At 74.0% G+C, this 113,009-nt stretch carries 102 protein-coding genes, 7 tRNA genes and 1 riboswitch (1 of these 110 running past the window's edge); of the genes, 24 read left to right on the top strand and 85 right to left on the bottom strand.

Annotated elements, in window-relative coordinates; all coding sequences use genetic code 11:
- Positions 1-247, top strand: the 3' end of a protein-coding gene (locus ACGF15_RS08800) for an AAA family ATPase (protein WP_392797411.1). Its footprint begins 1,655 nt before the window's first position; only the last 247 of its 1,902 coding nucleotides appear in the window; its start codon lies off the left edge, out of view; it ends in the stop codon at positions 245-247.
- A 63-nt stretch (positions 248-310) separates the two neighbouring features.
- On the opposite strand, the gene ACGF15_RS08805 is transcribed toward ACGF15_RS08800, so the two are convergent.
- The 10 genes from ACGF15_RS08805 to ribD all read right to left on the bottom strand — a co-directional run bounded on the left by ACGF15_RS08805 (position 311) and on the right by ribD (position 8,959).
- Entirely contained in the window at positions 311-1,411 is a 1,101-nt protein-coding gene (locus ACGF15_RS08805) for a hemolysin family protein (RefSeq protein WP_345615404.1), read from the bottom strand.
- Positions 1,408-2,757 carry a hemolysin family protein gene (locus ACGF15_RS08810; protein ID WP_345615403.1) on the bottom strand — a complete coding sequence of 450 codons (1,350 nt, stop codon included), beginning with the start codon at positions 2,755-2,757 and terminating at the stop codon, positions 1,408-1,410. Before ACGF15_RS08810 ends, ACGF15_RS08805 begins: the two co-directional genes overlap by 4 nt.
- Positions 2,758-2,998: 241 nt before the next feature.
- Positions 2,999-3,457: a PH domain-containing protein gene (locus ACGF15_RS08815; protein WP_345615402.1), complete on the bottom strand. Its 459-nt coding sequence runs from the start codon at positions 3,455-3,457 to the stop codon at positions 2,999-3,001.
- A 17-nt stretch (positions 3,458-3,474) separates the two neighbouring features.
- A complete protein-coding gene (gene hisG, locus ACGF15_RS08820; protein ID WP_345615401.1) occupies positions 3,475-4,323 on the bottom strand; it encodes an ATP phosphoribosyltransferase in 849 nt (282 codons plus the stop codon).
- Between the two features lie 57 nt (positions 4,324-4,380).
- Complete coding sequence (locus tag ACGF15_RS08825) at positions 4,381-4,653, bottom strand: phosphoribosyl-ATP diphosphatase (RefSeq protein WP_256526711.1); 273 nt, start codon at positions 4,651-4,653, stop codon at positions 4,381-4,383.
- 33 nt (positions 4,654-4,686) lie between these two features.
- A complete protein-coding gene (ribH, locus tag ACGF15_RS08830) occupies positions 4,687-5,172 on the bottom strand; it encodes a 6,7-dimethyl-8-ribityllumazine synthase (protein WP_345615400.1) in 486 nt (161 codons plus the stop codon).
- Between the two features lie 164 nt (positions 5,173-5,336).
- Positions 5,337-6,617, bottom strand: a complete 1,281-nt coding sequence (locus ACGF15_RS08835; RefSeq protein ID WP_362614449.1) for a bifunctional 3,4-dihydroxy-2-butanone-4-phosphate synthase/GTP cyclohydrolase II — start codon at positions 6,615-6,617, stop codon at positions 5,337-5,339.
- Positions 6,614-7,270, bottom strand: a complete 657-nt coding sequence (locus ACGF15_RS08840; protein WP_345615398.1) for a nicotinamide mononucleotide transporter family protein — start codon at positions 7,268-7,270, stop codon at positions 6,614-6,616. Before ACGF15_RS08840 ends, ACGF15_RS08835 begins: the two co-directional genes overlap by 4 nt.
- Positions 7,267-7,875, bottom strand: coding sequence for a riboflavin synthase (locus ACGF15_RS08845; protein WP_392797415.1), 609 nt, complete (start codon positions 7,873-7,875; stop codon positions 7,267-7,269). Before ACGF15_RS08845 ends, ACGF15_RS08840 begins: the two co-directional genes overlap by 4 nt.
- A 1-nt stretch (position 7,876) precedes the next feature.
- On the bottom strand, positions 7,877-8,959 hold the full coding sequence (ribD, locus tag ACGF15_RS08850; protein ID WP_392797417.1) for a bifunctional diaminohydroxyphosphoribosylaminopyrimidine deaminase/5-amino-6-(5-phosphoribosylamino)uracil reductase RibD: 1,083 nt from the start codon (positions 8,957-8,959) through the stop codon (positions 7,877-7,879).
- Positions 8,960-9,110: 151 nt separating this feature from the next.
- A riboswitch (FMN riboswitch) is annotated at positions 9,111-9,241 on the bottom strand.
- Between the two features lie 561 nt (positions 9,242-9,802).
- Here ribD and ACGF15_RS08855 point away from each other — a divergent pair.
- Positions 9,803-12,103: a chitinase C-terminal domain-containing protein gene (locus ACGF15_RS08855; RefSeq protein WP_392797733.1), complete on the top strand. Its 2,301-nt coding sequence runs from the start codon at positions 9,803-9,805 to the stop codon at positions 12,101-12,103.
- A gap of 216 nt (positions 12,104-12,319) precedes the next feature.
- On the opposite strand, the gene ACGF15_RS08860 is transcribed toward ACGF15_RS08855, so the two are convergent.
- Entirely contained in the window at positions 12,320-13,489 is a 1,170-nt protein-coding gene (locus ACGF15_RS08860) for an ROK family transcriptional regulator (RefSeq protein ID WP_345615395.1), read from the bottom strand.
- A gap of 114 nt (positions 13,490-13,603) precedes the next feature.
- Between ACGF15_RS08860 and ACGF15_RS08865 the strand changes: the two genes are divergently transcribed.
- Entirely contained in the window at positions 13,604-14,836 is a 1,233-nt protein-coding gene (locus ACGF15_RS08865; RefSeq protein WP_392797419.1) for an MFS transporter, read from the top strand.
- 86 nt (positions 14,837-14,922) lie between these two features.
- Here the strand turns inward: ACGF15_RS08865 and ACGF15_RS08870 are convergent, their stop codons facing one another.
- Positions 14,923-15,279 (bottom strand): DUF952 domain-containing protein, encoded by a 357-nt coding sequence (locus ACGF15_RS08870; RefSeq protein ID WP_392797421.1) that lies wholly within the window; start codon positions 15,277-15,279, stop codon positions 14,923-14,925.
- A gap of 41 nt (positions 15,280-15,320) precedes the next feature.
- Positions 15,321-17,693: a collagenase gene (locus tag ACGF15_RS08875; RefSeq protein WP_392797423.1), complete on the bottom strand. Its 2,373-nt coding sequence runs from the start codon at positions 17,691-17,693 to the stop codon at positions 15,321-15,323.
- A gap of 257 nt (positions 17,694-17,950) precedes the next feature.
- Here ACGF15_RS08875 and ACGF15_RS08880 point away from each other — a divergent pair, with 257 nt between their 5' ends.
- Positions 17,951-18,676 carry a DUF5995 family protein gene (locus ACGF15_RS08880; protein ID WP_345615391.1) on the top strand — a complete coding sequence of 242 codons (726 nt, stop codon included), beginning with the start codon at positions 17,951-17,953 and terminating at the stop codon, positions 18,674-18,676.
- A 92-nt stretch (positions 18,677-18,768) separates the two neighbouring features.
- Here ACGF15_RS08880 and ACGF15_RS08885 read toward each other — a convergent pair whose 3' ends face one another.
- The 4 genes from ACGF15_RS08885 to ACGF15_RS08900 form a co-directional block, all read right to left on the bottom strand.
- The gene (locus ACGF15_RS08885; RefSeq protein WP_345615390.1) at positions 18,769-20,493 is read right to left on the bottom strand and encodes an NAD(P)/FAD-dependent oxidoreductase; all 1,725 of its coding nucleotides are present in this window, start codon (positions 20,491-20,493) and stop codon (positions 18,769-18,771) included.
- An 88-nt stretch (positions 20,494-20,581) separates the two neighbouring features.
- Positions 20,582-21,379 carry a carbon-nitrogen hydrolase family protein gene (locus ACGF15_RS08890; protein WP_345615389.1) on the bottom strand — a complete coding sequence of 266 codons (798 nt, stop codon included), beginning with the start codon at positions 21,377-21,379 and terminating at the stop codon, positions 20,582-20,584.
- Between the two features lie 261 nt (positions 21,380-21,640).
- Positions 21,641-22,096 carry an Lrp/AsnC family transcriptional regulator gene (locus ACGF15_RS08895; protein WP_345615388.1) on the bottom strand — a complete coding sequence of 152 codons (456 nt, stop codon included), beginning with the start codon at positions 22,094-22,096 and terminating at the stop codon, positions 21,641-21,643.
- Between the two features lie 10 nt (positions 22,097-22,106).
- Positions 22,107-23,573 (bottom strand): amino acid permease, encoded by a 1,467-nt coding sequence (locus ACGF15_RS08900; protein ID WP_392797427.1) that lies wholly within the window; start codon positions 23,571-23,573, stop codon positions 22,107-22,109.
- Between the two features lie 290 nt (positions 23,574-23,863).
- Between ACGF15_RS08900 and ACGF15_RS08905 the strand changes: the two genes are divergently transcribed.
- Positions 23,864-24,280 carry an ATP-binding protein gene (locus tag ACGF15_RS08905; RefSeq protein ID WP_362740227.1) on the top strand — a complete coding sequence of 139 codons (417 nt, stop codon included), beginning with the start codon at positions 23,864-23,866 and terminating at the stop codon, positions 24,278-24,280.
- Positions 24,281-24,449: 169 nt separating this feature from the next.
- Here ACGF15_RS08905 and ACGF15_RS08910 read toward each other — a convergent pair whose 3' ends face one another.
- From ACGF15_RS08910 to rpe, 4 genes are all read right to left on the bottom strand, one after another.
- The gene (locus tag ACGF15_RS08910; protein WP_345615385.1) at positions 24,450-25,328 is read right to left on the bottom strand and encodes an RNA polymerase sigma factor SigF; all 879 of its coding nucleotides are present in this window, start codon (positions 25,326-25,328) and stop codon (positions 24,450-24,452) included.
- Between the two features lie 161 nt (positions 25,329-25,489).
- The gene (locus ACGF15_RS08915) at positions 25,490-26,938 is read right to left on the bottom strand and encodes a GuaB1 family IMP dehydrogenase-related protein (RefSeq protein WP_376427985.1); all 1,449 of its coding nucleotides are present in this window, start codon (positions 26,936-26,938) and stop codon (positions 25,490-25,492) included.
- A 190-nt stretch (positions 26,939-27,128) separates the two neighbouring features.
- A complete protein-coding gene (locus tag ACGF15_RS08920) occupies positions 27,129-28,169 on the bottom strand; it encodes a sugar-binding domain-containing protein (RefSeq protein WP_345615384.1) in 1,041 nt (346 codons plus the stop codon).
- 105 nt (positions 28,170-28,274) lie between these two features.
- Positions 28,275-28,961, bottom strand: a complete 687-nt coding sequence (rpe, locus tag ACGF15_RS08925; protein WP_345615383.1) for a ribulose-phosphate 3-epimerase — start codon at positions 28,959-28,961, stop codon at positions 28,275-28,277.
- 185 nt (positions 28,962-29,146) lie between these two features.
- On the opposite strand from rpe, the gene ACGF15_RS08930 reads away from it, so the two are divergent.
- The gene (locus ACGF15_RS08930; RefSeq protein ID WP_392797430.1) at positions 29,147-31,375 is read left to right on the top strand and encodes an MMPL family transporter; all 2,229 of its coding nucleotides are present in this window, start codon (positions 29,147-29,149) and stop codon (positions 31,373-31,375) included.
- Positions 31,376-31,420: 45 nt separating this feature from the next.
- Here the strand turns inward: ACGF15_RS08930 and ACGF15_RS08935 are convergent, their stop codons facing one another.
- The 3 genes from ACGF15_RS08935 to fmt form a co-directional block, all read right to left on the bottom strand.
- A complete protein-coding gene (locus ACGF15_RS08935; RefSeq protein WP_392797432.1) occupies positions 31,421-31,765 on the bottom strand; it encodes a hypothetical protein in 345 nt (114 codons plus the stop codon).
- Positions 31,766-31,936: 171 nt separating this feature from the next.
- Positions 31,937-33,370 (bottom strand): transcription antitermination factor NusB, encoded by a 1,434-nt coding sequence (locus ACGF15_RS08940; protein WP_345615380.1) that lies wholly within the window; start codon positions 33,368-33,370, stop codon positions 31,937-31,939.
- A 76-nt stretch (positions 33,371-33,446) separates the two neighbouring features.
- The gene (gene fmt / locus ACGF15_RS08945) at positions 33,447-34,379 is read right to left on the bottom strand and encodes a methionyl-tRNA formyltransferase (RefSeq protein ID WP_345615379.1); all 933 of its coding nucleotides are present in this window, start codon (positions 34,377-34,379) and stop codon (positions 33,447-33,449) included.
- Between the two features lie 235 nt (positions 34,380-34,614).
- On the opposite strand from fmt, the gene ACGF15_RS08950 reads away from it, so the two are divergent.
- A complete protein-coding gene (locus tag ACGF15_RS08950; protein WP_345615378.1) occupies positions 34,615-35,118 on the top strand; it encodes a hypothetical protein in 504 nt (167 codons plus the stop codon).
- Between the two features lie 57 nt (positions 35,119-35,175).
- Here the strand turns inward: ACGF15_RS08950 and ACGF15_RS08955 are convergent, their stop codons facing one another.
- The 14 genes from ACGF15_RS08955 to pyrR form a co-directional block, all read right to left on the bottom strand.
- On the bottom strand, positions 35,176-37,338 hold the full coding sequence (locus ACGF15_RS08955; protein ID WP_392797434.1) for a primosomal protein N': 2,163 nt from the start codon (positions 37,336-37,338) through the stop codon (positions 35,176-35,178).
- Positions 37,339-37,468: 130 nt separating this feature from the next.
- A complete protein-coding gene (gene metK / locus ACGF15_RS08960; protein WP_345615375.1) occupies positions 37,469-38,680 on the bottom strand; it encodes a methionine adenosyltransferase in 1,212 nt (403 codons plus the stop codon).
- A gap of 295 nt (positions 38,681-38,975) precedes the next feature.
- Entirely contained in the window at positions 38,976-40,181 is a 1,206-nt protein-coding gene (gene coaBC / locus ACGF15_RS08965; protein ID WP_392797436.1) for a bifunctional phosphopantothenoylcysteine decarboxylase/phosphopantothenate--cysteine ligase CoaBC, read from the bottom strand.
- Positions 40,182-40,316: 135 nt separating this feature from the next.
- The gene (rpoZ, locus tag ACGF15_RS08970) at positions 40,317-40,589 is read right to left on the bottom strand and encodes a DNA-directed RNA polymerase subunit omega (protein ID WP_005319902.1); all 273 of its coding nucleotides are present in this window, start codon (positions 40,587-40,589) and stop codon (positions 40,317-40,319) included.
- Positions 40,590-40,632: 43 nt separating this feature from the next.
- Positions 40,633-41,196 (bottom strand): guanylate kinase, encoded by a 564-nt coding sequence (gene gmk, locus ACGF15_RS08975; RefSeq protein WP_256526737.1) that lies wholly within the window; start codon positions 41,194-41,196, stop codon positions 40,633-40,635.
- A 38-nt stretch (positions 41,197-41,234) separates the two neighbouring features.
- Entirely contained in the window at positions 41,235-41,558 is a 324-nt protein-coding gene (locus ACGF15_RS08980; protein WP_005319887.1) for an integration host factor, read from the bottom strand.
- A 289-nt stretch (positions 41,559-41,847) separates the two neighbouring features.
- Positions 41,848-42,684 carry an orotidine-5'-phosphate decarboxylase gene (gene pyrF / locus ACGF15_RS08985; RefSeq protein ID WP_392797439.1) on the bottom strand — a complete coding sequence of 279 codons (837 nt, stop codon included), beginning with the start codon at positions 42,682-42,684 and terminating at the stop codon, positions 41,848-41,850.
- Positions 42,681-43,793 carry a quinone-dependent dihydroorotate dehydrogenase gene (locus tag ACGF15_RS08990; protein ID WP_392797441.1) on the bottom strand — a complete coding sequence of 371 codons (1,113 nt, stop codon included), beginning with the start codon at positions 43,791-43,793 and terminating at the stop codon, positions 42,681-42,683. The genes pyrF and ACGF15_RS08990 overlap by 4 nt, the downstream gene beginning before the upstream one ends.
- A 170-nt stretch (positions 43,794-43,963) precedes the next feature.
- Positions 43,964-47,272: a carbamoyl-phosphate synthase large subunit gene (carB, locus tag ACGF15_RS08995; protein WP_392797443.1), complete on the bottom strand. Its 3,309-nt coding sequence runs from the start codon at positions 47,270-47,272 to the stop codon at positions 43,964-43,966.
- Positions 47,265-48,440 (bottom strand): glutamine-hydrolyzing carbamoyl-phosphate synthase small subunit, encoded by a 1,176-nt coding sequence (gene carA, locus ACGF15_RS09000; protein ID WP_345615370.1) that lies wholly within the window; start codon positions 48,438-48,440, stop codon positions 47,265-47,267. The genes carB and carA overlap by 8 nt, the downstream gene beginning before the upstream one ends.
- Complete coding sequence (locus ACGF15_RS09005) at positions 48,437-49,045, bottom strand: hypothetical protein (protein WP_392797446.1); 609 nt, start codon at positions 49,043-49,045, stop codon at positions 48,437-48,439. Before ACGF15_RS09005 ends, carA begins: the two co-directional genes overlap by 4 nt.
- Positions 49,042-50,328 carry a dihydroorotase gene (locus ACGF15_RS09010; protein WP_345615368.1) on the bottom strand — a complete coding sequence of 429 codons (1,287 nt, stop codon included), beginning with the start codon at positions 50,326-50,328 and terminating at the stop codon, positions 49,042-49,044. Before ACGF15_RS09010 ends, ACGF15_RS09005 begins: the two co-directional genes overlap by 4 nt.
- Before the next feature lie 5 nt (positions 50,329-50,333).
- Positions 50,334-51,311 carry an aspartate carbamoyltransferase catalytic subunit gene (locus tag ACGF15_RS09015; protein WP_345615367.1) on the bottom strand — a complete coding sequence of 326 codons (978 nt, stop codon included), beginning with the start codon at positions 51,309-51,311 and terminating at the stop codon, positions 50,334-50,336.
- Positions 51,312-51,405: 94 nt separating this feature from the next.
- Entirely contained in the window at positions 51,406-51,984 is a 579-nt protein-coding gene (gene pyrR / locus ACGF15_RS09020) for a bifunctional pyr operon transcriptional regulator/uracil phosphoribosyltransferase PyrR (protein WP_345615366.1), read from the bottom strand.
- 230 nt (positions 51,985-52,214) lie between these two features.
- Here pyrR and bldD point away from each other — a divergent pair, with 230 nt between their 5' ends.
- Entirely contained in the window at positions 52,215-52,715 is a 501-nt protein-coding gene (bldD, locus tag ACGF15_RS09025) for a transcriptional regulator BldD (RefSeq protein ID WP_181657181.1), read from the top strand.
- Positions 52,716-52,919: 204 nt separating this feature from the next.
- On the opposite strand, the gene nusB is transcribed toward bldD, so the two are convergent.
- From nusB to ACGF15_RS09095, 14 genes are all read right to left on the bottom strand, one after another.
- Entirely contained in the window at positions 52,920-53,348 is a 429-nt protein-coding gene (gene nusB, locus ACGF15_RS09030; RefSeq protein ID WP_256526746.1) for a transcription antitermination factor NusB, read from the bottom strand.
- A 2-nt stretch (positions 53,349-53,350) separates the two neighbouring features.
- Positions 53,351-53,917 (bottom strand): elongation factor P, encoded by a 567-nt coding sequence (efp, locus tag ACGF15_RS09035; RefSeq protein ID WP_256526747.1) that lies wholly within the window; start codon positions 53,915-53,917, stop codon positions 53,351-53,353.
- 49 nt (positions 53,918-53,966) lie between these two features.
- Entirely contained in the window at positions 53,967-55,073 is a 1,107-nt protein-coding gene (locus tag ACGF15_RS09040; RefSeq protein WP_345615365.1) for an aminopeptidase P family protein, read from the bottom strand.
- Positions 55,074-55,214: 141 nt separating this feature from the next.
- Entirely contained in the window at positions 55,215-56,117 is a 903-nt protein-coding gene (locus ACGF15_RS09045; protein WP_392797450.1) for a Pro-rich N-terminal domain-containing protein, read from the bottom strand.
- Positions 56,118-56,266: 149 nt separating this feature from the next.
- A complete protein-coding gene (aroQ, locus tag ACGF15_RS09050; protein WP_256526750.1) occupies positions 56,267-56,707 on the bottom strand; it encodes a type II 3-dehydroquinate dehydratase in 441 nt (146 codons plus the stop codon).
- Positions 56,704-57,798 carry a 3-dehydroquinate synthase gene (gene aroB, locus ACGF15_RS09055; RefSeq protein ID WP_345615363.1) on the bottom strand — a complete coding sequence of 365 codons (1,095 nt, stop codon included), beginning with the start codon at positions 57,796-57,798 and terminating at the stop codon, positions 56,704-56,706. The genes aroQ and aroB overlap by 4 nt, the downstream gene beginning before the upstream one ends.
- On the bottom strand, positions 57,795-58,352 hold the full coding sequence (locus ACGF15_RS09060; protein WP_345615362.1) for a shikimate kinase: 558 nt from the start codon (positions 58,350-58,352) through the stop codon (positions 57,795-57,797). The genes aroB and ACGF15_RS09060 overlap by 4 nt, the downstream gene beginning before the upstream one ends.
- The gene (gene aroC, locus ACGF15_RS09065) at positions 58,349-59,533 is read right to left on the bottom strand and encodes a chorismate synthase (RefSeq protein WP_392797453.1); all 1,185 of its coding nucleotides are present in this window, start codon (positions 59,531-59,533) and stop codon (positions 58,349-58,351) included. The genes ACGF15_RS09060 and aroC overlap by 4 nt, the downstream gene beginning before the upstream one ends.
- Positions 59,534-59,737: 204 nt before the next feature.
- Complete coding sequence (locus tag ACGF15_RS09070) at positions 59,738-60,580, bottom strand: shikimate dehydrogenase (protein WP_362612513.1); 843 nt, start codon at positions 60,578-60,580, stop codon at positions 59,738-59,740.
- Positions 60,570-62,537: an endolytic transglycosylase MltG gene (gene mltG / locus ACGF15_RS09075; RefSeq protein WP_392797455.1), complete on the bottom strand. Its 1,968-nt coding sequence runs from the start codon at positions 62,535-62,537 to the stop codon at positions 60,570-60,572. The genes ACGF15_RS09070 and mltG overlap by 11 nt, the downstream gene beginning before the upstream one ends.
- Positions 62,538-62,638: 101 nt before the next feature.
- Positions 62,639-63,103 (bottom strand): Holliday junction resolvase RuvX, encoded by a 465-nt coding sequence (ruvX, locus tag ACGF15_RS09080; RefSeq protein ID WP_345615358.1) that lies wholly within the window; start codon positions 63,101-63,103, stop codon positions 62,639-62,641.
- 17 nt (positions 63,104-63,120) lie between these two features.
- Positions 63,121-65,790, bottom strand: coding sequence for an alanine--tRNA ligase (gene alaS, locus ACGF15_RS09085; protein ID WP_345615357.1), 2,670 nt, complete (start codon positions 65,788-65,790; stop codon positions 63,121-63,123).
- Positions 65,790-66,197, bottom strand: a complete 408-nt coding sequence (locus ACGF15_RS09090) for a hypothetical protein (RefSeq protein ID WP_345615356.1) — start codon at positions 66,195-66,197, stop codon at positions 65,790-65,792. The genes alaS and ACGF15_RS09090 overlap by 1 nt, the downstream gene beginning before the upstream one ends.
- 5 nt (positions 66,198-66,202) lie before the next feature.
- The gene (locus ACGF15_RS09095) at positions 66,203-66,637 is read right to left on the bottom strand and encodes a DUF948 domain-containing protein (protein ID WP_392797458.1); all 435 of its coding nucleotides are present in this window, start codon (positions 66,635-66,637) and stop codon (positions 66,203-66,205) included.
- Between the two features lie 159 nt (positions 66,638-66,796).
- On the opposite strand from ACGF15_RS09095, the gene ACGF15_RS09100 reads away from it, so the two are divergent.
- Entirely contained in the window at positions 66,797-68,980 is a 2,184-nt protein-coding gene (locus ACGF15_RS09100; protein ID WP_392797460.1) for an ATP-binding protein, read from the top strand.
- A gap of 31 nt (positions 68,981-69,011) precedes the next feature.
- On the opposite strand, the gene rpsD is transcribed toward ACGF15_RS09100, so the two are convergent.
- Positions 69,012-69,626 (bottom strand): 30S ribosomal protein S4, encoded by a 615-nt coding sequence (rpsD, locus tag ACGF15_RS09105; RefSeq protein WP_256526759.1) that lies wholly within the window; start codon positions 69,624-69,626, stop codon positions 69,012-69,014.
- A 206-nt stretch (positions 69,627-69,832) separates the two neighbouring features.
- On the opposite strand from rpsD, the gene ACGF15_RS09110 reads away from it, so the two are divergent.
- Positions 69,833-70,528, top strand: a complete 696-nt coding sequence (locus ACGF15_RS09110; protein WP_392797736.1) for a DUF2470 domain-containing protein — start codon at positions 69,833-69,835, stop codon at positions 70,526-70,528.
- A 21-nt stretch (positions 70,529-70,549) separates the two neighbouring features.
- Here ACGF15_RS09110 and ACGF15_RS09115 read toward each other — a convergent pair whose 3' ends face one another.
- From ACGF15_RS09115 to ACGF15_RS09130, 4 genes are all read right to left on the bottom strand, one after another.
- A complete protein-coding gene (locus ACGF15_RS09115; protein WP_345615353.1) occupies positions 70,550-71,917 on the bottom strand; it encodes a replication-associated recombination protein A in 1,368 nt (455 codons plus the stop codon).
- Positions 71,918-72,010: 93 nt separating this feature from the next.
- Complete coding sequence (locus ACGF15_RS09120; RefSeq protein WP_376428281.1) at positions 72,011-72,637, bottom strand: vitamin K epoxide reductase family protein; 627 nt, start codon at positions 72,635-72,637, stop codon at positions 72,011-72,013.
- A 181-nt stretch (positions 72,638-72,818) separates the two neighbouring features.
- Entirely contained in the window at positions 72,819-74,081 is a 1,263-nt protein-coding gene (gene hisS / locus ACGF15_RS09125) for a histidine--tRNA ligase (protein ID WP_345616152.1), read from the bottom strand.
- Between the two features lie 13 nt (positions 74,082-74,094).
- Entirely contained in the window at positions 74,095-74,805 is a 711-nt protein-coding gene (locus ACGF15_RS09130) for an MBL fold metallo-hydrolase (protein ID WP_392797463.1), read from the bottom strand.
- Positions 74,806-74,972: 167 nt separating this feature from the next.
- Here ACGF15_RS09130 and ACGF15_RS09135 point away from each other — a divergent pair, with 167 nt between their 5' ends.
- Positions 74,973-75,755 (top strand): peptidylprolyl isomerase, encoded by a 783-nt coding sequence (locus tag ACGF15_RS09135; RefSeq protein WP_392797465.1) that lies wholly within the window; start codon positions 74,973-74,975, stop codon positions 75,753-75,755.
- A gap of 172 nt (positions 75,756-75,927) precedes the next feature.
- Positions 75,928-77,157, top strand: a complete 1,230-nt coding sequence (locus ACGF15_RS09140) for a DUF349 domain-containing protein (protein WP_362615680.1) — start codon at positions 75,928-75,930, stop codon at positions 77,155-77,157.
- A gap of 75 nt (positions 77,158-77,232) precedes the next feature.
- On the opposite strand, the gene ACGF15_RS09145 is transcribed toward ACGF15_RS09140, so the two are convergent.
- The 15 genes from ACGF15_RS09145 to pgsA all read right to left on the bottom strand — a co-directional run bounded on the left by ACGF15_RS09145 (position 77,233) and on the right by pgsA (position 92,399).
- Entirely contained in the window at positions 77,233-79,698 is a 2,466-nt protein-coding gene (locus ACGF15_RS09145) for a RelA/SpoT family protein (protein WP_345616156.1), read from the bottom strand.
- A 207-nt stretch (positions 79,699-79,905) separates the two neighbouring features.
- The gene (locus tag ACGF15_RS09150; protein WP_345616157.1) at positions 79,906-80,451 is read right to left on the bottom strand and encodes an adenine phosphoribosyltransferase; all 546 of its coding nucleotides are present in this window, start codon (positions 80,449-80,451) and stop codon (positions 79,906-79,908) included.
- Complete coding sequence (gene secF, locus ACGF15_RS09155) at positions 80,451-81,548, bottom strand: protein translocase subunit SecF (RefSeq protein ID WP_345616158.1); 1,098 nt, start codon at positions 81,546-81,548, stop codon at positions 80,451-80,453. The genes ACGF15_RS09150 and secF overlap by 1 nt, the downstream gene beginning before the upstream one ends.
- A gap of 1 nt (position 81,549) precedes the next feature.
- Complete coding sequence (gene secD, locus ACGF15_RS09160) at positions 81,550-83,349, bottom strand: protein translocase subunit SecD (RefSeq protein WP_362609807.1); 1,800 nt, start codon at positions 83,347-83,349, stop codon at positions 81,550-81,552.
- 144 nt (positions 83,350-83,493) lie between these two features.
- A complete protein-coding gene (gene yajC / locus ACGF15_RS09165; protein WP_345616160.1) occupies positions 83,494-83,955 on the bottom strand; it encodes a preprotein translocase subunit YajC in 462 nt (153 codons plus the stop codon).
- A 166-nt stretch (positions 83,956-84,121) separates the two neighbouring features.
- Positions 84,122-85,156: a Holliday junction branch migration DNA helicase RuvB gene (gene ruvB / locus ACGF15_RS09170; protein WP_345616212.1), complete on the bottom strand. Its 1,035-nt coding sequence runs from the start codon at positions 85,154-85,156 to the stop codon at positions 84,122-84,124.
- 97 nt (positions 85,157-85,253) lie between these two features.
- On the bottom strand, positions 85,254-85,865 hold the full coding sequence (gene ruvA / locus ACGF15_RS09175; RefSeq protein WP_392797469.1) for a Holliday junction branch migration protein RuvA: 612 nt from the start codon (positions 85,863-85,865) through the stop codon (positions 85,254-85,256).
- The gene (gene ruvC, locus ACGF15_RS09180) at positions 85,862-86,401 is read right to left on the bottom strand and encodes a crossover junction endodeoxyribonuclease RuvC (RefSeq protein WP_345616162.1); all 540 of its coding nucleotides are present in this window, start codon (positions 86,399-86,401) and stop codon (positions 85,862-85,864) included. The genes ruvA and ruvC overlap by 4 nt, the downstream gene beginning before the upstream one ends.
- 138 nt (positions 86,402-86,539) lie before the next feature.
- Positions 86,540-87,292, bottom strand: coding sequence for a YebC/PmpR family DNA-binding transcriptional regulator (locus ACGF15_RS09185; RefSeq protein WP_345616163.1), 753 nt, complete (start codon positions 87,290-87,292; stop codon positions 86,540-86,542).
- Between the two features lie 62 nt (positions 87,293-87,354).
- Complete coding sequence (pdxT, locus tag ACGF15_RS09190; protein WP_392797471.1) at positions 87,355-87,957, bottom strand: pyridoxal 5'-phosphate synthase glutaminase subunit PdxT; 603 nt, start codon at positions 87,955-87,957, stop codon at positions 87,355-87,357.
- Positions 87,957-88,805 (bottom strand): pyridoxal 5'-phosphate synthase lyase subunit PdxS, encoded by an 849-nt coding sequence (gene pdxS, locus ACGF15_RS09195; protein ID WP_374211999.1) that lies wholly within the window; start codon positions 88,803-88,805, stop codon positions 87,957-87,959. The genes pdxT and pdxS overlap by 1 nt, the downstream gene beginning before the upstream one ends.
- A gap of 226 nt (positions 88,806-89,031) precedes the next feature.
- Positions 89,032-89,526 (bottom strand): hypothetical protein, encoded by a 495-nt coding sequence (locus ACGF15_RS09200; protein ID WP_345616213.1) that lies wholly within the window; start codon positions 89,524-89,526, stop codon positions 89,032-89,034.
- A gap of 145 nt (positions 89,527-89,671) precedes the next feature.
- The gene (locus ACGF15_RS09205; protein ID WP_345616165.1) at positions 89,672-90,835 is read right to left on the bottom strand and encodes a glycosyltransferase family 4 protein; all 1,164 of its coding nucleotides are present in this window, start codon (positions 90,833-90,835) and stop codon (positions 89,672-89,674) included.
- On the bottom strand, positions 90,832-91,731 hold the full coding sequence (locus ACGF15_RS09210) for a phosphatidylinositol mannoside acyltransferase (protein ID WP_345616166.1): 900 nt from the start codon (positions 91,729-91,731) through the stop codon (positions 90,832-90,834). Before ACGF15_RS09210 ends, ACGF15_RS09205 begins: the two co-directional genes overlap by 4 nt.
- Positions 91,731-92,399: a phosphatidylinositol phosphate synthase gene (pgsA, locus tag ACGF15_RS09215; RefSeq protein WP_345616167.1), complete on the bottom strand. Its 669-nt coding sequence runs from the start codon at positions 92,397-92,399 to the stop codon at positions 91,731-91,733. Before pgsA ends, ACGF15_RS09210 begins: the two co-directional genes overlap by 1 nt.
- Before the next feature lie 289 nt (positions 92,400-92,688).
- On the opposite strand from pgsA, the gene ACGF15_RS09220 reads away from it, so the two are divergent.
- Together ACGF15_RS09220 and ACGF15_RS09225 are read left to right on the top strand one after the other, a co-directional pair.
- Positions 92,689-94,890 (top strand): elongation factor G-like protein EF-G2, encoded by a 2,202-nt coding sequence (locus ACGF15_RS09220; RefSeq protein ID WP_392797474.1) that lies wholly within the window; start codon positions 92,689-92,691, stop codon positions 94,888-94,890.
- A gap of 179 nt (positions 94,891-95,069) precedes the next feature.
- Positions 95,070-96,734 carry a hypothetical protein gene (locus tag ACGF15_RS09225; protein WP_345616169.1) on the top strand — a complete coding sequence of 555 codons (1,665 nt, stop codon included), beginning with the start codon at positions 95,070-95,072 and terminating at the stop codon, positions 96,732-96,734.
- A 93-nt stretch (positions 96,735-96,827) separates the two neighbouring features.
- On the opposite strand, the gene ACGF15_RS09230 is transcribed toward ACGF15_RS09225, so the two are convergent.
- The 4 genes from ACGF15_RS09230 to ACGF15_RS09245 all read right to left on the bottom strand — a co-directional run bounded on the left by ACGF15_RS09230 (position 96,828) and on the right by ACGF15_RS09245 (position 101,498).
- On the bottom strand, positions 96,828-97,385 hold the full coding sequence (locus ACGF15_RS09230; RefSeq protein ID WP_345616170.1) for an HIT domain-containing protein: 558 nt from the start codon (positions 97,383-97,385) through the stop codon (positions 96,828-96,830).
- A 111-nt stretch (positions 97,386-97,496) separates the two neighbouring features.
- Positions 97,497-99,473 (bottom strand): threonine--tRNA ligase, encoded by a 1,977-nt coding sequence (gene thrS / locus ACGF15_RS09235; RefSeq protein WP_392797477.1) that lies wholly within the window; start codon positions 99,471-99,473, stop codon positions 97,497-97,499.
- Between the two features lie 199 nt (positions 99,474-99,672).
- Positions 99,673-100,932 carry a hypothetical protein gene (locus ACGF15_RS09240; protein WP_345616172.1) on the bottom strand — a complete coding sequence of 420 codons (1,260 nt, stop codon included), beginning with the start codon at positions 100,930-100,932 and terminating at the stop codon, positions 99,673-99,675.
- Entirely contained in the window at positions 100,932-101,498 is a 567-nt protein-coding gene (locus tag ACGF15_RS09245) for a DUF4365 domain-containing protein (RefSeq protein WP_360652260.1), read from the bottom strand. Before ACGF15_RS09245 ends, ACGF15_RS09240 begins: the two co-directional genes overlap by 1 nt.
- Positions 101,499-101,619: 121 nt before the next feature.
- Between ACGF15_RS09245 and ACGF15_RS09250 the strand changes: the two genes are divergently transcribed.
- Entirely contained in the window at positions 101,620-102,348 is a 729-nt protein-coding gene (locus ACGF15_RS09250; RefSeq protein WP_345616174.1) for a 3'-5' exonuclease, read from the top strand.
- A 58-nt stretch (positions 102,349-102,406) separates the two neighbouring features.
- Here the strand turns inward: ACGF15_RS09250 and ACGF15_RS09255 are convergent.
- Positions 102,407-102,478 (bottom strand) — tRNA-Val (locus ACGF15_RS09255).
- Positions 102,479-102,517: 39 nt separating this feature from the next.
- Entirely contained in the window at positions 102,518-102,964 is a 447-nt protein-coding gene (locus tag ACGF15_RS09260) for an SRPBCC family protein (protein WP_362609793.1), read from the bottom strand.
- Positions 102,965-103,200: 236 nt separating this feature from the next.
- Between ACGF15_RS09260 and ACGF15_RS09265 the strand changes: the two genes are divergently transcribed.
- The gene (locus tag ACGF15_RS09265) at positions 103,201-105,645 is read left to right on the top strand and encodes an SCO7613 C-terminal domain-containing membrane protein (protein ID WP_392797480.1); all 2,445 of its coding nucleotides are present in this window, start codon (positions 103,201-103,203) and stop codon (positions 105,643-105,645) included.
- Positions 105,646-105,691: 46 nt separating this feature from the next.
- On the opposite strand, the gene ACGF15_RS09270 is transcribed toward ACGF15_RS09265, so the two are convergent.
- Together ACGF15_RS09270 and ACGF15_RS09275 are read right to left on the bottom strand one after the other, a co-directional pair.
- Positions 105,692-105,763 (bottom strand) — tRNA-Val (locus ACGF15_RS09270).
- Positions 105,764-105,839: 76 nt separating this feature from the next.
- Positions 105,840-106,331, bottom strand: a complete 492-nt coding sequence (locus ACGF15_RS09275) for a TIGR02611 family protein (RefSeq protein ID WP_345616177.1) — start codon at positions 106,329-106,331, stop codon at positions 105,840-105,842.
- A 190-nt stretch (positions 106,332-106,521) separates the two neighbouring features.
- Between ACGF15_RS09275 and ACGF15_RS09280 the strand changes: the two genes are divergently transcribed.
- Complete coding sequence (locus tag ACGF15_RS09280) at positions 106,522-106,935, top strand: SsgA family sporulation/cell division regulator (protein WP_003987206.1); 414 nt, start codon at positions 106,522-106,524, stop codon at positions 106,933-106,935.
- A 193-nt stretch (positions 106,936-107,128) separates the two neighbouring features.
- Complete coding sequence (locus tag ACGF15_RS09285) at positions 107,129-107,686, top strand: CGNR zinc finger domain-containing protein (RefSeq protein ID WP_362609787.1); 558 nt, start codon at positions 107,129-107,131, stop codon at positions 107,684-107,686.
- 15 nt (positions 107,687-107,701) lie between these two features.
- Here ACGF15_RS09285 and ACGF15_RS09290 read toward each other — a convergent pair whose 3' ends face one another.
- Both ACGF15_RS09290 and ACGF15_RS09295 read right to left on the bottom strand, forming a co-directional pair.
- On the bottom strand, positions 107,702-107,854 hold the full coding sequence (locus ACGF15_RS09290; protein WP_345616180.1) for a hypothetical protein: 153 nt from the start codon (positions 107,852-107,854) through the stop codon (positions 107,702-107,704).
- A gap of 150 nt (positions 107,855-108,004) precedes the next feature.
- Positions 108,005-108,439 (bottom strand): hypothetical protein, encoded by a 435-nt coding sequence (locus tag ACGF15_RS09295; RefSeq protein WP_345616181.1) that lies wholly within the window; start codon positions 108,437-108,439, stop codon positions 108,005-108,007.
- A 213-nt stretch (positions 108,440-108,652) separates the two neighbouring features.
- On the opposite strand from ACGF15_RS09295, the gene ACGF15_RS09300 reads away from it, so the two are divergent.
- Positions 108,653-109,174, top strand: coding sequence for a DsbA family protein (locus ACGF15_RS09300; protein WP_345616182.1), 522 nt, complete (start codon positions 108,653-108,655; stop codon positions 109,172-109,174).
- A gap of 360 nt (positions 109,175-109,534) precedes the next feature.
- On the opposite strand, the gene ACGF15_RS09305 is transcribed toward ACGF15_RS09300, so the two are convergent.
- The 3 genes from ACGF15_RS09305 to ACGF15_RS09315 form a co-directional block, all read right to left on the bottom strand.
- Positions 109,535-110,371, bottom strand: coding sequence for a GNAT family N-acetyltransferase (locus ACGF15_RS09305; RefSeq protein WP_345616183.1), 837 nt, complete (start codon positions 110,369-110,371; stop codon positions 109,535-109,537).
- 64 nt (positions 110,372-110,435) lie between these two features.
- On the bottom strand, positions 110,436-111,260 hold the full coding sequence (locus ACGF15_RS09310; RefSeq protein WP_345616184.1) for an aminodeoxychorismate lyase: 825 nt from the start codon (positions 111,258-111,260) through the stop codon (positions 110,436-110,438).
- Positions 111,257-112,315: a chorismate-binding protein gene (locus ACGF15_RS09315; protein WP_345616185.1), complete on the bottom strand. Its 1,059-nt coding sequence runs from the start codon at positions 112,313-112,315 to the stop codon at positions 111,257-111,259. The genes ACGF15_RS09310 and ACGF15_RS09315 overlap by 4 nt, the downstream gene beginning before the upstream one ends.
- Before the next feature lie 190 nt (positions 112,316-112,505).
- Between ACGF15_RS09315 and ACGF15_RS09320 the strand changes: the two genes are divergently transcribed.
- From ACGF15_RS09320 to ACGF15_RS09340, 5 genes are all read left to right on the top strand, one after another.
- Positions 112,506-112,578, top strand: a tRNA-Gly gene (locus ACGF15_RS09320).
- A gap of 40 nt (positions 112,579-112,618) precedes the next feature.
- Positions 112,619-112,692, top strand: a tRNA-Cys gene (locus ACGF15_RS09325).
- Between the two features lies 1 nt (position 112,693).
- A tRNA-Val gene (locus tag ACGF15_RS09330) sits at positions 112,694-112,765 on the top strand.
- A gap of 19 nt (positions 112,766-112,784) precedes the next feature.
- Positions 112,785-112,856, top strand: a tRNA-Val gene (locus ACGF15_RS09335).
- A 40-nt stretch (positions 112,857-112,896) separates the two neighbouring features.
- Positions 112,897-112,968: transfer RNA gene (locus ACGF15_RS09340), tRNA-Val, on the top strand.
- Positions 112,969-113,009: the final 41 nt, after the last annotated feature.

Genomic DNA, 113,009 nt, shown 5'->3' on the forward strand with positions numbered 1-113,009 from the left:
GGAACTGCTCTCCATCAGCGGCCATGTGGTGGGGCAGGGCTGGATCGACGAGCTGGGCAACGGGCGCTTCCTGCGCACCCTGTACGAGAAGAGCTGCGCCTACCGGGACCTGCGCCTGTCGCAGTACCCGGGCACCCCGGGGCGCGAGGACCTGTCGACCCTGCGGCTGCCGGACCTGATGCAGGCGTACGGGGAGGTGCTCTCCGGCCGGGGCCCGGCGGGGCGCGGCCCGGACCCGCAGGGCTGACCCGGCGGGGACCGGGCGGGCCCGGCCGCCCCGGTGCGGACACCCGGGCGGCCGGGCGGGGGCTCAGGCCACCAGGGCCGAGGAGGGCGCCGCCGGGGAGGCCGGGCGGCCCGGTGCCGTGCGCGGCACGGCGACCCGGTGGGCCGGGTCGCGCACCTCCCCGACAAGGGTCTCCAGCACGTCCTCCAGGGCCACGACACCGAGCACCCGGCCGGAGGCGTCGGCGACCTGCGCCAGGTGCGTGGCGGCCCGGCGCATCGCGGTGAGGGCGTCGTCCAGGGGCAGTTCGGCGGGCAGTGTCGCCATCGGCCGCCAGGTCCGCGCGGGGACGGCCCGCTCGTCCTCCTCCAGGTCCAGCACGTCCTTGACGTGGAGGAAGCCCAGGAAGGGCCCGGTGCCGCCGGAGCAGACCGGGAAGCGGGAGTAGCCGGTGCGGACGGTCAGCTCCTCCACCTGCCGGGGGGTGACGGACGGGGGAACGGTCACCAGCGCCCCGCGCGGGACGAGCACCTCGCTCACCGGGCGGCTGCCGAGCACCAGCGCGTCCCCCAGGCGCTCCTGCTCCGCGGGGTCCAGCAGACCGGCCTGACCGGCGTCCCGGACCAGGCGCCCCAGCTGGTCGCTGGTGAAGACCGCGTCGAGTTCGTCCTTGGGCTCGACGCGGAAGGCCCGCAGCACGAGCGCGGCCACGGCCCCGAGGGCCGCCGTGACGGGTCGGCACAGGCGGGCGAAGCCGACCAGGGCGGGGGCGAGCCGGAGCGCCGTCCGCTCGGGCGCGGACATCGCCAGGTTCTTGGGCAGCATCTCCCCCACCACCAGGTGGAGGAAGACCACCGCCGCCAGGGCGATGGCGTAGCCGAGGGGATGGACCAGCCCTTCCGGGACCCGGGCCCAGTGGAACACCGGCTCCAGCAGGCGGGCCACGGTGGGTTCGGCGACCGCGCCGAGGGTCAGGGAGCAGACCGTGATGCCGAACTGGGCGGCCGCCATCATCTGCGGCAGGTTCTCCAGCCCGTGCACGACGCGCCGCGCCCGGGCGGACCCCTGCGCGGCGAGTGGCTCGATCTGGCTGCGCCGTACCGAGACCAGGGCGAACTCGGCACCCACGAAGAAGCCGTTGGCGACGACCAGGAGCAGCGCGAACACCAGGTGCAGCGCGCTCACCGGACGGCCTCCACCAGCGCGGGGCCGACGGCGGCGGGCCGGGAGCGCACCAGGTGCACCTGCTCCGCGCGGTGGCGGTCGACGCGGCGCACAGTGAGGTGCCAGCCCGGCAGCTCGGCGGTGTCGCCGGCCGCGGGGATGCGGCCCAGCAGGTCGGCGGCGAGCCCGGCGACGGTCCCGTAGGGGCCGTCGGGGACCTCGATCCCGGCAGCGCGCAGGGCGGCGACGCGGCAGCTTCCGGCGGCGTGCCAGGCGGGGCTGCCGTCCTCGGGCGGGGCGGGGGCCAGCTCGGGCCGGTCCCGGTCCTCGGCGTCGTGCTCGTCGCGGACCTCGCCCACCAGCTCCTCGACGATGTCCTCCAGGGTGACCACGCCCGCGGTGCCGCCGTACTCGTCGACGACGACCGCCATCGGCTGCTCCTTGCGCAGCCGCTCCAGCAGCAGCCGCACGGGCAGGGTCCCCGGGACGCGCAGGGCGGGCGCGGCGATCCGGGCGACGCTCACCCGCGGCCGTTCCTCGGCACGCACGGCGAGGGCGTCCTTGAGGTGGACCGCGCCCACCACCTCGTCGATGCCGGCCCGGTACACGGGGAAGCGCGAACAGCCGGTGGCGCGCGTCAGGTTGAGCACGTCGGCTGCGGTGGCGTCCTCGTGGAGGGCGTTGACGCGCACCCGGGGGGTCATCAGGTGCTGGGCGGTGAGGTGCCCGAGGGACAGGGTCCGGACGAACAGCTCGGCGGTGTCCTGCTCCAGGGCCCCGGCCCGGGCCGAGTGGAAGGCCAGCGACCTGAGCTCCGCCGGGGTCCGGGCGGAGGCCAGCTCCGCCGCGGGCTCCACGCCCATCAGCCGCAGGGCGCGGTTGGCGGTGGCGTTGAGCAGCGCGATGACCGGGCGGAACAGCGCGGAGAAGCGGGTCTGCGGACCGGCGACGAAGCGGGCCACCTCCAGGGGGCGGGAGACCGCCCAGTTCTTCGGCACCAGTTCGCCGACCACCATCTGGACGGCGGAGGCCAGCAGCATGCCGACGACGACGGCCGCGGTGGACACGGCTCCCGGGGGCAGGCCGGTCGCGGCGAGCGGGGCGCCCAGCAGCCGGGCGAGCGCCGGCTCCGCGAGCATGCCGACCACCAGGGAGGTCAGGGTGATGCCGAGCTGGGTGCCGGACAGCTGGAAGGAGAGTTCGCGCAGTGCGTCGACGACGCGGGCGGCACGCGGGTCGCCCGCGTCGGCGGCGCGTTCGGCGTCCGGGCGCTGGACGGTGACCAGGCCGAACTCCGCGGCCACGAAGAAGCCGTTGGCGAGGACGAGGACGAAGGCTGCGGCGAGCAGCGACAGGGCGATGATCATGCCGCCGCCCCAGGGGAGGGGGCGGCGCAGGTACTGCCGGACGATCCGTCCATTGCCGGAGGGAGTCACTCCTCGGGTAGCAGGGGGGACCCCGCCGGCGCCTGGGCGGCGTGGGGTGCGGGGCGGGGCGCACCGGGCGCCGCCGCGCACCAGACTAACGGGGGGCGGACGCGATGGCGCCGGAACGTGCGCGCCCGGGTGGCCGCCGTCCGGGGGCGGGGCGGCGGGCCGCCGCCTCCCGTCAGCCGCCCTGCTCCGCGCCCGTTCCCCTGCTCTCGGCGAGAGCGCGCAGCGCGCGGGCGTCGGCGATGGCCTGCGCCTTGGCGATGCCGGGCTGGATGCCCAGCGCGGGCAGGCTGGTGCCGTCGCTGAGGTCGAGGAAGACCCAGGGGTCGCCGGGGCGCAGGTTCACCCTCAGGATCTCGGCCCAGGCGAGCCGGCGCGTACGGGTGAGGTTGACGACCGTCACACCGGTCTCGTCGGCCACCACCTTGGGGCGGCTGAGCAGGGCCAGGACGCCGAAGAAGAGCAGGGCGACGAAGACGAAGCTGGTCCGCTCGGCGGCGCTGAGCCGGTCGAGCAGGAGCGTGACGGCGATGATCACGGCGGACATCGCCGCGCCCACGGTCAGCAGCACGATCCTGGTCCGGGTGGGCCGGAAGGTGACGGGGAGCGCGGGCGGCGGTGCGGGGTGGTTCACGGGGCAGTCCCTCGGCCTCAGAGGCGGCAGGCGTGGATCGCCGTGGTCAGGATGGCGCGGGCGCCCAGGGCGTAGAGGTCGTCCATGATCCGCTGCGCCTCCTTGGCGGCGACCATGGAGCGGACGGCCACCCAACCCTCGTGGTGCAGGGGGGAGATGGTCGGCGACTCCAGGCCCGGGGTGAGGGCGACGGCCTGCTCCAGGTTCTCCACCCGGCAGTCGTAGTCCATCATCACGTAGCTGCGCGCCACCAGGACGCCCTGCAGGCGGCGGAGGAACTGCTGCACCCGGGCGTGCTCGGGGTCGGCCCCGGTGCGCCGGATGACGACCGCCTCGGAGGTCATGATGGGCTCGCCGATGACCTCCAGCCCGGCGTTGCGCAGGCTGGTCCCCGTCTCCACGACGTCGGCGATGATCTGCGCCACGCCCAGCTCGATCGCGGTCTCCACGGCTCCGTCGAGGTGGACGACGGAGGCGCCGATGCCGTTGTCGGCCAGGTGCTTGGCGACGATGCCCTCGTAGGAGGTGGCCACGGTCATCCCGCCGAAGTCCTCCACGCCCTTCGCGGTGCCGGGCTTGGTGGCGTAGCGGAAGGTGGAGCGGGCGAAGCCGAGCTGGAGGATCTCCTCGGCGTCCGCGCCGGAGTCGAGCAGCAGGTCGCGGCCGGTGATGCCGATGTCGAGGCGCCCGGAGCTCACGTAGATCGCGATGTCACGGGGGCGCAGGTAGAAGAACTCGACCTCGTTCTCGGGGTCGACGAGGACGAGTTCCTTGGACTCCTTGCGCTGCTGGTAGCCGGCCTCATGGAGCATCGCCGACGCAGGTCCGGACAGTGAACCCTTGTTGGGTACGGCGATGCGCAGCATGAGGCGGGCTTCCTTCGTTCTCGTGTGGGGCGGTGGTGCGTACGGGGGGCGGGCGGCTCAGAGATGGGCGTAGACGTCGTCCAGGGAGATGCCGCGGGCGACCATCATCACCTGGACGTGGTACAGCAGCTGGGAGATCTCCTCGGCGGCGGCGTCCTTGCCCTCGTACTCGGCGGCCATCCACACCTCGGCGGCCTCCTCGACGACCTTCTTGCCGATGGCGTGCACCCCCTTGTCCACCAGTTCGGCGGTGCGGGAGGTGGCGGGATCGCCGTGGGCGGCCTTCTGCTGGAGCTCGGTGAAGAGCTCCTCGAACGTCTTCTTGGACATGGTGGTCCCACCCTACGCGGAATCGGGGTCCGCTCAGCGCCAGGGTTCGGATACTGAACGCAGGACGGTCGCGGTGGCCACGGCAGCGGTGACCGCTTCGTGCCCCTTGTCCTCGTTCGAGCCCTCCAGGCCCGCGCGGTCCAGGGCCTGCTCCTCCGTGTCGCAGGTGAGCACCCCGAAGCCGACCGGCACACCGGTGTCCACGGAGACCTGGGTCAGGCCCTGGGTGACGCCCTGGCACACGTACTCGAAGTGGGGGGTTCCGCCGCGGACGACGACGCCGAGGGCGACGATCGCGTCGTAGCCCCGGCCCGCCAGGACCTTGGCGACGACCGGCAGCTCGAAGCTGCCGGGGACCCGGAGCAGGGTCGGCTCGTCGATGCCGAGCTCGTGCAGCGCGCGCAGCGCGCCGTCCACCAGGCCGTCCATGATCTTCTCGTGCCACTGCGCCGCGATGACGGCCACCCGCAGGTCCTGGCAGTTCTTCACACTCAGCACGGGTGCGCCCTTGCCGCTCATGTTCTCTCCTCGGCCGCATCCGGTCCGGGGTCCGTTCCGGTGTCGGCTGGTGTCGGGATCGGTTCCGTTCGGTACTGCAGGTTCGGTACTGCAGGTTCGGTACTGCAGGTTCGGTACTGCGCCGGGCCGCCCGCCGCTCACGGGGCGGGCAGACCGGTCCCCCGCTACTGGTTGCCGCAGGCGGACGCCCCGGGGCCGTCCAGCCACGGCAGGTCGTGGCCCATCCGGTCGCGCTTGGTGCGCAGGTAGCGGAGGTTGTGCTCGCCCGCGGTCACGGGGACCGCCTCGCGCCGCAGGACGCGGATGCCGTGGCGGGTGAGGGCGGTCACCTTCTCGGGGTTGTTGGTCATCAGCCGGACGCTGCGGGCGCCGAGGTCGGCGAGGATCCGGGCGGCGGCGGCGTAGTCGCGGGCGTCGGCGGGCAGGCCCAGCTCCAGGTTGGCGTCCAGCGTGTCGCGGCCCCGCTCCTGCAGTTCGTAGGCCCGCAGCTTGGACATCAGCCCGATGCCGCGGCCCTCGTGGCCCCGCAGGTAGACGACGACGCCGCGGCCCGTCTCGGTGACCCGCCGCATGGACTCCTCCAGCTGGGGGCCGCAGTCGCAGCGCAGCGAGTGGAAGATGTCGCCGGTCAGGCACTCGGAGTGGACGCGCACCAGCAGGTCCTCCCCGTCGCCGAGGTCGCCGTGGACCAGGGCCACGTGTTCGACGCCGTCGACGGTGGAGCGGTAGCCGTAGGCGGTGAAGCGGCCGTGCCGGGTGGGCAGGTCCGCCTCCGCCTCGCGCCGGACGGTGGGTTCGGCGCTGCGCCGGTAGGCGATCAGGTCCTCGATGGAGACGATGGTCAGCCCGTGCTTGCGGGCGAACGGCACCAGCTCGGGCAGCCGCAGCATCACGCCGTCCTCGCCCGCGATCTCCACGATGGCCCCGGCGGGGCGCAGCCCCGCGAGCCGGGCCAGGTCGACCGCGGCCTCGGTGTGCCCGGGCCGGGTGAGCACGCCGCCGGGCTTGGCCCGGAGCGGGAAGACGTGCCCGGGGCGGACGAAGTCGGCCGGTCCGGCGCCGCCGTCGGCCAGCAGCCGCAGGGTGGCGGACCGGTCGGCGGCGGAGATGCCGGTGGTGACCCCGTGGGCCGGGCCGGCGTCGACGGAGACGGTGAAGGCGGTCTGCATCGACTCGGTGTTGTCGGCGACCATCTGGGGCAGTTCCAGCCGGTCCAGCTCGGTGCCCTCCATGGGGGCGCAGATCAGGCCGCGGCACTCGCTCATCATGAAGGCCACGATCTCGGGCGTGGCCTTCTCGGCCGCGACCACCAGGTCGCCCTCGTTCTCGCGGTCCTCGTCGTCCACGACGACCACGGGACGTCCGGCCGCGATGTCGCGGACGGCCTGTTCCACCGGGTCGAGGGCCAGGTCGCCGTCCGTGTACCACTCGGGCAGTGCCGTCATGCGGCCGCTCCTTCCGCTGCGGGGGCGGCGGCGCCCGTGCGCGAGCGCTGCCACCAGTCGTAGGCGCCCCAGACCACGAGGGCGAAGTAGATCACGTAGACCAGGCCGGAGAAGGCCAGGCCGCTGCTGAACGCGAGGGGGACGCCGACCAGGTCCACCAGCAGCCAGGCGAACCAGAACTCCACCAGGCCGCGGGCCTGGGCCACCATCGCGACCAGCGTGCCGACGAAGATGTAGGCGTCGGCCCAGGGGCTCCAGGACAGCGAGGGGAAGGCGGTGAACAGGCTGCCGACGGCGGCGGTGCCGAGCACGGCCCCGGCGATGAGCCAGGCCCGTTCGCGGGCGTCGGCGAACCGGACGGCGATGCTGCCGTCCTGTGCGCGGCGGCGGCCCCGGGTCCACTGGCGCCAGCCCCAGGCGGCGACGGCGATGACCAGCAGCTGCTTGCCGACGCCGCCGCCGAGCTGGGCCGAGGCGTAGGCGCCGACCAGGATCACCCCGGAGAGCAGCTGCGCGGGCCAGGTGAGCACCGAGCGGCGCCAGCCGAGCGCGAGCGCGGTCAGGCCCAGGATGTTGCCGAGCATGTCGGACCAGAGGATGTGCTGGCCGAAGGCGGTGAAGGCCTCCCCGTTGAGCCAGCCGAGGCCGCTCACCGGGCGCCCCCCGCCGGGCCGGTGCCGAGCAGCCGCTCGACGTACTTGGCGATCACGTCGACCTCCAGGTTGACCGGGTCCCCGGGCTGCTTGAGGCCGAGGGTGGTCAGGGCGAGCGTGGTCGGGATGAGGCTCACGGTGAAGTCGTCGACTCCGGCCTCGACGACGGTGAGGCTGACGCCGTCGACGGTGATCGAGCCCTTCTCGACGACGTAGCGCGCGAGTCCCGCGGGGAGCGAGATCCGCACCAGTTCCCAGTGCTCGGAGCGGGTGCGCCCGGCGATCGTGCCGGTGCCGTCGACGTGGCCCTGGACGATGTGGCCGCCGAAGCGCCCGTCGGCGGTCATCGGGCGCTCCAGGTTGACCCGGGAGCCGGTCGTCAGCGCGCCGAGGCTGGAGCGCCGCAGGGTCTCGGCCATGACGTCGGCGGTGAACTGGCCGTCGGCGGTGTCCACCACGGTGAGGCAGACGCCGTTGACGGCGATCGAGTCGCCGTGCCTGGCGCCCTCGGTGACGAGCGGGCCGCGCAGGCGGAAGCGGGAGGCGTCGCCGAGGTCCTCCACGGCGGTGACCTCACCCAGTTCTTCGACGATTCCGGTGAACAACTCAGGCTCCCTCGGGGACGGTCGCGGTGATGCGCAGGTCGGGGCCGAAGCGGTCGGTGGCCACGACGTCGAGGCGCAGCGCTTCGGTGATGGTGGTGATGCCGCCGCCGGCCAGGGCCGCGGGCCCGGCGCCGAGGAGGACGGGGGCGATGTAGCCGACGACCCGGTCGACGGCACCGGCCGCGACGAAGGAGCCCGCGAGCGCGGGGCCTCCTTCGAGCAGGACGGAGCGCACGCCGCGGGCGTGGAGCTCGGCGAGCAGGGCGCGGGGGTCGAGCCCCCGGTCGCCGGCGGGGAGGCGCACGGTGTCGACGCCGGGGAGGTGGGCGGTGTCGGCGTCCTCGGCGACGGCGACCAGGGTGGGGGCCGCGTCGTCGAGGACCCGGGCGCCGGGGGCGATGGAGGCGCGGGTGTCGACGACGACCCGCAGCGGCTGGGTGGCGCCGTCGATGCCGCGCACGGCGAGGTGGGGGTCGTCGGCGCGCAGGGTGCCGGAGCCGACCACGACGGCGTCGGCCTCGGCCCGCAGCCGGTGGACGTCGGCGCGGGAGGCCGCGGAGCTGATCCAGCGGCTGGTGCCGTCGGCGGCGGCGGTCCGGCCGTCCAGGGTGGCCGCGTACTTCCAGGTGACGTGGGGGCGGCCGCGGCGTACGGAGGTCAGCCAGGCGGTGTTGCCGGCCTCCGCCTCGTCCTCCAGCACGCCGGACTCGACCTGGACGCCCGCCGCCCGCAGGGTGCCGGCGCCGCCTGCCGCCCGCGGGTCGGGGTCGGCGACGGCGTAGACGACGCGGGCGATGCCGGCCTCGATCAGCGCCCGGGCACAGGGCCCGGTGCGGCCGGTGTGGTCGCAGGGTTCGAGGGTGACGTAGGCGGTGCCGCCGCGGGCGAGGACGCCGGCCTGGCGCAGGGCGTGGACCTCGGCGTGCGGGCCTCCGGCGCGCTCGTGGTGGCCCTCGCCGACGACATGGCCGGAGGCGTCCGTGACGACGCACCCGACCACGGGGTTGGGGCTGGTGGAGCCGAGTCCGCGGGCAGCGAGCGCGACGGCTCGGCGCATGGCGTCGGTGTCGGCTGCGGTGGCCACCGGTGTCCTCCTGCCTCTTCGGGCACGGACTCCGGGGACGTCGATGACGACGGACAGCGGGCATGCTCACACGGGCACCGCCGAGGCCGGATGCCGGGGCACCGGGATACGGTGACCCGCATGGACGGCCGACGGCCCGTGGGGCCACCCGCCGCGCACTGCCTCCCATCCGGACTTTAACCGTCGGTCCAGGAGTTTCACCTGGTCAACCGGCCGCTGGCTGCGGACGGGTCGCGGACTGTAACCGCCGGTTCGGAATTTCACCGACCCCGGAGTGCGCTGCTGCTGATACAGGGCCAGTGTGCCACGCCGGGCGGTCGGCCATGCGGGTGATCGATGTGGGGTGGATCACAGAAGGGCGGGGCGGGGCCCGCGGGACCCGGCAGGGCACCCATCGCGCCCCACCCGGCCCGCAGCGCCCGGCACCGGCACCGCGGGCCGGACGCGGCCCGGCAAGCGGCGGCACCCCCGGCCGCGGCGCCCGGCACCGGCCTCGGCGCACCCTGCCGCACCGCGGTCCGCGCACCCCGCAACCACCGCCCGGGGGCGCCCCGTCGGCCCCCGCGGAGCCCCAAGAGGCGGGAGGCGCGGGGCGATCCGGCGCACGCGTTCCCACCGGAGGTCTGGTCCAGACCTATTGACGGTGTGGTCTAGTCCTCTTAATGTCTGCGACACCTCCGCGGACCCGGCCCGCCGGAAGGCGCACTCCGGCGGGCCGACCCGCGTAGTCCCCAAGCCAGTTGTGCAAGGCCGAACACCCCCGTCGGCGCTCCGGCGCACGGACGGGGGGATCCCCCACCAGGAGGAACGACCGTGCAGTCCCCCACCCCCTTCAGAGCGGGCATGCTCGCAGCCGGCGCAGCCGCCGTCGCGCTGCTTGCGGGCACGCTCTCGACCGGCGTCTCGCACGCCGCGGACAACGAGAGCTGCCGCCCCGACGGCCTCTACACCACCCCGGGCGTCGACGTCCCCTACTGCTCCGTCTACGACGCGGACGGCCGCGAGAAGATGGGCGCGGACCACCAGCGGCGTGTCATCGGCTACTTCACCGGCTGGCGCACGGGCAAGAACGGGCAGCCCGCCTACCTGGCCGACGACATCCCGTGGGACAAGATCACCCACATCAACTACGCCTTCGCCCACGTCGACGCCGGCAACAGGCTGTCCGTGGGCGCCGACGGCGCGAACAACGCGGCCACCGGCATGACCTGGCCCGGCGTCGCGGGCGCCGAGATGGACCCGTCCCTGCCGTACAAGGGCCACTTCAACCTGCTCAGCAAGTTCAAGAAGCAGCACCCGGACGTGAAGACGCTGATCTCGGTCGGCGGCTGGGCGGAGACCGGCGGCTACTTCGACGAGAACGGCGACCGGGTCGACTCCGGCGGCTTCTACACGATGGCCACCAACGCCGACGGCTCGGTGAACCAGGCGGGCATCGACACCTTCGCCGACTCCGCCGTCGCCTTCGTCAAGAAGTACGGCTTCAACGGCGTCGACATCGACTACGAGTACCCGACCTCGATGAAGGACGCCGGCCACCCGGCCGACTTCCCGATCTCCAACGCGCGCCGCGCGGGCCTCAACAAGGGCTACGCGGCCCTGATGAAGACCCTGCGCGAGAAGCTCGACCGGGCCGGCGCCGCGGACGGCAGGCACTACATGCTGACCGTGGCCGCGCCGTCCTCCGGCTACCTGCTGCGCGGCATGGAGACCTTCCAGGTCCAGAAGTACCTGGACTACGTCAACATCATGTCCTACGACCTGCACGGCGCCTGGAACGAGTACGTCGGCCCGAACGCCTCGCTCTTCGACGACGGCAAGGACGCCGAGCTCGCGGCCGCCAACGTCTACGGCAGCGCCCAGTACGGCGGCATCGGCTACCTCAACACCGACTGGGCCTACCACTACTTCCGCGGCTCCATGCCCTCGGGCCGCATCAACATCGGCCTGCCGTACTACACGCGCGGCCACAAGAACGTCCAGGGCGGCACCGACGGCCTGTGGGGCAAGGCCGCCGCGAGCTCCTGCCCGGCCGGCTCCGGTCTGACCAAGTGCGGTGACGGCGCCGTCGGCATCGACAACCTCTGGCACGACCTGGACGACAACGGCAAGGAGTCCCCGGCGGGCTCCAACCCGATGTGGCACGCCAAGAACCTGGAGAAGGGGGTCGTCGGCGACTACGTCACGCAGTACGGCTTCCCGGCCGACACCCGGCTGACCGGCACCTACGCCCGCAAGTACAGCTCGGCCCTGGTCGCTCCGTGGCTGTGGAACGCCGAGAAGAAGGTGTTCCTGTCCACCGAGGACGAGCAGTCGGTGGCGGCCAAGGCCGACTACGTGGTCGACCGCGGCATCGGCGGCACCATGGTCTGGGAGCTGGCCGGCGACTACGGCTGGAACGCGGCCAAGGGCCAGTACGAGATGGGCGACACGCTCACCTCGCTGATGTACGACGCGTTCAAGGCGGCGGCTCCGTACGGCGCGAAGAAGTCCGGCACGGCCCTGCCGGCCGAGGCGGTCGACATCGCCGTGGACTTCACCGAGTTCAAGCTGGGCGACTCCAACTACCCGATCACGCCCAAGCTGAAGATCACGAACAACACCTCGGTGGCCCTCCCCGGCGGCACGGAGTTCCAGTTCGACTACGCCACGGCGGCCCCGGCCAACGCCTCCGACCAGTCCGGCTTCGGCACCAAGGTCATCAGGAGCGACCACACCGGGAACAACATCGGCGGCCTGAAGGGCGACTTCCACCGGGTCTCGCTGAAGCTGCCGGCCTGGCAGTCGCTGGCCCCGGGCGCCACGGTCGACCTGGCCTTCAACTACTACCTGCCGGTCTCCACGCCGTCCAACTGGACCGTGAACATCGGCGGGACCACGTACGCGCTCAAGGGCGACCTGGCGCGCGGCACGACCGTGGTGGAGCCGGGCGGCGGCGGCTCGCCCTCGCCCACCCCCTCCCCCACCGGGACCGGCACCCCGGGCACCTGCTCGGCGCCGGCCTGGTCGGCGGGCGAGTCCTACGGCGGCGGCACCACCGTCTCGCACGGGGGCCACGACTGGAAGTCCAAGTGGTGGACGAAGGGCGAGGAGCCCGGCACCACCGGCGAGTGGGGGGTGTGGCAGGACCTGGGCGCCTGCTGACCGGACACCACCGGCCAAGACGGCCCGGCGGCGGATCACGGCCCTTGACGCCGCCGGGCCACCCGGCCCCCACGCGCCGTACCGCGGCATCCCGCCGCGGTACGGCGCGCAGCCGTCGGCGCCCTCCCGGGTGAGGGCGCCGACGGCTGCGCCAGGCCGGGCCTGACGCACCCCGCCCCGCCCGACGGGCGGACGGCGCTGTTGCCCGGAGCCGGCCTACGCCCCGGCGAACAGCTCGTCCCGTGCCGCGTCCTGGGCCATCCGCAGCGCCCCGCCCAGGACCGCCCCTCCGCCGAGGACCCCGGCACGCACCTGCGTGGCCAGCGGCGACAGGGCCGCGGTGTGCCGCTGCACCCGGGCGGCCAGCGCCTCGCCGCCCGCCAGGCCCACCTCGCCGCCCAGCACCACGCAGCCCGGGTCCAGCACGGAGGCGACGGCGGCCGCACCGACGGCGAGGCGCCCCGCCAGGTCCTCCAGGAAGTCCTCCCGGCCCGTCTCCACGGCCCGCGCCACGGCGCCGGCCGCCCGCAGCGCGGGATCGGCGCCCTCGGCCCCGACGCCGTAGCGCTCACCGAGCGCGCAGACGGCCTCGGCACCGGCCAGCGAGTGGAAGCCGCCCTCGCAGCCTGCGGCCGACGGCAGGCCGCCGGTGCCCGGGACCGGCAGGAAGCCGATCTCGCCCGCGCCCCCGGAGGCCCCCCGGCGCAGCCGCCCGTCGAGGAAGAGCGCCGCCCCGACGCCGTGGCCCAGCCACAGGAAGGCGAAGGAGTCCCGGTCGCTGGCGGCACCCGTGCGCTGCTCGGCGAGGGCCGCGAGGTTGGTCTCGTTCTCCACGAGGACGCGGGCGCCGAGGCGGTCCCGGAGCGCGGTGAGGAGCCGGCGGTGCCAGGCGGGGAGGCCGGAGGTGTCCCGCAGCTCCCCGGTGGCCGGATCGACGAGGCCGGGCGCGCCGACCCCGATGCTGTGCAGCCGGGTGGCGCCCGCCGCGGCCACGGCGCCCTCCAGGAAGGCCACCGCCTGCTCGACGGCGGGCCCGGTGCCGGCCTCGCCGCCGATGGGCAGGGAGTCCTCGCGGAGCGTGGTGCCGACCAGGTCGGTGACGACGACGGCGACACCTCCGGTCCGGACGTCGAGGGCGGCGAGATGGGCCCGGTCGGCGACGATCCCGTACAGGCGGGCGTTGGGGCCCCTGCGCTCCGTGCCCGCCTCCCCGACCACATGGACCAGCCCCGCCGCCCCGAGCCGCTCGACGAGGTCGGCCACCGTGGGGCGGGAGAGCCCGGTCAGGTTCTTCAGCTGCCCGGCCGTCAACGCGCCCTCCTGCTGGAGGAGGTCCAGCGCGAGCCGGTCGTTGGCGGCCCGGGCGGTGCTCGGGGATGCGGCCATGCCGGAATCCTTCCAGACGCTCCCGGTGGCACTCCGCGCAGTCGGCTCCCGGGCACTATTTATCAGGCAGGGTTCCTGATAGTTTACGCCCACGCGCACGGGAGGGAACCACGCATGTCCAGCGAACCGCTCGCCGCCGCACCGCGGCGGGCCGAGGCGCCCCGGTCGGAGCTCCGCCGGGCCCGTATCGCCATCGCCGCCGTCTTCTGCGTGCACGGGGCGGTGGCCGGGAGCCTGGCGACCCGCATCCCCTGGATCCAGGACCACGCCGGGCTCGGCGCCGGGCAGTTGGGGCTCGCGCTCGCCTTCCCCGCGCTCGGCGCCTCGGTGGCGATGCCGCTCGCCGCCGCCGTGAGCCACCGGCTCGGCGCGCGCACCGGGCTGCGCACCCTGCTGGCCCTGTGGACGCTCAGCCTGGCGCTGCCCTCGCTCGCCCCGAACCTGCCCGGCCTGTGCGCGGCGCTCTTCGTCTACGGCGCCACGTCCGGGATGAGCGACGTGGCGATGAACGCCCTGGGCGTGGAGACCGAGAACCGGCTCGGGCGCTCGATCATGTCCGGGCTGCACGGCATGTGGAGCACCGGCGCGCTGATCGGCTCGGCCGCGGGCACGGTCGCCGCCCACCTCGGCGCCGACGCCCGGATGCACCACGCCGCAGCCGCCCTGGTGCTGACGGCGGCCGGGCTCGTCGCCTGCCGGGGCGTGCCGGACGCCGCACCCGCGCCCGGCGGGGAGCCGCCGCCCCGCTTCGCCCTGCCTCCGCGGTCGGCCCTCGCCGTCGGGGCGGTCGGCTTCTGCGCGGTCTTCGCCGAGGGCGCCGGCCTCGACTGGTCCGCCGTCTACCTCCGCGAGGTGCTGGGCACCTCCGCCGCGCTCGCGGCCGCCTCCACCACGGTCTTCGCCCTGACCATGGCCGTGGCGCGGTTCGCCGGCGACCGGGTGGTGGACCGCTTCGGGCCGGTGCGGACGGTGCGCGCGGGCGGCTCGCTCGCGACGGCGGGCGGTCTGCTGGTGGTCCTCGGCACCCACCCCGTCCCGGTCCTGGGCGGCTTCGGGCTCATCGGCCTCGGGATCGCCGTGGTCGTCCCACTGGCCTTCGCCGCGGCGGGGCGCAGCGGCGGCAACCCCGGCCGGTCCATCGCGGGTGTCGCCACCCTCACCTACACGTCGAGCCTGCTCGCCCCCTCGGCGATCGGCGCCGTCGCCGACGCGACCAGCCTGACGGTCTCCTTCGGACTGGTGGCGGTGCTGACCCTGGGGCTGGTGGCGGCCGCGGGGGTGCTGCGCACCCCGGGCAGGGGCGGGGCACGGGACGGCGGGGCGGCGTCGTCCGCCGCCCGCTCCTGAAGCGCCCGCTCCGCCGGGCGAGTCGCCGCCGCGAACGGGCCGCGCCCGGCGCAACGGGCCGGGCGAGGCCCGTTCGCGGCGGCGCCTCAGGGCGCCAGGCCCGCCGCGCGCCCGTCGTCGCCCCAGCGCACCTCCCGCACCCGCACCACGGCCTCCCGGTCGACGGGGCCGAAGAGGTGGGGGAAGGCGGTGCCGGCCGGTACGCCGGGCGGCGGCGCGGGAGCCGCCTGCTCCCACTCCACCCGGCCGGTGAGCCGCTCCTCGTCCAGGAGCAGCGCCACCAGGGGGCGGGGGGCGTCCCGGTAGAAGGCGTCGGCGACGGCGAGGGTGGTGGCCTCGTCCGGGGAGCAGTGGACGAAGCCCTCCTCGGCGAGCGAGGCGGGCGCGTACGGGCGGCCGGGGTCGGCCTCCCAGGCGGACCGGGGTACCAGATGCCAGATCATGCCGTGGTTATACCGCGGCCCGCACCGGGCGCCGGCCGGACTCAGCCGCGCAGCGGGCCCTCGCAGCGGAACGCGGAGGTCCCCGCGGCGCGGTCGGCCCGGACGCCCACCGGGCCGAAGGAGCAGTTCATGTCGGCCAGGTTGTCCGCCGCGGGGCGCGCCCGGTCGAGGAGGGAGGCGTCCACCGCCTCCGCCATGTCCCTGAGGACCCGGTCGGGGCTGCGGGGCTGCGAGAGGTCGGCGGTGATCCGTCCGGTGCAGACGAAGCGCGGACGGCCGGGGTCCCCGTTGGAGGCGCAGTCGGCGGCGCTGCGGGTGGCCTCGGAGAAGGCCGCGCGCACCTCCGCCGCGGATCCGTACCGCAGCCGGTCCACGGGCGCATGGGAGGTGTCCGGGACGAACAGCCCCTCCACCGCGGCGATCTGCTCGTCCAGGAAGCGGTCGTAGCCGCGCTGGAGGTCCGCGTCCGCGCCCGCCCGCCGCCGCCAGCCGTCGAAGGCCGCCACGTCGCCCGCCCTCAGGTGCGCGTACATCTCGCCCAGCAGGGCGGGGCGGGTGCTCCACAGGTAGGAGAACAGGGTGCCCGCGTAGCCGTAGAAGCGGAAGCCGTCCCCCGCGTAGGTGGCGTCGAGGATCTGCGCGACGGTCATCCGGGGGCGGCTCGCGGTGTCGGCGGCGATGTCGCGCACCAGGGAGCGGCGCACGGCGACGCCGTCGTCGCGGGTGGAGCCCGCGAAGAACTCGGCGGTGCCCTCGTCGACGGCCGTGGTGCGGTCCGCCCGGTACCAGGGGCCTTCGCCGAAGAGGCCCGGGATCGCGTAGCGCCCGTTCAGGTAGTGGGTGTACTCGTGGCGGAACAGCTCCTCCAGGGTGAGCGAGGAGTCCTGCGGCACGCGCCGCTGGTAGGTGTAGAGGGTGGCACCGCGCTCGATGTAGATGCCGCCGTTGGCGCTGCCCAGCCCGGTGAGCAGCGGGTGGTGGACCTCGTACTCGGACCGGGAGGCGTACAGCACCACCGTCAGCACCCGACCCGGGTCGTCCGCGAGCGGTTCGCTCGTCCCGAGCACCCGGTGGAACTGCGCGGAGACCTGCTTGGCCGCGTAGTAGAGCCGGTCGACCAGGGTCCGCGGCAGCGCGGTGCGGACCACCAGGGCGCCGTTGTCGTAGCGGTCCGTGCGGGGGAACAACCGCCGCTCGATGTCCTCCCGGCACACCCCGTGGGGGCGGCAGGCGTCGAGACGGATGAGCCAGGCCGCGAGCGAGGCCCAGGGCCCGCTGCCCTCGCCCCAGTCGGTGCGCACGGGCTCCAGCAGGGCGCCGAGGTCGGCGGCGACGGACTCCCTCAGCGCCCCGACCGCGCTGAAGCGGCCGTACTCGGCCAGGGCCTCGCGCACCAGCCCCTCCCCGGCCGTGCCCCTGAGGTGGGTGTGTCCGGCGAACTCCCTGAAGGCGGCGCGGTATCCGGGGTCCGAGGCCGCGGCCGCGCGGAAGGCGCCGTCGCCGTCGCCCGGTGACAGGCCCAGGTGGTTGACGGTGAGCCCGGCGCGCACGGCCCCGGCCCAGGCGGGGTCGGGGCGGGTGCCGGCCCGGTCCGGACCCGCCGTCCCCAGCACCCGCCGGACCAGCGGGAGCTGATGGTGGCGCAGTCCCGGGGCACCTGCGGTGTACAGGGCCTCGCGCAGGGTGCGGGCGTTGGACCCGGTGGCGTCGAAGCTGCGGGGAGCGGCGGCGAAGGCGGCCACGGCGCGCCGCACGGCCTCCAGGGCGGGCGGGTCGCCGAAGGCCGCCCCGGGGCGTGAGGAGGCGTGGTGCGCGACGGCGTGGAGGTAGGTGAAGAGCTCCTCCAGGTGCGAGCCCCCGCGGCCGTCGTGCCCCGGTGACAGGGCCTCGGCGCGGCGGGAGGCGGCCTGCACATGGGCGGCGCCCGTCAGCGGGGCGAGGCGGTCGTCCCAGGTCCACAGCAGGCCGCGCAGGCAGCCTCCGGCGAGCACGGCGGGGTCGGTGAGGAAGTCCGCCCACGGCTCGGGGCCGAGGGCGGAGACCGCGTCGAGGGTGCAGGCCGTGCCCCCGGCGGTGGGCCGCGGGGCGGTCGTGGGAGCGCCGCCCTGCCCGACGGGGCCCGGGACCCGGCCGTTCTCGGCTCCTTCGGGGGCGGGCAGGGACCGCACCCGGGGTGCCGCGGCGCGGTGCTCGGCGCCGTCCCGCCCGGCGCCGTCCCCGTGGTGCGCAGGGCCGTCCCCGTGGTGCGCAGGGCCGTCCCCCGGGGAGCCTGCCGCCTCCCCGGGGGCGGGGAGGGCGGCGGCGGGCGGGGCCGTCCGGGCGGGCGGCGCGGCTGCCTGGGCGGCGGGACCCAGGAGGGCGGCCCAGGCGGCCGCGGCGGCGACGGAGGTGCGCACTGCTCGGCTCGGGAACACCTGCGGCTCCTGCGCGTCCGGGGGCGGGGGTGCGGGCGCGCAACCGCGGTGCGGCACGCGGCGGCTGACGCCCCGTGAGCCTACCCGCCGGGTGATCCGCGGCACGGCAGGCAGGCGGGGAACCGCCCTCCGCGCCGCCGGGCGGTCCGGGGCCCCGCCCGCTTCCGCGCGGGCGCGTCCGAGCGGAGGTCCCCCGTTCCGGGGAAGCCGCGGCCCGGCACCGCGGGAAGGACCCCGGGCCTGGAACGCTGCCTTGCATGGCGCAGACGGAGCAGCTCCCACGGAGGACCGCGCAGGAGGGCCCGGGACGGTCCGGTACCGGCCCGCAGGTGGACACGGTGGCACGGCGGATGCGGGCGCTGCACGCCCGGTGGTCCGCGCCGGACGGCCTGGCGGTGTTCAACGGCGTCTATCTGACGGTCACCGAGGAGCTCGCGCGCCGGGTGGCCGACGGATGGTTCCCCGACCGGCGGGCGGCCGGCGCCCTGGGGGTGGTCTTCGCCGAGCACTATCTCGACGTGGTGGAGGCCGCCTCCGAGGGCCTGCGGCCGCCCGCGTGCTGGCGGCCGCTGTTCCAGTTCCGGCGCCACCCCGGAGTACGCCCGGTGCAGTTCGCGCTCGCGGGCATCAACGCGCACATCGGGCACGACCTGCCGCTGGCGGTGGTGGAGACCTGCCGGGTGCTCGGTTGCCGTCCGGCCGAGCTGGAGGACGAGTTCGAGCGGGTGGGCGAGGTGCTGGTGCTGCTGGAGGAGCGGGTACGCGAGGAGCTGATGCCCGGCCCCGACCTGCTCCAGATCGCCGACCCGCTCACCCATCTCGTGGGCACCTGGTCGCTGGAGCGGGCGCGGCAGGCGGCCTGGTCGGCGGCGCGGCTGCTCTGGGAGCTGCGGGAACTGCCCGAGCTGGCCGACGAGTTCACCGACCGGCTGGACTCGGGGGTGGGCCTGGTCGGCCGCTGTCTGCTGACCCCCTGGCGCTGAGGTGCGCCGGTCCCGGTGCCCGCGGCCCCGGGAGCGGACCGCGGCGGCGGACCGCCCGTACAGGGGTCCGCCGCCGCGGGGAGGGGAGGTGGTCAGTCCTCCGGCAGTTCCACCGGTGCGATCTCGTCGTACAGGTCGCCCGGGCCGGGGTTGGTGGGGTCGGTGGCCCCGCCGAACTGGCGCATCACGCCCCACACGGCGTTCAGCGCCGTCTGCACGGCGCCCTCGGCCCAGCCGGCCGTCCAGGAGATGTCGTCCCCGGCGAGGAAGATGCCGCGCTTGTCCTCCGGGAGCCGGTCCTGCATGAAGTGGGTGAACAGCCGCCGCTGGTAGCGGTAGTGGCCCGGCAGGTTCGCCTTGAACGCGCCCATGAAGTAGGGCTCGTTCTCCCAGGAGACGGTGACCGGGTTGCCGATCACATGGCTGCGGATGTCGACGTCCGGGTAGATCTCGCCGAGCGACTTCAGCATGACCTCCATCCGCTCCCCCGCGGACAGCGGCAGCCACTTCAGGCTGTCGTCGCACCAGGTGTACGAGAGGCAGATCACGGCGGGGCGGTCCGGCCCGTCGTCGAGCAGGTAGGTGCCGCGTGTCATCCGGTCGGTCAGCGTCATCGACATGGTGTCGCGCCCGGTGGCCGGGTCCTTGTCGAGCCAGAAGGGCCGGTCGACCGGCACGAACAGCTTGGAGGACTCCATGTAGTGGGTGCGCTCCATCGCCGTCCAGTGGTCGATGGGGAAGAGCGAGTCGTCGCACGCGATCTTGGAGAGCAGCATCCAGGACTGCGCGGTGAACACGGCGGCGCGGTAGGTGCGGATGTCGCCGGAGGCGTCCGTGACGGTGATCCGGTTGCCGGCCGTGCGGTCGAGCCTGGTGACGGCCGGACGGGGGTCGCCGCCGTGCAGCGAGGAGAGCGAGGTGCCCGCGGGCCAGTGCACGGTCTTCCCCGGCTCGCGCTCCCACAGGCGCAGCGGAAGCTGCTGGCTGCCCTCGACGATGCCGCGGTGGTGGTCGTCCGCCTCGGTGTAGACGACGCGCAGGATCTCCAGGATGGAGTTGGGGAAGTCGGTGTCCCAGCCGCCGGTGCCGAAGCCGACCTGTCCGAAGATCTCGCGGTGCCGGAAGGACGTGAAGGACTCCGATGCGCACAGGAAGCCGTAGAAGGTCTGGTTGTCCAGCTTCTCCACGAGGCGGGCCCAGATCTCGCGGATGCGGGGCACGTCGCGCTCGCGCATGGCCCGGTTCATGTCGGAGAAGTCCGCGCCCTCCTCCAGGCAGGCGTTCCACGCGTCCATCACGTCGCGGTACACCTGGGGGAGGTCGTCGATGGTCTCCGCGTAGTGGGACTCGCCCTTGAGGTCCACCACGGTGGAGGGGGTGTCCGGGGCGAGGGGGTTGGGGAAGGGGCGGGTCGTCAGGCCCACCAGGTCGATGTAGTGCTGCAGCGCGGTGGAGGACGGCGGGAAGCGCATCGCGCCCATCTCGGCGGTGAGCCCCTCGGCGCCGGTCCCCTCGAAGCCGACGGTCCGCAGGCGGCCGCCGATGCGGTCGGCCTCGTAGACGACGGGCCGCAGGCCCATCTTCATCAGCTCGTAGGCGGTGATGATGCCGGAGAGGCCGCCGCCGATGACCGCGACCTCGCTGCCGTGCTCGGTGGCGGGGATCTGCCCGAGACCGGCCGGGTGGGCGAGGAAGTCGTCGTAGGCGTACGGGAAGTCCGGACCGAACATGGTGATCGGCGGCAGGGGCTGCCCCTGGCCGGCGGCCGGGGAGGCGTCGCTGTGCGGGACGGCGGTGGTGGGCACCGTGGACGTCATGGGGTAGGGGCTCCTTGCGCGGGGGTGAAGCGGTGGGGCGGTCGGCGTCCGGCCGGGGCGGACCGGGTGCGGGCGGGTCCGGGGCGGGTCAGGTGAGCGAGCCGTACAGGCCGGGCCTGCGGTCGAGGAGGTAGGGGTTGGCACGGCGGGAGGCCGCGAGGAACTCGGGGTCCACCTCGCCGACGACGAGTTCCTCGCCCCGCCCGGCGCGGGCGCGCACGGTGCCGTCGGGGCCGGCCAGCGAGCTGAGGCCGACGAACTCGAACTCGCCCTCCGGACCGGTGCGGTTGACGTAGGCGAGGTACATCTGGTTCTCGAAGGCCCGTACCGGGATCATGGACTCGGCGACGAACTGGAAGGGGTGCATCTGCGCGGTGGGCACCAGCAGCAGGTCCGTGCCGGCCAGCGCGTGGGCCCGCACGTTCTCGGGGAACTCCACGTCGTAGCAGATGAGCAGCCCGATGCGGACGCCGTCCAGCTCGGCCTGGACGACCGGCCGGTCGCCGGGGGTGAAGTGCTCCTGCTCGAAGCAGCCGAAGAGGTGGGTCTTGCGGTAGTTGGCCAGGCGGGTGCCGTCGGGGCCGATCAGCTGGGCGGAGTTGTGGACCAGCTCGCCCGAGCGCTCGGGGTACCCGTAGTGGACGGCGAGGCCGTGGCGCACCGCGATCTCCGCGACGGCGGCCGCACCGGGCCCGTCGGCCGGTTCCGCGAGCCGGGGGACCGCGTCGCCGATCGCGTAGCCGGTGAGGAACAGCTCGGGGCAGACCAGCAGTCCGGCGCCGGCCTCGGCGGCGCGCGCGGCGGCCTCGTCCAGCACCTTCAGGTTCGCGGCGACGTCACCGGGCCTACCGGAACTCTGGAGCAGGGCGGTGCGCAACGGCGGCATGGGTGACCTCGGACGGGGCGGGAGGTGTACGGGAGACGTCTACGACGGTACGGTCCGGGGTTCTGCGCGGACAAGGCGCCAGCGTTGCGCGCTTCCGGGCGATCCGTTGCGTGGTTTCCGGCCACGGCGGTGATTCGTTGCGCCCCAGCCGTCTCCGCAGCCCCCCTCTCCCCCGGGCGCCACCGGACGCCCTCCTGGGCCGCTGCCACGGCGCCCGGACGGGCCCGTCCGGCGGCCGGGCCCGTCCGGGCGACCCGGGACCTACGCGGGCGACCCGGAGGAGAAGCGGCGCAGCAGCGGCGAGAGGACCAGGACGGACTTGGTGCGCTCCACGAAGGGTTCGCCGGCGATCCGCTCCAGCACGCGCTCGAAGTGGCGCATGTCGGAGGCGAAGACCTGCACCACGGCGTCCGCGTCACCGGTCACGGTGGACGCGGACACCACCTCCGGGTACCGCTCCAGGCCCCGCCTGATGTCGTTCGGGGAGGTGTTGTGGCGGCAGAAGATCTCGACGAAGCCCTCGGTCTCCCAGCCGAGCGCGGCGGGGTCGACGCGCACCGTGAACCCGGTGATGGCACCCTCCGCCCTCAGCCGGTCCACCCTCCGCTTGACGGCGGGGGCGGAGAGGCCGACCGCCTGCCCGATGTCGGCGTAGCTGCGGCGGGCGTCCTCGGCGAGGGCGTGGACGATGCGTTCGTCGAGATCGTTCAGTCGCACTGCGGGTGGGTCACTTCTCTGCGGAGGCGAGTCGGGAGCGGCGGAGGCCGTACAGGAAGTAGAACACGAGCCCGGCGATCATCCAGAGCGCGAACACCGCCCAGGTGGCGCCGGGGAGGCTCAGCATCATCCAGGCGCAGAAGCCGAAGCCGAGCACCGGGGTGAGCGGGAAGAGCATCACCCGGAAGGTGCGGGGCATGTCCGGGCGGGTGTAGCGCAGGATGACCACGGCGACGTTGACGAGCGCGAAGGCGAAGAGGGTGCCGATGCTGGTGGCGTTGGCCAGCTCGCCGAGCGGGACGGTGGCGGCGAGCACGCCGCAGAAGAGCGAGACGATCACCGTGTTGGCTCGCGGGGCACCGGTACGGGGGTTCACCCGGGCGAAGACCTTGGGCACCAGGCCGTCGCGGGACATGGCGAACAGGATGCGGGTCTGGCCGAAGAGCACCGCGAAGACCACGCTGGCGATGGCGACCACCGCACCGGCCGCCAGGACGGTGCTCCACACGCTGTGCCCGGTGACGTCCTCCATGATCCGCGCCAGGGCGGCCTCGGAGCCCTCGAAGTCCTGCCAGGGCATGGCGCCCACGGCGACGAGCGCGACCAGGCAGTAGAGCACCGTGACGATCAGCAGCGAGAGCATGATGGCCCGGGGCAGGTCGCGCTTGGGGTCGGCGGCCTCCTCGCCGGCGGTGGAGGCGGCGTCGAAGCCGATGTAGGAGAAGAACAGGGTGGCCGCCGCCGCGCTGATCCCGGTGATGCCGAGCGGGGCCAGGGGGGTGTAGTTGCCCGCCTTGATGCCGAGGAAGCCGATGCCGCAGAAGAGCAGCAGCGTGATGATCTTCACCACGACCATGGCCGCGTTGACGCGGGCGCTCTCCTTGGCTCCGCCCATCAGGAAGACCATCGCCAGGAGCACCACGACCAGCGCGGGGAGGTTGACGACGCCGCCCTCCCCGAGCGGGGCGGCGACCGCGTCCGGGATGGTGACGCCGAGGGTGCCGTGCAGGAGTTCGTCGAGGTACTCGCCCCAGCCGACGGCCACGGCGGCGACCGACACTCCGTACTCCAGGATCAGGCACCAGCCGCAGATCCAGGCGACGAGCTCGCCCATGGTCGCGTAGGAGTACGAGTAGGAGGAGCCGGACACGGGGATGGAGCCGGCGAGTTCGGCGTACGACAGGGCCGAGAAGAGCGCGGTCAGCCCGGCGAGGACGAAGGAGACCGCGACGGCCGGGCCGGCCAGCGGGGTGGCCTCGCCGAGCACCACGAAGATGCCGGTGCCCAGGGTGGCTCCGATACTGATCATGGTCAGCTGCCACATGGAGAGCGATCGGCGAAGGCTGCCGCCCTCGCCCTGCCCGCCCTCGGCCACCAGGTCCTCCACGGGCTTGCGCCGCATCAGCCGGGTGCCGAGTCCGCCGGGCGGGCGGGGCGGGGTCTTCGTGGCGGTCGGCGCTGCGCCGTGGTCCAGCACGCGGGGGCTCCTTGATCGCTGCGGGTCGGCGGGAGGGACCCACGGCGGTCGCCGCGAGGGCGTGGTGAACACGCCCTCGCGGGGGGACAGGACCGCCGAGCTGACGGTCACCGCCACGCCTGGTACGAGGCCTGAGCCTACGAGTACGCAGGTCACGGCCGGAATGCACCATTATTGCTCATCCGCGGACGATCATTGCGCGCTTCCGCCGGATGCGGGTATGCGTTGCGCCGCACAAAGCGGCGCGCGAACGGGGATGAACCGGCGGCGCCGGGGTAGGCGACGGGACGATGAATGCACAGCAGCACGTGGTGATCGAGGAATCGCCACGCCTCACCCCGGGAGAGGCCACCGCCTGCGGTGGCGACGCCCGCATGGTGGCCGCCGAGTTCCTCGCCCGCAGCTGCCCCTGGGCGGACGCGGACGCCGTGCTGCTGGTCGTCTCGGAGCTGGTCGCCAACGCCGTCCGCCACACCGCCGCGGGCTGGTGGCGGCTGGGGCTGACGGCCGGGCCGGAGGCGCTGGTGGTGTCCGTGGACGACTGCTCGCCCCTGCCCCCGGTCGCCCGGGAGCCGGACCTGAGCGGCGGGGGCGGCTTCGGCTGGCACATGGTGCGCAGCCTGGCCCAGACCGTCGAGGTGCGGCCGGGGCCCTGCGGCAAGAGCGTGCTGGCCTCCTGGGCGCGGCCCGCCTCCGGGGCCCGCTGACGGCCGCTCGGCCCGCCCCCGTACCCGGTGGCGGCCCGCGCCCGCCCGCGGCCTTCCTCCGCGCCCGTACAGCGGAACGGCGCCCCGGGAGCCGGGACGCCGTTCCCACCGTGGGGGACGTGGTGTGCGGGGCCGGGTGGCGCCACCCGGCCGACGGCCCGCGTCTGCCTCACTCCACCGCCAGCAGGCCCTCGCGCAGCCTCCGGGTGATGCGGGCCAGCAGACGGGACACGTGCATCTGGGAGACGCCGAGGGCGGCGCCGATCTCGGACTGCGTCAGCTCCTCGCCGAAGCGCATCCGCAGGATGCGCCGGTCCCGTTCGTCGAGTTCCTCCAGGAGCGGCTTGAGCGCCTGGACGTTCTCCGCGATCTCCAGGTCGGCGTCGGGAGCGCCCAGCCGGTCGGAGAGCGGCACGGCCGCGTGGTCGGAGGCGTCGTCCACGGGCATGTCGATGGAGCCGGCCGTGTAGCCGTTGCTCGCGACGATGCCCTCGATCACCTCCTCCTCGTCGAGCCCGAGGTGCTCGGCGAGTTCCGAGGTGGTCGGGGTGTGGTCCAGCTTCTGCGAGAGCTCGTCCACGGCCTTGGCCAGGTCGATCCGCAGCTCCTGGAGCCGCCGGGGCACATGGACCGCCCAGCTGGTGTCCCGGAAGAAGCGCTTGATCTCGCCCACGATGTACGGCACGGCGAAGGTCGCGAACTCCACCTCGCGGCTGAGCTCGAAGCGGTCGATCGCCTTGATCAGGCCGATCGTGCCGACCTGGACGATGTCCTCCATCTGCTCGGACCGGTTGCGGAAGCGGCCGGCCGCGTACTTGACGAGGGCCAGGTTCAGTTCGATCAGCGTGTTGCGCACGTACTGGTACTCGTGCGTGCCCTCCTCCAGGGAGGTGAGCCGCTCGAAGAAGACCCTGGAAATCTCACGGGCGTCCTGCGGTGCAACCTCCCCCGGGTCGGCCACGTACGGCAGATCGAGGCGCTCCGCGGTGTGCGGGCGCTGCGTCTGCGTCGACGTACCTGCGGTCGGGACCGTGCTCGCCGTGGACACTTCATCCTCCCCTGGTCCGATGTCGGTGCGAAAGCGCGCCTACCCCGGTCCCCGGCTCCCATGCCTGGCAATCTCCGCGGGCGGCCGGACGGCACTGCGCGAACGGGCCCCGCTCCGGCCCCGGACGGGGTCGGAGCGGGGCCCGCGCGACGGTCCCCGCATCAGCTCCAGCTGGCGTGCAGGGCCTTGCCCTCGGCGTAGCCCGCGGCGCTCTGGACGCCCACCACGGCCCGCTCGGCGAACTCCTCCAGGGAGCCCGCACCGGCGTAGGTGCAGGAGGAGCGCACACCGGCGATGATCGAGTCGATCAGGTCCTCCACGCCCGGCCGGGCGGGGTCGAGGAACATCCGCGAGTGCGAGATGCCCTCCTCGAACAGGGCCTTGCGGGCGCGGTCGTAGGCGGACTCCTCGCTGGTGCGGTTGCGCACCGCCCGCGCCGAGGCCATGCCGAAGGACTCCTTGTACAGACGCCCGTCGGCGGCCTGCTGGAGGTCGCCCGGGGACTCGTGGGTCCCGGCGAACCAGGAGCCGACCATCACGTTGGAGGCACCGGCGGCCAGGGCCATGGCGACGTCCCTGGGGTGGCGCACCCCGCCGTCCGCCCACACGTGCTTGCCGTACTTCCTCGCCTCCGCGGCGCACTCCAGCACCGCGGAGAACTGGGGGCGGCCGACGCCGGTCATCATGCGGGTGGTGCACATCGCACCGGGCCCGACGCCGACCTTGACGATGTCCGCGCCCGCCTCGATCAGGTCGCGCACGCCCTCGGCGGCCACGATGTTCCCGGCGGCGATCGGCACCTGCGGGTCCAGCGCCCGGACGGCCCGGATCGCGCTGATCATCGACTCCTGGTGCCCGTGGGCGGTGTCCACGACGAGGGTGTCCACGCCCGCGTCGAGGAGCTGCTTGGCCTTGCCCGCCACGTCCCCGTTGATGCCGACGGCGGCCGCGACCCGCAGACGGCCCCGGGCGTCGACGGCCGGGGTGTAGAGCGTCGCGCGCAGCGCGCCCTTGCGGGTGAGCACACCCGCGAGCCGCCCCTCGCCGTCCACGGCGGGGGCGTAGCGCCGGTTCGCGGAGTCGAGCCTGTTGAAGGCCTCGCGGGGGTCGATGTCCGCCTGGATCAGCAGCAGGTCCGTGGACATGACCTCGGAGAGCTGGGTGAAGCGGTCCACCCCGGCCAGGTCGTGGTCGGTGACGATGCCGACCGGCCGACGGCCGTCGTCGACGACCACCCCGGCGCCGTGGGCGCGCTTGGGCAGCAGCGAGAGGGCGTCGGCGACGGTCTGGTGCGGGGCGAGCTCGATCGGGGTGTCGAGGACGAGGTGGCGCGTCTTGACCCAGGAGACGACGTCGGCGACGACCTCGATCGGGATGTCCTGGGGGATGACGACGAGGCCGCCGCGCCGGGCGACGGTCTCGGCCATGCGCCGGCCGGCGATGGCCGTCATATTGGCCACGACCAGCGGGACGGTCGTACCGGTGCCGTCGGGGGAGGCGAGGTCCACGCCCTGCCGGGAACCCACGGCCGAACGGCTCGGCACCATGAACACATCGTCGTACGTCAGGTCGTACGGCGGCTTCTGGTCATTGAGGAAACGCACGTGCAGAACATCCCAGTCGATCGGTGTTGGCCCCCCGACTGGCACAGCCGGAGGAAAACGCACGTACTTCAGTCTCCCATGGCCCTACCCCCCGGCGATCCGGACCAATCCTCCAGGTCGCAGGGGGTGCCCTCGGATGATCGCACAGGGCCGGGCGGCCCGGTGCCCGGCCCTGGGCCGGGTCGCCCGGGCGCTCTCAGCCGTCGGGGTCGGCGCGCTCCAGGGCGGGGCGCGGCCCGGGCTCGGCGGACAGCAGCAGGTCGGCCGCGGCCGTGTCCGTGACCAGGCTGGTGACCAGGCCGGAGCGGAGCACCGCCCCGATGGCCTCGGCCTTGCGCTGCCCTCCGGCGATGGCCACCACCTCCGGGATGCGCCGCAGGCGGTCCGCCTCGACGGTGATGCACCGTTCGCCGAGGTCCCGCCCGACGCGCCGCCCCTCTGAGTCGAAGAGGTGGGCGGACATCTCCGCGGCCACCCCCAGCGAGGCGTAGTGCGCCCGCTCCTCCGCGGAGAGCATGTCGTGCACCGTCGAGATGCCCGGCTCCCAGGAGCCGATGGACACACAGGCGACGGTCACCTTGTCGAAGTACTCGAAGGCCCGCGCGATGCCCGTCTGGTGGCGCAGGGCGGCGGCCGTGGCCGGATCCGGCAGCAGCATCGGGGCGTAGATCGGGTGCGCCTCGCCGCCGGAGACCTGGGCGGCGCGGCGGACGGCCTCGACCGAGCCCCGCTCCGCGGTGCCCGCGTCGTAGACGCCGGTGAGCTGGACGACCGTGCACGGCGGGAGCCGGTCCAGCGCGGCCGCCATGTGGATGGTCGACCGGCCCCAGGCCAGGCCCAGCACGTCCCCCTCGCTGACCAGCTCGCCCAGGAGGTCGGCGGCCACCTCTCCGAGGTTCTCGGGATCGGGGGACTCGTCCACCTCGGCGGGCGACTCGACGACCACCGCGTGGCGCAGTCCGAAGCGGGCGCGCAGGGCGTCCGAGCGGTCGGCGTCGAGTTCGGCGGGGACCCTGATCTCGATCCGCACCAGGTCGCGTTCGAGCGCCGTCTCCAGGACCCGGGCGACCTTGAACCGGCTGACCCCGAACTCCTCCGCGATCTGGATCTTGGACTTGCCCTCCAGGTAGAAGCGGCGGGCCATCGCCGCCGCCTGCACAAGCTCAGCGGGCCCCATCCGCAGGGCGGACCGTCCCGCCGGCCTAGAAGTCACCGCGATCTCCTCACTGCCGTACACACGTACACACTCCCCGGATCCGCCATCCTGTCAGATCCGCCGGTCCTTGATCGGTCCTGCCGGGCCAACATCCGCTGAACACCCGCCGCCCGTCCGCCGTACCGCTCAGTGGGCGCACGCCCAGGGGGCGCTCGCGGTCACCTCGGCGGCCTGGCGGCGCAGCATGCTCACGGCGGCGGCCGGGTCGTCGGTGTCGTAGACCGCGGAGCCCGCGACGAAGACGTCGGCGCCCGCCTCGGCGCACTGCTCGATCGTGGAGGCCGACACCCCGCCGTCCACCTGGAGCCACAGCTTCAGGCCGTGCTTGGAGATCAGCTCGCGGGTGCGGCGGATCTTGGGCAGCATGATGTCGAGGAACGCCTGCCCGCCGAAGCCGGGTTCAACCGTCATGACCAGCAGCATGTCGAGCTCGGGCAGCAGGTCCTCGTAGGGCTCGATCGGTGTGGCGGGCTTCAGGGCCATGGAGGCGCGGGCGCCCTTGGCGCGGATCTCGCGGGCGAGGCGCACGGGGGCGGCGGCCGCCTCGGCGTGGAAGGTGACCGACCCGGCGCCCGCCTCCACGTACTGGGGCGCCCAGCGGTCGGGGTTCTCGATCATCAGATGGCAGTCCAGCGGCGTGTCCGTCGCGCGGGCGAGCGACTCGACGACCGGGACGCCCAGCGTCAGGTTGGGCACGAAGTGGTTGTCCATCACATCGACGTGCAGCCAGTCGGCCCCGTCGACCGCCTTCGCCTCCTCCGCCAGGCGCGAGAAGTCGGCGGAGAGGATACTGGGATTGATCTGAACGGCCATGTGCCAAGCCTGCCATGTTCCGGGCCAGTTCCCCTCCCCGGGACGGCACTCGGTACGGACCAAGGCCCTCGAAAATTCCGACATCACCCCGCAACACGGCCATTTCGGCGACGGTCTCAGGCCACCGGCCGCGCCCCCGCCCCGGGGGACGGGGGCGGGGCGGACCACCGATCCCCGGGAGCGACATGGCGGACCCGCCCCTCCGCACCCCGCGGGCGGCGCCCTCGCAGGGCGCGGCCCGCCTCGTCTGCGGCCGGCGCAGCAAGTGGGTCGTCCTCGGCCTGTGGGCCGTGGTCCTGCTGCTGGCCTTCCCGCTGGCACAGAAGCTGACCGGCGCGCAGGAAAACGACGCGGCGTCCTGGCTGCCGGGCAGCGCGGAGTCCACCCAGGTCCTCCAGGAGGCGGAGGGCTTCCGCCCCGAGATCATCCCGGCCGTCGTGGTCTACGCCCGCGCCGACGGACTCACGGCGGCGGACCGCGTCCGGATCGCGGAGGACACCGCCGAGATCCGCCGCCTCGACGAGCACGGCATCCGCGGCGCGGAGACCCGCGGTCCGTTCTTCGACCGGGCCACCGACCCCCGCGCGGCCGAGGTGTTCGTCCCGATCACCATGGACGAGTCGGGCTGGGAGCGCATCGGCCCCGCGGTGGACTCGATCCGCGCCGTCACCGGCACGGGCACCGTGGCCGACGGGCTCGCCGTGCACGTCACCGGACCGGGCGGGACCTCGGCGGACTTCAGCGAGGCCTTCGAGGGCATCGACTCCACCCTGCTGCTGGCGGCGCTCTCGGTGGTCGTGGTGATGCTGCTCCTCACCTACCGCAGCCCCACCCTGCTGCTGGTGCCGGTGGTCGCGGTGATCACCGCGCTCACGGCGGCCCAGGCCGTGATCTACCTGCTGGCCGCCCACGCGGGTCTCACCGTCAACGGGCAGAGCGCCGGCATCCTGCTGGTCCTGGTCTTCGGCGCGGGCACCGACTACGCCCTGCTGCTCGTCGCCCGCTACCGCGAGGAGCTGCGCCGCCACCAGGACCGCCACGAGGCCATGGCGCTGGCGCTGCACCGGGCGGGACCGGCGGTGCTGGCCAGCGGCGCGACGGTGGTGCTCGGGATGCTCGTGCTGCTGGCCGCGGAGATGAACTCCACCCGCGGCCTCGGACCGGTGGCGGCGATCGGCGTCGCCATCGCCCTCGCGGCCATGCTGACGCTGTTCCCCGCGCTGCTGGTGGTCCTCGGCCGGTGGGTCTTCTGGCCCGTCGTCCCCCACGCCGGCACGCCCGAGCCGACCGAGAACGGGGTGTGGGCCAGGACCGGGCGGCGCATCGCCCGCCGCCCGCGCGCCGTGTGGGGTGTCACCGCCGTGGTGCTCGCCGTCTTCTCGCTCGGGCTGACGCAGCTGAGGGCGGAGGGGCTGAGCAATGCGGACGCCTTCACCGGCACACCGGACTCGATCACCGGACAGGCGGTCCTGGAGGAGTACTTCCCCGCGGGCAGCGGCGATCCGCTGGTGGTGGTCGCGAACCTCCCGCAGGCCCGTGCGGTGGGCGCGGCGGTCGCCGCCACCGAGGGTGTGGCGCCCGACTCGCTGGGGGTGCCCCCGGGATCGAGGCCGGTGCACGAGGGGCGGGTGCTGTTCGAGGCCACGCTGACCGACCCGGCGGACAGCGAGGCGGCCAAGGCGACGGTGGAGCGGGTGCGGGACGCGGTGCACGAGGTACCCGGCGCGGACGCCCTGGTCGGCGGCGGCACCGCGGCGCTCGTGGACATGGACGCGGCGACCACGCACGACAACCGGGTGATCATCCCGCTGGTGCTGCTGGTGGTCCTCCTCGTGCTGATCGCCCTGCTGCGCGCGCTGATCGCACCACTGCTGCTGATCGGCACGGTGGTGCTGTCGTTCGCCGCGGCGCTCGGGCTGAGCGCGCTCGCCTTCCGGTACGTGTTCGACTACGCGGGGGAGTCGACCGACTTCCCGCTGTTCGTGTTCGTGTTCCTGGTGGCCCTGGGCATCGACTACAACATCTTCCTGACCACGCGGATCCGCGAGGAGGCCCGCGAGTCGGGCACCCGGCGGGGCGTGGTCACCGGGCTCGCCGCGACCGGTGCGGTGATCACCTCGGCCGGGCTGGTCCTGGCGGGCACCTTCGCCGTGCTGGGCACCCTGCCGCTGGTGGGGTTCGCCGAGATCGGGTTCGCCGTCGCCCTCGGGGTGCTGCTGGACACCTTCGTCGTCCGCTCGGTCCTGGTGACCTCGCTCTTCCTGGACATCGGCGGCCGGGTGTGGTGGCCGCACCCGCTCTCCCGAGAGGACGGCGAGGACGGCGGGAACGGCACGGCGGGCGGGGACGGCGGGGAGGCCGGTCCGCCCGCACCCGCGCCGGACGGCCCGGGCGCGGAGCGGGGCGGCTCCTGACGGGGCCGGGCCACCGGCGGCCCCGGGCCGGCCGACGGGACCTCGTCACGGGTCCGGCGCGCCGAAGGGATCGGCGTGCCAGCGCCAGCCGGCCGTGCCGTCGCCGTGGATGTGCAGCATGAACTCGGCTACCGGGGTGCCGTCGGGGAAGGTCAGGGTCAGCGCCGCACGGATCCGGGTGTGGCAGGCGTCCGCCCGCTCCCAGTCCTCCTCCTCGACGGCCCGCTCCTGCTCGGCGAAGAGGGGGCCGAACCGCTCGAAGCCCGCACGTGCCTCGACCTCGGCGTGGGTCCAGGGCATGTCGGAGCCGGTCACGGTCAGCCGGGCGATCTCCCGGTCGAGGTGGTGCAGGCGCCAGACGGCGCCGCGGGCCAGGTGCGGGTTGCTCATGCTCCGTGACTCCACCCACGCGTAAACGCGCGGGCTTCCCGTGTCGGTGGCTGGGCCACGTCGCAGAGGACCGGCCCGGCCTGTCGAGGACGTTCGTTGCACCGGCACGGTGGCGGACACCACCGGCGGTGAGGCGGCGGCGTCCGTGTCCCCGGGCCCCGCGCGGGACCCTCAGGCGGTGCGGCGCAGCAGGGCCAGGTACATGGCGTCGGTGCCGTGCAGATGCGGCCAGAGCTGCACGTCGGGGCCGTCGCCGAGCGCCGGGACGCCCTCCATCAGCGGCCGGGCGTCGATCCACTCGGCCTGCGCCGCCGGGCCGCCGCGCCCGCGCAGCACGTCCTCGACCACCACCCGGGTCTCGGCCAGGTGCGGCGAGCAGGTCGCGTATCCGACCACGCCGCCGACCCGCACCGCCCGGAGCGCCTCGCGCAGCAGCGACCGCTGGAGCGGGGCGAAGCCCTCCAGGTCCTCGGGCCTGCGGCGCCAGCGGGCCTCGGGGCGGCGCCGCAGCGCGCCCAGGCCCGAGCACGGGACGTCGACCAGCACCCGGTCGAAGGAGCCCTCCCGCCAGGGCGGGCGGGTGCCGTCCGCGGCGATCACCGTGCAGGGGCCGGGGTTGCCGTCCAGCGCCCGTGCGACCAGCCGGGCGCGGTGCGGCTGCTTCTCGGAGGCGAGCAGGGCCGCACCCCGCTCCGCCGCGAGCGCCGCCAGCAGCGCCGCCTTGCCGCCGGGGCCGGCGCAGCCGTCGAGCCAGCGCAGGTCGGGTCCCTCCACCGGCGCCGCGGCCAGCGCCATCGCCACCAGCTGGCTGCCCTCGTCCTGCACACCGGCGCGCCCCTCGCGCACCGCGGCCAGGGCTCCCGGCTCGCCGCCCTCGGCCAGCCGCACGGCGTGGCGGGACCAGCGTCCCGGCAGGGCCGCGTCCTCGCCCAGGGCGTCGAGCAGTTCGCCGACCGTGCTGCGGCCCGGGCGGGCCACCAGGGTCACCTCGGGCCGCTCGTTGTCGGCCTCCAGCAGGTCCTCGATACCGGCCCGGCCGCCGCCGAGCGCGTCCCACAGCGCGGAGACCACCCAGCGCGGGTGGGAGTGGACCACGGCCAGATGGGCCTCGGGGTCCTCGTCGTAGGGCGGCGCCACCCGTTCCACCCAGGTGTCCAGGTCGTCCTGCGAGACCTTGCGCAGCACCGCGTTGACGAACTTGGCCCGGCCGTCGCCGAGTACGACGCGGGCCAGCTCCACGCTGGAGGAGACGGCCGCGTGGGTGGGGATCCGGGTGCCCAGCAGCTGGTGGGTGCCGAGGGCCAGGACGTCCAGCACCGGGGGGTCGACCTCGCGCAGCGGCCGGTCGATGCAGGCGGCGACGACCGCGTCGTAGGTGCCCTGGCGCCGCAGCGTCCCGTAGACCAGCTCGGTGGCGAGGGCGGCGTCGCGTCCGTCGAAGCCGCCCTCGGCGCGGGCCTTCCTCAGCAGCGGCGGCAGGACGAGGTTGGCGTAGGCGCCCCGCTCGTCCACCGCCCGCAGGGCCTCGAAGGCCAGGATCCGGACCGGGTCCTTCTTGGGGCGCCGGTGGGGCCTGGGGGGACGGCGACGGGCCTGCTCGCTCACAAGGTGCTCCGCGTTGGGTGGGGGCTGATCGCTCCCAGCCTACGTCCGCCGGCGACCGGCCCCCGCCCGGAGGGGCTCAGGCCCCGAGGGTCTCCCCCGGGCCGATGCGCACCCCGCGGGCCCAGTCCGCCGCCCGCATCGGCTTCTTGCCCTGGGGCTGCACCCAGACCAGCTCGACGGCGTGCGACCCGGTCCCCGCGTGCACGCTGTGCTTGCCCGCGTCCAGTTCCCCGGGGGCGAGGTCGGTCCGCCCGGGTGCCGGGGTGACCTGCACCAGCTTCAGCCGCTCACCGCGGAAGGCGGTCCAGGCTCCGGGGGCGGGGGTGCAGCCGCGCACCATGCGGTCGACGCGCAGCGCGGGGGCGGAGAAGTCGACATGGGCGTCCTCGACCGTCACCTTCGGGGCGTGGGAGACCCCCTCGGCGGGCTGCGGCACGGCGTGCAGGGTGCCGTCCTCGATGCCGTCCATGGTGGCGAGGAGCAGCCCGGCACCGGCGAAGGCGAGCCGGGTGAGGAGGTCGCCGGAGGTGTCGGTGGGCCGCACCGGCTCGGTCAGCACCCCGTAGACCGGACCGGAGTCCAGCCCCTCCTCGATGAGGAAGGTGGCCGCGCCGGTCATCTCGTCACCGGACATGATCGCGTGCTGGACGGGCGCGGCCCCGCGCCAGGCGGGCAGCAGCGAGAAGTGGAGGTTCACCCATCCGCGGGCCGGCACCTCCAGGGCGGCCTTGGGCAGCAGGGCCCCGTAGGCGACGACCGGGCAGCAGTCGGGCGCGATCTCGCGCAGCCGGGCCAGGAAGTCCTCGTCGCGCGGGCGCACGGGCTTGAGCACCTCGATGCCGGCCTCCTCCGCGCGCTGGGCGACCGGGCTCGCCACCAGGTGCCGACCGCGCCCGGCGGGGGCGTCGGGCCGGGTGACGACGGCGGCCACCTCGTGGCGCTCGGAGGCGATCAGGGCGTCCAGGGCGGGGACGGCGACCTCGGGGGTACCTGCGAAGACGAGCTTCATCGGTGGCTGACTGCCTCTCGGTCCGGGGCTGTGGCGCATGGGTGCTGAGCAGCTCACCAGTCTATGGGCCGGTCCCCGCGGGGGCGTACGCGAGCCCGCGCGCCCCGCGCATATGCGCATACGCCCCGAAGCGTGACCAGACCGGAGGCTGGCGCGTTGGTCAAGAGAGATTGACCCAAGCGGGCCGCCCGGATGCGGCCCGGCCCCTTTCAACGCCGGTTCGAGAGGCTTGTCGATGGCCGACCACGCAACCCACGACGCCCAAGCCCGGGCAAGTCTGCACCTGTTGGTGCGGGACATCGAGCGGGTCCGCCGGCAGGTGGATGCGCTGCGCACCCTCACCGCCCAGCTGGGAAACGTCTACCGCCCGCGCCGCTCCGGCCCGTCCACGGGCTTCGTCGTCTACGGCCGGGCCCCGGCGCCCACCGTCCGCCTCGCCCAGGAGCTGCGCGACAGCGTGGAGACCCTGGTGACCGCGGCCGTGGACTTCGACCGCTCCCTCGGCTTCTCCTGGGACGCCGTGGGCTCCGCACTCGGCGTCACCAAGCAGGCGGTGCACCGCCGTTACGGCTCCCGTCGGGCCGCCCAGCCCCAGCCGGCCCCGGCCGAGGCGGCCGAGCGGGCGGCCGAGGGGCAGGGCGCCCGGGCCGTCCAGGGCCCGGTGCCCACGGTGCCCGCGGCGCGCTCCATGCCCGCGGAGTCCCGGCCGGGCGCCTTCCCCGGCCCCCGCAACGGCTGACGGCGGCCGTCGGGCGCGGGGAGCGGCACAACCCGCCGGTGGGGCGGGGCCCGGTGGTCAGCCGATGGACGGCGGGTCCACCCGCACCCGGACCGGGTCCGTCGCTCCCCGCGCCATGCGGGCCGCCTGCGCCGCCTTGAGCGCGGCGGCCAGGGCCGCCCCGCTCCCGGGGGGCACCCGCAGCAGTACGCGGTCCCACCGCTCCTCCGCCGGCTCCCGCCCGGCGCCCGGGGCCGGCGCCCCCTCCGCCCGGCCCCGGGGGCGGGCCTGCGGGGGCACGGGTACGGGGCCCAGCACCTCGGCTTCGGGCGGCAGGCGCACGGACTGAAGGAAGGACGCGACCGCCTGCGGGGTGCCGACCGCCTCCGCCATCCGGGAGACCGGGGGGAAGCCCAGCTCCGCGCGCTCGGCGAGCTCCGCGAGGGCGTGGCCGACCGGGTCCCAGCGCACCAGGGCCTGGACGGGCCGGAGCGTGGACTCGGCGACCACCACGACTCTCCCCCCCTCGTCCTGGCCGCGCACCAGCGCGGACGCGGCGAGCCAGCGCCGCAGGGCCTCCTCCCCCGCCCTGAGGTCCGGGCGGCCGAGCATGGCCCATCCGTCGAGCAGCAGGGCGGCCGCGTAGCCGCCCTCGGCAACGGGCTCCGCGCCGGGCGTGGCCACCACCAGGGCGGGCCGCCCGGGTACCGCGTCCAGGACCTGGTCGCGGCCAGAGGTCCGCACGGGGACCTCGGGGAAGGCCCGGCCCAGCTCCTCGGCCGTGCGCCGGGCGCCCACGACGGTGGCCCGCAGTCCGAAGGCCCCGCACTCGGTGCAGTGCCACTCCCGCTCCGCCTCGCCGCACCAGGCGCAGCACAGCTCGTGGACCTCGTGGGCCTCCAGCGGGCCGGCGCAGCGACGGCAGCGGGCGGGCGTGCGGCAGCGGTCGCAGGCCAGCCGCGGCACATAGCCCCGCCGCGGCACCTGCACCAGCACCGGGCCGGAGCGCAGCCCCTCGCGGGCGACCTCCCAGGCCACGCTCGGCAGCCGGGCCGCCCGGGCGGCCCCGTCCCGGGCGAGGTCGTGGTCGCCGACGGTGCGCACCAGCGGGGCGGCGGCGCGCACCCGGGCCCGGTCGGCGACGATCGGCTCGGCCCAGCCGCTCTCCACCAGCTGGGCCGCCTCGACGGTGCAGCCGGTGGCGCCGAGCAGGAAGGCGCACCCCTCGTGGGCCGCCCGGAGCTCCAGCACCTCGCGGACGTGCGGGAAGGGGGCGTTGTCGTCGCTGTGGCTGCCGTCCCCGTCGTCCCAGAGGGCGACGAGCCCCACGTCCCGGACGGGCGCGAACATCGCGGCGCGGGTGCCCACGACGGCCCGGACGGACCCGCGCCGGACGGCCAGCCACTGCTCGTAGCGACGGCGGGGGCCGGACTCGGCGGTGAGCAGGGCGTGCCGCCCCGGGCCGAGCAGGGCGGTGAGCGCCTCGTCGACCCGGGTGGCGCGGCGGCCGTCGGGCACCACGACCAGGGCCCCGCGGCCGGAGGCCAGGGCCGCGGCGACGGCCCGGGCGAGCTCCTCGGGCCAGTGCGGACCGGGCAGGGCCGTCCACACCGCCCGGGGAGCGGCCCCGCGCGCCAGCGCGTCCAGGAAGGCGGGGCCCCGGCCGTAGCGGGACCAGGTGCCGGGCCCGGGGGCGGCGGGCGCGGGAAGGGGTGCCGGGGAGGCGGCGGCCTCGGCCTGGCCGTTGCGCGGGGGGATGGCCAGCTGGAGGACGTCCGCGAGGCTTCCGGCGTAGCGGTCGGCGACGGCCCGGGCCAGGGCGAGCAGTTCGGGGCCGAGGACGGGCTCGGGCGAGACGACGTGGGCCAGGGCGGCGAGCGGTCCGGTGTAGTCGGACTCCGCCCGGCGCTCGACGAGGTAGCCGTCGACCAGGCCGCCGCCCTCCCGCCGGCCTTCTCGCACCTGGTGGGAGCCGGCGCCGAAGCGCACCCGGACCCGCACGCCGGGCTGGGCGGCGGCGTCGAGCTCCTCGGGCACGGCGTAGTCCCAGAGGCGGTCGAGGTGGAGCACGCCCTTGTCGACCATCACCCGGGCGACGGGCAGCTCCTTGGCCAGGGCCGCTCCGCGCCAGGTGCGGGGCTTCGCCCGGGGCACCTTGGCCTTGCGTACCGTCTCCCGGATGAGCGCGAGCTGCTCCGGGCCGTCGCCGGGGCCTCCGGGCTGCTTGTCGTCGCTGCTCACAGCCCCATTCCTACCAGAGGCCGCCGACAGCGCCGGGGCCTCGGACCGGACCGGCCGGATGCCGCGGGGCCCGCGGTGCACGGTGGGTGCGCCGCGGGCCCCGGGGCGGATGCCGGTCGGGCCGGACGGACTAGAGGGCGCCCGCCGCCGCCTTCAGGGCGTCGACGCGGTCGGTGCGCTCCCAGGTGAAGTCCGGCAGCTCCCGGCCGAAGTGGCCGTAGGCGGCGGTCTGGGCGTAGATCGGCCGCAGCAGGTCGAGGTCGCGGATGATGGCGGCCGGACGGAGGTCGAACACCTCGGTGATGGCCTGCTCGATCCTCTCCACGTCCGTCGTCGCGGTGCCGAAGGTCTCGACGAACAGGCCCACGGGCTCGGCCTTGCCGATGGCGTAGGCGACCTGGACCTCGCAGCGCGCGGCGAGCCCGGCGGCGACGACGTTCTTGGCGACCCAGCGCATGGCGTAGGCGGCGGAGCGGTCGACCTTGGAGGGGTCCTTGCCGGAGAAGGCACCGCCACCGTGGCGGGCCATGCCGCCGTAGGTGTCGATGATGATCTTGCGTCCGGTGAGTCCGGCGTCGCCCATGGGGCCGCCGATCTCGAACCGGCCGGTGGGGTTGACCAGGAGGCGGTAGCCCTCGGTGTCCAGCTTGATGCCGTCCTCGAGCAGCTGCTTCAGGACGTGCTCGACGACGAACTCCCGGATGTCCGGAGCGAGGAGGGAGTCGAGGTCGATGTCGGAGGCGTGCTGCGAGGAGACCACCACGGTGTCGAGGCGGACGGCCTTGTCGCCGTCGTACTCGATGGTGACCTGGGTCTTCCCGTCCGGGCGCAGGTAGGGGATGGTGCCGTTCTTGCGGACCTCGGTCAGGCGGCGGGAGAGCCGGTGCGCGACGTGGATCGGCAGCGGCATCAGCTCGGGCGTCTCGTTGGAGGCGTAGCCGAACATCAGGCCCTGGTCGCCCGCGCCCTGCTTGTCCAGTTCGTCCTCGTCGCCCTCGACGCGCTTCTCGTAGGCGGTGTCGACGCCCTGGGCGATGTCGGGCGACTGGGAGCCGATGGAGACCGACACACCGCAGGAGGCGCCGTCGAAGCCCTTCTTGGAGGAGTCGTAGCCGATGTCGAGGATCTTGCTGCGCACCAGGGTGGGGATGTCCGCCCACGCCTTGGTGGTCACCTCTCCGGCGACGTGCACCAGGCCGGTGGTGATCAGGGTCTCGACGGCGACGCGGGAGGTCGGGTCCTCCCGCAGCAGGGCGTCGAGGATGGTGTCGCTGATCTGGTCGGCGATCTTGTCGGGGTGGCCCTCGGTGACGGACTCCGAGGTGAAGAGACGGCGGGACACATCGCTCCCTGGGGTTGCAGCGGCTGCTGGCTGATCATTGGCGGACCGGCAGGGGGCTGCGCCCCGCGACGTTCCACAGACCAGTTTATCGGTCGCCCCATGCCGCCGGACACCCGTCTCGCTGCTTGGGAGCCCGCTGACCTGTGGCCATGGCCGAGACGGTACGACGATAGCGCCCGCGGGCGAGGGATTCGCCACATTTGGCGGCGCGCCCCGGTCGGGCCGGCGCCGAGGAGCACCCGGGGCGGAGCCCGGCGGGCCCCCGGGGGGCGCCGCCTGGCCCGCGGCACCGCCCTCAGGCGGGCAGCCGGGCCGCCACGAGGTCCCAGACCGTGTCCGCGAGGGCCTCCTTGGGCCCGTGCGGTACGGGCGTCTCGGCGCCGTCCGAGGAGAGCACCACCGCTTCGTTCTCCTCGGCCCCGAAGGTGCGCCGCTCCCCCACCTCGTTGACCACGAGCAGGTCGCAGCCCTTGCGCCGGAGCTTTTCGCGGCCGTTGGCCAGAACCTCGTCGGTCTCGGCGGCGAAACCGACCACGACCTGCCCCGGGCGCGGGCGCTCGGCGGAGATCTCCGCGAGGATGTCCGGATTGCGGACCAGCGTGATCTCGGGCGCCTCGACGCCGTCCCGCTTCTTGATCTTCCCGGGCGCGTAGGCGGCGGGGCGGAAGTCGGCGACCGCGGCCGCCATCACGACGGCGTCGGCGTCGGCCGCGGCCTTCAGCACCGCCTCGCGCAGCTGCACGGCGGTCCCCACGTGCACCACGTCGACCCCGGCCGGGTCGGGGATGGCGGTGTTGGCCTCGACCAGGGTGACGCGGGCCCCGCGGGCCGCCGCGGTGCGGGCCAGGGCGTAGCCCTGCTTCCCGGAGGAGCGGTTGCCCAGGTAGCGGACGGGGTCCAGGGGCTCGCGGGTGCCGCCCGCGCTGACCACCACATGGCGGCCGGCCAGGTCCGGGGCCGCGGCGCCGCGGGCGAGGGCCCTGCGGCAGACCTCGAAGATCTCGGCGGGCTCGGGCAGCCTGCCCTTGCCGGTGTCCACGCCGGTGAGGCGGCCCACGGCGGGCTCGACCACGATCGCGCCCCGGCGGCGCAGCGTGGCCACGTTCTCGCGGGTGGCGGGGTGCTCCCACATCTCGGTGTGCATCGCGGGGGCGAAGACCACCGGGCAGCGTGCGGTCAGCAGGGTGTTGGTGAGCAGGTCGTCGGCGAGCCCGTGGGCCGCCTTGGCGAGCAGGTCGGCGGTGGCGGGGGCGACCACCACGAGGTCGGCCTGCTGGCCGATGCGCACATGGGGCACCTCGTGGACGTCGTCCCACACCTCGGTGGAGACCGGGTGGCCGGACAGGGCGGACCAGGTGGCCGCGCCGACGAAGTGCAGGGCGGAGGCCGTGGGGACGGCGCGCACGTCGTGCCCGGACTCGGTGAGCCGCCGCAGCAGTTCGCACGCCTTGTAGGCGGCGATGCCGCCGCCCACTCCCAGGACCACCTTCGGCTTGCCCACTGCGCCTCCCCGCGCTCGGTTTGTCGAACCCCATGCTGCACCACGGACCGCGCGGGGCGCGCCGGGGCCCGGCCCCGGACGCACCACGGGCCCGGCGGGTGCTCCGCCGGGCCCGTGGTGGGATGCGCCGTACGCCTACTGGGCCGGGCCCTCGATGGCCTCGGAGGTCAGCAGACCCGCGTTGATCTCGCGCAGCGCGATCGAGAGCGGCTTCTCGTGGACGTGGGTGTCCACCAGGGGACCGACGTACTCGAGCAGGCCCTCACCGAGCTGCGAGTAGTACGCGTTGATCTGACGCGCGCGCTTGGCGGCGTAGATCACGAGGCTGTACTTCGAGTCGGTAGCCTCGAGCAGCTCGTCGATCGGCGGGTTGATGATGCCCTCGGGCGCGGTGATGGAAGAGGACACGCTCTAGCCTTCCGAAGAACTTGCAGAAAGATCGGACAAAAGATCAAACAACTTCCATCAAGGCTAGCAGCTCGCGCGCCACTCCCTCGACGGAGGTGTTGACCAGGGTGGTGTCGAACTCCGCCTCCGCGGCGAGTTCGACCTTGGCGGCGTCGAGACGGCGCTCGACGACCTCGGCGGACTCGGTGCCCCGGCCCGTCAGCCGGCGGACCAGCTCCTCCCAGCTCGGCGGGGCGAGGAAGACGAGCTGCGAGTCCGGCATCGACTCCTTCACCTGGCGCGCGCCCTGGAGGTCGATCTCCAGCAGGACCGGCTCCCCGGCCTCCAGGCGGTCGAGGACCGCCCGGCGGGGGGTGCCGTAGCGGTTGCCCGCGAACTCGGCCCACTCCAGCAGTTCGCCGTTGGCGACGAGCTTGTCGAACTCCTCGTCGGTGACGAAGAAGTACTGGACACCGTGCTTCTCGCCGGGACGGGGCCTGCGTGTCGTGGCCGACACCGAGAGCCACACGTCGGGGTGGACCTTGCGCATATGCGCGACGACCGTGCTCTTGCCGACCCCGGAGGGGCCGGAGAGCACGGTCAGCCGCGGACGTACCTCTGCTGCCATGGACCGATTATCCAGGTTCCCGGGAGTGCCGGGGAACGTCAGGCGGCGCCACCGCCGAACTCGCGCTCCAGGGAGGCGATCTGGTTGGAGCCGAGACCGCGGACGCGGCGGCTCTCGGAGATGCCGAGCCTCTCCATGATCTGCTTGGCGCGGACCTTGCCCACGCCCGGCAGGGATTCGAGGAGCGCGGAGACCTTCATCTTGCCGATGACGTCGTTCTCCTGGCCCTGCTTGATGACCTCGTGGAGGGAGGCGCCGGAGTGCTTGAGTCGATTCTTCACCTCGGCCCGCTCCCGGCGAGCCGCGGCGGCCTTTTCGAGCGCGGCTGCGCGCTGTTCAGGGGTAAGGGGCGGAAGAGCCACGCCTACGTCACCTCGGATGTCGAACTGTCGGATACGGACCGGCCCGGGGCCGTACGGCCCCGCACCAGGTGAGCGGTCGAACAGTGCAGTGCGTCTGCCCTGCTCGTTCGCTCTTCGACGGAGACTAGCGGCCATCACCGCTCCAGTCAGCGAGAACAGACGAAAAGTCCTGGTCAGCATCGACTGACCAGGACTTTTCGGACAAATAGACCGGCTTTCCTGTGAAGAAAATGTCAAAGCGGGCCCGACTGCCTGGGACAACGCGCCGGGGCCCGCTCCCCCGCGGGCCTCAGGCCACGGCCTCGCGCACCTCGTCGACCAGCCGCAGGGCCGCCGAGCGCAGCCCCGCGGCGTCCGGTCCGTGGCGGAGCACCCCCCGGCTGACGCTCGGCAGGACGTTGCGCACGGCCGGGCCGAAGACGCCCGGCAGGTCGGCCGGGGTCGCGCCCTGCGCGCCGATGCCGGGCGCGAGCAGCGGCCCGTTGATGTCCAGGTCGACCCCCGCGTCGCCGAGGGTCGCGCCCACCACGGCGCCCACCGAGCCGAGGGGCCGGGCGCCCTGGTTCTCGGCCGCCATGTGGTCGAGCATCACCTGCGCCAGGGGCGCGCCGCCGGCGCCCGTGGCGCGCTGCACCTCGGCGCCCTCCGGGTTGGAGGTCAGCGCCAGCACGAACACGCCGCTGCCGCTCAGCAGCGCCTGGTCCAGCGCCGGGCGGAGGGACCCGAACCCGAGGTAGGGCGAGAGGGTGACGGCGTCCGAGAAGAGCGGCGAGTCCTTGCGGAGGAACGCCTCCGCGTAGGCGCCCATCGTGGAGCCGATGTCGCCGCGCTTGGCGTCCATCAGGACCAGGGCGCCGGCGGCCCGGGCCTCCTCGACGGCCTTCTCCAGCACCGCGACGCCCCGGGAGCCGAAGCGCTCGAAGAACGCGGACTGCGGCTTGAGGACGGCGACGCGGTCCGCGAGGGCCTCGACGACCGTGCGGGTGAACCGCTCCAGCCCGGCGACGTCGTCGTCCAGCCCCCAGTCGGTGAGCAGCGAGGCGTGCGGGTCGATGCCGACGCACAGCGGGCCTCGGGTGTCCATGGCCTGGCGGAGCCGGGCGCCGAAGGGTTCCAGGGGGCTCATGCGGGGGTGTCCTTCCGGTTGCGGTGGCCGGCTCCGACGGCCTCGGCGAGGCTGGCGTACGGGCTGGCCGCGAGCCGGGCGGCGAGGCCCTTGTGGATGGCGCGGGCGTAGAACGGGCCCTCGTAGACCAGGGCGCTGTAGCCCTGCACCAGGGTGGCCCCGGCGAGGATCCGCTGCCAGGCGTCCTCGGCCGTCTCGATGCCCCCGACGCCGACCAGGGTGATCCGGTCGCCGACGCGGGCGTACAGGCGGCGCAGCACCTCCAGGGAGCGGTCCCCGAGCGGGGCGCCGGACAGGCCGCCCGTCTCGGAGGCCAGGTCGGCGGGCGAGGCCAGGCCCTCGCGGCGGATGGTGGTGTTGGTGGCGATGATGCCGTCCAGGCCGAGTTCCACGGCGAGGTCGGCGACCGCGTCGACGTCCTCGTCGGCGAGGTCGGGGGCGATCTTGACCAGCAGCGGCACCCGGCGGTCGGTGACGGTGCGGTCCGCGGCCTCGCGCACGGCCGTCAGCAGCGGGCGCAGGGACTCGGTGGCCTGGAGGTTGCGCAGGCCGGGCGTGTTCGGCGAGGAGACGTTGACCACCAGGTAGTCGGCGTGGGCGGCGAGGCGCTCGGTGGAGGTGACGTAGTCGGCCACCGCCTCGGCCTCCGGGACGACCTTCGTCTTGCCGATGTTCACCCCGACGGTGGTGCGGAAGACCTCGCGGCGGGCGGCGAGGCGGGCGGCGACGGCCGCGGACCCCTCGTTGTTGAAGCCCATGCGGTTGATCAGCGCCCGGTCGGCCACCAGGCGGAAGAGGCGCTTTTTGGGGTTGCCGGGCTGGGGGCGGGCGGTGACGGTGCCGATCTCCACGTGGTCGAAACCGAGCATGGCCATGCCGTCGATGCCGACCGCGTTCTTGTCGAAGCCCGCGGCGAGGCCGAAGGGCCCGTGCATCCGCAGGCCGAGGGCCTCCGTGCGCAGCTCGCGGAAGCGGGGGGCGAGCACGGCGGCCGCGAAGGTGCGCAGGACGGGGACGCGGGCCGCGAGGCGGATCCAGGCGAAGGCGAGATGGTGGGCCGCCTCGGGGTCCATCCGCTTGAAGAACAGGTGGAAGAAGAGCTTGTACACAGCGGTGTCCTCGTGAGGAGGGGGACACCGTCTCCGGTGCCCCCTCGGGTGTGCCGGACCGTTGCCGGCGGGGGCTGCTTGCCGGGAAGGGGTGCGGGCGTGTTCCGGGTGTGCCGCCCCGCCGGGCGGGGCGGGGCGGCACTGCGGAGGGGGTCGCCCGGAGGCGCGGCCTAGTCCCGGGCGGCGGTCAGGTGCTCCGCGTGCTCCTGGAGCGAGCGCACCCCCACGTCACCGCGGCCGAGCGCCTCGATGCCCTGCACGGCGGCGGCGAGCGCCTGGACGGTGGTCAGGCACGGCACGGAGCGGGCCACGGCCGCAGTGCGGATGTCGTAGCCGTCGAGCCGGCCGCCGGTGCCGTACGGGGTGTTGACGATGAGGTCGACCTCGCCGTCGTGGATGAGCTGGACGATGGTCCGCTCCCCACCGGGCCCCTCGCCCTCGGACTGCTTGCGCACCACGGTGGCGCTGATCCCGTTGCGCCGGAGCACCTCGGCGGTGCCGGAGGTGGCGAGCAGTTCGAAGCCGTGGGCGACCAGCTCCCGGGCGGGGAAGATCATCGAGCGCTTGTCGCGGTTGGCGACCGAGACGAAGGCACGGCCCTTGGTGGGCAGCGGGCCGTAGGCCCCGGCCTGCGACTTGGCGTACGCCGAGCCGAAGACCGAGTCGATGCCCATGACCTCGCCGGTGGAGCGCATCTCGGGGCCGAGGACGGTGTCCACCCCGCGGCCGTGGACGTCGCGGAAGCGCGACCACGGCATCACGGCCTCCTTGACGGAGATCGGGGCGTCCAGCGGCAGGGTGCCGCCGTCGCCGGACCTGGGCAGCAGCCCCTCCTCGCGCAGTTCGGCGATGGTGGCGCCGAGGGAGATCCGGGCGGCCGCCTTGGCCAGCGGCACCGCGGTGGCCTTCGAGGTGAAGGGCACGGTGCGGGAGGCGCGGGGGTTGGCCTCCAGCACGTAGAGGATGTCCCCGGCCATGGCGAACTGGATGTTGATCAGTCCGCGCACGCCGACGCCCTCGGCGATGGCCTCGGTGGAGACCCGCAGCCGCTTGATGTCGTGGCCGCCGAGGGTGATCGGGGGCAGGGCGCAGGCGGAGTCGCCGGAGTGGATGCCGGCCTCCTCGATGTGCTCCATGACGCCGCCGAGGTAGAGCTCCCGGCCGTCGTAGAGCGCGTCGACGTCGATCTCGATGGCGTCGTCGAGGAAGCGGTCGACCAGCACGGGCCGGGAGGGGGAGATCTCGGTGGACTCGGCGATGTACGCCTCCAGGCGCGCCTCGTCGTAGACGATCTCCATGCCGCGGCCGCCGAGCACGTAGGACGGGCGGACCAGGACGGGGTAGCCGATCTCGTCGGCGATGGCCTTGGCGCCGGCGAAGGTGGTGGCGGTGCCGTGCTTGGGGGCGGGCAGCCCGGCCTCGGCGAGCACCCGTCCGAAGGCGCCGCGGTCCTCCGCGGCGTGGATGGCCTCCGGGGGCGTGCCGACGACGGGGACGCCGTTGTCCTTCAGTGCCTGCGCCAGGCCCAGCGGGGTCTGGCCGCCGAGCTGCACGACGACTCCGGCGATCGGCCCCGCCAGCGACTCGGCGTGGACGATCTCCAGGACGTCCTCCAGGGTGAGCGGCTCGAAGTAGAGCCGGTCGGAGGTGTCGTAGTCCGTGGAGACGGTCTCGGGGTTGCAGTTGACCATGACGGTCTCGTAGCCGGCGTCGTGCAGCGCGAAGGAGGCGTGGACGCAGGAGTAGTCGAACTCGATGCCCTGCCCGATGCGGTTGGGCCCGGAGCCGAGGATGATCACGGCGGGCCGGGTGCGCGGGGCGACCTCGGACTCCTCGTCGTAGGAGGAGTAGAAGTACGGGGTCCGGGCGGCGAACTCGGCGGCGCAGGTGTCCACGGTCTTGTAGACGGGGCGGACGCCCAGCGCGTGGCGCACCTCGCGGACGACGTCCTCGCGCAGCCCCCGGATGTCGGCGATCTGGGCGTCGGAGAAGCCGTGGCGCTTGGCCTCGGCGAGCAGCTCCGGGCCGAGCTTCTCGGCGGCGCCCAGCTCGTCGGCGATCTCCTTGATCAGGAAGAGCTGGTCGACGAACCAGGGGTCGATCCGGGTGGCGTCGAAGACCTCGTCCGGGGTGGCCCCGGCGCGGATGGCCTGCATGACGGTGTTGATCCGGCCGTCGGTGGGCCGCACCGCCTCGCGCAGCAGCGCGTCCTTGTCGCCGGCGGGACCGGTGAAGGCGAACTGGCTGCCCTTCTTCTCCAGGGACCGCAGGGCCTTCTGGAGCGCCTCGGTGAAGTTGCGGCCGATGGCCATGGCCTCGCCGACGGACTTCATGGTGGTGGTGAGCGTCGCGTCGGCCTGCGGGAACTTCTCGAAGGCGAAGCGCGGGGCCTTGACCACGACGTAGTCGAGCGTCGGCTCGAAGGAGGCCGGGGTCTGCTCGGTGATGTCGTTGGGGATCTCGTCGAGGGTGTAGCCGACGGCGAGCTTGGCCGCGATCTTGGCGATCGGGAAGCCGGTGGCCTTGGAGGCCAGCGCGGAGGAGCGGGAGACGCGCGGGTTCATCTCGATGACGATGATCCGCCCGTCGGCCGGGTCGACCGCGAACTGGATGTTGCAGCCGCCGGTGTCGACGCCGACCTCGCGGATGATGGCGATGCCGATGTCGCGCAGCCGCTGGTACTCGCGGTCGGTCAGGGTCATCGCGGGGGCGACGGTGATGGAGTCCCCGGTGTGGACGCCCATCGGGTCGAAGTTCTCGATGGAGCAGACGACCACGACGTTGTCGTTCTTGTCGCGCATCAGCTCCAGCTCGTACTCCTTCCAGCCGAGGATGGACTCCTCCAGGAGCACCTCGGTGGTCGGGGAGAGCGTGAGGCCCTGGCCGGCGATGCGGCGCAGCTCCTCCTCGTCGTGGGCGAAGCCGGAGCCGGCGCCGCCCATGGTGAAGGAGGGGCGGACGACGACGGGGTAGCCGCCGAGGGTCTCCACGCCCGCGAGGACGTCGTCCATGGAGTGGCAGATGACCGAGCGGGCGGACTCGCCGTGGCCGATCTTGCCGCGGACCGCCTCCACGACCTCCTTGAACAGGTCGCGGTCCTCGCCCTTGTGGATGGCCTCGACGTTGGCGCCGATCAGCTCGACGCCGTACTTCTCCAGCACGCCCTGCTCGTGCATGGAGATGGCGGTGTTGAGGGCGGTCTGGCCGCCGAGGGTGGGCAGCAGCGCGTCGGGGCGCTCCTTGGCGATGATCTTCTCGACGAACTCGGGGGTGATCGGCTCGACGTAGGTGGCGTCGGCGATCTCCGGGTCGGTCATGATCGTGGCCGGGTTGGAGTTGACCAGGATCACCCGCAGGCCCTCGGCCTTGAGGACGCGGCACGCCTGGGTGCCGGAGTAGTCGAACTCGGCGGCCTGGCCGATGACGATCGGGCCGGAGCCGATGACCAGGACGGACTGGATATCGGTGCGCTTAGGCACGCTCGGCCTCCATCGGGGCGGTGCTCATCAGGGACGTGAAGCGGTCGAACAGGTAGGCGGCGTCGTGCGGGCCGGCGGCGGCCTCCGGGTGGTACTGGACGCTGAAGGCCGGCTGGTCGAGCAGCCGCAGGCCCTCCACCACGTCGTCGTTCAGGCAGACGTGGGAGACCTCGACGCGCCCGTAGGGGGTCTCGGACACCCGGTCGAGGGGGGCCTCGACGGCGAACCCGTGGTTGTGGGCGGTGACCTCGACCTTGCCGGTGGTGCGGTCCTGCACGGGCTGGTTGATCCCGCGGTGGCCGTACTTCAGCTTGTAGGTGCCGAAGCCGAGGGCCCGGCCGAGGAGCTGGTTGCCGAAGCAGATGCCGAACAGGGGGGTGCGGCGCTCCAGCACGGCCTTGACGACGGTGAGGTCGGCGGTGGCGGGGTCGCCGGGGCCGTTGGAGAGGAAGACGCCGTCCGGGGCGACCGCGTAGACCTCCTCGACGGTGGCGGTGGCGGGCAGGACGTGGACCTCGATGCCGCGCTCGGCCATCCGGTGCGGGGTCATGCCCTTGATGCCCAGGTCGAGGGCGGCGACGGTGAACTTCTTCTCCCCGACGGCGGGCACCACGTACGCCTCGGTGGTGGCCACCTCGGCGGACAGGTCGGCGCCCTTCATCTCGGGGGCGCGCAGGACCCTCTCCAGCAGGGCCGACTCGTCGGGGGCGTCCTTCAGGGCGGGACCGGAGAAGATGCCGACGCGCATCGCGCCGCGCTCGCGCAGGTGGCGGGTGAGCGCGCGGGTGTCGACACCGGAGATGCCGACCACGTCCTGGGCGGCGAGCTCCTCGTCGAGGGAGCGGCGGGAGCGCCAGTTGGAGGGGATGCGGGCGGGGTCGCGCACCACGTAGCCGGAGACCCAGATCCTGCGCGACTCGTCGTCCTCGTCGTTGACCCCGGTGTTGCCGATGTGGGGGGCGGTCATCACGACGACCTGGCGGTGGTAGGAGGGGTCGGTGAGGGTCTCCTGGTAGCCGGTCATGCCGGTGTTGAACACCGCTTCGCCGAAGGTCTCGCCCAGGGCACCGTAGGCGCGGCCCCGGAAGGTGCGTCCGTCCTCCAGTACGAGGACGGCGGGAGACGCCTCGTTCCTCTTCGAGGCCGTCCCCGGCGTGGAGGTCGTCATCGTGCGGTGCCTTCCGTCGTCTTGGTCATGGTGGTGAGGGTGTCGGCCCAGGTGCTCTGCCCGGCCGCCCGGTCCAGCCGGAAGCCGGAGTCGAGCAGGCGTCCGCCGTGCTCCCAGGTCACGATCAGCAGGCCGCCCTCGGCGAGGACCTTGCCCGCGATGCCCTTGTCGAGCCGGGCGCCGCGCAGCGCGGCGGCGGGGACGAAGAAGTCCTGCGCGCCGGGGCGGACGACGTCCAGGCCCGCGGGGGTGAGGGTGAGCTCGGCGCGGCTGCGCACGCCCAGGCCGTGGGCGACGATGCGGTCGAGCCACTGCCCGGCGGTGGTGGAGCCGTGGTAGCGGCCGGCGGCCGCGAGGACGGCCTCTCCCGGCTCCTCCGCGGCGGTGCCGGGCGCGGCGCCTGCCGGGCGGGCGGGCAGTTCGGGGAGGTCCGACTGGAGGCTGCCGCGCCACTTCCAGCCCTGGCGCATCAGCCAGTAGACGAGGCCGACGAGGACGAGCAGGCCCACGACCCATCCGATGCGGGCGGCCCAGTCGGTCACCTCGGCGGACTTCCGCTCGTCGGCGAGGGTCAGTAGTGCAGGTGTCGCGAGTAGAGGTGTCACGCCAGCTTCCCGTCCATGAGCGTCGCGCGGCCCCGCAGGAAGGTGTGCGTCACGCGCCCGGGCAGCTCGCGCCCCTCGTAGGGGGTGTTGCGGCTGCGGGAGGCGAAGCCCGCGGGGTCCACGGCTCCACGGTATGCCGGATCGACCAGGGTGAGGTTGGCGGGCTCACCGGCCGAGACGGGGCGTCCGTGGCCCCGGGCGCCGCCGATCCGCGCGGGGGCGAAGGACATCCGGTCGGCGACGCCCGCCCAGTCCAGCAGCCCGGTGTCGACCATGGTCTGCTGGACGACGGAGAGCGCGGTCTCCAGGCCGACCATGCCCATGGCCGCCGCGGCCCACTCGCAGTCCTTGTCCTCGTGCGGGTGGGGGGCGTGGTCGGTGGCGACGATGTCGATGGTGCCGTCCGCGAGGGCCTCGCGCAGGGCCCTGACGTCGCGCTCGGTGCGCAGCGGCGGGTTGACCTTGTAGACCGGGTTGTAGCTGCGGACCAGTTCGTCGGTGAGCAGCAGGTGGTGCGGGGTGACCTCGGCCGTGACGTCGATGCCCCGGGACTTGGCCCAGCGGACGATCTCCACGGAGCCGGCGGTGGAGAGGTGGCAGATGTGGACGCGGGAGCCGACGTGCTCGGCGAGCAGGACGTCGCGGGCGATGATCGACTCCTCGGCGACGGCGGGCCAGCCGCCGAGTCCGAGTTCGGCCGAGACGACGCCCTCGTTCATCTGCGCGCCCTCGGTGAGGCGCGGTTCCTGGGCGTGCTGGGCGATCACTCCGCCGAAGGCCTTCACGTACTCCAGGGCGCGGCGCATGATCACGGCGTCGTCGACGCACTTGCCGTCGTCGGAGAAGACGGTCACGCCCGCCGCGGAGTCGTGCATGGCGCCGAGCTCGGCCAGCTGGCGGCCTTCGAGGCCGATCGTGACGGCGCCGATGGGCTGGACGTCGCAGTAGCCGGACTCCCTGCCGAGCCGGTACACCTGCTCGACGACCCCGGCGGTGTCGGCGACGGGGAAGGTGTTGGCCATGGCGAACACGGCGGTGTAGCCGCCGGAGGCGGCGGCGCGGGTGCCGGTGAGGACGGTCTCGGAGTCCTCGCGCCCGGGCTCGCGCAGATGGGTGTGGAGGTCGACCAGACCGGGCAGCAGGATCCTTCCTTCAGCCTCGACGACCTCGGCGTCCTCCGCGGGCAGCCCGGTGCCGACGGCGGCGATCTGCGCACCGTCGACCAGGACGTCCCGGACGTCTCCGCCCAGCAGCCTCGCACCGCGGATCAGGGTCTTGCTCATCGTGGTCACTTCTCCTCGGAACGGGGGTGGGCGGTGTCGGACTCGTTGCCGCCGAGCAGCAGGTAGAGGACGGCCATCCGGACGGACACGCCGGCCGCGACCTGCTCGACCACCGTGCAGCGGTCGGAGTCGGCGACCTCGGCGGTGATCTCCATGCCGCGGACCATCGGGCCGGGGTGCATCACGATCGCGTGGTCGGGCATCCGGGCCATGCGGTGGGCGTCGAGGCCGTAGCGGCGGGAGTACTCGCGCTCGGTGGGGAAGAAGGCGGCGTTCATGCGCTCGCGCTGGACGCGCAGCATCATCACGGCGTCGGACTTGGGCAGCACGGCGTCCAGGTCGTAGGCGATCTCGCAGGGCCAGGCCTCCACGCCGACCGGCACCAGGGTGGGCGGCGCCACCAGGGTGACCTCCGCGCCCAGGGTGTGGAGCAGGTCGACGTTGGAGCGGGCGACCCGGCTGTGCAGGATGTCGCCGACGACCGTGATCCGGCGCCCGGCGAGGTCCCGGCCGATCCCGGCGTCGGGGCCGACCAGGCGGCGGCGCATGGTGAAGGCGTCCAGCAGGGCCTGGGTGGGGTGCTGGTGGGTGCCGTCGCCCGCGTTGACGACGGGGGCGTCGATCCAGCCGGACGTGGCCAGCCGGTAGGGGGCGCCGGAGGCGCCGTGCCGGATGACCACGGCGTCGACGCCCATGGCCTCCAGGGTCTGCGCGGTGTCCTTGAGCGACTCGCCCTTGGAGACGCTGGAGCCCTTGGCGGCGAAGTTGATGACGTCGGCGGACAGGCGCTTCTCGGCCGCCTCGAAGGAGATCCGGGTGCGGGTGGAGTCCTCGAAGAAGAGGTTGCAGATCGTCCGCCCGCGCAGGGCGGGCAGCTTCTTGATCGGCCGGTCGGCGACCCGGGCCATCTCCTCGGCGGTGTCGAGGATGCGGATGGCTTCGTCGCGGGTGAGGTCGGCGGCCGAGATCAGATGGCGCATCATCTGGGTGTTTTCTCCAGGTCTGTGGAGGTTCGTACGACGTGCGGGCGCACGGCGGCGCTCGCCGTGGCGCGCGGGCGGGGCAGGTGTGCGGGTGCTACTGCCCGCGGGCCGGCGCGGTGGCGCCCAGGCCGAGCAGGACGGTGTCGCGGCCGTCCTCCTCGGAGAGCTGGACCCTGACCAGTTCGCGCTGCGAGGTCGGCAGGTTCTTGCCCACGTAGTCCGCGCGGATGGGGAGCTCGCGGTGGCCCCGGTCGACGAGTACGGCGAGCTGCACGGCGCGCGGGCGGCCGATGTCGCCGAGGGCGTCGAGGGCGGCGCGGATGGTGCGTCCGGAGAAGAGCACGTCGTCGACGAGGACGACCAGGCGGCCGTCGATCCCGTCGCCGGGGATCTCGGTGCGGGCGAGCGTCCGTGCGGGCTTGAGCCGCAGGTCGTCGCGGTACATGGTGATGTCGAGGGAGCCCACCGGGATCTTCCGCCCGGTGATGCCCTCCAGTTTGTCGGCCAGCCGGCGGGCGAGGTAGACGCCGCGGGTCGGGATGCCGAGGAGCACCACGTCGTCGGCGCCCTTGGCGCGTTCGACGATCTCGTGGGCGATACGGGTGAGCATCCTGGCGATGTCCGGGGCCTCCAGAACGGCCCTGGGCTCACCGGTGCGGGTGTGCGCGTCCATACGAAACGGACCTCCTTCTCCGCCTCACGGGACGGCTCTTAAAGGACGTCGGAATTGCGCCGACCACGTTACCAGTGCTTGATGGGTGTACTGATCCGGGTACGCCGGTCCTTGGCCGAAACCGGTCCGGACCGCTCGGCTTGACTCAGCCAAGTCACGCTGCGTAACCTCACAGTGAGTTACCAGTCGCGCGGCGGAGCCGCACGTTGTCACAGCGTCCGGGGAGCTATATGTCCAGCGAATACGCAAAGCAGCTCGGGGCCAAGCTCCGGGCCATCCGCACCCAGCAGGGGCTTTCGCTCCACGGGGTGGAGGAGAAGTCCCAGGGGCGCTGGAAGGCCGTCGTGGTCGGTTCGTACGAGCGCGGCGACCGCGCCGTCACCGTGCAGCGCCTTGCCGAACTGGCCGACTTCTACGGTGTGCCGGTGCAGGAGCTGCTGCCGGGCACCACGCCGGGCGGGGCCGCCGAGCCGCCGCCGAAGCTGGTCCTCGACCTGGAGCGGCTGGCCCACGTGCCGGCCGAGAAGGCGGGTCCGCTGCAGCGCTACGCCGCCACGATCCAGTCGCAGCGCGGGGACTACAACGGCAAGGTGCTGTCGATCCGGCAGGACGACCTGCGCACCCTCGCGGTCATCTACGACCAGTCGCCCTCGGTGCTGACCGAGCAGCTGATCAGCTGGGGTGTGCTGGACGCCGACGCACGGCGTGCGGTGGCGCACGAGGACAGCTGACTCCAGGGTAGAAAAAACGTCACGCCCGGGGGGCGGGCACCTGCCGGGTGCCCGCCCCCCGGGCGTACCCCGGAGCGGCCGCGGGACGCCCCCGCGGGTCGGCCGCGGGGCGACCGCGCGACGGCCCGGGGGACGACCGCGGGCCCGGACCGGAGGGATCCCTCCGGTCCGGGCCCGGCGAAGGGTCCGGCCGCACCCGCGCCGTCAGTCGCGGCGCAGGCTCGCCTTGAGGTCCTTGAGGCGGCCCAGCAGGCCGTTCACGAACGACGGCGACTCGTCGGTCGAGAACTCCTTGGCGAGCTGCACGGCCTCGTCGATCACGACGGCGTCGGGCGTCTCGTCCACCCACACCAGCTCGTAGGCGCCGAGCCGGAGGATGTTGCGGTCCACGACCGGCATACGGTCCAGCGTCCAGCCGACGGAGTAGGTGGCGATCAGCTCGTCGATCCGGTCGGCGTGCCGGGAGTACCCCTCGACCAGGTCCATGGTGTACTCGGCGACCGGCGGCTGGCGGTCGTCGGACCGCGCGTGCCGCACCCAGTCCGCGAGGACGCTCTGCACGGAGGCACCGCGCTGGTCGGCCTCGAAGAGGATCTGGAAGGCGCGCTTGCGGGCCTTGTTGCGGGCAGCCACGGCTAGCTGTTCACCCGGCCGAGGTAGTCGCCCGAGCGGGTGTCGACCTTGATCTTCTCGCCGGTGGTGATGAAGAGCGGCACCTGGATCTCGTAGCCGGTCTCCAGCTCGGCCGGCTTGGAGCCGCCGGTGGAGCGGTCGCCCTGGACGCCGGGCTCGGTGTGCTTGATGGTCAGCTCGACGGCGGCCGGGAGCTCGACGTAGAGCACCTCGCCCTCGTGCTGGGCGACGCTGGCCTCGAAGCCCTCGATCAGGAAGTTCGCGGCGTCGCCGACCGTCTTGCGGTCGATCATCAGCTGGTCGTACGTCTGCATGTCCATGAACACGAAGTACTCGCCGTCCATGTACGAGAACTGCATGTCGCGGCGGTCGACGGTGGCCGTCTCGACCTTCACGCCTGCGTTGAAGGTCTTGTCGACGACCTTGCCGGAGAGCACGTTCTTGAGCTTGGTGCGCACGAAGGCCGGGCCCTTGCCGGGCTTGACGTGCTGGAACTCGACGACGGACCAGAGCTGGCCTCCGTCGAGCTTGAGCACCATGCCGTTCTTGAGGTCGTTCGTGGAAGCCACGGTTGCGGAATCTCCTGGACTGACGCTGGTGGACGACCGAGGCACGCGCCTACAGCGCGAGCAGCTCCTTGGTCGTGATGGTGAGTAGCTCGGGTCCGCCGTCCGCCTCCTGGCGCACGACGAGCGTGTCATCGATCCGGACACCGCCCCGGCCCGGGAGGTGGACCCCCGGTTCGACGGTGACCGGCACACAAGCGTCCAGTTTACCCATGGCCGCAGGGGCCAACTGCGGGTCCTCACCGATTTCGAGCCCCACACCGTGCCCCGTGCGGGGCGGGAGCTCCTCCCCGTGGCCGGCCGCGTCCAGGATCTGCCGGGCCGCGCGGTCCACGTCGCGGCAGGCCGTCCCGGGCAGCAGCGCCTCGCGCCCCGCCCGCTGGGCCGCGAAGACCAGCTCGTACAGCTCGATCTGCCAGTCCGCCGGGGAGGTGCCGATCACGAAGGTCCGCCCGATCTCGCAGCGGTAGCCGCGGTAGGCCGCGCCGAGCGAGACGGAGAGGAAGTCGCCCTCCTCCACCCGGCGGTCCGAGGGCCGGTGGGCGGCCAGGCCCGCATGGGGGCCGGTCGCCACCGAGGTGGCGAACGCCGGACCGTCGGCACCGTGGTCGACCAGGCGGCGCTCCAGTTCCAGGGCCAGATGCCGCTCCGTTCGGCCCACCAGGATCGACTCCAGCAGCTCCCCCAGCGCCTGGTCGGTGATCTCGGCGGCGATCCGCAGGCAGGCGATCTCCTCCTCGTCCTTCACCACCCGCTGCTGCTCCACCGCGGGCCCGAGGTCGGTGACGGCCAGGCCCGGGGCGGCGGCGCCGAGCGCACGGTGGCGCGCCACGGTCAGATGGTGCTCCTCCACGGCCAGCGACTCGGCGCCCGCGGCCAGGGCCGACCCCGCCGCGGCCTCCGCGGGGTCGCCTTCCCCGGCCGGGAGCACGGTCAGCCGCAGCTCCTCGTCGAGATGCCCGTCGACCGGGTCCCCGTTGGGCGTGCGGGGGCACAGCAGAGTGTCCTCCCGGGGGCCCAGCAGCAGGACCGCCCCCGGCGGGGCCACCCCGGCGAGATAGCGGACGTTGGCCGGGCGGGAGACCAGCACCGCCGCGCTTCCCGCCGCGGCGCAGCGATCGCGCAGCCGGCGGCGTCGGTTGCCATAGACCTCGGACATTCTCCGAGCGTACGAGCCCCGCGCGCGGTCGGCCCGGTGGCGGGGCCGACCGTGCCCGGGCGCGGGGCCGCCACGGGGGCGGGACCGGCCTGCCCCCGCGGCGCACATCGGCCCGGCCCCGGGCGGGTCCGGCCCCGGGCGCTACCAGCTGGGCGGGCTGGCGATCGCCCGGGCGAGCACCTCGTCGAGCACCCGTGCGGTCGTCTCCACGTCGTACGAGGAGTTGTCGATGATCGGCAGGCCGGAGCCGTACCAGCCGGCCATGCGGCCGTGGATGCCCGCGACCTCCTCGTCGGAGAGGCGGCGGTTCCCGCTGCGCTCCGCGTTCCGCTCCAGGACGACCTCCAGGCCGGGCAGCAGCACCACCGGCAGCAGACCGGGTCCGACATGGCGCTTCCAGCCGCCGAGGCCGACCACGGGCCGGTCGGGGAAGACCGCGTCGTCGAGGATGCAGGAGACGCCGTTGGCCAGGAAGTTGCGCGCCGCGAAGCCGCAGGTGCGGCGGGCGAGGCGGTACTGGGTCTCGGAGTGCTCGTTCCAGCCGTCCTGGGGGTCGGCGAAGCCCGAGCAGACCCATTCGCGCACGTCGTCGAGGCTGATGTGGGCGGTGGGCACCCGGCGGTGGCGGGCCCAGTGGCGCGCCACCGTGGTCTTGCCCGCCCCGGCCGGACCGATCAGCAGGACGGCGAGCATGGCCGCGCCCGTGCCGGCGGAGGCGGGAGGCGGGCTCGGCAGCGGGACGGGCTCGCCCGAGGGGAGCCTGACGTGGCCGGTCGCCTCCCGGGCCGGCGGGCCCGGGGGGTGACGCGGCGGGGCGCCGCTCCAGCCGGGGGGCGGCTGCCCGGGACCCGGTCCGCCCGGCGCGGGGCGCGCGGCGGGCTCGGGGGGCCGGTGGTGGCCCGGCGGGGGCTGGTGCGGGGGCGCGGGAGGCGGCGGAGGAGGGCCGGGGACCGCTCCCGGGTGGTGGGCTGCGGGTCCCCATTCGGCGGGCTGCCGCCCCGGTTCGTGGGGCGGTGGCGGCGGAGCCCCCCCTGCGTGCTGCATCCGGTGCCACTCCGTCCGTTGCGCGTCGGCCTCTTCGGGGCGGCCGTCGGCCCCCCGGCACCGAACGGTACCGTCCCCGGGACCGCTCGGATGTGCGACCGCCCTCGGCCGCCGAGAGGGGAACGGCCGAGGGCGGTGCCGAGTGCCCGTCAGGCGTCCAGTTCCTCGGCGAGCGCCCGCAGGGCCAGCCGGTAGGAGCCGATGCCGAACCCGGCGACGGTGCCGCTGGCGACCGCGGCCACCACGGAGGTGTGGCGGAACTCCTCGCGGGCGTACGGGTTGGAGATGTGCACCTCGATCAGCGGGGCCGTGCGCTGGGCCGCCGCGTCCCGCAGGGCGTAGGAGTAGTGCGTGAAGGCCCCGGGGTTGACGACGACCGGGACCGAGGCGTCCGCGGCCTCGTGGAGCCAGCGGATCATCTCCCCCTCGTCGTTGGTCTCCCGGACCTCGACGTCGAGACCGAGTTCCCTGCCGACCGTGCGGCAGGTCTCCACCAGGCCCGCGTAGGAGGTCGCCCCGTACACGTCGGGCTCCCGGGAGCCCAGGCGGCCGAGGTTGGGGCCGTTGAGGACCAGGGCGCGCCGGGTCACGCCGACACCTCGCCGTACGCGGCGAGCAGCACCGCCGGGTCCGGCCCCTCCAGCACGGTGGGGCGGCCCAGCCCGTCGAGGACGATGAAGCGGAGCAGGTTGCCGCGGGACTTCTTGTCCACCTTCATCGTCTCCAGGAGCCTGGGCCACTGGTCTCCGCGGTAGGTGAGCGGGAGCCCCACCGACTGCAGCACCGCCCGGTGCCGGTCGGCCGTGGCGTCGTCCAGCCGGCCCGCCAGGCGCCCGAGTTCGGCGGCGAAGACCATGCCCACGGAGACGGCCGCCCCGTGGCGCCACTTGTAGCGCTCGTTCTTCTCGATGGCATGGGCCAGCGTGTGGCCGTAGTTGAGGATCTCCCGCAGGCCGGACTCCTTGAGGTCGCTGGAGACGACCTCCGCCTTGACCCGGATCGAGCGCTCGATCAGCTCGGCGGTGTGGGGTCCGGCGGGCGTCCGCGCGCCCTCGGGGTCGGACTCGACGAGGTCGAGGATGGCGGGGTCGGAGATGAAGCCCGCCTTGATGACCTCGGCCAGGCCGCTGACGTAGTCGTTGACGGGCAGCGAGTCCAGTGCGGCGAGGTCGCACAGCACTCCCGCGGGCGGGTGGAAGGCGCCCACGAGGTTCTTGCCCTCGGCGGTGTTGATGCCGGTCTTGCCGCCGACGGCGGCGTCGACCATGGCCAGCACCGTGGTGGGGACGGCGATCCAGCGCACCCCGCGCAGCCAGGTGGCGGCGACGAAGCCGGCCAGGTCGGTGGTGGCGCCGCCGCCGACGCCGACCACGACGTCGGAGCGGGTGAAGCCGGTCTGCCCGAGCGCCTTCCAGCAGTAGGCGGCGACCTCGGCGGTCTTGGCCTCCTCGGCGTTGGGCACCTGGATGGCGACCGCCTCGTAGCCCGTCTCGGCGAGGTCGGCGCGCAGGGCCTCGCCCGTCTCGGCGAGGGCCTCGGGGTGGATGACGGCCACGCGGCGGGCCTGCTCCCCCACGAGGGAGGGCAGTTCGCCGAGGAGCCGCCGGCCCACCAGGACCTCGTAGGGGTCGGTGCCGGCCGTACCGCCGACCTGGATTCGCGTCACTGCCTGGTCGGTCACTGCTTCTCCTGCGGGGGCTCGGGGGAGGGTTCCCCCGGGGCGGTCTTCTTCGGCTCCAGTGCGTCGAGGACGGCCTGGGCGACCTCCTCGGGGGTGCGCTCGTCGGTGGCGACGACCGCGCGGGCCACCTCGGTGTAGAGGTGGCGGCGGGCCTCCATCAGCTCGCGCCACTGGCGGCGCGGGTTGACGGCGAGGAGCGGCCGGGCGGTGTTCAGTCCGACCCTGCGCACGGCCTCCTCGACGTCCATGGACAGGTAGGCGACCGGAAGCCCGGCGAGCAGCGCGCGGGTCCCCTCGTCGAGGACGGCTCCGCCGCCGAGCGCCAGCACACCGGCGTGCTCGGCGACGGCGGCGCGGACCGCGGCGCGCTCCAGGGCCCGGAAGTGCTCCTCGCCGTCCTCGACGAAGATGTCGGCGATCTCGCGGCCCTCGGCGGCGACGATGTCGGCGTCGGTGTCCCGGTAGGGGACGCCGAGGCGGTCGGCCAGCAGTGCGCCGACCGTGGACTTGCCCGAGCCCATGGGCCCGACGAGGACGATCAGCGGGGCGGTCACCGGATGTGGAGGTTGTCGAGGTAGGCGCGGGCGTTGCGGCGGGTCTCGCCGACGCTGTCGCCGCCGAACTTCTCCGCGACCGCGTCCGCCAGGACCAGGGCCACCATCGCCTCGGCCACGATCCCGGCGGCCGGGACGGCGCAGACGTCCGAGCGCTGGTGGTGGGCCGCGGCGGGCTCGCCGGTGACCACGTCCAGCGTCCTCAGGGCGCGCGGCACCGTGGCGATCGGCTTCATCGCGGCGCGCACCCGCAGCGGCTCGCCCGTCGACATCCCGCCCTCGGTGCCGCCCGCCCGGCCCGAGGCGCGGCGGATGCCGTCCTCGGAGGGCACGATCTCGTCGTGCGCCCGGGAGCCGGGGACGCGGGCCAGCTCGAAGCCGTCGCCCACCTCCACGCCCTTGATGGCCTGGATCCCCATGAGCGCGCCCGCGAGCCGCGCGTCCAGCCGCCGGTCCCAGTGGACGTGCGACCCCAGCCCGACGGGTACGCCGTAGGCGAGGACCTCGACGACGCCGCCGAGGGTGTCGCCGTCCTTGTGGGCCTGGTCGATCTCGGCCACCATCGCCTCGCTCGCCGCAGGGTCCAGGCAGCGCACGGGGTCGGCGTCCAGGCGGGCCTCGTCGGCGGGCTCGGGGACCAGGCCGTAGGGGGCCTTCGCCGAGGCCAGCTCGACGACATGGGAGACGATCTCGATGCCCACGGTCTCCTTGAGGTAGGAGCGGGCGACGGCGCCGAGGGCGACCCGGGCCGCGGTCTCACGGGCGCTGGCGCGCTCCAGGACGGGACGGGCCTCGTCCAGCGCGTACTTCTGCATGCCCGCCAGGTCCGCGTGGCCGGGACGCGGGCGGGTGAGCGGCGCGTTCCGCGCCGACCGGGCCAGCACCTCCGGGTCCACCGGGTCGGCCGCCATGACCTGCTCCCACTTGGGCCACTCGGTGTTGCCGACCATGACGGCGACCGGCGAACCCATCGTCAGCCCGTGGCGCACTCCGCCGAGGAAGGTCACCTCGTCGCGCTCGAACTTCATCCGCGCCCCGCGCCCGTAGCCGAGCCGCCGCCTCGCCAGATGGTCCGCCACCAGCTCCGTGGTCACCGGCACACCGGCGGGAAGCCCCTCCAGGGTCGCCACCAGTGCCGGTCCATGGGACTCGCCCGCGGTCAGCCAACGCAACCTGCTCAACGGTGTTCCTCCTGCTCGCGCTCACGATTTGCGACGGGGCGGCCGGAGGACCCCGTGGCCGGGGTCCGGGGGCGCACGGTCCTGGCCGCCTGCACCGATCCTCCCATGCCCTCCCGGGGGAACCGCCACCGTTCCATCTGGCGGACGTCACCTCGCGGCAGGACGGACACCCGGGAGGGCGGCGCGCGGAGGCCCCGGAGGGGTTCAGCCCCGGCGGGCGGCGAGCGCCCGCTCCCCCGCCTCCCGCATCGCGGCGAGCGGGGCGGGGGTGCGGCCGGTCATCTGCTCGACCTGGAGCACCGCCTGGTGCACCAGGAGGTCCAGGCCTCCGAGGACCGGCCCGCCGCGCGCGGCCCAGGCCGAGGCGAGGGCCGTGGGCCAGGGCTCGTAGAGCACGTCGAACAGGGTGCCGGGGGCCGCGGGCACGGCGGCGGCGAAGGCGTCGGTGGCTCCGGCCGGGGTGGTGGCCACCACCAGGGGCTCCTCGAAGGCCCGTGCCGCGTCCGCCCAGTCGGCGGTGAGCACCTCGATCCCGAGCCGCTCGCCCCAGCCCCGCATCTCCTCGGCCCTGGCCGCGCTGCGGACGTAGGCCGTGACCGGTCCGGTGCACATCCGGGACAGGGCGGCGAGCGCCGAGGAGGCGGTGGCGCCGGCGCCGAGGACCGCGGCGGAGGGGACCGTGTCCACGCCCCGCTCCGCGAGCGCGGCGGCCATGCCGGGGATGTCGGTGTTGTCGCCGATGCGGCGCCCGTCGTCCGTGAACACCACGGTGTTCACGGCCTCGACGGCGGCGGCGGTCGGGCTGACCTCGTCCAGCAGCGCGATCACGGCCCGCTTCAGGGGCATGGTCAGCGACAGGCCCGCCCAGGAGGCGTCCAGGCCGGCCAGGAAACCGGGCAGCGCCTCCTCGTCGACCTCGAAGCGCCCGTAGGTCCAGCCGTCGAGGCCCAGTGCCGCGTAGGCGGCGTTGTGGAGGACCGGGGAGAGCGAGTGGGCGACGGGGGAGCCGAGGACGGCCGCCCGGCGCCGGTCGGCGCTAGCCGGCATTGAACTTCCGCTTCAGCTTGAGGAAATCGTCGTGGGTCTTGGCGAACTCGGTCACCTTCATGCCGTCCGTGGCGACGAAGTACATCCAGCCGTCCTTCGTCGGGTCGAGGGCGGCGGCGATGGCCTCGTTGCCCGGGTTGCCGATCGGGCCGGGGGTGAGGCCCTTCTGGGTGTACGTGTTGTACGGGTCCCGGTTGCTGTTGATCTCCTTCTCGGAGATGTCGATCTCGCTCTGCCCCTTGAGGTAGTTGAAGGCGGAGTCGAACTGGAGCAACTGGTTGGTCTCGGTGTTGGTCGGCTTGAGCCGGTTGTAGACCACCTCGGACATCTTGCGGAAGTCGTCGTGGGTCTTGCCCTCGGCCTGCACGAGGCTGGCCACGGTGAGCAGTTCCCAGGCGTTCTCCAGGCCCAGGCCCTCCGCCTCGGCCTGGAGGCCGGCCTTCTCGAACTCCTGGTTGGCCCGGGCGACCATCTTGCGGAGCACGGCCTCCGGTTCGGCGTCCTTGGCGACGGGGTAGGCGGCCGGGAAGAGGAAGCCCTCCAGCGGGTCCTTGACGTTCTCGTGGCCCGTCGCCCACTCGGGCAGCCCGAGGCTCCCCGCCTTCTTCCGGGCGACGTCCTCGGTGGTGCCCGCCTCCAGGCCCAGCCTCTTGTCGATCTCCGCGTAGATCTGGGCGTTGCGCCTGCCCTCGGGGATCACCAGGTTGTTGCGGCTGGCGTCGCTGAGCATCAGGTCGACGGCGGCCTTGCCCGACATCTCCTTCTTCAGCAGGTAGCTGCCGTCCTGGATGGAGGTGCCGCGCGGGTTGTCCCCCTGGGCGCGGACGAAGGCGTCGACGCTCTTCACCACGCCTGCGGTCTTGAGGATGTTGCCGATCTGCGCGCCGGTGGCGCCCTTGGGGATCTCGACCTCGACCTGGCCGGTGCCGGCGCCGGCGAAGTCCTCGACCTTCCCCCGGTCCTGCCAGAACTGGTAGCCGAAGTAGCCGGCGCCGCCGAAGACTCCGCCCAGGACGAGGACGACGACCAGGCAGGCGAGGCCGTTGCGGCTCTTGCGCTTGCCCTTGCCGCGGCCGCCGCGGTGCTCCTCGGGTCCGTCCTCGTCCGGGTCCCCGTCGTCGGGGTCGTCGCGGTCGTCCGGGGCGTCGGGATCCTCGTCCGGGCCGCGCCGTCCGCGCCCGCGCCGCCGGGGCGGGGCGTCCTGGCCGGTGAAGAAGGGGTGGTCCTCCTCCTGGCGGTCCTGCTCGGCGTCCCAGTCGGAGACCGGCCCGGGTTCGGGCTCGGGGCCGGGTTCCGGGCCGGGTTCGGGGGCGGGGCCGTCGCGGCGGCCGGGTGGGCGGGGGGGCGGGTACGCCTCGGGGGTGGCGTAGTAGTCGGCCTCCTGGCGGTTGCCGTAGCCCTGCGGGTGGCCGCCGCCGTAGGCGCCCGCCTGGCCGGTCCCGTAGGCGGCCGCCTCGGGGCCCGCACCCCAGGAGGGGTCCTGCTGCCCCGGTGCGCCGTACTGCTGTCCGCCCTGGGTGCCGTACTGACCCTGGTACTGCTGCTGCCCGTCCCGGGTGCCGTACTGCTGCGGGTACGGGTCCTGTCCGCCCGGCGTCCCGTGCTGCTGCGGGTACTGCTGCTGCCCGTCCTGGGGACCGTACTGACCCGGGTACTGCTGCTGTCCGCCCTGGGTGCCGTACTGCTGCGGGTACTGCTGTCCGCCCTGGGCCTCGTACCCGCCCTGGTACTGCTGCGGGTAGGGGTCCGGGGTCTGCTGCGGGTACGCGGACTGCTCGCCGTGCTGCGGGTCGTACGCGTAGGGGTACTGGTCCTGGCCCTGCGCGGGGTACTGCCGGGCACCGTCGTCGTACGGAGCGTGACCGGGGGCGGACCGTCCTTCCCAGCCCTGGTCCCCGTAGAGGGGGTCCTCGGGATGCCACGGTTCGGGTCCGGCGCCCCGGCCATACTCAGTCATCGATCCCCTAGGGCCGCGAGACGGTGCGGACGATCCGCCTCTGCTCGGTGCGGCGGCTGTTCGAACACGGCCGCATTGCGCGGAACGTTACCGTATCGCGATCAGACAATCGTTTCGACGCTCTCTCCGGGGGGTCTGCCCGACACCCGTTCGGACTCCAGGGCGTTCTGGAGGATGACCACCGCCGCGGCCTGGTCGACGACGGAGCGCCCCTTCCTGGACTTCACCCCGGAGGCGCGCAGCCCCTGAGTGGCCGTCACCGTCGTCATCCGCTCGTCGACCAGCCGCACGGGGACCGGTGCGACGCCCTGGGCCAGGGTGCGGGCGAAGGCCCGGACCTTCTTGGCCGCCGGGCCCTCGCCACCGCTGAGCGACCGGGGCAGCCCGACGACCACCTCGACGGGCTCGTACTCCTCGACGAGCACCCGCAGGCGCCGGTGGGCGGCCGGGACATCGCGTCCCGGCACGGTCTCCACGGGTGTCGCGAGGACCCCGTCGGGGTCGCACGAGGCGACCCCGATGCGGGCGTCCCCGACGTCGATCGCGAGTCGGCGCCCCCGGCGCATGCCCGTCCCTCCCCCGCTCACGCGGTCTCGGCGACGAGGCGCTCGACCGCGGCGACGGCCTCGGGGACGGCGTCCGGGTTCTGGCCGCCGCCCTGGGCGACGTCCGGCTTGCCGCCGCCTCCGCCCCCGAGGGTCTTGGCCGCGGTACGGACCAGGTCGCCGGCCTTCAGGCCGCGCTCGCGGGCGGCCTCGTTGGTGGCGATCACGGTCAGCGGCCGGCCGCCGGAGACGGCGAACAGGGCGACGACGGCCGGACGGTCACCGGGGATGCGGCCGCGGACGTCGAGCACCAGCCGGCGCAGGTCGTCGGCGCCCGTCCCGTCCGGGACGGTGCCGGTCACCACGGCGACGCCGCGGACGTCCCGGGCGGACTCGGCGAGGCCCGCGGCGGCGGCGAGCACCTTCTCGGCGCGGAACTTCTCGATCTCCTTCTCGGCGTCCTTCAGCTTGCCGAGCATGGCGGAGACCTTCTCCGGGAGCTCCTCCGGGCGGCCCTTGACCAGCTCCTGCAGCTGGGCGACGACGGTGTGCTCCCTGGCGAGGAAGTTGTAGGCGTCGACGCCCACCAGGGCCTCCACGCGGCGCACACCGGAGCCGATGGAGGACTCGCCGAGCAGCTTCACCAGGCCCAGCTGGGCCGTGTTGTGCACATGGGTGCCGCCGCACAGCTCCTTGGAGAAGTCGCCGATGGTCACGACGCGCACCCGCTCGCCGTACTTCTCGCCGAACTCGGCGATGGCGCCCTGCTTCTTGGCCTCGTCGATGCTCATGACCTCGGCGTGGACGTCGAGTTCACGGGAGAGGACCTCGTTGATCTTCTGCTCGACGTCGGTGAGCACCGTGCCGGGAACGGCGTTGGGCGAGCCGAAGTCGAAGCGGAAGCGGCCCGGGGAGTTCTCCGAGCCGGCCTGGGCGGCCGTCGGGCCGAGCGCGTCCCGCAGGGCCTGGTGGGTGAGGTGGGTGGCGCTGTGGGCGCGGGCGATGGCCCGCCGGCGCGTGACGTCGATGGCGGCGTGGGCCGAGGCCCCGACGGTGACCTCGCCCACCTGGACGACGCCCTTGTGCACGCTGACGCCCGGGACGGGCTGCTGCACGTCGCGGACCTCGATGACGGCGCCGGAGTCGAGGCGGATGCGCCCCTGGTCGGCGAGCTGGCCGCCGCCCTCGGCGTAGAAGGGGGTGCGGTCCAGGACGACCTCGACCTCGTCGCCCTCGGAGGCGGCGGGCGAGGAGACCCCGTCCACGAGCAGGCCGACCACCGTCGACTCGCCCTCGGTGCTGCGGTAGCCGGTGAACTCGGTGGCGCCGGAGCCGTCGGCGATCTCGCGGTAGGCCGAGAGGTCGGCGTGACCGGTCTTCTTGGCCTTGGCGTCGGCCTTGGCCCGCTCCCGCTGCTCCTTCATCAGGCGGCGGAAGCCGTCCTCGTCCACCGTCAGGCCCTGCTCGGCGGCCATCTCCAGGGTGAGGTCGATGGGGAAGCCCCAGGTGTCGTGGAGCAGGAAGGCCTTGTCGCCGGGCAGCACGGTGGAACCGGCGGCCCGGGTCTCGGTGACGGCGGTGTCCAGGATGTTGGTGCCGCCCTTGAGGGCCTTGAGGAAGGCGGCCTCCTCGGCCACGGCCACCGTCTCGATGCGGCTGCGGTCGGTCACCAGCTCCGGGTACTGCTGCCCCATGGTGTCGATCACGACGCCCACCAGGTCCTTGACGACCGGTCCGGTGGCGCCGAGCAGGCGCATGTTGCGGATGGCCCGGCGCATGATGCGGCGGAGCACGTAGCCGCGGCCCTCGTTGCCGGGGGTGACACCGTCGCCGATGAGCATGGTGGAGGTGCGGATGTGGTCGGCGACCACGCGCAGGGAGACGTCCGAGCCGTGCTCGGCGCCGTAGCGGACGCCGGTCAGCCCGGTGGCCTTGTCCATGACGACGCGCAGGGTGTCGGTCTCGTACATGTTCTGCACGCCCTGCAGGATCATGGCGAGGCGTTCCAGGCCGAGGCCGGTGTCGATGTTCTTGCTCGGCAGCTCCCCGAGGATCGGGAAGTCCTCCTTGCCGTCGCCGGCACCGCGCTCGTACTGCATGAAGACCAGGTTCCAGATCTCCACGTAGCGCTCGTCGTTGACGGCCGGGCCGCCCTCCTCGCCGAACTCCGGACCGCGGTCGTAGTTGATCTCGGAGCAGGGGCCGCAGGGGCCGGGGACGCCCATGGACCAGAAGTTGTCCTTCTTGCCCAGGCGCTGGATGCGCTCGGCGGGGACGCCGACGACGTCCCGCCAGATCTGCTCGGCCTCGTCGTCGTCGAGGTAGACGGTGATCCACAGGCGCTCGGGGTCGAGCCCGTAGCCGCCCTTGTCCTGGGGGCTGGTGAGCAGCTCCCAGGACAGCTTGATGGCGCCTTCCTTGAAGTAGTCGCCGAAGGAGAAGTTGCCACACATCTGGAAGAAGGTGCCGTGGCGGGTGGTCTTGCCGACCTCTTCGATGTCCGGGGTGCGCACGCACTTCTGCACGCTGGTCACGCGCGGGGCGGGCGGCTTGACCTCACCCAGGAAGTAGGGCTTGAAGGGGACCATGCCCGCGGGGACCAGCAGCAGAGTCGGGTCGTCCGCGATGAGCGACGCCGAAGGGACGACGGTGTGCCCGCGCTCCTCGAAGAAGCTCAGCCAGCGGCGGCGGATTTCAGCCGACTCCATCAGTGGTCCTCATTCCCGTTGTTCGAGGGCCCGGGGGTCCGGTCCTCGGTGGTGTTCTGCGTGTCGGTGCGGTGGATGTCGTACCGGCCGCGGGGGCCGCCGGGGAGAGGGGCCGACGGGCCCCGCCGTGCCGGGCCGACGGCCGGGCGCGGCCGTGCGGCGGGCAGCACCCGGTCCGGGTGGTCGTCGAGCCCGAGGGCCTCGCCCAGTTCGGCCTCCCGCTGCACCATCTGCGCGCGGATGTCGACCGCGATGCCCTTCAGCCGGTGCCCGGCGTCGATCGCCTTGCCGGCCGCCTGGGCGGCGAGGCTCTCGGGGGTGAGCTGCCGGAGCTTGCGGTTGACCTTGGTGGTGGCCCAGACGCCGGCTGCGGCGCCGGCCGTGAACCAGAACGTACGGCGGAACATGTGCGTCAGACCTTCCGGTTCCTGCCTCGCGCCGCCGGAACGGTCCGCCCGACGACCACGGTGCGGCGCTCGCGCGGGGCGTCCTCGCGGCCGGCTCCCCGGCGGCCGAGCACCCGGCGCACGCCGTAGCCGAAGGCGGCCACCTTGACCAGCGGGCCGCCGAAGGTGGAGGCGACGGTGGTGGACAGCGCCGAGGCGTTGGAGGTGACCTCCTGGACGTCGCTCGCGATGGCGTCGACCCTGTCCAGCTGCGTCTGGGCGGACCGCACGGTCGCGGACGCCTGCGCCAGCAGGGGGACGGCCTGCTCGCTCACCTCCGCCACGAGACGGGTGGTCGCCCTGAGCGTCTGGGCCAGCCTCGCCAGCACCACGGCGAGGAAGGACACCAGGATCGCCCAGAAGACGGCCACCAGAATCCCGGCAACCTCTCCACCGGTCACTGCGCACCGCTCTCTGCTCGTCGTCCGCGCCTGGAAATCGCGTACCCCTGACCCTATCGCGCCCCGGTCGGCTCCCCGTACCGGATTCCCGGTGGGCGGAGCCCGCCGCCCACCGTCCGATTGTACGCAGTGCACACACATCGGTACGCTGCGTGCCCTATGCGGCACTTACCCGGCCCCGACACCCCCTTCGACCGCTCCCCCGCGGGTGACCAGGGGCTTCTCCCCGTGGAACTCAACCGCTTCGTGGGCCGGGAGACGGAACTCGCCGAGATCGGCCGGGCGCTGGCGGGCTCGCGGCTGGTGACCGTCGTGGGGACGGGCGGGATCGGCAAGACGCGGCTGGCGCTGCGGGCCGCCGACGGGCTGAAGAATGGTTACGCCGACGGGGTCCGCCTCGTCGCGCTCGCGCCCCTGCGGGACCCCCGGCTCGTCGTCCACGCCCTGCTGGAGGCACTGCACGTCACCGACCACACCAGCCGCCCGGCCCGCGAGGTGCTGCTGGAGCGGGTGCGGGGACTGTCCGCCCTGCTGGTCGTGGACGGCTTCGAGCACCTGGTCGACGGCTGTGCGGCGCTGGTGCGCGAGGTGCTGTGCCGCGCCCCGGGGGTGGCGGTGCTGGCGGTCGGCCGCCGCCCGCTGCGGGTGGACGGCGAAGTGGTCCTGCCCGTCGGCCCCTTGGCGGGCGCGGACGCCGCGGTGCTCTTCGCCGACCGGGCGGCCGAGGTGCTGCCGCGCTGGCGCCCCGACGCCGCGGACCGGGAGCGGGTGCGGGAGCTGTGCCGCCGCCTCGACGGCATCCCGCTGGCCCTGGAACTGGCCGCGGCCCGGCTCCCGGCGATCGGGCTGGAGGAGCTGCTGCACCGGCTCGGCGACCGGTTCGCCCTGCTGACCTCGGGGGCCCGGGGCGTGCTGCCGCGGCACGGGACGCTGCGGACGGCGATCGGCTGGAGCCACGAGCTGTGCACCCCCGCCGAGCGCCTGCTGTGGGCGCGGCTGTCGGTCTTCGCCGGGCCCTTCGACCTGGAGGCGGCGGAGTACGTGTGCAGCGGGCCGGAGCTCCCGGAGAGCAGCGTCGTCGACGTGCTGGGCGGGCTGGTCGCCCAGTCGGTGGTGCACCGGGAGGAGACCCCGGCGGGCCGGCGCTACGGGATGCTGGACACCCTGCGCGCCTACGGGGCGGGCTGGCTGGCCGCACTGGGCGACGAGGGGCGCCTGCGCAGCCGCCACCGGGACTGGCACCTGGGCCTCGCGACCTGGTGCGAGCTGGAGTGGTTCAGCCCCCGGCAGGCCGAGGTGGCCGCGGTGGCGGACAGTTCGCTGCCCGATCTGCGGGCGGCGATGGAGTGGTGCCTGGAGAGTCCCGAGGAGGCGCACCTGGGGCAGTTCCTCGCGGGCACGCTCTGGTTCTCCTGGGTGGGCTGCGGGCGGCTCGCGGAGGGCAGGTACTGGCTGGACCGCGCGCTGGGCCGGGCGCCGGGCGGGGCGAGGCCCTACGAGGACGCCCGGCTCAAGGCGCTGTGGGTGCTCGGGTACGTGGCGGTGCTCCAGGGGGACCCGGCGGCCGCCGCCGCGGCGCTGCACGCCTGCGAGGAGGGCGCGCGGGCCTCGGGGAACGCGGTCGCGGGGGCGTACGCGGTGCACCGGCGGGGGTGCCTCGCGCTGCTGTCGGACGAGCCGGCGGAGGCGGAGCGGCTGCTGCGGGCCGCGCTGGACGCCTACGACCGGGCGGGCGAGCTGAACAGCAACGTGCTGATGGGCCGCGTGGAGCTGGCGCTGGCGCTGGCGTTCCAGGGGCGGCCGGGGGACGCGGTGGCGCTGTGCGAGCAGGTGCGCGAGGTGTGCGAGTCCTTCGGCGAGGAGTGGGCCCGGGCGTATGCCCTGTACGTGCTCGCGCACGCCGCGTGGACGGCGGGCGACCATCCGCGGGCCCGGGTGCTGCTGTCCCGGTGCGTGGCGGTGGACCACCGCTTCCACGACCTGGTGGGGCTGGTGCTGGCTCTGGAGCTGCTGGCCCTGGTCACCGCCTCGGAGGGCGACGCGGTGGAGGCGGCGGTGCTGATGGGGGCGACCGCGCCGGTCTGGGAGTCGGTGGGGCTGGCCCGGTTCGGCTCCCGCTGCTTCGCGGTGCCCCGGGCCCAGTGCGAGGAGCGGACCCGGGCAGTCCTGGGGGCCGCCCGGTACGAGGAGTGCGCCGCGGCCGGGCGGGCGCTGTCGCTGGACGCGGTGGTGGAGCGGGCGCTGGCGGCCTGCGACCGGGCCCCCCGCCGGTCGCGGCGCGCCGGGGGGACGCGAAAGCCCGCCGGCCTCCCCACCGGAAGGGGCGGGGAGGCGGCGGGCTGAGACGCTCGGAGCGGCTGCGCCTGCCGGAGGATCAGCGGGCGTAGTACTCGACGACGAGCTGCTCGTCGCAGATGACCGGGATCTCCTTGCGCTGCGGGTCGCGGTCCAGGCGGAAGGCCAGGGCCTTCAGGTTGACCTGGAGGTAGCGCGGGGTCTCGCCGTCGGCCGCGAAGCCGCCCTCGCGGGAGACCTGGAACAGCGGCTTCTCGCGGGAGCGCTCGCGGACCATCACGACGTCGTCCGGGCGGACGCGGAAGGACGGCTTGTCGACCTTCTGGCCGTTGACCTGGATGTGGCCGTGGACGACCATCTGGCGGGCCTGGTAGATGGTGCGGGCGATGCCCGAGCGCAGGACCAGGGCGTCGAGGCGGCGCTCGAGCTCGATGACCAGCGCGTCGCCGGTCTTGCCCTCGGCCTTGCGCGCGCGGTCGTAGGCGCGGGCCATCTGGCGCTCGGAGATGTCGTACTGGGCGCGCAGGCGCTGCTTCTCCAGCAGACGGACCTTGTAGTCCGAGTTCTGCTTGCGGCCGCGGCCGTGCTCACCCGGCGGGTAGGGGCGGGCCTCGAAGTACTTGACGGCCTTCGGCGTCAGCGCGATGCCGAGCGCACGGGACTTCTTGACCTTGGGACGCGACTGGTTAGGCACGTTCTCCAGACCTCCGTTGTAGGTTAGGTTAGGCTTACCTTACTCAAGGAGATCGCATGTCTCGCCCTGGGAACACCAAGCGCATCACGGACGGCACGAAGAACACCGACGCTGCACAGGACGTAGCGAAGACGTCGGGCGCCGGGGTGACGGAGGTCCGATCAGCTCATGGTCAGCCGCGTCCCAGCGGGCTTGAAACCGCCCGGCTGCCGTCAGCAGCCGAGCGCACACGAACTCTCGTACAGAGTACATGCTCCGCGGCCCTGCTCGTGCCGGGGGTGGAGAGCCCTCTCCCCTGGCAGAACGCCCCCCTCGCCCGCGTCCTCGGCGAGGACGGGGAGGTGTTCCTGCTCCTCCCCTCGGACGCCCCCGCCGTGCGCGCCGCCACCCATGCCCAGGACGACGAGCTCCCGGCCGTGCTGGAGGTCACCGACGTCGCCCCGCTCGCGGTCCCGAACCGCGTCCGGGGCCGCGCACGGGTGTCCGGCTGGCTCACCGGTGCGCCCGGCCTGGCGATCGAGCCCAACCGCATGATGCTGCGGCTGGAGGTGGGCGAGGCGGCGGTCGACGACCTGTGGGGGGTCGGCCTCGTCGACCCGGAGGAGTTCGCCGCCGCCACCGCCGACCCGGTGGCCCCCTTCGAGGCGGAACTCCTCCAGCACCTCGGCGCCGCGCACGAGGACCGGGTGCAGGACCTGGCGGGCCTGCTCGGCGAGCGGGGGGCGGAGCTGCGGCGGGACGGGCGGCGGGCGGTGCCGCTGGCACTGGACCGCTTCGGGCTGCGGGTGCGCTTCACCGGGGGGCGTCCGTTCGACGCGCGCTTCGACTTCCCCGAGCCGGTGGACGACGTCACCGGCCTGCGCCGCGCGCTGCACACGCTCTTCCGGGCGGCCTCCGGCTGAGCGCCCGGCCCCGGCGGAGTCTCAGCCCGACGGAGGCCGCGCCTCCCCCTGCAGCCGTTCGCGCACCTTCTCCACCACCTCCGCGTACCGCGCCTCGGCGCCGTAGCGGGTGGGCTCGTAGTAGCGGCGCCCGGCGACCGTGTCCGGGGCGTACTGCTGGGCCGCGATGGCCCCGGCCACGTCGTGCGGGTACACATAGCCCTGCGCGTGCCCCAGCTTCGCCGCTCCCTGGTAGTGGCCGTCGCGCAGATGGGAGGGCACGGGCCCGGCGAGGCCCTCGCGCACGTCCTTGCGGGCGGCGGCGATGGCGAGCGTGGCCGCGTTGGACTTGGGCGCGAGGGCCAGCGCGATGGTCGCGTGGCTGAGGGTCAGCGCGGCCTCGGGGAAGCCGATCAGCGCGACGGCCTGCGCCGCCGCCACCGCCGTCGGCAGGGCGGTGGGGTCGGCGAGGCCGATGTCCTCGCTGGCCGAGATCATCAGGCGGCGGGCGATGAACCGCGGGTCCTCGCCCGCCTCGATCATCCGCGCCAGGTAGTGCAGCGCGGCGTCGACGTCGGAGCCGCGGATCGACTTGATCAGGGCGCTGGCGACGTCGTAGTGCTGGTCCCCGTCGCGGTCGTAGGCCACGGCCGCCCGGTCCACCGTCTCCTCCAGGGTCAGCAGGGAGATCTCCGCCTCGCCCTTGTCGATCGCGGCCCCGGCCGCCGCCTCCAGCGCGGTGAGCGCCCGGCGGGCGTCCCCTCCGGCGATCCTCAGCAGATGGGCGCGGGCCTCCTCGGAGAGGGCGACGGCCCCGGCCAGGCCCCGCTCCTCGCCGAGCGCCCGCGCGAGCAGGCCGGAGACGTCCGCCTCCGTCAGCGGCTCCAGGGTCAGCAGCAGCGAGCGGGAGAGCAGCGGGGAGATCACCGAGAAGTACGGGTTCTCCGTGGTCGCGGCGATCAGGGTGACCCAGCGGTTCTCCACCGCCGGCAGCAGCGAGTCCTGCTGCGCCTTGGAGAAGCGGTGGATCTCGTCGAGGAAGAGCACGGTCTCCCGGCCGTAGCCGCCGGCCGCCCGCCGCGCGCCGTCGATGACCGCGCGGACCTCCTTCACGCCCGCGGTGATCGCCGACAGCTCCACGAAGCGCTTGTCGGTCGCCTGGGACACGACATAGGCGAGCGTCGTCTTCCCCGTGCCGGGCGGGCCCCAGAGGATGACGGACGAGGCGCCCGCACGGCCCTGCCCGGCGTCGCCGACCAGGCGGCGCAGCGGGGAGCCGGGCTTGAGCAGGTGCTGCTGCCCGACGACCTCGTCGAGGGTGCGCGGGCGCATGCGGACCGCCAGGGGGCTGCTGGACGGTTCCCTCTCCTGGCGTTCTTCCGCTGCGGCGGTGAAAAGGTCGGGCTCCACGCCGTGAAGCCTATGCCAGGCCGCCGACAGCCCCCGGGGGCGGAACCGGGGCGGGGAGGTCCACCGCCCCGGGCACCGCCCCGGGCCGAGCCCTCAGGAGGTCCAGAAGTCCCACCAGCGGGTCAGCACCAGCATCCCGATGATCCCGATGTGCAGCACCGGCAGCACCCAGGTGAACTCCCCCAGGAACCCCCGCACCCCCGCCGGCGCCGGCAGCACCCCGCTCCGCACGTTGTGCGAGGTCACATACCAGAACATCACGATCGTCGCCACCCACGCCAGACAGCACCACAGGCACAGCGCACCGATCACATACAGCGACTGCTGCATCAACCAGGTACAGAACCCCACCCCGAACAGGCACCCCGCGTTCAGCCCCCACCAGAACCACCGCCGGTACCGCGCCCCCGCCAGCAGCCCCGCACCCACCGCCACGACCACCCCGTACGCCACCAGCCCCAGCATCGGGTTCGGAAACCCGAACACCCCCGCCTGCTCGCTCTTCATGATGCTCCCGCACGACACCACGGGATTGAGCGAACACCCCGGCGTGAACCCCGGATCCTCCAGCAACCTGAACTTGTCCAGCGTGATCACCCACGCCGCCAGCAACCCCGCAGCCCCCGTCACCACCAGCAGCCACCCCAGCGCCCGGGACGCACCCACCACCCCCGGGTCCGCCTCTTCAGGGGTGGCCTCGCGGGTCTGTGCAGAAGTCATGTCGCCGAATCCTCGTCTCGGTCTCATCGGTCGTCCCCGGCACCGCCATTCTGCCCCACGGCGGGGGCGCCGCTCCGTTCGCTCCGCGTAAGCAGGCCGCTCCCCGGCCATCCCGGTGGCCCTCAACGGCCGCGGGCCCCGGGGAGGTTGACTCCCCGGGGCCCGCGCGGGCGGCCTGCGCTCAGCCCAGCCGGGAGCGCAGCTCCGAGACCACGGTGGCCAGCTCCACCGCCTGCTGCTCCCCGGACTCCATGTCCTTGAGCTGCACCACGCCCTCGGCGAGGTCCCGCTCGCCCGCGACCAGCGCATAGCGTGCCCCGGAGCGGTTGGCGTTCTTCATCGCGCCCTTCAGGCCCTTGCCGCCGAAGCCGAAGTCCGCCGCCACGCCGCCCCGGCGCAGCTCGGTGACCACGCCGAACAGGACCCGGCGGGCCTCCTCGCCCAGCGGTACCGCGTAGACGCTGGTGGAGCGCGGGAGGTCGAGCTCGACGCCCTCGGCCTCCAGGGCGAGCACGGTGCGGTCCACGCCGAGCGCCCAGCCGACGGACGGCAGCGCGGGGCCGCCGATCATCTCGGACAGGCCGTCGTAGCGCCCGCCGCCGCCCACCGCCGACTGCGAGCCCAGTCCGTCGTGCACGAACTCGAAGGTGGTCCGGGTGTAGTAGTCCAGGCCGCGCACCAGCTTCTCGTCGTCCTCGAAGGCGACCCCGGCGGCCGCCAGCAGGGCCCGGACCTCCTCGTGGTAGGCCTTGCAGCCGTCGCAGAGGTAGTCGCGGAGCATGGGGGCGCCCGTCAGTCGGCGCTGCACCTCGGTGCGCTTGTCGTCGAGGACCCGCAGGGGGTTGATCTCGATACGGCGCCGGGTGTCCTCGTCCAGCTCCAGGCCGCGCAGGAAGCCCTGGAGGGCCTCCCGGTAGGCCGGGCGGCACTCCTTGTCGCCGAGGGAGTTCAGCAGGATGCGGAAGTTGCGCAGGCCCAGCGAGCGGTACGCCTGGTCGGCGAGGATGATCAGCTCGGCGTCCAGCGCCGGGTCCTCGGTGCCGATCGCCTCGGCGCCGACCTGGGAGAAGTGGCGGTAGCGGCCCTTCTGGGGACGCTCGTAGCGGTAGTACGAGCCCGAGTACCAGAGCTTGACCGGAAGGTTGCCCGCCTTGTGGAGGTTGGCCTCCAGGGCGGCGCGCAGCACCGAGGCGGTGCCCTCGGGACGCAGGGCGAGCCGGCTGCCGCCCTTGGTCTCGAAGGCGTACATCTCCTTGGTGACGATGTCGGTGGACTCGCCGACCCCGCGGGCGAACAGCTCGACGTCCTCGAAGCCGGGGGTCTCGATGTAGCCGTACCCGGAGTCGCGCAGCGGGGCGGCGATCGCCTCGCGCACCGCGAGGTAGCGGGCGGAGTCGGGGGGCAGCAGGTCGTAGGTGCCCTTGGGGGCCTGGAAGGTGCTCACGGGGCTTCTCTCGTCACATTCCTCGTCGGGGAGCACCCTGGGTGCTCCCGAGGCCGGCGGCCACCTCACGCAGGTACGGGTTGGTGGCGCGCTCGCGGCCGATGGTCGTCTGGGGGCCGTGGCCGGAGAGGACCACGGTCGAGTCGTCGAGCGGCAGGCAGACCCGGGCCAGCGACGCGAGCATGTCGTCCATGTCGCCGCCGGGGAGGTCCGTGCGTCCGATGGAGCCGGCGAACAGCAGGTCGCCCGAGAAGAACACGGACGGGACGTCCGCCGCCTCGGGCATCCGGAAGGCCACCGACCCCTTGGTATGGCCGGGGGCGTGCGACACGGAGAAGTCGAGGCCGGCCAGGGACAGCCGCGCGCCGTCGGCGAGCTCCCGCACGTCGTCGGGTTCGCCGACGGTCAGCTCGCCCATCAGCGGCATCCCGATGGAGCGGCCGAGGGCCTTCTCCGGGTCGCTCATCATGTAGCGGTCCTCGGGGTGGATCCAGGCCGGCACGTCGTGGGCGCCGCAGACGGGCACGACGGAGGCCACGTGGTCGATGTGGCCGTGGGTGAGGACGACGGCGACGGGCTTGAGGCGGTGCTTCCGGATCGTCTCCCCGACGCCCTCGGCGGCCTGGTGGCCGGGGTCGATGATCACGCACTCCTCGCCTGCGGCGGGGGCGACCAGGTAGCAGTTGGTCCCCCAGGCCCCGGCGGGGAACCCGGCAATAAGCACGATCGTCCTCAGTTCGGTCGTCGGGAGGTCATGCCACGTGGAATGCAGCAGATCAGAGCCTACCGGCGCTGCTCATCCCACAGCCAACCCGTATACGGTACGGGGCAGGCTCGGCGGTCAGCATGACCCGGCGTACACAGACACGCACACCTCGAGGAGAAGACCCGGTGGTCAGCAGCGATCAGCGGCGGCGGCAGCTCGCCCGGCAGAAGTTCGAGCGCCAGCAGCAGCGCAGGGAGCAGGCGCGCAACAGGAGCAGGCAGCGCAACGCGATCATCGCCGCGGCCGTCGCCGTCGTGCTCGTCGCGGGCGGCGCGGTCTGGGCGCTCGGCCTGGGCGGCGACGGCGCGGGGAAGGACGACGCCGCGGCGGAGGCCACACCGACGCCCTCCGCCACCGAGAGCTCGGCCCCCGAGCCGCCGATGACGATCGACCGGAAGGCGAAGTACGCCTTCGAGATCACCACCAACGAGGGCGAGCTCTCGATCGCCATGGACGCCGCGAAGACCCCGCACACGGTGAACTCCTTCAAGGCGCTGGCCGACAAGGGCTACTTCGACGACACGAAGTGCCACCGCCTGACCACGGCGGGCATCTTCGTGCTCCAGTGCGGCGACCCGGACGGCAACGGGACCGGCGGCCCCGGCTACACCATCCCGGACGAGAACCTGGACGCGCTGGGCGAGCCCGGCGAGGACGGCACCGTCACCTTCGGGGCCGGCACGGTGGCGATGGCCAACACCAGCCGCCCGGACAGCGGCGGCAGCCAGTTCTTCCTCGTCTACAAGGACAGCAAGCTGCCGCCCGCGTACACCCCGTTCGGCACCCTGGACGCCGACGGCCTGAAGCTGGTCCAGGCCGTCGGCAAGGCCGGTGTCGAGGGCGGCGGGACCGACGGCGCCCCGGCGAAGCCCGTCACCATCGAGAAGGCGGCCGTCCCGAAGGTGTGAGCCGGGGGAATTCGGTGGCGCCGGGTGCGGACAGCCGGGCGGGGCGTCGCCTAGATTGGCGTTGTGCGGCGTGGACGGGTTTCGCGCCGTGGACGGCGGGCGAGGCCCGCCGGGGAAACCGTGGACGATGCCCGGGGCGACGCCCTTGCGGGCATCAGGTGGAGGAGGCGCTGTGAGCAGCGACCCGTGGGGCCGCGTCGACGAGACGGGCACCGTGTACGTGCGTACGGCCGAGGGCGAGAAGGTCGTCGGATCGTGGCAGGCCGGCACTCCCGAGGAGGCACTGGCCTACTTCGAGCGCAAGTACGAGGGCCTGGTGGTCGAGATCGGCCTCCTCGAACGTCGGGTGAAGACCACCGACCTGTCGGCCAAGGACGCCCAGACGGCGATCGACCACCTGCGCCAGCAGGTGGACGAGCACCACGCCGTGGGCGATCTGGAGGCCCTGGGCCGGCGCCTGGACGCGCTGGTGGAGACGGTGGAGAAGCGCCGCGAGGAGCGCCGGGCGCAGCGTGCCCGGCAGAGCGACGAGGCGCGCAAGGCCAAGGAGGCGCTGGTCGCCGAGGCCGAGGAGCTGGCGCAGAGCGAGCAGTGGCGGGCCGCCGGGGAGCGGCTGCGGGGCCTGGTGGACACCTGGAAGGGGCTGCCCCGGCTCGACCGGAAGTCCGACGACGAGCTGTGGCACCGCTTCTCGCACGCCCGCTCGGCGTTCTCCAAGCGGCGCAAGGCGCACTTCGCCTCGCTGGACGCGCAGCGCGAGGAGGCGCGCCAGGTGAAGGAGCGCCTGGTGGCCGAGGCCGAGTCGCTCTCGGGCTCGACGGAGTGGGGGCCGACGGCCGCCCGGTACCGCGACCTGATGGCGCAGTGGAAGGCCGCCGGGCGGGCCCAGCGCGAGGCGGAGGACGACCTGTGGAACCGCTTCCGCGGCGCCCAGGACGTCTTCTTCGCCGCGCGCGGCGAGGCGTTCGCCGAGCGCGACGCGGAGCAGTCGGAGAACCTGAAGCTCAAGGAGGAGCTCGCCGAGGAGGCCGAGAAGCTGGTCCCGGTGACCGACCTCAAGGCCGCCCGGGCCGCGTTCCGCGCGATCAACGAGCGCTGGGAGGCGATCGGCCATGTGCCGCGCGACGCCCGGCCGAAGGTCGAGGGCCGGATGCACGCGGTGGAGCGCGCACTCCAGGAGTCCGAGGAGAGCGAGTGGCGCCGGACCAACCCGGAGGCGCGGGCGCGTGCCGAGGGGCTGACCGGGCAGCTGCAGGCGGCGGTGGACAAGCTCCGCGAGCAGATCGACGCCGCCCGCTCCGCGGGCAACAACGCCAAGGCCGACAAGCTCGCCAAGGAGCTGGAGGGCCGTCAGGCGCTGCTGGACCAGGCGCTGAAGGGCCTGGAGGAGTTCGGCGGCTGAGCTGCGGCGCGGTACACCCGCGGACGGGGCCCCTCACCAGGCGGTGAGGGGCCCCGTCCTCGTGTCCGCGGTGCCTCAGGGGCGGCGCGCCGAGGTCACCCGGTAGACGTCGTAGACGCCCTCCACCCCGCGGACGGCCTTCAGGACGTGGCCGAGGTGCTTGGGGTCGCCCATCTCGAAGGTGAAGCGGGAGGTGGCGACGCGGTCGCGCGAGGTCTGGACGGCCGCGGAGAGGATGTTGACGTGCTGGTCGGACAGGACGCGGGTGACGTCGGACAGCAGCCGGGACCGGTCGAGCGCCTCGACCTGGATGGCGACCAGGAAGACCGAGGACTGGGTGGGTGCCCACTCCACGTCGAGGATCCGTTCGGGCTGCTGGGAGAGCGAGTCGACGTTGACGCAGTCCGCGCGGTGCACGGACACCCCGCTGCCGCGGGTCACGAAGCCGATGATCGGGTCGCCGGGCACGGGCGTGCAGCAGCGCGCCAGCTTCACCCACACGTCCTCCACGCCCTTGACCACCACGCCCGGGTCGGCGCTCTTGCGGCGCTTGGCCCGGCTGCGGGAGGGCGGGGTGGACTCCGCGATGTCCTCGTTGGCGGCCTCCTCGCCGCCGAGGGCCTGCACCAGCTTCTGCACGACGCCCTGCGCGGCGACGTGGCCCTCCCCGATCGCCGCGTAGAGGGAGGAGATGTCGGGGTAGCGCATCTCGTGCGCGAGGGTGACCAGCGAGTCGCCGGTCAGGATGCGCTGGATGGGCAGGTTCTGCTTGCGCATGGCGCGGACGATGGCGTCCTTGCCCTGCTCGATCGCCTCGTCCCGGCGCTCCTTGGAGAACCACGCCCTGATCTTGTTCCGGGCCCGGGGGGACTTGACGAAGCCGAGCCAGTCCCGGGAGGGTCCCGCGCCCTCGGCCTTGGAGGTGAAGACCTCGACCAGGTCGCCGTTGTCCAGGGTGGACTCCAGCGGTACCAGCCGCCCGTTGACCCGTGCCCCTATCGTGCGGTGCCCGACCTCGGTGTGGACCGCGTAGGCGAAGTCCACGGGACTCGCGCCCGCGGGGAGCGCTATGACATCGCCCTTGGGGGTGAAGACGAACACCTCGTTGCGCGACAGGTCGAAGCGGAGCGACTCCAGGAACTCGCCGGGGTCCTCGGTCTCCTTCTGCCAGTCGAGCAGCTGGCGCAGCCAGGCCATGTCGTTGACGGTGTCCTGGCCGGCGCTGCCCTTGGCGGCGCGCGGCACGTCGGTGCGGACCTTGGAGGCGCCGGCGACCGTCTCCTGCTTGTACTTCCAGTGCGCCGCGATGCCGTACTCGGCGCGGCGGTGCATGTCGAAGGTGCGGATCTGGAGTTCGACGGGCTTTCCGCTGGGCCCGATGACCGTCGTGTGCAGCGACTGGTACATGTTGAACTTGGGCATCGCGATGTAGTCCTTGAACCGCCCCGGAACCGGGTTCCAGCGGGCGTGGACGGTGCCCAGCGCCGCGTAGCAGTCGCGGACGGTGTCCACGAGGACGCGGATGCCGACCAGGTCGTAGATCTCCGCGAAGTCGCGCCCGCGGACGATCATCTTCTGGTAGACGCTGTAGTAGTGCTTGGGGCGGCCGGTGACGGTGGCCTTGATCCGGGCCGCGCGCAGGTCGGACTGCACCTCGTCGGTCACTATGGCGAGGTACTCGTCGCGCTTGGGGGCCCGCTCGGCGACGAGGCGCACGATCTCGTCGTACATCTTGGGGTAGAGGATCGCGAAGGAGAGGTCCTCCAGCTCCCACTTGATGGTGTTCATGCCCAGGCGGTGGGCCAGGGGGGCGTAGATCTCCAGCGTCTCGCGGGCCTTCTTCTCCTGCTTCTCCCGCTTGAGGTAGCGCATGGTGCGCATGTTGTGGAGCCGGTCCGCCAGCTTGATGACCAGCACCCGGGGGTCCTTGGCCATGGCGACGACCATCTTGCGGACGGTCTCCGCCTGCGCGGCCTCGCCGAACTTGACCTTGTCCAGCTTGGTGACGCCGTCCACGAGCAGTGCGACGGAGTCGCCGAAGTCGCGCCGCAGCTGGTCCAGGCCGTACTCGGTGTCCTCCACCGTGTCGTGCAGCAGCCCGGCCATCAGGGTGGCCGGATCCATGCCCAGCTCGGCGAGGATGGTGGTCACGGCGAGCGGGTGGGTGATGTAGGGATCGCCGCTCTTGCGCTTCTGGCCGCGGTGCCAGCGCTCGGCGACCTGGTACGCCTTCTCGATCTGGCGCAGGGTGGACGTCTCGATCTTGGGATCGTTGCCGCGGACGATCCGCAGCAGCGGTTCGAGGACCGGGTTGTACGGCGAGGAGCGCTGCACCCCGAGACGGGCGAGGCGGGCGCGCACCCGGCTGGAGGAGCCGCCGCCCCGGGAGCCCGCGGGCGGCGCGGGCTTGGGCGCGGTGACCGGCACCGGGCTCACCCGCTCGGACGCGGAGGGCCGCGAGCCGGGCGCGGCAGGGGCTGCCGCGGTCCGGTCGGGCTTCGGATCGGACGGCGCGGCGGCGGGCTGGGCCTCGTCTGGCAAGGGCGCTCCTCGTGCGGTTCCGGGTCCCCCGGTCAGGTCCGGAAAGGCCATGGTATCGAGCCGGCCGCGGGGCCGCGCACGAGGCGCCGGCGAGGGCGGGCGCGGGGGCCCGGGCCCAAGGAGCCGGCCGGGGCCGCGGGTGGCGCAGAAGGCGGCGGGGTGCCCCGGGAGGATTCCCGGGGCACCCCGCCGTGCGGGCTCCGCCCCTCAGAGCGTGATCAGGGCCTCCAGCGGGGCACCGCGGAGGGTGCCGCCGAGGCGGTCCCGGCCACCGAGGAAGCCGAGCTCCATCAGGACCGCGACCCCGGCGACGTCCGCACCGGCCCGCCGGATGAGCTCCAGGGACGCCCGGGCGGTCCCGCCGGTGGCCAGGACGTCGTCGATGACGAGCACGCTGTCGCCCTCGGCCAGGTCCTCGGCGTGCACCTCGATCTCGGCGGAGCCGTACTCCAGCTCGTACGCCTGCGCCAGGGTGGCGCCGGGGAGCTTGCCCGCCTTGCGCACCGGGACGAACCCGACACCCGCGCGGACGGCGACCGGGGCGGCCAGGATGAAGCCGCGGGCCTCCAGGCCCACGATCTTCGTCGCGCCCCGGCTCTCGCAGAAGGCGCTGAGCACCTCGGTGAGGGCCGAGAAGGCGACCGGGTCGGCCAGCAGCGGGGTGATGTCCTTGAACAGCACCCCGGGCTTGGGGTAGTCCGCGATGTCGCGGATGCGGCTGAGCAGCAGCTCCCGCGTCTGGTCGGTGATCATCAGCGCCGTCCGGTGGGGCGTCCGCGGCCCCGGCCTCGGGGGCCGACCACGGCCGCCGCGGGGGCGGGGTCGAGCAGGTCCCCGTCGGCGTCGGGGCTCTCGTCGCCGGGGCGCGGCTCGCCCTTGGCCGCGGCCGCGGCGCGCTTGGCGAGCACCCGCTTGCGCAGGGCCTTGATCTGCGGCTCGCGCTCCTTGAGGTCGGCGACCAGCGGGGTGGCGATGAAGATCGAGGAGTAGGCACCGGCCGCGAGGCCGACGAACAGCGACAGCGAGATGTCGTTGAGCATGCCCGCGCCGAGGACACCGCCGCCGATGAACAGCAGACCCGCCACGGGGAGCAGGGCCACCACGGTGGTGTTGATGGAGCGGACCAGGGTGGAGTTGATGCTGCGGTTGGCGACCTCGCCGTACGTCCAGCGGGTCTGCTTGGTGATGTCCTTCGAGCCCTCCTTCAGCGAGTCGAAGACCACCACCGTGTCGTAGAGCGAGTAGCCGAGGATGGTCAGCAGGCCGATCACCGTGCCCGGGGTGACCTCGAACCCGACGAGCGCGTAGACACCCACGGTGATCGTGATGTCGTGGATCAGGGCGATCAGCGCGGCGACCGCCATGCGCCATTCGAAGGCGATGGCCAGGTAGATCACCACGAGGAACATGAAGACGCCGAGGCCCGTCCACGCCTTGTTGGCGATCTGCTCGCCCCAGCTGGGTCCGACCAGCTCCGCGTTGACGCTGTCGCGCTCGACGCCGAGCTCCTCGGCCAGCTCCGTCTGCACCTGGTCGGCCTGGGCCGTGTCCAGCTCGCTGACCTGGATGCGCATGCCTCCGGTGCCGAGTTCCTGGACGATCGCCTGGTGCCCGGAGGCCTCCTCGGCGATCTCCTGGGCCTGGCTGACCGAGACCTCGACCTTGGGCGTGGTGAAGACGGCGCCGCCCTTGAACTCGATCCCCATGTTCAGGCCGCGGACCGCCAGGCCCACGATGGCCGTGATGGTGATCAGGATCGAGACGCCGTACCAGATCCGGCGCTTGGCGACGAAGTCGTACCCGACCTCACCGCGGTACAGACGGGCGCCGAGGTTGCCGAGTCGCGACATCTCACGCCTCCTTCGGGTCGGTGGGGACGGACACGCGGCGGCCGCGCCGCAGCGGGGGCTTGGCGCCCAGGCGCTGGGGGTCCAGACCGGACCAGGGGTGGCCGCCGGAGAAGAACGGCCGGCGGGCCAGGAGCGTCATCAGGGGCTTGGTGAAGAAGAAGACCACGACCACGTCCAGGAGGGTGGTCAGGCCCAGCGTGAAGGCGAAGCCCTGCACCTTGCCGACGGTCACGATGAAGAGCACGGCGGCGGCGAGGAAGGACACGAAGTCCGAGACGAGGATGGTGCGCCGGGCGCGCGGCCAGGCCCGCTCCACCGCCGGGCGCAGGGTCCGGCCCTCGCGGATCTCGTCGCGGATGCGCTCGAAGTACACGATGAAGGAGTCGGCGGTGATGCCGATCGCGACGATGGCGCCGCAGACGGCGGGCAGGTTCAGCGCGAAGCCGATGCCCGGGCCGAGCAGGGCCATGATCGTGTAGGTCATCGCCGCCGAGACCAGGAGGCTGAGAATGGCGATGAACGCCAGTCCCCGGTAGTAGACGACGAGGTAGAGCACCACGAGCGCGAGGCCGATGGCGCCGGCGATGAGCCCGGCCCGCAGCTGCTCGCCGCCGAGGGCGGCGGTCACGGTGGTGACGCTGGCCTCCTCGAAGGAGAGCGGCAGGGCGCCGTAGGAGAGGATGTTGCCCAGGTCCTGTGCGGACTCCTGGGTGAAGTCGCCGGTGATCTCCGCGTTGGCGCTCAGCGTCTGGTTGACCTGCGGGGCCGAGACCACCTCGCCGTCGAGGACGATGGCGAACTGGTTCATCGGCGGCTGCTGCTGCGACAGGCGGCCGGTGATCGTGGAGAACTTCTTGGCGCCCTCGTCGGTGAACGCCATGGTGACCTTCCACAGGCCACGCTGCTGGTCGAGTTCGCCCTGGGCGTCGTCGACGTCCCGGCCGTCCACCTCGGCGGGGCCGAGGATGTACTTCTCCCACTGGCCGGCGCTGTTCGTGCCGCAGGCGATCGTGGTGTCGCCGGGCTTGACGCCGTCCCCGAGGGTGGAGCGCGCCGCGTCGTCGGTGCAGTCGAGCTCCGTGAACCGCTTCTGGAGGTCGGCCGAGGCCTGGTCGTCCGCGGGCTCGGTCGAGGCGCCTGCCGAGGGCTCGGGGCTCTCCGAGGGCTTCGGCTCCTCGGAGGCGGAGGCGGAGGGGCTCGCGGCCGGGGCCTTCAGGCCCTCGGTGACCGCGCGGCCCTGGGTGGTCGGCGACGCGCTGGGCGCGGCGGAGGGGGCACCGGACCCGGGCGTGCCCTCGGTGGCGGTGTCGGGGGACGCGGAGGCGCCGTCCTCGGGCTCACCGGAGGCGGAGGCGCTGGGGCTCGGCGCGGGCTCCTCGCCCGCCGGCCCGCCCGGGGCGACGGCCAGGACGGGGCGGAAGTAGAGCTGGGCGGTGGTGCCGACCTGCTTGCGCGCCTGCTGGGAGTCCGTGCCCTTGGGGATGTTGACGATGATGTTCCGGTCGCCCTGGGTCTGGACCTCGGCCTCGGAGACGCCCAGACCGTTGACACGGCGCTCGATGATGCCGACCGCGGTGTTCATGTTGGTCTCGTTGATGGCGTTGGGCGCGCCCGGCTGGTTCTTCGCCTCCAGCGTGATGGTCGTACCGCCCGCCAGGTCGATACCCAGACGCGGCGTGAGCTGGCCCGACCAGAACATCCCGCCGGTGAGTGCGACCAGGGCGATCAGGATCAGGACCAGGGAACGCCCCGGCCTCCCCTGGGCCCCCGTGGGCTTTCGGCCCCTGTTCGGTGCTGCCACCTTCTCGATTCTCCCTGTCCAACCGCCCACGCCGGGTCTGCGCCGGAGCGGCCACGAAGTGTTGTGGGGGCCCGCCCCCGGGTTGCGTCGGCACCCCTGGGGACCGCGCGGCACCCTCGGGTGCCGCGCGGTCCCGCACGGGTCCTACTTCGCGCCGGCCTCGCCGTCGCGGCCGTCCTTGCCGTCGCCCCCCTCGGCCTTGGCGCCGTCCGCGTCCTCGTCCGCCTTCTTGCCGAGGTCGACCCGGTCCTCCGCGGGGGAGTCACCGGTCAGCGAGGAGGCGTCGTCCGGGACGACGGGGGAAGCGTCCGCGCTGGTCTCGTCGTCACCGTGCACGATGCGGTTGTACTCGTCGTCGGCGAGGACGGCGCCGATCGCGTTCTTCGCGAAGAGGAGGTGCACGCCGGGGGCCGCCTCCAGGAGGACCGTGTCGTCGCTGACGTCCTTCACGGTCGCGTACATGCCACCGATGGTCCGCACGCCGGTGCCGGGCTGCATCGAGTCGCGCATGCTCGCGGCCTGCTGCTGCTTCCTCTTGGCGGAGCGGGTCATCAGGAACATGGCCCCGATGAGCACGATGAACGGGAGGAGGGTCAAGATATCCACGGCGGGGAATTCCTTCACACGACCGCGCTGACGAACGGCCTGGTCTACGGGGGGTGGGCACGCCGTCCCCGGAGGGGCGGCATCGGCGGAGTCTAAGCGAGTCCGCATCACTGGAACAACGCCCAGCATCGCACCCGGGTTCCGCGGCTGACGAGTCTCCTCGCCGTCACGCCCCGAAGAGCCCCTGTTGTCCGCCTGCGCCGGGGCCCTGCTGCGGCGGTACCAGCCCCAGGTGCGTCCAGGCCGCCGGCGTCGCGATCCGGCCACGCGGGGTGCGGGCCAGCAGACCCTCCCTGACCAGGAACGGCTCGGCCACCTCCTCCACGGTCTCCCGCTCCTCCCCCACCGCCACGGCCAGCGTCGACAGGCCCACCGGACCGCCGCCGAACAGTCTGAGCAGCGCCCCCAGGACGGCCCGGTCGAGCCGGTCCAGGCCGCGCCCGTCGACCTCGTAGACGGCGAGGGCGGCAGCGGCCACCTCGCGGTCGATCCGCCCGTCGGCCTTGACCTGCGCGTAGTCGCGCACGCGGCGCAGCAGGCGGTTGGCGATGCGGGGCGTGCCGCGGGAGCGGCCGGCGATCTCCGCCGCCCCCTCGGTGTCGATCTCCACGTCGAGCAGCGACGCGGAGCGGTGGACCACGCGCTTCAGCTCGGCCGGGTCGTAGAACTCCATGTGCGCGGTGAAGCCGAAGCGGTCGCGCAGCGGGGGCGGCAGCAGACCGGCCCGGGTGGTGGCCCCGACCAGGGTGAACGGCGGGAGCTCCAGGGGGATGGCGGTGGCGCCGGGGCCCTTGCCCACGATCACGTCGACCCGGAAGTCCTCCATCGCCATGTAGAGCATCTCCTCGGCGGGCCGGGACATGCGGTGGATCTCGTCGAGGAAGAGCACCTCCCCCTCCTGGAGGGAGCTGAGGATGGCCGCGAGATCGCCGGCGTGCTGGATGGCGGGGCCGGAGGTGATGCGGATCGGCGCGTTCATCTCGGCGGCGATGATCATGGACAGGGTGGTCTTGCCCAGCCCGGGGGCGCCGGAGAGCAGCACGTGGTCGGCCGTGGCACCGCGGGCGAGGGCGGCCCTGAGCACCAGGTCGAGCTGCTCGCGGACCCGCTCCTGGCCGACGAACTCCCCCAGCGACCTGGGGCGCAGGGCCGCCTCGACGGCCTGGTCCTCCCCGTCGGCGGCGGGGCCGACGAGGCGCATGTCGGTGTCGGCGGCGGTGGGGTCGTCCGGGTTCACGTGGTGTCTGCCTCTGCGGGTGGGGTCGGGTTCGGGGTGCGGGAGGGTCTGCCGGGCCGGGTCAGCGGGCCCGGTTCAGGCTCTGCAGGGCCGCCTTCAGCAGCGGGCCGACCGCCGGTGCGGCGCCGAGCGCCTCGGCCTGCGGGGTGACCGCGGCGACCGCCTCGTCCGCCTCGCGGGTGGCGTAGCCGAGGCCGAGCAGCGCCGCGTGGAGCTGGTCGCGCCAGGAGGCCGTGACCGCGGGGCCGACCGCGGGGCCGCCGGCGCCCACCGGCGCGCCGAGCCGGTCCTTGAGCTCCAGCAGCAGCTTCTGGGCGCCCTTCTTCCCGATGCCGGGCACCGCCGTCAGGGCCTTCTCGTCGCCGGTGGCGACCGCGGTGCGCAGTGCGTCGGGCCGGTGGACGGCGAGCATGGCCTGCGCGAGTCGGGGGCCGACCCCGCTCGCGGTCTGGAGCAGTTCGAACACCTGGCGCTCGTCGTCGTCGGCGAAGCCGTACAGGGTGAGCGAGTCCTCCCGCACGACGAGCGAGGTCGCGAGACGGGCCTCCTGGCCGACGCGCAGCCCGGAGAGGGTGTCCGGTGTGCACTGGACGGCCATGCCGACCCCGCCGACCTCGACCACCGCGGTGGTCGGGGCGAGCGCGGCGACGGTGCCGGAGACGAAGGCGATCATGCGGTGCCTTTCGGGGAGAGCGTGGCGCGGTGGGCCGCCACGGCCTGCTGGAGCCGGTTCTGCGCCGGTGCGCGCCAGATGTGGCAGATGGCGAGGGCGAGGGCGTCCGCCGCGTCGGCCGGGCGCGGCGGGGCGTCCAGCCGCAGCAGCCGGGTGACCATGGCGCCGACCTGCGCCTTGTCGGCCCGGCCGCTGCCGGTGACGGCGGCCTTGACCTCGCTCGGGGTGTGCAGGGCCACGGGCAGGCCGCGGCGGGAGGCGCAGAGCATGGCGACGGCGCTGGCCTGGGCGGTGCCCATCACGGTGCTGACGTTGTGCTGGCTGAAGACCCGCTCCACGACGACGATCTCCGGCCGGTGCTCGTCGAGCCACTGCTCGATGCCCTGCTCGATCGCGAGGAGCCGGCGCCCCAGCTCCTCGTCCGCCGGTGTGCGGACGACCCCGACGCCCCGCATGGCCAGCGGGCGGCCCGCGACGCCCTCCACGACGCCCACGCCGCAGCGGGTGAGGCCCGGGTCGACCCCCAGGACGCGCATACCGCCCCCTCCTTCTCTCCCACACCTGTTCGTGCAGGCTATCCGCCGGCACCGACAACACACGGACGGGCCGGCGGGGGTGTGTCCCCGCCGGCCCGTCCGTGGTGCGGCGCGCGGCCGCCTCGTCCCGTGGCCGGATCAGGCGTCGACCTTGGCCATGACCTCGTCGGAGACGTCGAAGTTGGCGAAGACGTTCTGCACGTCGTCGCTGTCCTCCAGCGCGTCGATCAGCTTGAAGATCTTCCTCGCGCCCTCCTCGTCCAGTTCGACCTGCATGGTCGGGACGAAGTTGGCCTCGGCCGAGTCGTAGTCGATCCCGGCCTCCTGCAGGGCGGAGCGGACGGCGACCAGGTCGGTGGCCTCGCTCAGCACCTCGAAGGACTCGCCGAGGTCGTTGACCTCCTCGGCACCCGCCTCCAGCACGGCGCCCAGCACGTCGTCCTCGGAGAGCCCGCCCTTGGGGACGATGACGACGCCCTTGCGGTTGAACAGGTAGGACACCGAGCCCGGGTCGGCCATCGAGCCGCCGTTGCGGGTCATGGCGACCCGGACGTCGGAGGCGGCGCGGTTGCGGTTGTCGGTGAGGCACTCGACCAGCACCGCGACGCCGTTCGGCCCGTAGCCCTCGTACATGATGGTCTCGTAGTCGACGCCGCCGCCCTCGAGACCGCCGCCGCGCTTGACCGCGGAGTCGATGTTCTTGTTGGGGACGGACTGCTTCTTCGCCTTCTGGATGGCGTCGAAGAGGGTCGGGTTGCCTTCCGGATCCGGGCCGCCGGTGCGCGCCGCGACCTCGATGTTCTTGATGAGCTTCGCGAAGAGCTTGCCGCGCTTGGCGTCGATCACGGCCTTCTTGTGCTTCGTCGTAGCCCATTTAGAGTGGCCGGACATCTGCCTGTCTCCTTCACGTAACCCTGTACTGAACGAACCCGCTAGATCCTACCGGGATCGTGTCAGCCCCCCGAGCGCACCATCTCGGCGAACAGCGCGTGCATCCGGTGGTCGCCGGTGAGTTCGGGGTGGAAGGAGGTGGCCAGCGCACGGCCCTGGCGGACCGCCACGATGTGGCCCTCGTGCTCGGCGAGCACCTCCACCTCGGCGCCGACCGACTCGACCCAGGGGGCGCGGATGAAGACGCCGTCCACGGGGCCCACCCCGGCGACCTCGACGCTCGCCTCGAAGGACTCGTTCTGGCGGCCGAAGGCGTTGCGGCGCACGATCATGTCGATCCCGCCGAAGGTCTCCTGCCCGGAGCGCGGGTCCAGGATCTTGTCGGCGAGCATGATCAGCCCGGCGCAGGTGCCGTAGACGGGCATCCCGGCGGCGATCCGCTCGCGCAGCGGGCCCGCCATCCCGAACAGCTCGGCCAGCTTGGACATGGTCGTGGACTCGCCGCCGGGGATGACCAGGGCGTCGACCTCCGCGAGCTCCCCGGGGCGGCGGACGGGCCGCGCCACGGCGTCCGCCGCGGCCAGGGCGACGAGGTGCTCGCGCACGTCGCCCTGGAGCGCGAGGACGCCGACCAGCGGGGTGCGCGCCGGGGAGGAGCCCGCCATCACCAGCCCCGGTTCGCGTAGCGCTCGGCCTCGGGGAGGGTGTCGCAGTTGATGCCGACCATGGCCTCGCCCAGGTTGCGGGAGGCGTCGGCGACGATCTTCGGGTCGTCGTAGAAGGTGGTGGCCTTGACGATGGCCGCGGCGCGCTTGGCCGGGTCGCCCGACTTGAAGATGCCCGAGCCGACGAAGACGCCCTCGGCCCCGAGCTGGCGCATCAGGGCCGCGTCCGCCGGGGTGGCCACACCGCCCGCGGAGAACAGCACGACGGGGAGCTTGCCGAGCTCGGCGACCTCCTTGACCAGCTCGTAGGGGGCGCGCAGCTCCTTGGCCGCGGCGTACAGCTCGTGGTTGTCGAAGCCGCGGAGCCGGGCGATCTCGTTCTTGATCTGGCGCAGGTGGCGCACGGCCTCGACGACGTTGCCGGTACCGGCCTCGCCCTTGGAGCGGATCATGGCCGCGCCCTCGGCGATGCGGCGCAGGGCCTCGCCCAGGTTGGTGGCACCGCAGACGAAGGGGGTGGTGAAGGACCACTTGTCGGAGTGGTTGACCTCGTCGGCCGGGGTGAGGACCTCGGACTCGTCGATGTAGTCCACGCCGAGGGACTGCAGGACCTGGGCCTCGACGAAGTGGCCGATGCGGGACTTGGCCATGACCGGGATCGAGACGGCCTCGATGATGCCCTCGATCATGTCCGGGTCGGACATCCGGGCCACGCCGCCGTCCTTGCGGATGTCCGCCGGGACCCGCTCCAGGGCCATGACGGCCACGGCGCCCGCGTCCTCGGCGATCTTCGCCTGCTCGGGGGTGACGACGTCCATGATCACGCCGCCCTTGAGCTGCTCGGCCATGCCGCGCTTGACGCGGGAGGTGCCGGTGGCCGGGGTGTCGGCGGACTGCGGGGTGGGGTTGACGGACACGGAGGACCTCACTCGGTGAAGACGGTGTGATGCGTCCCCGATGGAACCCCCGGGGCCCAGTCCACTGCAAGGGCCAATGGGGAGCCGGTGGATCGTTTTGCCCCGGGCACCGCGGCGGGCCGCCGGTGACCTGCCCGGAATGCGTACCCCCGTGCCCTCAGGCAGCGCGGTCGGCGAGGGCCACCGGGGGCTCGTCGTCCATCTCGAAGGCCAGCGGGAAGGGCGCGTGGCCCGCCAGCCGGAACCAGCGCACGGTGCGGTGCCGCCGCAGTGCCCGGGCCGCACGGACCGCGTCGTTGTGGAAGCGGCGGGCCATGGGCACCCGGCGCACCGCCTGGCCCAGCTCGGCGGCGGCCTCCGCGCCGCCCGGCACCTCGCGCAGGGCCGCGACCTGCTCGGGCTCGCCGAACACGGCGCGCAGGGCCCCGCTCAGCTCGCTCTCGGCGACCTCCCGCTGCTCCTCCTCCGCCTGCCGGGCGTCGTGGGCGGCCTCGTAGAGCACGATCGAGGCCGCCGGGTCGAGGATCCCCGAGGTGGCGAGCTCCTGGGCCACCGAGGCGCGGCGCAGCAGCTGGGCGTCGAGCGCGGCGCGCGCGGCGTCGATCCGGGCGTGCAGCCGGTCCAGGCGCCCGGCGGTCCAGCTCAGGTACATGCCGATCGCGACGAGTGCGACGACGATCCAGATCACGGTGCTCACGGGCGGCAAGGCTACCCGGCCCCGGGGCCGGGCCACCGGGCGGTGCGCCGGCGGCGGGCCCCGGCCGCGGGCGGCCGGGGCCCAGTCGCGCGGGCGGGGCTCAGTCGCGGGCGGCCAGGCCGAAGCGGGCACGCAGCCCGGTGCGTTCGTCGGCGGCGACGGAGGCGGCGCCGTCGGTGACCGTCTCGTACACGGCCAGGATGTCCGCCCCCACGGTCGACCAGTCGAAGCGGCGCACATGCGCGCTGCCGCGCGCCCGCAGCTCCGCCCGGCGGGCGGGGTCCCGCAGCAGCCGCACCGCGGCGGCGGCCAGCGCGGAGGCGTCCTCGTTGGCGAAGAGCTCCCCCGCCCCGCCCTGGTCCAGCACCTGGGCGAAGGCGTCCAGGTCGGAGGCGAGCACCGGGGCGCCCGCGGACATCGCCTCCACCAGGATGATCCCGAAGCTCTCGCCCCCGGTGTTGGGGGCGACGTAGACGTCGACGCTGCGCAGCAGCCGCGCCTTGTCCTCGTCGCTGACCATGCCCAGGAACTCGACCCGGGAGCGCATCGCGGCGGGCAGCGAGGCGACCGCCTCCTCCTCGTCCCCGCGCCCGGCGACCAGGAGACGGGCCTCGGGGCAGGCGTCCAGGATCTCCGGCAGGGCCTTCATCAGGACGGGCAGGCCCTTGCGGGGCTCGTCGATCCGGCCGATGAAGCCGAGGGTGGCGCCCTGCCACTCCGGGCGCGGCTCGGCCTTCTCGAAGAAGCCGACGTCCACCCCGTTGGGGATGACCACGGCATCGCCGCCCAGGTGCTCCACCAGGGTGCGCCGGGCGTACTCGCTCACCGCGATCCGGGCGCTGATCTTCTCCAGCGCGGGCTGGAGGATCGGATAGGCGGCGATCATGGCCCGGGAGCGCGGGTTGGACGTGTGGAAGGTGGCCACGATGGGCCCCTGCGCCGCCCAGCAGGACAGCAGGCCGAGCGAGGGCGAGGCGGGCTCGTGGATGTGGATGACGTCGAAGGTCCCCTCGTGGAGCCAGCGCCGCACCCGCGCCGCGGAGAGGAAGCCGAAGTTCAGCCGGGCCACGGAGCCGTTGTACGGGACCGGCACCGCCCGCCCGGCGGAGACCACGTAGGGCGGCAGCGGGGTGTCGTCGTCGGCCGGGGCCAGCACCGAGACGTCGTGGCCGAGGCGGATGAGGTGGTCGGCCAGGTCACGGATGTGGAACTGGACGCCGCCGGGGACGTCCCAGGAGTAGGGGCAGACGATGCCGATCTTCACGCGGGGCGCTCCTCGAGGTCCGCCAGCCAGAGCCGCTGGAGCATGTGCCAGTCCTCCGGGTGCTCGGCGATGCCGCCCGCGAAGACGTCCGCGAGGGCCTGGGTCATGGCGGCGGTCCGCTCGGCCCGGGTGCCCGACGCGGGCACCTCGACCGCGGGGTGGACGCGGCCCTGTATCACGGGCGTCCCGTCGTACCAGAGGGTGACCGGGAGCAGCAGGGCCCCGGTCTGCTGGGCGAGCAGGGCGGGCCCGGCGGGCATCCGGGCGGTGGCGCCGAAGAAGTCCACCTCGACGCCGGAGGAGGACAGGTCACGGTCGGCGACCAGGCAGACCAGGCCCCCGTCGCGCAGCCGCCGGGCCAGGGTGCCGAAGGCGGAGCCCCCCGTGTGCGGGAGCACCTCCATGCCGAGGCTCTCCCGGTAGGCCACGAAGCGGTCGTAGAGGCTGTCGGGCTTCAGGCGCTCGGCGACGGTGGTGAAGGGGACGCCGAGGGCGCGGGTCACCCAGACCCCGGCGACGTCCCAGTTGGCCAGGTGGGGCAGGGCCAGGATCACGCCCCGGCCCGAGGCGAGTCCGTCGGTGAGGTGGTGGACGTCCTTGGGGTCGAAGCTGCTGCGGGCCCGCTCCTCGTCCCAGGCGGGCAGCCGGAAGGACTCCATCCAGTAGCGCATGTAGGAGCGCATCCCGGCGCGCGAGAGCTCGGCGAGACGCTCGGGCGAGGCGTCCGGGACCACCCGGGCGAGGTTGGACTCCAGCCGCAGCACGCCCTTGCCGCGCCGCTTCCAGACGGTGTCGGCGATGCGGCGGCCCAGCCGGGCGGCGACGGGCTCGGGAAGCTTCTTGACGGCGCTCCAGCCCAGTTGGTAGAGGCCGTCGGTCAGGCGGTCGCGCAGCATCAGGCCTCCGCTCCGTCCCGGTGGGCGGGGCCCTCCGCGGCCTCCGCCTCGGCGGACTCCCGGCGGACGGTGACCACGCGCTGGGCGAGGGTGACCAGGCTGCCCAGGGCGACCACCCACAGGGCGACGGGCAGCAGCACGTCGATGCCCGGCACCCCGAAGGCGTGCAGTCCGGCGAGGCCGGCGGCGACCAGCGAGATCACCAGGCGCTCGGCGCGCTCCACCAGGCCGTTGACCGCGACCGGCAGGCCGATCGACTCCCCGCGGGCCTTGGTGTAGGAGACGACCTGGCCGCTGGCGAGGCAGAAGATGGCCACGGCGCACATCAGGTCGTTGTCGCCCGTGCCCGCGTACCAGAGCGCGAACCCGCCGAAGATCGCCCCGTCGGCCACGCGGTCGAGGGTCGAGTCGAGGAAGGCCCCCCAGCGGCTGGAGGTCCCGGCCTGGCGGGCCATGTTGCCGTCGACCAGGTCCGAGAAGACGAACAGCGTGATGACGATGGTGCCCCAGAAGAACTCGCCCCGGGGGAAGAAGACCAGGGCCCCCGCCACCACGCCGGCCGTGCCGACGAGGGTGACCGCGTCGGGACTCACCCCGCGGCGGAGGAGGAACGCGGCGAAGGGTGTGAGGACACGCGTGAAGAATGCACGCGCGTACTTGTTCAGCATGGTCTTCCCGAGGTCCGGTATGCCGTGTGGCCCCTACGGCCACCGGGTGGACCATCGTAGTCACGCCCCGGGCGGCCCGGTGGCGGGACCCGGGCGGCCGCGGCCCCGGTCCCGCGGACGGGCCCGGACCGGGAGCCCCGGGCGCGACCGATGGACGCGGCACGGCGGGGGTGGAAAGCTCGAAGGGACGACCGCGGGCACCGCCGGGACCGCCGCGGACCCACGCCCCGGGCAAGGGCCCCGGCCTCCCGCACCCTGCTCGGCGTGCGACGGATCGGGAGGCACGATCATGGGCGACAAGTCGCGGACACACACCGGGGCCGCCGGAAGGGCACCGGCGGCCGACCACCCCGCGTCGGTGCGCAACGTGGTGCTGGTCGGCCACAGCGGTTCCGGCAAGACGACGCTGGTCGAGGCCCTGGCGCTGACCGCGGGGGCGGTCGGCCGGGCGGGCCGGGTCGAGGACGGGGCCAGCGTCTCCGACCACGATCCGATCGAGCACCGGCAGGGGCGCTCGGTGCAGCTCTCCCTCGTTCCCGTGGAGTGGGAGGGCGTCAAGGTGAACCTGCTGGACACCCCGGGGTACGCCGACTTCGTCGGCGAGCTGAGGGCGGGCCTGAGGGCGGCGGACGCCGCCCTCTTCGTCGTCTCGGCCGCCCAGGAGGCGGACGCCGTCGACGCCGCGACCCGGGCGGTGTGGGAGGAGTGCGCCGCCGTCGGCATGCCGCGGGCGATCGTGGTCACGCACCTGGAGACGGCCCGCACCGGTTTCGAGGAGCTGACCGGCGTCTGCGCGCGGCTGTTCGGCGGGGACGACCCGGACGCCGTGCTGCCGCTCCACCTGCCCCGCCACGGGCCGCGGAACCCGGACGGCCACAGCCCGGTCACCGGCCTTCTGGGGCTGCTCACCCGGCAGGAGCTGGACTACTCCTCGGGGGAGCGCCGCGAGCGCGAGCCGGACGAGGCGCTCGCGGCGCTGATCGAGCCGGCCCGCGGCCGGCTGATCGAGGGGATCATCGCGGAGAGCGAGGACGAGACCCTGATGGACCGGTACCTCGGGGGCGAGCCGGTCGACACGGACACGCTCGTCGGCGATCTGGAGAAGGCCGTCGCACGGGGGACCTTCCACCCCGTGCTGGCCGCCGCTCCCCCGGCGGAGGGCGCCCGCCAGGGGCTCGGGACGGTGGAGCTGCTGGAGCTGGTCACCCGCGGCTTCCCCACACCGCTGGAGCGTCCGGTGCCGCCGGTGACCGCACCGGACGGCTCGGCGCGGCGCCGGCTGGACTGCGACCCCGGGGGGCCGCTGGCGGCGGAGGTCGTCAAGACCTCCTCCGACCCCTATGTGGGGCGGATCTCGCTGGTGCGGGTCTTCTCGGGGACGCTGCGCCCGGACGACACGGTGCACGTCTCCGGGCACGGCCTCGCCGACCGGGGCCACGAGGACCACGACGTGGACGAGCGGGTCGGCGCGCTCACCTCGCCGCTGGGCCGGCAGCAGCGGCCGGTGCCGCACGCGGTGGCGGGCGACCTGGCGTGTGTGGCGAAGCTGTCCCGGGCGGAGACGGGCGACACCCTCTCGGCCAGGGACGCCCCCCTGCTGATGGAGGCGTGGGCGATGCCGGACCCGCTGCTGCCGCTGGCGGTGCGGGCCCACAGCAAGACGGACGAGGACCGGCTCTCGCAGGGGCTGGCCAGGCTGTCGGCCGAGGACCCCACCCTGCGGCTGGAGCAGAACCCGCACACCGGCCAGGTCGTGCTCTGGTGCATGGGCGAGGCGCATGCGGAGGTGGCGCTGGAGCGTCTGCGCGAGCGCTACGGGGTGCAGGTCGACGTCGTGCCGCACCGGGTGGCGCTGCGCGAGACCTTCGGACGCGGCTCCTCGGGCCGGGGGCGCCATGTGAAGCAGTCCGGCGGCCACGGGCAGTTCGCCGTCTGCGAGATCGACGTCGAGCCGCTGCCCGCCGGCTCGGGCCTCGAGTTCGTGGACAAGGTGGTGGGCGGCGCGGTTCCCCGGCAGTTCGTGTCCTCGGTGGAGAAGGGGGTGCGGGCGCAGGCGGCGCGGGGGGTGCTGGCCGGGCATCCCCTGGTGGACGTCAGGGTCACGCTGCGCGACGGCAAGGCGCACTCGGTGGACTCCTCCGACGCGGCCTTCCAGACGGCGGGGGCGCTGGCGCTGAGGGAGGCCTCGGCCGAGGCGTCCGTCGAACTGCTGGAGCCGGTGGCCGAGGTGCGGGTGGTGGTGACGGACGACTGCGTCGGGGCGGTGCTCAGCGACCTCTCGGGCCGCCGCGGCCGGGTGGTGGGAACCGAACAGGAGGACGGCGCCCGCACGGTGGTCCGGGCGGAGGTGCCCGAGATGGAGATCGGCCGGTACGCGGTCGACCTGCGCTCGCTCTCGCACGGCACCGGCAGCTTCAGCCGGTCCTACCTGCGCCACGAGCCGATGCCCCGGCAGGTCGCGGACCGGGTGCGCGCGGAGGCGGCGGGCTGAGAGCGCCTCGGCGGCGGCCCCGCCCGCGGAGGGCCCGTCCGGGGGTGCGCCGTGCCGCCCCGGCGCGCCCCCCGCTGTGCACTGACGCGCCGGTGCTGCCCCCGATACGCTGAGGTGCCCAGCTCACCAGGTGTGCGGGGCGCGGCAGTTGGGAACAGGCCGCTGGGAGGCGTGCGGCGATGGGGGCGGCAGTGACAGACGGATTCGATTTCACACCCGGTGCCCAGGTCCCGCTCATGGGGACGGCCGGCCAGACGGCGGCCACCCATGCGCTGGCCTCCGCGGCCTATCGGGACAGCCCGGTGGAGGACATCCTCAAGGCGAACAGCGAGTGGCACTCCTCGGACGTGAAGAAGGGCAGGTTCTCGCTCTTCGAGCCCAACCTGGGCGAGGCGTTCTCGCGCGCGGTGCAGAACCGGATGCTCGGCGGCGGCCGCGGCGCGCTGATCCAGTCCTTCGGCATGGACCCCCAGGTGGTCGTCGAGCACTGCCTGGCCGCGAACCGCATCCGCCGCGAACGGGACGCCAGGCTGACGGTGATCACCCTGCTGTGCGGGGTGCTGTTCCTGCCGGGGCTGCTGCTGTGGATGGGCGTCTTCCAGCTCCGCCGCACGATCGCCGGCGGGCAGAACAAGCGGGCGGGGGCCATGGGCACCGCGCTGCTGGTGGGGCTGGGCGCACTGGCGGTGATCCTGCTGTGGCGGCTGCCGTTCACCGGGTTCTGGGGGTACTACCTGCGCGGCATGATCGTGGCCCCCGTGCTGGGCTGGGTGCTGGCCCGGCGGATCTGCGAGGCCGGGGCCAAGGACATGCGCGAGCGGTGGAGCAGCCTGCTCTCCGGAGGGGGCCTCGGCGCGAAGGTCCCCGAGGCGGTGCCCGGCAACCCCAACGACGCGGCGCGCGAGCAGCTGCGCCAGGGCCTGCACAAGCTCACCGCCGAGCAGCACTCCAACGTGGTCTTCTACGCCGGGCCCAAGGGGATACTCGGCATGGGCACCCGGTGGGGCAGCTGGCAGATGGCCGAGGAGCTGGTCTCACGGGAACCGGGCAAGGAGATCAACCAGTTCCGCAGCTGGGACGTGGTCCGCGCGATCCACGACCGGCTCAAGCTGCTGGAGCGCGGCCCGCTGAACTCCGGCGGTTTCCCGACGCCGTCCGTCAAGCACTGGGTCGTCTCCCCCGTCGGTGAGAACGCGGGCGCGGTCTCCCGCCCCGAGGGCCAGGAGGTGGAGGCGTACCAGGTCAAGGGCCACGAGATCCAGCGGATCTGCAACCACCAGCAGTTCGGCGGCGGAAACCGCCACTACCTCGGGGTGCAGTTCACCCTGTGGGACGGGCAGCTGGTGATCACTATGATGATCACGGTGACGGTGCTCCACGAGACGCTGCGGGTCGAGGTCACCGGCCATGCGCTGGGCCCGGTCCACTCGCTGTTCACCAGCAAGCCCGAGCCGAAGACGGTGACGGTGAGCAAGACGGTGCGCTTCTGGGAGACGGTGGACCGCACGCTGCCCCTGGTCGACGCCAAGGAGGTCGTGCGGCTGGCCGTGCGGGCCCCCCTCACCTGGTATCCGCCGCTGCTGGACTACCTGGGCGGCAAGCTGGTGCTCCCGGAGCCCTTCGGCCTGCGCCACGCCTGGGCGGACCAGCCGTGGCGGCACCGCTTCATGGCCGACGACGCGCTGCGCGCCGCGACCCCGGTCCTGCGCACGGCGCACGCGGCCGCACTGAAGGTGCTGGAGGAGAACGGCGTGGACACCGAGCGCTTCGGCAGCCGCTCGCTGCTGGTCGGCGGCGCCGTCCAGGACCCGTCGCCCGGCAAGGCGGACGTCTACGACGCCTGAGCGCCGCCGCCCCGGGGACCGCCCCGGCCGGGCCCCGGCCGGCGGCCCCGCGCGGCGGCCGGGTCGGCCGCGGGCTCGGGCGGGCGGCCGGGCTCAGGCGGGCCAGGCGTCGGCGAGCATCCGCCGGGTGTCCCCGAGCAGCTGCGGCAGCACCTTGGTCGCACCGATCACCGGCATGAAGTTGGTGTCGCCGCCCCACCGGGGGACGATGTGCTGGTGCAGATGGGCGGCGATCCCGGCACCGGCGGCGGCGCCCTGGTTGATGCCGATGTTGAAGCCGTGGGCCCCCGAGGCGGAGCGCAGTGCGGTCATCGCCTCCTTGGTCAGCCTGGCGAGCTCCACCGTCTCGGCGTCGTCCAGCTCGGTGTAGTCGGCGACGTGCCGGTAGGGGACGACCATCAGGTGGCCGCCGTTGTACGGGTAGAGGTTGAGCACCGCGTAGACGCTCTCGCCCCGCGCGACGACCAGCCCGTCCTCGTCGGACTTGGACGGGATGAGACAGAACGGGCAGCCGTCGCCGGACCCGGGGCCGGTGGGCTTGTTCTCGCCCTGGATGTACGCCATGCGGTGAGGCGTCCACAGGCGCTGGAACGCGTCAGGCGTCCCCACTCCGATCTGCTGCTCCGGCTCAGTCGTCATGCGGGCCAGCATATTCGCCGCCGGTGGGGCCGCGGAGCGAGGGCGGCCCCCACCGCCGGGAGGCGCCCTCGTGCGCCTCCCGGGGACCGGAGCGGCCGGGCCCGGCCCCCGGGGACCGGCGCCTCAGACCTGGACGCGGCGCTCCACCACGTCGGCCAGCTTGGCGAGGGCCTCCTCGCGCGGGATGCCGTTCTCCTGGGAGCCGTCGCGGTAGCGGAAGGAGACGGTGCCGGCGTTCATGTCCTCGTCGCCGACGATCACCATGAAGGGGACCTTGGTCTTCTGGTGGTTGCGGATCTTCTTCTGCATCCGGTCCGAGGAGGCGTCGACGTCGACGCGCAGGCCCTTGCGGCGGGCGTCGGCGGCGAACTCCTGGAGGTACTCCACATGGGAGTCGCCGATCGGGATGCCGACCGCCTGGACCGGCGCCAGCCACGGCGGCATGGCCCCCGCGTAGTGCTCCAGCAGCACGGCGAAGAAGCGCTCGATCGACCCGAACAGGGCGCGGTGGATCATGACGGGGCGCTGCTTGGTGCCGTCCGGGCCGGTGTACTCCAGGCCGAAGCGCTCGGGGAGGTTGAAGTCCAGCTGCACCGTCGACATCTGCCAGGTCCGGCCGATGGCGTCCCTGGCCTGCACGGAGATCTTCGGCCCGTAGAACGCGGCCCCTCCCGGGTCGGCGACGAGCTCCAGACCCTGCTTCTCGGCCACCTGCCGCAGGGTCTCGGTCGCCTCCTCCCAGACCTCGTCGGAGCCGACGAACTTCTCCGGGTCCTTGGTGGACAGCTCCAGGTAGAAGTCGTCGAGACCGTAGTCGCGCAGCAGGTTGAGCACGAAGGTCAGGGTGCGGTCGAGCTCCTCCGCCATCTGCTCCTTGGTGCAGTAGATGTGGGCGTCGTCCTGGGTGAAGCCGCGGGCGCGGGTCAGACCGTGCACCACTCCGGACTTCTCGTACCGGTAGACCGTCCCGAACTCGAAGAGCCGCAGGGGCAGTTCGCGGTAGGAGCGGCCCCGGGCGTCGAAGACCAGGTTGTGCATCGGGCAGTTCATGGGCTTGAGGTAGTAGTCCACGCCCTCGTCGAGCTGCATGGGGGGGTACATGCCCTCGGCGTACCAGTCGAGGTGCCCGGAGACCTCGAACAGCTTCCCCTTGGTGGCGTGGGGGGTGTAGACGAACTCGTACCCCTCCTCCTCGTGGCGCCTGCGGGAGTAGTCCTCCATGACCCGGCGGATGATGCCGCCCCTGGGGTGGAAGACGGCGAGGCCGGAGCCGATCTCCTCGGGGATGGAGAAGAGGTCGAGCTCGCTGCCGAGCTTGCGGTGGTCGCGCTTCTCCGCCTCGGCGAGGAAGTCCAGGTGGGCCTTCAGCTCGTCCTTGGAGGGCCAGGCGGTGCCGTAGATGCGCTGGAGCATCGGGTTCTTCTCGCTGCCGCGCCAGTAGGCGGCGGCGTTGCGCATCAGCTTGAACGCCGGGATGGCGCGGGTGCTGGGCAGGTGGGGACCGCGGCACAGGTCCTTCCAGCACAGCTCGCCGGTCTTGGCGTCGAGGTTGTCGTAGATGGTCAGCTCGCCCGCGCCCACCTCGACGTCCGCGCCGTCGTCGGAGGAGGCCGAGCCCTTGAGGCCGATCAGCTCCAGCTTGTAGGGCTCCCCCGCGAGCTCCTCGCGGGCCGCCTCGTCGCTGACGACCCGGCGGGAGAAGCGCTGGCCGCGCTTCTGGATCTCCTGCATCTTCTTCTCGACGGCCTTGAGGTCCTCGGGGGTGAAGGGCCGGTCCACGTCGAAGTCGTAGTAGAAGCCGTCCTTGACCGGCGGGCCGATGCCCAGCTTGGCCTCGGGGAAGAGTTCCTGCACGGCCTGGGCCATGACGTGCGCGGTGGAGTGCCGCAGGATGTCCAGGCCGTCCGGGGAGGAGATCTCGACCGGCTCGACCTGCTCGCCGTCCCGCACCGCGTAGGCGAGGTCCTTCAGCTCGCCCGCGACACGGGCGGCGACCACGGTGCGCTCGCCGGCGAACAGCTCGGCGGCCGTAGTGCCCGGCGTCACCACGCGCTCTTCCCGCTCGGAATCGCGTTGGATGATCACACGGACGTCTGACACCGGTCTCTCCTGACTGAAGGTGGGTGTGCGGCCGGGTACGGCACGCGCACCAGGAATCGTACCGATCCCGGGGGGCCGCCCGCGAAACGGTTCTCGGGCCGCGGGGCGCCCGGACCGGGCACCGGGCCTGCCGGGCCGGCGCGCGGGACCCGGCGCACGGGCGGCGCGCGGGACCCGGCGCACGGGCGGCGCGCACGGCTCAGGGGCGGGGGCGCTCCTCCTCGCCGTCGCCGCCCTCCTCGCAGCAGTCCGGGCTCTCGTGGAGGGACTTCATCAGCCGGTCGCGCTCGGCCTCGTCCAGGGGCACGGGGACGAGCCCTTCCGCGCCCGCGAGGTTCCGGAAGCCGCCCCGGCTCTCCAGGCGCCCCGCCACCCGCACCGGGAGCCCGTCGAGGTGGGCGTGCCCGGCGGTGCGGTAGGCCTCCTCGTCGAGCGCCACCCGCACCCGGCCGACCTCGGCCCCGGACAGGACCCGCAGCCGCACCGTCCCCGGGCCCCGGGGGCCGCTCCGGCGCATCCGCACCACCGTGCCGGTGAGCACCACGGGGACGGACGGCTCCGCCCGGAGGTAGCGCGCACCCGCCTCGCGCAGGGCGGCCAGGTCCCCGGCCGAGAACTCCACGGGGCCCGTACGCACCCCGCAGCCCCGGGGCACCCCGGCGGCGGGCGACCAGTCCAGGGCGACGCGCGCCCCCTCCGAGCCGCGGACCAGGGCGATCACGGACTCGGTCAGCTCCCGGCTGACGCCCGCGCGGACGGCCGTGTCGAAGGCGTCCATGCCGCCCGCGGCGCGGCGGTAGTCGATCGCCTCCCGGGTGGCGTGCAGGGCGTGGCAGAGGCGCACGGCGACGGCCCGCCCCGTGCGGACCGGGACGAAGGCGGTCAGTTCCCGCCCTCCGGGGGCCGGGCCGACCAGCACCCCGGAGAGCGCCGCCCGCGCCTGCCGTCTGCGCCGGGCCCCGTGGTATCCGGAGCGGGCCCGCACGGCGAGCGCCCCGGCCGTCAGCATCTGCCCCACCGCGGCGCGCAGTTGCTCCTGGGCGGCCCACGAGGACACCCCCGAGGGCCCCTCGGGGACCGCACGCCACCAGCGGATCTCGTCGCTGGGCACGGCGAGGGCGACGAGCACCTCGCGCGCGGAGGGTAGCGGGCTCCGGCCGAGCGCGGTCAGTGCCTCGGCGAGCAGTTCCTCGCTGTCGGGGTACGCCCGGTCCTGCGGCAGCAGCAGGCTGGGGCCTGCCGCCGCGGCGGGCCCGGGGGGCGTCCAGCGGCCGTAGCGGCCGGGGGCGCCGCCGCGGCGCCGCCAGCCGTGCCGGTCGAGCAGGGCCCCGAGGACGGCCGGGTCGACCTGCGCCGGGTCCGGTTCGGGGGCGCCGTCCCAGGGGGCGGGCAGGCCCACCGGGTGGGGGCGGGGCGGCGGGGCACCGTCGCCGGTCCCGTCGTCGAAGGGCCGGTGCATCAGGGCCTCCCTCCCGCGCCGACGCGGGTCATGATCTCGCACAGGGCCCGGTCGTCGAAGATCCGGGCGGTGGGGACGCGCACCGTGGTGCGCCGGCTGCCCGTCACCGGATGGCCGGCGAGGTTGGTCCAGTAGCAGCAGTGGCGCAGGTCGAGGCGGTCGTGCCCGGCACGCAGCCAGTCCTCCCGGTCCCTGGGGACGATCATCACGACGAGGATCTTGTGGACGGCCACCGGGGTGCGGGCGAGCTTCGCCAGGTGGTCGTTGTCGAGGGTGAAGGAGAACGACGGCCCGGGCGGCCGGGGTGCCAGCTGGTACGTGGCCTTCAACTGCACCTTGATGGTGACCTCGTCGTCCACGGCGTGCCCGGGCGATCCGTGGCTGACGTGCCAGTCGATCCCGTTGTCCGGGAACGGCTGGGACAGCGAGCACCCGGCGGCGGCCGCGACGGCGTGCAGATAGCCCACCTGGAGGGTCTCCATGCAGGCGGTGGTGGCCAGTGAACCGCGCACCGGTGCGGACCGCTGGGCCGGCGGCCCTCCCGGCTCGGGCTGGGCGAGCGCCATGGCAATTCCTCTCCCCGTCACCTGTGTTGTCACCGCCCGGCGTACGGCGCAAACGGTCCGGGTATCACCGCTTCGGGCAGGAGTTGTCGCCATCTGCCAGGCGCGTGCGAGGAGTTCGGGGATGACGTACTGGTTCGACGGCCCGCTGGCCGCATTTGACACGGAGACGACCGGAGTGGACGTCGAGGAGGACCGGATCGTTTCGGCCGCCGTCGTCGTCCAGGACACGCCCGGGGGGCGGCCGCGCACCACGCGCTGGCTGGTCGACCCCGGGGTGCCCGTGCCCCCCGCGGCCACCGCGGTGCACGGGCTGACGGAGGACCACCTCCACCGGAACGGCCGCTGGCCGTCCCCCGTGATGGAGGAGATAGCGCGGCTGCTGGCCGAGCAGTGCGCGGCCGCCCGGCCGCTGGTGGTCATGAACGCACCCTTCGACCTGACGCTGCTGGACCGGGAGTTGCGCCGGCACCGGGCCTCGTCGCTGACCCGCTATCTGGAGAACGCGCCGCTGTGCGTGCTCGACCCCCGGGTCCTCGACAAGCACCTGGACCGCTACCGCAAGGGGCGGCGCACCCTGACCGATCTGTGCGCCCACTACGAGGTGGAACTCGGCGCCGCACACGACGCGGCGGCGGACGCCCTGGCCTCGCTGGAGGTGGTCAGGGCGGTGGGCCGGCGGTTCGCCGCACGGCTGGAGCGCCTGTCGGCGGCGGAACTGCACACCCTGCAGGCCGTGTGGCACGCGGCCCAGGCCCGGGGGCTCCAGGCGTGGTTCGCCCGCAGCGGCCAGCCCGAGCCGGTCGACCCGGCCTGGCCCCTGCGCCCGGAACTGCCCGCGGCGGCCGCCTGAGCGCCGCGGCCGGGAACGCGCGAGGCCGGTCCGTCTGCGACGGACCGGCCTGCTGCCGTGGGCGATACTGGGATCGAACCAGTGACCTCTTCGGTGTGAACGAAGCGCTCTCCCGCTGAGCTAATCGCCCGGGAACGGACTGAACAATACAGTGCGCCGCGCCCCAGGTTCAAACCGCCGCCAGCCGGGCGGCCAGCCCCCTGCGCCCGGCGCGCATCATCAGGGCGTGGTTGGCGCGGAACAGCGGGCGGCACGGTACCGCCAGCCGCCGCATCAGGGGCCTGCGCACCTCGACCTCCTGCTCGTACACGGCCCGGGTGCCCCCGCCGTGCGGCAGGAGCGTCCAGCGCGACCAGCCGTCGAGGTCGCCCTCCAGCGCGGCCTCCAGCACACCCGCACCCCGGTCCTGCCGCCGCGCCCGCACCGTGACCACCAGGTCGTAGGGGAGCAGCGAGCGGAAGGTGACCCTGGCTGACGACCCGTCGACCGGGACGACCTCGCGCACCTGCGGCCACCACCGGGGATAGTCCTCTCCCCGTTCGAGGACGCGGTGGACGGCGTCCGGGGGAGCGGGCAGGTCCCAGACGCAGCGGAAGCGGTAGCGGCACCAGTCCATGCCCCCAGTCTGCGCCGCCCCGGGCCGCACCGGCACCGGGCGCCCGGCACGCCGGTCCCGGACCGGCCCCACCTCGCGGGAGAGGCCGGGGGACGACCGGGTCCCTCCGGCGCCCTGCCCCCCGCCTCGGCCAGGGGCGCCGAGAGGGCACCCCGGTCGCCGCCGCCCCGGGTACTCACGCGCACCTGAGTATCCGGCCCCATGCCCCGCACCGTGACCGGCACCACACTGCCGCCATGGAGATCCCGCCGCCGCCCGCCGAGGAACTGGCGCTCGTCGACGCCGAGCTGCGCCGACTGGACGCCCGGCGCTCGCAGTTGCTGACCCGCCGCGCCTGGCTGCTCGCCGCGGCGGCTCCGCCGGCCGGGGCAGCCGTGCCGCCCGCTCCGGCGGCGGCCGCCGCGCCGCCCCGCGCCGAGGCGTCGCCTCCCGGGGTGCGCAACGTGCTGCTCGCCCTCGGCGGAACGCTGCTGGCCGTCGCGGCGATCGCCTTCACCCTGCTCGGCTGGGGCAGCCTCGGCATCGGCGGACGCTCCGCCGTGCTGGGCGCCGTGACCCTGGCGGCGCTCGGGGCACCGCTGCCGCTGCTGCGCCGGGGCCTGCCCGCGACCGCGGAGGCGGTCTGCGCGGTGGCCCTGGTGCTCACGGCGCTCGACGCCTACGCCGTGTACCGGGTGGTGTTCCCGGGAGCGGACCCGGTGGCGGCGACGGCGTGCGCCTGCGCGCTGCTCGCCGGCGTGTGGACGGCGCAGGGGCTGCTGCTTCCCGCGCTGCGCGCCCCGCTGCCGGCCGCGGTGTGCGTCGCGCAGCCCGCGCTCCCGCTGTGGGCGCTCTCCGGCGCACCGGGCGCACCGGAACCGGGCTGGGCCCTGCTGCTGACCGCCGCGGGGGGCACCGCCGCGGCCCTGCGGGCGCGACCGGGTGCGGTGCGGGGCTTCGCCGGGGCCGCCGCGGCCCTCGCCGGCGCGGGCGCGCTGGCGGAGGGTCTGCGGCGCTCGCTCACCGCGGACACCCCCGCGGACGCGGCGGCCGCCGGTCCGCTGCTGCTCGCGGTGGCCGCGACGGGCCTCCTCGCGGCCTGGCGGGCCCCGTCGGCGGCCGTCCCGGCCTCCGCCGCGTCCGCCCTGGCGGTCGTGGCCGCGGTGGGCGGGGTGGTTCGCGCCGGGGTCCCCGAGGGCTGGGGCGCGCCGGGGTACCTGCTGTGCGCGGCGGTGCTCGCCGTCTCGGCGCGGCCCCCGCTGCCGCCGGGCGTGCTGCGGGGCGCCTGCTGGGCCTCGGCGGCGGTGCACGCCCTGGCGGTGCCCGCCGCGGCCACCGCGCTCGCGGTGGCCCTGGCGGGGCCGGCGGGCCGGGTCGGCGCGATCTGGGAGGGCGCGCCCGCCACGGTCCGCGAGGCGCTGCCCGGGCTGCCGGCGCCGGGCGCGCCGCTCTCGGTACCCGTGGTCCTCGCGGGCGCGGCGGTGCTCCCGGCGCTGCTCGCCCTGCGCCCCCGGGCGCTCCCCGCGCTGCGCCCCGCGGTGACCGGGCCCTGGCGGGGGGCGGCCGCGGCGGTGGCCCTGGTGCTCGGGTGGGCGGCCCTGGCGGTCCTGCCCTGGGCGGTCGACGCCCCGTACCCGGCCGCCGTCTGCTGGCAGACCGCGGTGGCCCTCGGGGCACTGGCCGCCGGTGCACGGAGCCGCCCGGTGCCGTCCGGGCCGCGGCACGACGCCGGGGAGGGCGTCCCGGCCGTGGCGGCGCTGCTGTGCGCGGCGGGGTCCGCGGTGAGCGCGGTCGCGCTGGCGCTCGCGACCCGGACCGCCACGTTCGCGGTGCTCGGGGTGCTGACCGCGGCCCTGGCGGTGGCGGCGCGCCGGTCGGCCGGGACGGTACGGCCCGCGGCGCTCGGTGCGGCGGCGGTACTGGCGGCGACCGGGCTGGCCGGGGCCGCCGCCGGGGCGTCCGGGCTCCCCGCGCACCAGGCCGCGCTGGTGCTGCTGGCCGTGCCCGCGGCCGCCGCCGGGGTCGGCGGGCGCCTGGGGCGGCACCCGGCGGCCCTGCCGGTCGAGCTCGCCTCCGTGCCGGCCGGGGCCGCGGCGGTGCTGGCCGCCTCGGGGGACGCCGCGTGGGCGTCCCTGGTGCTCGCCCTGTGCGGGGTGGTCGCGGCGGCGGCGGCGCTCCGCCCCGAGCGGCGCCCGGCCGCGGCGCACCTGGCCGCCGGCCTGTTCCTGGTGGCCACCTGGGTGCGGCTGTTCGCGGCCGGGGCGACGGCTCCGGAGCCCTACACGCTTCCGGTGACCGTGGCGGCGCTGGTGGTGGGCGCTCTGCGCAGGCGGCGCGACCCGGGGACCTCCTCCTGGCGGGCCTACGGGCCGGGTCTGGCCGCGACGGCGGTCCCCGGGCTGCTGTGGGCGCTGGTGGACGGGCAGGGGACCCGTCCGCTGCTGCTGGGCTCGGCCGCCCTGGTCGTGACCCTGGTGGGCGCACACCGCCGGCTGCAGGCGCCGCTGCTCGTCGGAGGCGGGGTCCTGGTGGTGCTGGGCGTGCACGAGCTGGCGCCGTACGTGGTGCAGGCGGTCGGGGCGCTCCCCCGGTGGCTGCCTCCGGCGCTCGCGGGGGCGCTGCTGCTCGGGGTGGGCGCCACCTACGAGCAGCGGCTGCGCGAGCTCCGCAGGATGCGGGACGGCATCGGCCGGATGCGCTGAACGCCGAGGGCCCCGGGGACGGATGTCCTCGGGGCCCTCGGTCCGGTGGGCGATACTGGGATCGAACCAGTGACCTCTTCGGTGTGAACGAAGCGCTCTCCCGCTGAGCTAATCGCCCGGGCGCACGGCACACATTACCCCATGTCAGAGGGGCCCCTGCACCACCGCCGGACCGACCGCCGGCCGCGCGGGGATCAGCTTTCGATCCGCCACGGCAGGACGAGGCCGAACTTCCACAGGTAGAAGCCGCACAGGCCGCCCGCGATCACCAGGCCGACCACGGTCAGGGTGATGTTGCGGCGCCTGACCCGGGGGTCCAGGGCGCGCTGGGCGGCCTCGGTGACCTTCCGCTTGGTCCAGCGCAGCACGAGCTGCGCCCAGACGAACTCGGTCGCCCAGATCGCCATACCGGCGAAGATCACGACCCAGCCGGGACCCGGCAGCACGAGCATGGCGGCGCCCGCGCAGACGACCGCGAGGCCGACGACGAAGACGCCGACCTGCCAGCTGATGTGCAGGGTCCTGGATCTCTTGATGAAGTGCGGCGCCCGGGAGCCGAGCGGCCGCTCGTCCTCCCCGTCGGGCGCCTGGGGCGCCGACGCCGCATCCGTGGCCACGTCCCCCGTCGCGGGGCGGCGCGCCGTCATGGCGACGCCCTCGTCCCGCTCGTCACTCTCCGCTCGCATAGGGCCCAACTTACCGGATCGCACCCGATCACCAGGATGGACGCATTGCGCACGGTAATCCACCGCCGTACGAGGGACGCGAGGCATCACAAAACGGTCAGAGGGGTTTACAACGGCACCGTAGGTGGCATGTCGATTTCGCCGACGTGCGAATCCCCGAGCGCACACTGAGCGAAAGGCCCTGGCGCTTATGAACACCACGGTCAGCTGCGAGCTGCACCTGCGCCTCGTTGTATCGAGCGAGTCCTCACTGCCTGTACCCGCGGGCCTGCGGTATGACACGGCCGATCCCTATGCCGTGCACGCCACCTTCCACACCGGAGCCGAAGAGACGGTCGAATGGGTCTTCGCCCGCGACCTGCTCGCCGAGGGCCTCCACAGGCCCACCGGCACCGGCGACGTCCGTGTCTGGCCGTCCCGGAGCCACGGTCAGGGCGTCGTCTGCATCGCCCTGAGCTCCCCGGAAGGGGAAGCCCTCCTCGAGGCCCCGGCGCGGGCCCTCGAATCGTTCCTGAAGCGGACCGACGCCGCGGTGCCTCCCGGCACCGAGCACCGGCATTTCGATCTCGACACGGAGCTCTCGCACATCCTGGCCGAGAACTGAGCCAGGCGTAAGAGCCGCCCGGCGCCGTCCGTCTCGGGGAGACGGCGCCGCGCGGATCCTCCCCTGCGGAGGCATTCGGCGCCGTCGCCGCGGTGGATTCCGTGGCGACGGCGCCGAATGCCGTCCGGGCACGAACCGCTAGAGTCGGCGCAATTCGGCGGGCACCGGCCCGCGGCAGCCCAGGGAGCGAAACGTGCTGATTCCCCACGACACCCGCGTCGCCCTCGACGCGGTCGTCGATCTGGTGAACACCGCGCCCGAAGACGACCGCGAGGACGGACTCGCGGACATCGCGGCGCTCGAGGAGTTCGTCCGCCGGCACAACGTCAGCGGTGTGGACCGGCTGGGCCCCCGCGACCTGAGGGCGGTGCAGGGGATCAGGGACCGCTTCGCGGAGGTCTTCGCGGCACCGGACAGCCGGAGCGCGGCCGGGCTGATCAACGAGCTGGTGGCCGCGGCGGGCACCACCCCCCAGCTCACCGACCACGACGGCTACGACTGGCATGTGCACTACTTCGCACCCGGCGCCTCCGTGGCCGACCACCTCGCCGCCGACTGCGGGATGGCGCTCGCCTTCATCGTGGTGGCCGGCGAGAAGGAGCGGCTGCGCCGCTGCGAGGCGCCCGGCTGCGGGCGGGCCTTCGTGGACCTGTCCCGCAACCGCTCGCGCCGCTACTGCGACAGCCGCACCTGCGGCAACAGGCTGCACGTGGCGGCGTACCGGGCGCGCCGCCGGGAGGCCGCGGGCTGACGGCCGGGCCGCCGCTCACAGCAGGAACAGGTCGTGGAGCGCCGCCAGCAGCAGCAGGACCCCGATCACCGCGAGGAAGATCATCAGGGGGGGCTGGGAGAGGGCGAACAGACAGCCTCGCGGCTCCCGGGTCGGTGCGGGGGACTGGCCCCGTGAGGTTTCGAGCATCTCGTAGAGATCATGACGCAGCCCGGGGGCCGCGGAGCACCAACCCCGCCCTGGAGCACGGGAGTTCATCAGATCCCGTGTCCCTTCGCGCACATGGCCGCACCCCGGCGGCCGCGCCGGGACGGCCGCCGCGTGTCGCGGCGAGGGGCGTCAGATGCCGTGCTTCTTGAGGATCGCCTCGATGTCGCTGAAGTCGTCCTCGGCGGTCTCCTTCCTCCGGGGGCGGCCGCGCGTCTCCCCGCCGGACCCGAGGGACGGCGTCGTGGCGCCCGGCGCCACGGCCCCGCCGCGCGGGGCGGGCTCGGCCGCCGGGGGCACCGCCTTCGCGGCGCGCCTCCGCTCGGTCACGCGGGTGGCGGCGAAGAGCAGCCACGCGCCGCCGAGCAGGCCGAAGCCCACCCAGGCGGAGGGGCTGAAGGCCGTGTCGACGGCCCACTCGACCGCACCGGTGAGCACCAGGCCGAGGGGGACGAGGGAGTAGGCGGCGATACGGGCGGCGGCGAGGAAGCGCCTGCGGTACGCCGTCACCGCGGCGATGCCCAGGCCGGCCGCGGCCACCGCGGAGCAGATGGTCTCGGCAAGCATCCGGTCCTCCAGGGTCGGCGGGACGACGGGTGTCGGTGTCGTCCCTTTCCATCCTGCACCGTCGGCGGGGCCCGGGGCCACGGTGCGGGCCCGGCTCAGGGAGAACTCCGGGGTGTTCTCCTCCTCAGGTCCCGCGGCGACGTGCGCGGATGTACCCCGGCCGGTTCCGCGGGCGGTGGGCGGCGGCCCCGGGGCGGGTGGAAGACTGGGGCCATGAGCGATTCCCCCTCCACTCCCCCGGTCGTCGTCGACGTCTGGTGCGACCTCCAGTGCCCCGACTGCCACCGCGCGCAGGACGACCTCCGCGCCCTGCGCGAGCGCTACGGCGACCGGGTCGAGCTGCGGCTGCGCCACTTCCCCCTGGAGAAGAACCGCCATGCCTTCGCCGCGGCGCAGGCGGCGGAGGAGGCGGCCGTCCAGGGGCGGGGCCGGGAGTACGCGGAGGCGCTCCTCGCGCGCACCGGGGAGCTGTCGCGTCGGGGCGAGGAGGTGCTGGTCGAGCTGGCGCGGGAGCTGGGCCTCGATGCGGAGGAGTTCGACACCTCGCTGGTCGACGGGCGGCACATCCTGGTGGTCGACGCGGACCAGGCCGAGGGGAAGGCGCTCGGCGTCACGGGGACGCCGACGTATGTCGTCGACGGGGTGCGCCTGGACGGCGGCGTGAGCCAGGAAGGGCTGCGCGGACGGATCGAGGAGATCGCCGACCGGCTGCTGGCGGCGGTGCCCGAGGCGTAGGGGTACGCGTCCGGGGCCACGCGCGGGCCGCTGCAGCTGTCCTCGGCACTGCTTCGGCCTGCGCGTCGGCGCATCGGCGCATGGTGGGGCTGTCCGTGCCCGCCGCCCCGTTCACCGGGGCTTCCCGGGCGGACGGGCCGAGCGCGAGGGACCCGGCCGGGCCCGCCGGAAGCGGTCGCTACCGCGGCTCACCCCGCCGCGTGCCCGGCGACCGCCGTGTCCGCGGGCTCCGGCGTCAGCACCCCGGCCGGCACCGCCGGGCGTCGGCGGGCGTCCCGGCGCGCCCGCCCCTGATCGGGCAGCTCGGCGGGCCAGCCGGCTCCGCAGGGCCGCGCCGGCCGCACCAGCCCGCCGGGCCGGTCAGAGCAGCCGCTTGGCGAGGTTGCGGTGGGTGGTGCGGTACCCCAGGGACTCGTAGAGCCGCAGGGCCGGGGTGTTGCCCTCGAAGACGTTGAGCCCGACGCGGTCCAGACCGGCCTCGCGCGCGGTGCGCTCGGCGAGCAGCATCAGGGTCCGGCCGTGTCCGCGGCCCCGGTGCGGCTCCGCCACCTCGACGTCGAAGACGAAGGCCTCCCGCTCGCCCCGGCCGGTGTCGCGCTCGGCGACCCAGATCCGGCCGACCCGCTCCCCCGAGGCGTACAGGTACAGGATGCGGGTCCCGGGGGTGGCGAGGCCCTCGGGGAGGAGCCCGGCGTGCGCCCGCTCGGAGTGGGCGAGGGCCGCGGACTCGGGGAAGCCCTGGGCGGCCAGGGTCCTGGCGAAGGAGCCGACCGCCGCCTCGCGCCAGCGGTCGTAGCCCGCCGGGTCCAGGGGCCGGGCCTCGGCGCCGTCGGGCAGGGCGGGCGGCGGTCCGCCCGTCCCCTTGGCCATCGTGCGGGCGCGCGCGGTGTAGCCGAGCGCTCCCGCGAGCCGCAGGGCGGGCTCCGCTGTCTCCCCGACCGCGATGCGGACCTCGGCGCAGTCCCAGCCGCGCAGCACCTCCTCGGCGGCGAGGGCCGCGACGGTGCCCCGGCCGCGGCCACGGTCGGGCGGCTCGATGTGCAGCGCGAGGATGCGGCCGACCACGAGCCCGGGCCCGGGCTCGGCGGCCAGGGCGACCGCGCCCACGGGTCTGCCGTTCACGCACACGTCGTAGTCCCGGGCGAGCGCGCCCGCCGACCGCCGTATCGGCCCGGTGGGCCGCAGTGTCGTCGTCATCGAGGTGTTTCTACCTGTCTCCGGGGCGCCCGACACCACCGATTTCCGCCGAGCCGCCGCCGGGTCAGCGCGGGTCGGGGTCGGCCGCCGCGCGCTCCCGGAAGATCCGCATGGCCTTGGCGGTGACGGGCCCGGGGGCCGTCCCGGACTCCCTGCCGTCGATCCGGACCACGGCCTGCACGTCCCGGAGGGTCGAGGTGAGGAACACCTCCTGCGCCCGGTGGAGGACGTCCATCGGCAGGTCGGTCTCGCGGGCGCCCGTCCACTCCGCGGCCAGGGCGCGGGTGATGCCGGCCAGGCAGCCGGAGGCGAGGGGCGGGGTGTGGATCTCGCCGTCGAGTACGACGAAGACGTTGGAGCCGGTGCCCTCGCACAGCTGCCCGACGGTGTTGGCGAACAGCGCCTCGGAGGCGCCCTGCTCGTGGGCGCGGGCGAGGGCGACCACGTTCTCCGCGTAGGAGGTGGTCTTCAGCCCGGCGAGGGCACCGCGCTCGTTGCGGGTCCAGGGCACGGTGACCGCGGCGGTGGTGTCGGGGCGCTCCGCCGTCGCGCCGAGGGCCACCACCAGGGTGGGCCCGTCGGTGCCGCGGTCCGAACCGAGCGGGGAGAGGCCGCCGGTGTAGGTGATGCGCAGGCGGCCGAGCGGCATCGGGTTGGCGTCCAGGACCGCCGCGCAGGCGTGCCGGATCTCGTCGTGGTCGGGCTCGGGCAGGCCGAGCCCGTGCGCGGACCGGGTGAGCCGCTCCAGGTGGAGGGTGAGGGCGAAGGGCCGCCCGTGCACCGCCTTGACGGTCTCGAAGATCCCGTCGCCCACGGTCATGCCGTGGTCGAGCACGGACACCCGGGCGTCCTCGACGTCCCGGAGGCCACCGTTGACCCAGAGCCTCATCCCGCAGTCCTTCCGCTCGCCTGGTACGCACCCGACGCTATCGCGAGCAGCCGGGAGGCCTTCAGCTCGGTCTCCTCCCACTCCCGGTCGGGGTCGGAGCCCCAGGTGATCCCCGCTCCGGTGCCGAAGCACAGGCGGGGACCGCCCGGTGTGCCGCGGTCGATCCAGAAGGTGCGGATGCCGACGGCGAGCGAGGCGGTGCCCCGGTCGGCGTCGACCCAGCCGATCCCGCCGCAGTAGGGCCCCCGGGGCGCGGTCTCCAGGGAGTCGATGATCCTCAGGGCGCTGGACTTGGGCGCTCCGGTGACGGACCCCGGGGGGAAGGCCGCGGCCAGCAGCTCGGGCCAGCCGGCTCCGGGCGCGAGTTCGCCCCGGACCGTGGAGACCAGGTGGACCAGGCCCGGGTGCGGTTCCACGGCGCAGAGCGCGGGCACCGTCACGGTCCCGGTGCGGCAGACGCGCCCGAGGTCGTTGCGGACCAGGTCCACGATCATCACGTTCTCCGCGTGGTCCTTCTCCAGCAGGTCCTCGGCGGTGCGGCCGGTGCCCTTGATCGGGCCGGACTCCACCAGGCGACCGGTGCGGCGCAGGAAGAGTTCCGGGGAGGCGCTCGCGATCTCCACTCCGTGCGCCGGGAGCCGAATCGTTCCTGCATAGGGGGCGGGGTTGCCCCGCGCCAGCAGGGCGGCGAGCGCGTCGACGTCCCCCGCGCCCGGCCCCGGCAGCGGGGCCGACAGCACCCGGCACAGGTTGGCCTGGTAGACCTCGCCCGTCGCGATGTGCGCCCGGATCCGGCGCACTCCGGCGGTGTAGGCGGCGCGGTCGAGCGAGGAGGTCCACTCCCCGGCCGCGGGGCCGCGCCAGCACCCGGGGACGGGGGCGGGGACCGGCACGGACCGCACCTCGCCGAAGCGCGCGCAGGTCAGCCCGCCCTCGAAGTCGGCGGCCACGGCCCAGAAGCCCGAGGAGTCGAGGGCCGCGGGGTCGCTGGTGACGTCCCTGAGGTCGGTGGCGAGGAGGGGGCCGAAGCGGGCCAGCGGAGCGAGGTCGTGCACGTCTGCGAGTGTAGGACCGGCGCCGACCGGGGTGCGGACGGGCGGCCCTGCGGGGGCCGGACACCGCCCGTGACCGGGGGCGACGGGCACACACGGCAGCACGCTGCACAAACGCGTTTTTGTACTGGCCCGGGAATCCGCTAGAGTTCAACACGTCGCCGGGACGCGCAAGCGGACCGGGAAACGACAGGCGGACGTGGCTCAGTTGGTAGAGCATCACCTTGCCAAGGTGAGGGTCGCGAGTTCGAATCTCGTCGTCCGCTCGAGAAGGGGGATCGGGATCTTCCCGGACCCCGCACTCCGGGTGGAGTGGCCGAGAGGCGAGGCAACGGCCTGCAAAGCCGTCTACACGGGTTCAAATCCCGTCTCCACCTCCACGGACGATTAGCTCAGCGGGAGAGCGCTTCCCTGACACGGAAGAGGTCACTGGTTCAATCCCAGTATCGTCCACTGGTCCGCAAGGACACCCGCGCGATTAGCTCAGCGGGAGAGCGCTTCCCTGACACGGAAGAGGTCACTGGTTCAATCCCAGTATCGCGCACGCACCACACGGTCCCCCGGGTCGCCCCGGAGGTCGTCCCGCGCGATTAGCTCAGCGGGAGAGCGCTTCCCTGACACGGAAGAGGTCACTGGTTCAATCCCAGTATCGCGCACCGCCCCGAAAGCCCCCGGCCCTGCGGCCGGGGGCTTCGTC

The sequence above is a fragment of the Streptomyces sp. NPDC048001 genome (assembly GCF_043203115.1).
Taxonomy (GTDB): Bacteria; Actinomycetota; Actinomycetes; order Streptomycetales; family Streptomycetaceae; genus Streptomyces; species Streptomyces sanyensis.

Bases quoted from the DNA above. Each gene is read 5' to 3' on its own strand.
- ruvB (WP_345616212.1), bottom strand. From the start codon at position 85,156: ATGCGCCTCGTCGGCCCCGCCGCCGACGGGGAGGACCAGGCCGTCGAG.
- mltG (WP_392797455.1), bottom strand. From the start codon at position 62,537: ATGACTGAGTATGGCCGGGGCGCCGGACCCGAACCGTGGCATCCCGAG.
- ACGF15_RS09295 (WP_345616181.1), bottom strand. From the start codon at position 108,439: ATGCTTGCCGAGACCATCTGCTCCGCGGTGGCCGCGGCCGGCCTGGGC.
- ACGF15_RS09010 (WP_345615368.1), bottom strand. From the start codon at position 50,328: ATGAGCAAGACCCTGATCCGCGGTGCGAGGCTGCTGGGCGGAGACGTC.
- ACGF15_RS08905 (WP_362740227.1), top strand. From the start codon at position 23,864: ATGAATGCACAGCAGCACGTGGTGATCGAGGAATCGCCACGCCTCACC.
- ACGF15_RS08865 (WP_392797419.1), top strand. From the start codon at position 13,604: ATGTCCAGCGAACCGCTCGCCGCCGCACCGCGGCGGGCCGAGGCGCCC.
- ACGF15_RS09225 (WP_345616169.1), top strand. From the start codon at position 95,070: ATGGGGGCGGCAGTGACAGACGGATTCGATTTCACACCCGGTGCCCAG.
- rpe (WP_345615383.1), bottom strand. From the start codon at position 28,961: ATGGCCGTTCAGATCAATCCCAGTATCCTCTCCGCCGACTTCTCGCGC.
- ACGF15_RS09250 (WP_345616174.1), top strand. From the start codon at position 101,620: ATGACGTACTGGTTCGACGGCCCGCTGGCCGCATTTGACACGGAGACG.
- ACGF15_RS08890 (WP_345615389.1), bottom strand. From the start codon at position 21,379: ATGCCGCCGTTGCGCACCGCCCTGCTCCAGAGTTCCGGTAGGCCCGGT.
- ACGF15_RS09090 (WP_345615356.1), bottom strand. From the start codon at position 66,197: ATGTTCCGCCGTACGTTCTGGTTCACGGCCGGCGCCGCAGCCGGCGTC.
- ACGF15_RS09220 (WP_392797474.1), top strand. From the start codon at position 92,689: ATGGGCGACAAGTCGCGGACACACACCGGGGCCGCCGGAAGGGCACCG.
- secF (WP_345616158.1), bottom strand. From the start codon at position 81,548: ATGTCGCGACTCGGCAACCTCGGCGCCCGTCTGTACCGCGGTGAGGTC.
- ACGF15_RS08855 (WP_392797733.1), top strand. From the start codon at position 9,803: ATGCTCGCAGCCGGCGCAGCCGCCGTCGCGCTGCTTGCGGGCACGCTC.
- ACGF15_RS09070 (WP_362612513.1), bottom strand. From the start codon at position 60,580: ATGCCGGCTAGCGCCGACCGGCGCCGGGCGGCCGTCCTCGGCTCCCCC.
- ACGF15_RS08835 (WP_362614449.1), bottom strand. From the start codon at position 6,617: ATGACGGCACTGCCCGAGTGGTACACGGACGGCGACCTGGCCCTCGAC.
- ACGF15_RS09185 (WP_345616163.1), bottom strand. From the start codon at position 87,292: ATGTCCGGCCACTCTAAATGGGCTACGACGAAGCACAAGAAGGCCGTG.
- ACGF15_RS08880 (WP_345615391.1), top strand. From the start codon at position 17,951: ATGGCGCAGACGGAGCAGCTCCCACGGAGGACCGCGCAGGAGGGCCCG.
- ACGF15_RS09280 (WP_003987206.1), top strand. From the start codon at position 106,522: ATGAACACCACGGTCAGCTGCGAGCTGCACCTGCGCCTCGTTGTATCG.
- pdxS (WP_374211999.1), bottom strand. From the start codon at position 88,805: ATGGCCGAGCAGCTCAAGGGCGGCGTGATCATGGACGTCGTCACCCCC.
- ACGF15_RS09310 (WP_345616184.1), bottom strand. From the start codon at position 111,260: ATGAGGCTCTGGGTCAACGGTGGCCTCCGGGACGTCGAGGACGCCCGG.
- alaS (WP_345615357.1), bottom strand. From the start codon at position 65,790: ATGGAGTCGGCTGAAATCCGCCGCCGCTGGCTGAGCTTCTTCGAGGAG.
- ACGF15_RS08810 (WP_345615403.1), bottom strand. From the start codon at position 2,757: ATGATCATCGCCCTGTCGCTGCTCGCCGCAGCCTTCGTCCTCGTCCTC.
- ACGF15_RS09275 (WP_345616177.1), bottom strand. From the start codon at position 106,331: ATGCGAGCGGAGAGTGACGAGCGGGACGAGGGCGTCGCCATGACGGCG.
- ACGF15_RS09120 (WP_376428281.1), bottom strand. From the start codon at position 72,637: ATGACTTCTGCACAGACCCGCGAGGCCACCCCTGAAGAGGCGGACCCG.
- ACGF15_RS08825 (WP_256526711.1), bottom strand. From the start codon at position 4,653: ATGTCCAAGAAGACGTTCGAGGAGCTCTTCACCGAGCTCCAGCAGAAG.
- ACGF15_RS08935 (WP_392797432.1), bottom strand. From the start codon at position 31,765: ATGAGCAACCCGCACCTGGCCCGCGGCGCCGTCTGGCGCCTGCACCAC.
- ACGF15_RS09150 (WP_345616157.1), bottom strand. From the start codon at position 80,451: ATGATCACCGACCAGACGCGGGAGCTGCTGCTCAGCCGCATCCGCGAC.
- hisG (WP_345615401.1), bottom strand. From the start codon at position 4,323: ATGCTGCGCATCGCCGTACCCAACAAGGGTTCACTGTCCGGACCTGCG.
- ACGF15_RS09200 (WP_345616213.1), bottom strand. From the start codon at position 89,526: ATGTACCTGAGCTGGACCGCCGGGCGCCTGGACCGGCTGCACGCCCGG.
- pgsA (WP_345616167.1), bottom strand. From the start codon at position 92,399: ATGCTGAACAAGTACGCGCGTGCATTCTTCACGCGTGTCCTCACACCC.
- bldD (WP_181657181.1), top strand. From the start codon at position 52,215: ATGTCCAGCGAATACGCAAAGCAGCTCGGGGCCAAGCTCCGGGCCATC.
- ACGF15_RS09290 (WP_345616180.1), bottom strand. From the start codon at position 107,854: ATGCTCGAAACCTCACGGGGCCAGTCCCCCGCACCGACCCGGGAGCCG.
- pyrR (WP_345615366.1), bottom strand. From the start codon at position 51,984: ATGGACGCGCACACCCGCACCGGTGAGCCCAGGGCCGTTCTGGAGGCC.
- carA (WP_345615370.1), bottom strand. From the start codon at position 48,440: ATGACGACCTCCACGCCGGGGACGGCCTCGAAGAGGAACGAGGCGTCT.
- ACGF15_RS08950 (WP_345615378.1), top strand. From the start codon at position 34,615: ATGGCCGACCACGCAACCCACGACGCCCAAGCCCGGGCAAGTCTGCAC.
- ruvA (WP_392797469.1), bottom strand. From the start codon at position 85,865: ATGATCGCCTTCGTCTCCGGCACCGTCGCCGCGCTCGCCCCGACCACC.
- ACGF15_RS09045 (WP_392797450.1), bottom strand. From the start codon at position 56,117: ATGCAGCACGCAGGGGGGGCTCCGCCGCCACCGCCCCACGAACCGGGG.
- fmt (WP_345615379.1), bottom strand. From the start codon at position 34,379: ATGAAGCTCGTCTTCGCAGGTACCCCCGAGGTCGCCGTCCCCGCCCTG.
- ACGF15_RS09245 (WP_360652260.1), bottom strand. From the start codon at position 101,498: ATGGCGCTCGCCCAGCCCGAGCCGGGAGGGCCGCCGGCCCAGCGGTCC.
- ACGF15_RS09100 (WP_392797460.1), top strand. From the start codon at position 66,797: ATGCGGCACTTACCCGGCCCCGACACCCCCTTCGACCGCTCCCCCGCG.
- ACGF15_RS09240 (WP_345616172.1), bottom strand. From the start codon at position 100,932: ATGCACCGGCCCTTCGACGACGGGACCGGCGACGGTGCCCCGCCGCCC.
- pdxT (WP_392797471.1), bottom strand. From the start codon at position 87,957: ATGGCGGGCTCCTCCCCGGCGCGCACCCCGCTGGTCGGCGTCCTCGCG.
- ACGF15_RS09265 (WP_392797480.1), top strand. From the start codon at position 103,201: ATGGAGATCCCGCCGCCGCCCGCCGAGGAACTGGCGCTCGTCGACGCC.
- ACGF15_RS09040 (WP_345615365.1), bottom strand. From the start codon at position 55,073: ATGTCCGAGGTCTATGGCAACCGACGCCGCCGGCTGCGCGATCGCTGC.
- ACGF15_RS08870 (WP_392797421.1), bottom strand. From the start codon at position 15,279: ATGATCTGGCATCTGGTACCCCGGTCCGCCTGGGAGGCCGACCCCGGC.
- ruvX (WP_345615358.1), bottom strand. From the start codon at position 63,103: ATGCGCCGGGGGCGCCGACTCGCGATCGACGTCGGGGACGCCCGCATC.
- ACGF15_RS09300 (WP_345616182.1), top strand. From the start codon at position 108,653: ATGAGCGATTCCCCCTCCACTCCCCCGGTCGTCGTCGACGTCTGGTGC.
- gmk (WP_256526737.1), bottom strand. From the start codon at position 41,196: ATGGCAGCAGAGGTACGTCCGCGGCTGACCGTGCTCTCCGGCCCCTCC.
- pyrF (WP_392797439.1), bottom strand. From the start codon at position 42,684: ATGAGCCCCCTGGAACCCTTCGGCGCCCGGCTCCGCCAGGCCATGGAC.
- ACGF15_RS08930 (WP_392797430.1), top strand. From the start codon at position 29,147: ATGGCGGACCCGCCCCTCCGCACCCCGCGGGCGGCGCCCTCGCAGGGC.
- ACGF15_RS08860 (WP_345615395.1), bottom strand. From the start codon at position 13,489: ATGGCCGCATCCCCGAGCACCGCCCGGGCCGCCAACGACCGGCTCGCG.
- ACGF15_RS09015 (WP_345615367.1), bottom strand. From the start codon at position 51,311: ATGATGCGCCATCTGATCTCGGCCGCCGACCTCACCCGCGACGAAGCC.
- ACGF15_RS09260 (WP_362609793.1), bottom strand. From the start codon at position 102,964: ATGGACTGGTGCCGCTACCGCTTCCGCTGCGTCTGGGACCTGCCCGCT.
- ACGF15_RS09210 (WP_345616166.1), bottom strand. From the start codon at position 91,731: ATGCTGCGCGACCGCCTGACCGACGGCCTCTACCAACTGGGCTGGAGC.
- ACGF15_RS09305 (WP_345616183.1), bottom strand. From the start codon at position 110,371: ATGACGACGACACTGCGGCCCACCGGGCCGATACGGCGGTCGGCGGGC.
- ACGF15_RS09230 (WP_345616170.1), bottom strand. From the start codon at position 97,385: ATGCTGGCCCGCATGACGACTGAGCCGGAGCAGCAGATCGGAGTGGGG.
- ruvC (WP_345616162.1), bottom strand. From the start codon at position 86,401: ATGCGCGTCCTGGGGGTCGACCCGGGCCTCACCCGCTGCGGCGTGGGC.
- ribH (WP_345615400.1), bottom strand. From the start codon at position 5,172: ATGAGCGGCAAGGGCGCACCCGTGCTGAGTGTGAAGAACTGCCAGGAC.
- ACGF15_RS08885 (WP_345615390.1), bottom strand. From the start codon at position 20,493: ATGACGTCCACGGTGCCCACCACCGCCGTCCCGCACAGCGACGCCTCC.